The sequence below is a fragment of the Paenibacillus sp. MAH-35 genome (assembly GCF_058135425.1).
This window is the reverse complement of sequence record NZ_JBYUPU010000005.1, coordinates 1-101,730: the sequence shown is the minus strand read 5'-3', so window position 1 is coordinate 101,730 and position 101,730 is coordinate 1. Positions and strand designations below refer to the sequence as shown.

The following is a 101,730-nucleotide window of genomic DNA, read 5'->3' as shown; positions in this document are numbered from 1 at the left end:
AACCTTGCTAACCTTGCTAACCTTGCTAACCTTGCTAACCTTGCTAACCTTGCTAACCTTGCTAACCTTGCTAACCTTGCTAACCTTGCTAACCTTGCTAACCTTGCTAACCTTGCTAACCTTGCTAACCTTGCTAACCTTGCTAACCCCTGCCCCTGAACCGGCGGTCTTCTTGGAATGCCAACCGGTTGACGCTTCGCGGTCGAACTCGTTTCGCTGCTGCTCTTGACAATCGAGTCGTTTCGAATTATATTAATTGTAATATATTTTAATTACTAAAACATTTAAACGTTAAAACAAATTAATCGAGGAGGTACCCGATGAAGCAATCCACCGGAGAAGCGGCAGACGATATCCGGATTAACGGCTCCGGCGTCTACCGGGACGACGTTCAGGCGGAAACCGTACACATCGCCGGTCATGGGCGGTTCGAGGGGGATTTGGCCGCAGGCAGCTTCAAAAGCTCGGGTTCGTGCCGGGTAAAAGGCCGTTGCAGCGCCCGGCGGATGTCGAATATCGGCCATGCGCATTTTCGCTCCGTAATTGCGGAGCACATCTATACGGCAGGCTCCTTTCAGGTGGACGAATTGGTGGAAGCGGACACGTTTCATGCGAAGGGAATCGTAACGATCGGCGAGACGTTGAAGGCGGGAGAGGTCCGGATCGAGCTGCAGGGGGCGGCGGCCATCAAGCGCATTTACGCGGAGAGGTCGATCGACCTGCGAGCGGACCGGCTGTCCGTCGTGAACTGGCTCCGGTTCAGTAGAAAAAAGGCGGTTTGCGACAGCCTGGAGTGCCCGCGAATTGAGGTCAGCCATCTGGAGGCGAAACTCGTTGCCGGAGAGGAGATTCAGATCGGCGCGGGCTGTACCATCGGCGAAGTGCGTTATTCGAAAACGCTCGTCGTCGATCCCCGCTCCGTTGTAAAGCGTACGGTGCACATTTCAATATAAAAAAGAAAAAGGAGAGAATGCGGATGCGGTCGATTCCAAAACTGATGCTGAGAGGGTTGGTCGGGTTATTTGCTTTTCCGGTATTCGGTGTGCTAACGGCCGGATTGGCACTGTGCGCTGTAGTTACGATGGTGGCGGGAATATTGCGGACGGTAGGCGTAGATATTCAGATGAATATGGTTCTGTTTGAGGTTCCCCGGTATTTAAGCGTGCCCGTCGCCCTAGGATTCAGCGTACTTTTCATCGGATTGTCAGCGGCCAGTTGGAGAGCGCTCCGGTTGTCCTATAGGTTTGTCGTGTTGTAGTCGCGGGACATTACCTAGTACCGGGCCTGTGAACGGACTGCCGGAACTGCCGGAACGAAGAGTGCCCATTTCCTCCAACGCGCTATCACAGGTTTGCCTACCAAAAACCGTCCGGACTGGTTCCTGGCGTTTTATTACGCGCCACCCGAAGATCAGGTTGATTCATGTTGCGATGTCACACGGCTCGATCGGTTCGACAGTCTCTGTCATCCCCAGTCATCCCCTCGCTTCCATTATTCCAAGCTCACTCAGCGGAAGTCCGACTTCCTTTAACCTATCGGAAATGGCCGACGGGACGAGTTAGCGGAACGATTTGTTCCGTTATTTCACACGAAAGGCGCAAAAAGACCCCGGTTCCCGGAAATAACGGAAGTTAATATTCCGCTAACGTGCCATATGGAGCCATCTTGCCGTAATAAAGGAAGCGTTTCTTCCGTTCGGGCTAGCGGCGTAGCGGTTTTGTTTCCGGAACGGGCCCAGGGCGACTTTCCATTTTGCGGCTTCTGACCGAACGCTGTATTCCGCAGTAAGTCCGGTTCGGCCTGCACAATCCGCCGATGGAAGAGCAGGTGATCGCGCAGCCGGGCCGGTGCGCCGTCCAGGAGGCGGAGCGGCTCTTGTAGAGTGCCTGATTGCCCTTAATAAAGACAAGGTTTGCTTCAGGCTCCAGAAGGAACATTCCTCGCCGGCCCGCGGCATGGTATACTGGGTAAAACTGTCGGGGAGGGGCTGCAGCATGACTAAACGGCCGTCAAACGAAGAGTATAGCGCTTATTTTGAAACGTATGTAAGCTTGGTTCCAAATGGAGACATCCGCGAATGTTTGGCTGAGACGTACAAGCAGACGATCGAAGTCTTGTCGACCGTTTCGGAAGAACGGGCTAATTACCGCTATGCGCCGGGAAAGTGGAGTTTGAAGGAAGTGCTCGGTCACATTACCGATAACGAACGGATCATGAGCTACCGGCTGCTTCGGATCGCCAGAGGGGACCGGACGCCGCTCGCCGGTTACGATCAGGACGTACTGATGGGCGGAGCGTCCTTCGACGCTTGCTCCTTGTCCGAGCTAGTGGAGGATTACACGGCCGTACGCCGGGCGACGCTCACTTTGCTGAAGGGGCTGCCGGAAGAGGCTTGGGGCCGCAGAGGAATCGTAAGCGGCAACGAATCGACCGTACGGGCTTGGGCGTACATTTTGACCGGGCACGAGATTCACCATATGAATGTAATCCAAGATATATATTTGCAGGGATAGGCTGTCGAAGCAAAAGAAGGCTGCCCCAAAAGCCATTATTGCTTTGGAACAACATCTATGGCAGGATACCGCAGGAAAAGACGCTCCCATCCCGCTACACAGCGGTTTTGGGGTAGCGTCTTTACCCACCTTCAGGGACGTTATACCTTACAGCCCGGTCTTTTCCCCTGGGCCAGCAACTCGTTGATCTTGCCGACGACTAGAGGGAGCCCGCTCATCGTGTCGATCGCGAAGTCCGCACCTTGCTCCAGGAACCTCTGTTTCGTTTTCGCAATTGCAGCTTGCTTGTCCGGCTTCATCATCCGATGAAACGATTCCAGGCTGTGTCCCAGCTCCGAGCTTCCGACCGCTACTCCGACCGTCCAGACGCCGGCATTAACGCCCTCTTTCATATCGGAGACGGTGTCGCCAACCTTGACGACCTTCCAGGCTGCGGACAGCTTCAGCTGCTCCATATTTCTGAAAATCATATAAGGGTAGGGTCTCCCAAACGATCCGGTATCATCCGGAGTGACGATATGGTCCGGCCGGTATCCTTTCTCGCAGGCGTTGGAAGCGACAACCTCCATCATCGAGCTCGTATAACCGGTCGTCGAGCCGATCTTCAGCCCGTCTGCTCTCAAAGCTTCCACCGTCTCCAAGACACCGGGGATCGGGTCCGTATATTCGGACAGAGAGGCCATCAGTGCAGGCTCGAATACCGCGTACAGCTCTTCGACATCGCCCTCGTTAAAAGGTCTGTTGTACTTCGCCTCCCACAGCGCCGCCACTCTCGGCATAGACAGCATGGTGCGGATGTGGTCGATCTTGAGCATGCCCATCGGCGCTCTCGCTTCCTCCATCGTCACTTCCACGCCCGCTTGGCGGAATATATCGATAAACACATGGACAGGTGCGAAACATCCGAAATCTACCGCCGTACCAGCCCAATCCAGAATAATGGCTTCGATTTTGTTCATTTTGTTCATCGCCCCGTTCCTCCCCGATATTGCTCGATAATGCTGCATAACCGTTCGATATCTTCCTCGTATATTTCCCCGATATTGCCGATGCGGAATGTATCGACGTCGGTAAGCTTGCCAGGATAGATCACGTACCCTCTTTCTTTGACGTAACCGTAAAATTCATCGAAGCGAAACGTTTCGTCCGGGTACAAAAACGTAGTGATGATCGGCGATTGCTTCTCACTGGATATATAGGGATGAATGCCAAGTTTCCCGAGCCCGTCCCGCAGTAATTCGTTATTGTGCCGGTAACGCTCGTATCTGGCCGGGATGCCGCCTTCTGCTTCAAGCTCGTCCAGCGCTTTTGAAAAAGCGGCTACGACATGGGTAGGGGAGGTGAACCGCCATTTCCCGTCCTTGTCCATCCCTTTCCACTGATCGTACAGATCGAGCGACAAGCTGCGGGCTACGCCCCGGCAGGCGGCCAGCTTGTCCAGCTTCGCGATGACGAAGCCGAATCCCGGAACGCCTTGAATGCATTTGTTCGCGCTGCTGATCAAATAATCGATCCCGAGGCCGGCCACATCGATTTCGATTCCGCCGAAGCTGCTCATCGCGTCGACGATTAATGTTTTCTTATACGCCTTGGCAATGGCGGCAATTTTCTCAAGCGGATTCAAAATTCCGGTCGTCGTCTCGCAGTGAACGATCGCCAGATGGGTAATCAACCGGTCCTCTTCCAATATCGCCTCCAGCTCCGCCTCGTCAGGATATTGGTCATAGCCGACGCGGTATTCCGCATATGGCAGGCCGATATACCGGGCCATCTCGACGATCCGCTCGCCGTAAGCCCCGTTGGTGACGATCAGCACTTTATCGGTGCTGGAGACAGCCGACGTCATGACGGCTTCCACGGCGAACGTGCCGCTTCCCTGCATCAGCACGGCTGTATACTGCTCGGGGGCTGTTCCAGCCAGCGCCAGCAGCTGAGACCGAATCTTTTGCGTAATCGATTTGTACGAATCGTCCCATGTGCAGCGGTCCACAAGCATTTCTTCCTTGACGGAGCTTGTCGTCGTCAGCGGGCCGGGTGTTAATAGTTTGTAGCTGTTCATCTCGTTTCGCTCCTTGAAGAGGTTATTCAAAAAGTCCACTTTTGATCACGAAGCAGAACAGGAAGCCTGCTCGACATCGAATATGGAATTCAGCCGGAACTTCCGGTGCTCACAAAAGCTCCACTACGCTCCGCTCCTCATTTCCTAGCTTCATCCCATCTTCTCGGTGCTGAAAACCGGACTTTTTGAACTCGCATTTGAATTAAAGTTTATTTCGCCGCATTGAAAAATTTCTGATGTTCCTCCAGCAGCTCCAGCGTTAATGGCTTTGCGAATTTCAACGGTTTCGCCGGCTTGTTGACCGCATCCACCGTCTCGCCGTTATACAAGGCGACCGGATAATGAACGATCAATTCTTTTCTCGCATCCTTGATAATCGTTTCCGCCATTTTCATCGCCAGCTCTGTCGTTGCGCTTTTTTTGTCGACAACCGCAATCGATTCCGTCAAGGAGAAGTTGCCTTCCGTCGGATCCACAAAATCGATCGGAGCCCCGGACGCTTTCGCTTTGACGGCCTGATGGCGCAGTCCGAAACCGGCGGCCACTTCTCCGGCCTGTACCTTTTTGATCGGACCGGAGCCCGAGCTTTCCAGATGCGGGCCGGCATTGGCGATGAGATCGTGAAGCACCTTCTTGCCCTCTGCCTCCCCGTATTCGTTAAGGATCGCTTGAACGAGCAGCCAGCCGGTGGAGGAGTTCATAATGTTCGGGATCGATACAAGATTTTTGAATTCCGGCTTCGTCAAGTCTCGAATCGACTTCGGCTGGGGCAAGCCTTTTTGCTTCAGCACCTCCGTGTTGACGAAGATCGACCCGGTGATCGCCAAGATCGGAGCCGTATAACCCGGGTACGTATCGATGGCGCCTGTTTGGAACGTCAGCTCTTTAAACATCGAATGTTTGCTTTGTGCGCTGGCGACAAAATAAGAGCTCATCGTAACGAGGTCGGCTTCGATTTTGCTTCCTTCGGCGATCAGCTTCCCGCCAAGCTCGGAAGTGCCCAGCGATTGAATCACATATTTCCCTTTGTATCCGGCGCCGGCCAGCGATTTTTCAACGGCGGCCACCGCTTCCTCGTCGCCGTTCGTGTAGATGACGACTTTCTTCGCTTCCGCCGATCCGCTGCTATTGCAGGCAGCCAGCACAATAACCAGACTTACAGCGAGAAAAGACAGCAGCAAAACTCGAACCGATTTGAACATGGATATCCCTCACCTTATTGTTTTAGAGTCGTACGTTTCTGCCCGTAGTCGCATACCAGTTTTACGATCAGATTGGTTAGGAAAATGAGCATGGACAGCACGAAAATTTCATTAAACTTGGCAAAATGCTGGAGCTCCTTGATCTTGCTCGCGACAACGGCCGTCTGGGCCGATACCAGAAAAATAATCCCGCTGATCGTCACCATGGAATTGATGAAATAGTAGCCGAACATCTCGATCACAGTGGATACCGAATTAGGTACGATGACCCGGTACACCGTTTGAAGCCAGCTGTCTCCCAGCAGTTCGCCGGTCGTTTCCCAGGACGGATTCATTTTGGATAAGGAGTTTTTGGCCATCAGATAAGGCGTCGTAAAGAAATGAACGATATTGCAAAACACGAGAATGGCGAACGTTCCTTTCAGACTGCTTCCATTGAAAAGGAGCAGGTAGGAGATGCCGAGCACCATCCCGGGCACCGTGCTTGTAATCATCGAGACGATATCTGTCACAGGTTTGGCTCTAAGCGAAGTCCGCGCGTTCAGAAGCGCCGCGCAGTAAGCGATCAGCGTCCCGAGTAAGGAGGTTAGCAGAGCGACCCATAACGAATGTCCGTACACCTTCGTCAAATCGCCCGTTTGAAATACGCTGATTACATGTTTGAATGTAAACGTAAGATCGTAAGGATAACGGCTCAGCCACGGCGCGATGAACATTACGGCGAAGACGGACACGATGCCCATAGCGACGGCAGCGGATACGATACCGAAGCCAACGTCGCGCAGCTTATGTCGGGGAAGCTCGATCCCGGTTTGTTTGTCATAGTGGAAATGAAGCTTCTCCAAGTAATGCAGCAGCCAAAATCCGAACACGGCCGGAGCCAGCATCAGGACGGCGATGACCGCACCCTGATTCAGATCGGGAATGGAGCCGAGCATCACCTCGTACAGCTCCGCTGCGACCACTTTGTACGCGCCGCCCACCGAGGCGGGAATTCCGAAATCCGTGAAGCTTAAAATAAAAGATAGGACAAACGCGCCGCCGAGCGTCCCCGCCATAGGACGAAGGATCGTGTTCGTGAAACTTCTGACCGTTCTGTCGCCCATCAGATGAGAAACGATAATAAATTTTTTGTCCATATACTTGAACGCATTGTGAAGCAGCAGAAACGCGGAAGGCAGCGTATAGACGACATAACCGATCAACAGTCCGTTAAAGCCGTAAATGTCGAACAGATTCCGCCCGGCGAGTTTCGTTATCAAGCCTTGATTGCCGAACGAGTACATAATTGCAAATCCATAAGTAATGGTAGGCAGCAGCATCGGAGCGACGATGACGGTTTTCAGCACGCCCTTCATAGGGCGGAAGATCCGGGTGCAATGGATGGCGTACGCCAGTATAAATCCCAGAACCGTGGTGATCGACGCCGCAGCCGCCGACACTTTCAGACTGTTCAGGACCGTACCGATCAAATCCCGTTCCTTCCAGACCGCCGCGTAATTGCCGAACGTATAACCTTGGCCGGTGTCTAGCGAGCGGATCAGCAGGATAAGGAGCGGCAGGAATAGGAAAACCGTAAATACGAGCAAAATCAAGGCGAACAGGATGTGCATTTCCGGTTTTACTTTAGTCATGCGGCTCACCGAACAAGTTGAAAATATTTTGTCTTTTAATATGCAACTGCTCGATAATAAATTGACTTACGAAGTCGTTGGCCGGCTGATGAATGATTTGCTGCGGCGTGCCGAATTGAGCCACTTTCCCTTGGTGAATAATCAAGATTTTGTCCGACAGCGTTAATGCTTCTTCCGGATCGTGCGTGACAATGATCGTCGTCAGCTTGAATTCCCTTGCCACCGATTGGATCCGCCGTTTGATCGATTCCTTAATCACCCCGTCTAACGCGCTGAGCGGTTCGTCCAGCAGCAGGATATTCGGTTTCGTGACAAGGGTTCTCGCCAGAGCGACTCTTTGCTTCTGCCCGCCGGACAGCTCGCCGATCCTTTTTTGAAGATGTGGCCGCAGTTCCAGAAAATCGATATAGTCTTGAACCTCCTTCTCGCTTACGATGCCTTTCTTGTTGCGCAAGCCGTAGACGATGTTGTCGTAAGCGTTCAAGTTCGGGAATAACGCATAGTCCTGAAATACGATATTGAACCCGCGCTTTTTCATAGGGAAGCGGGTAATGTCCACTCCGTTAAATTCCAGGCTTCCGCGATCAGGCTTCGTTAAGCCCAAAATCAGGTTAAGCAGCGTCGTTTTGCCGCTTCCGCTCGGTCCGAGCAGCGACAGGATCTCACCTGTGCCAATCTCTACGTGGATGTCGTCGAGTACCGCCTTATTGTCAAAATGTTTGCTTATATGCTGCAGCTTCAGCAAACCGCTCACCTCCTCGGGTACAGAGCCAGTATATAAGTCTTTTGTTAAATCCGATCCAGTTCTGTGTAAAATGTACGTAAATTATGCATATATCATTAATAACTGTTGCATAAATTTATCTAAAATTTGCCTGATTTTAAGAGCGAATAAGGAACATGTATTGATTGAATGTGCCGAAATCTGTACACTGGAAGATGAGGACAAGCTGTGTTACAGCCGTACCGATGTCAAGAAAATGGGTGAGGGTATGCTGCCGCTGGAAAGGCAAAAGAAAATTCTCGATCTGTTAGGCGTCAAAAAAGTTCTCAAAATACCCGAGTTGACGGATGAGCTGGACGTATCCGTGGATACGCTCCGCCGGGATCTGAATTTGCTGACGAGCCAGGGCAAAATCGAAAAGATTTACGGCGGCGTCAAGCTCGTGCAATCCAAGTTCGGCGAGTCGTCCATGGACGAGCGGTTGGTGAAGCATCTCGAGGAGAAAGAAAAAATCGCCCGCAAATGCAGCGAATTTATTAACGATGGCGATTGTATTTATTTGGACAGCGGATCGACTACTTATCAAATCGCCAAGTATATCAAGCAGAAGAAAAAGCTGACGGTCGTCACGAATTCGATCCCGGTCGTAAATGAGCTGATGAACAGCGAAGTCGAGATGGTTATGATCGGCGGCAAAATAAGACGGGACGAACGGTCGGTCATCGCGTACGAGTACCTGTTTAATTTTCACGAGCTGAATATTCGGAAAGCCTTTATATGCTGCAGCGGGATTACGATTGAAAAAGGGATCTCGGATTACAACCTGGAGGAAGCGATCACGCGCAAAAAAATAATCGAGCTGGCCAGCGAGGTGTATGTTGCCGCCGACAGTACGAAATTCGGCAAAGACGTCACGATCGTCATCGCGCCGCTTGACCGGATCGATGCGATCGTGACGGACCCGGGCGCGGAAGCCGGACTTATTCAGAAGTTCAAAAAGCTGCGGACGAGCCTGGTCATTGCGGATAGCTGAAGCGTAAAACCAATAGGAAAACGGACCTTCCCGAGCTAAGATGCTTAAGGGAAAGTCCGTTTTTTTTACGGCACTATGCCGCCGCCTCTATACCGGGACGAGCGTCTCGCGACGACAAGCGACAGGACGATCAGCGCAAGCGCCAGTACCGGATGCAGCGCGCCTGCCGCCGGCAGGTTGGCGGTGAAATACTGGCAGTAGATCAGGGCGAACAAGGCGAAGCTTAACCAGCCCGTGCCTTTGGGCATACGGCCCGCAAAGGCGAAAGCGATCATCAGCAACGGGATGAATTCAAAAATATGAACAAAGCTTACATGCATGCTCCAGCGGCTCGGCTCCTGAAAAACCGCCATCCCGGCAATATACGTCTGAACGACGATGCAGGCGACAAGCGTCCAAGACAAGAAGACGAACGCCCCCCTGAACAAACGGACCCGCTTGCTGAGCTTCCCTTCATTGACCATGGGTGCGCCCTCCGTTCTTTTTGCCTGTGTAGATGACCGCAACCGCCGCGCACACGATCGGCAGGATGACCGGGAGATATTTGATCCCGACCGCTTTCCCGAACACGACGAAGCCGATGGCCCCGATAAACGAAGAAAGCACGAACCCTCCGACAATGCCGCCCAGCACGGCCATTCCTACAACTGCCAGTTTATGTTTCATTCCGAATGTCTCCTTAACCGTAATGGATTTGTTCCTTCCCTGCGTTTCTATGAGAATCATACTACCAGCCGAATGTTGTGAACTTGTGACGAACGATTGCGCTTTCCGTGAAATGTTCGGCAATTGTTCCTCCAAGCGAAGCGGTGTTGCGGCAATTGTTGCGAACTTGTTGCGATCCGTTACGGAACCGGTGAATGTTGCCTACGGGCCGGCGACGAAGGTTATAATGGGGGGGATAAGGGAATTCCGCAAGGCGGGAAAGGGGATGGACATGTCGCATACGCTGCTGCTTGTTGACGATGAGAGGAAGGTGCTCGAGTTTATGGAGCCCTTTTTGCGGGAGGAAGGATTTCAGACGGTAACCGCTTCTAACGGGGTTGACGCGCTTCGGCTTGCCAGGGAACGGAAGCCGTCGCTCGTCGTACTGGACTGGATGATGCCGGAGAAAAGCGGAATCGACGTCTGCCGGGAGCTGCGCAAAACCGGGAATATAGGCATCATTATGGTGACCGCCCGGGTCGAGGAAATCGATAAAGTGGTCGGCCTGGAAGCGGGGGCAGACGATTATATAACCAAACCGTTCTCCTTGCGGGAGCTCGTGGCGCGTATTCGCTCCGTCCTGAGGCGGATCGAGGGAGCCGGAACGCTGCCCGAGCTGATGGAGCGCGGCGACCTGACGATCTCCGAAGCCGAATGCCGCGTATGGAAACGCGGCGCCGAAGTCGTGCTGACCCCGACGGAGTTCAAATTGCTGGTTACGCTGGCTTCCAGACCCGGCATCGTATACAGCCGTCTCCAGCTGCTGAGGGCATCGATGGACGACGATATGCTGAACGATGAACGGACGACGGACGCCCATATTAGCCGGCTCCGCAAAAAGCTCGAGGATGATCCTTCCCAGCCCGTGTATATCAAAACGGTGTACGGCTTCGGATACCGGTTCGGTGACCGGCCTTGAGCGTAAACCGGAAAATGTTTTGGGCGATGGCGTCGTTCATCCTGGCGTTGAGTCTCGTCTATTTCCTCATCACGCAACTGGTCGTCAAGGAGTCGATGGGAGCTATGGCGGACATGGCGAAGGGCGAGCAAGTCGACAGCCTGTCCCGGGAGCTCGTCGCCTACTACGAAACGAACGGTCGTTCCTGGGAGGGCGCCCGGCAGTACGAGCCCGAATTCAAGACGGGGGAAGGGGAGCCGGCCTACAGCTATTTGCTGCTGTCTGCGGATCGGACGGTAGCCGCTCATAAAGGGGAGGCGTCCGAGAAGCTGATCCGCAACCTCGGTTTGAAGCGCGAGCTGCGAAGCGGCGGAGAACCGGCCGGTTATCTGGTTTATTACGATCCGGAAATCGCGGTATATTCCAAATTGCGGATCGGTATCCCAAGCTCCGTATCGTTCCTGCTCGCCGCCTCGGTGTTCCTGTTTCTGCCCTTCGCCCTCCTGGTCGCTTACTGGGTATCCAGACGGATTACGGCTCCTCTCCGGCAACTGATTCCGGCGATCGACCGGGTGGGGGCGGGGAACTTCGGCGATCAGGTGCAGATCGCGTCCCGGGACGAGTACGGCAAGGTGGCGTCTGCTTTTAACAGCATGTCGATGCAGTTGAAACGAACGGAGGAGCTGCGGCGGTGTCTGGTTGCGGATGTGGCGCATGAGCTGCGGACGCCGCTTACGATTCTGCAAGGGAAGCTGGACTATTTGCAGCAGGGGGGCGGGCTTATCGATCCGGAGCGGCTGCTGCCGCTGCAGGATGAGCTGATCCGCTTAACCCGGCTTGTCGGCGACCTTCACGAGCTGTCGCAGGCGGAAGCGGGCAAGCTGTCGTACGAATTCAAGGAAACGGATATGCGGGATGTTCTGGAGAGAACGGTCGATCGTCTGCTGCCGGGAGCCGAGGAGAAAGGGATCGAGATCAGGTTCGTCAACAAAGCGGTTCGCACCCGTCTGACCGCCGATCCGAACCGGATCTCGCAAGTGTTTCTGAACTTGCTTGTGAACGCCATCCATTATACGCCTTCCGGCGGATCGGTCGACGTCCTGCTGCAGGAGCAGCGGAATCAAGCGGACGAACCCGTGCTGACCGTCGAGGTCCGGGATAACGGTCCGGGCATCGGGCCCGAGCATCTGCCGCATCTGTTCGACCGGTTTTACCGGACGGACGAAGCCCGCAGCCGCAACAGCGGGGGAACGGGTCTCGGGCTTGCGATCGCGAAGGAATTCGTGCTTGCCCACCGGGGCGAGATCCGCGCCCAGAGCAGTTTGGGGGCCGGTTCGGCTTTTATCGTTACGCTGCCTTTCGATTTCGGCAAGATACCTCCTTTGTGAACGGCATATGATCCAAGCAGACGCTCATAAATAGAAGTAGACGGCTTACGGTCAGGTGTCATTTTGTCGGGAGGAGGAATTCGGACTGGATGAAAGATCCAAAGCTTGAAGTGCCCCAGCCGATTCGGGAGGATGGGGCGGGAGGGCCGGATCTCGGCCCGCGCGATGTGATGAGAGATATCGAAAACCCGGATATGCTCGTACCGCCGGTGACCGACTCGGGCTTGCTGCCGAACCTGAGAATGTCGTTCTCCGACACCCATATGCAGCTGAATCACGGCGGATGGTCCCGGGAAATTACGGTGCGCGACCTGCCGGTCGCCACCACGCTGGCGGGAGTGAATATGAGTCTGACGCCGGGAGGCGTGCGCGAGCTGCATTGGCATCAGCAGGCGGAATGGGCCTATATGATTTGGGGCGGCGCAAGGGTGACGGCGATGGACGCGAACGGGCGCAACTTTATCGCGGACCTGGGTCCGGGCGATCTGTGGTATTTTCCGGCCGGGCTGCCTCATTCCATTCAAGGCTTGGCCGAAGGATGCGAGTTTCTGCTCGTTTTCGACGACGGTTCGTTCTCCGACTTGAATACATTGTCCATCTCGGACTGGTTCGCCCATACGCCGAAGGACGTGCTGTCCGCCAACTTCGGCGTTCCGGCAAGCGCGTTCGACGCGATTCCCGGTCAGCAGGTCTATATTTTTCAATCCGGGGTTCCCGGTCCTCTCGAGAGCCAGCAGGCCGAATCCCCGTACGGGACCGTCCAGCCGGGCTTTACGCATCGGCTGCTTGCCCAGAAGCCGATCCTTACGCCCGGCGGAAGCGTGCGGATCGCGGATTCCTCCAACTTCCCGGTCTCCAAGACGATCGCCGCCGCGCTGGTCGAGATTAAGCCCGGTGCGATGAGGGAGCTGCACTGGCATCCGAATAACGACGAGTGGCAGTATTACTTGACGGGCCAAGGCCGGATGACGGTGTTCGCCGGCAACGGGGCGGCCCGGACGTTCGACGTCAGAGCCGGGGATGTCGGTTACGTGCCATTTGCATACGGTCATTACGTTCAGAACACCGGCACTCAAACGTTGTGGTTTCTGGAAATGTTCAAAAGCGACCGGTTCGCCGACGTCTCCTTAAACCAGTGGATGGCGCTCACCCCCACGGCGCTCGTGCAGGATAATCTTCACGTCGGTCAGCAGGTTACCGACGCATTGCGCAAGGAAAAGTGGCCGGTCGTCACGTATCCCGGCTACACCTACTATCCGAAATAACCGGTCCCGTGCCAAAATAGGCGTACGTTCTTATGGGCGGATACATATGGTATCCCATAGGGCTTCAGCCTATTATGAACGAAGGGCAGGGAATACCGTGTCAATCTCTTATATGGACTATACGTCACCGTCCACCCAGTTTTCGTTTGACGTGAACACCAGCTTGTTTTTCAAGAAAAATAACCAGAATTATATTAATGTCCTTTCCATTAATCAGCTGAACACGCTCGGCAACACCTCTATGCTGGATATATACCTCAGCGCGGGCAATGTCGTCGAGCCTCATATCCACCAGAATGCTTCGGAATTGGTATACTGCGTGACGGGGGCGGCGGTCGTGTCGATCGTTAACCCGTACACCAAAAAACTGATGAACTTCCCGATCAAGCCGGGCCAGGTCGCCAATGTGCCGCAAGGATGGTGGCATTACGAGATCGCCATGGAAGACGATACGCACCTGATCGCCATATTCGACGCGCCGATTCCGGAATTTATCGGAGGCTCCGACCTGCTGCGATTGACGCCGCCTGAAGTATTCGCGCAAGCGTACTGCCTCGACGCCGCCAAGGTCAAGGAGACGTTCGCACCGATCACCGATACGGTGTTCATCGGACCGCCGAACAGCTGCAAGACAAACACGAGAGCGGAGCAGGAAGGAGAGGAGGGGGAAGATGTGGAGGAAGCTCTGAAGGAGCTTACCTTGCAACTGCAAGCCGCGAAGGAGCAGGCGCAACAGCTGAAAGCTATGCAAGAGCAAGCGATACAGGAGCATGCCTCGCAGTTGAAGGCTTGGCAGGAGCAGGCAGTCCAGGAACAGGAAGCGCAGTTGCAAGCGATGCAGGACCAATCCTGGCAAGAACGGCCTGGGCAGGAGCAGGCTGTTTTGGAGTGGACGTCCTCTCCCCGCCCGGACTATTTCGATACTCGCGGGAAATCGCCGGTTCCGCCGTCGCGCCGGAGACCGATGATCGGCAACGGCGGCGCCTATTTGTAGTTATGCCGGAAATTGGGAGCGTTGCTTCGAAAAATCGAGCTGAAAGTTTCTGCTCGCAAGAAAAGCTCCCTCTTCCGCAAAGGTCATTCATCGCGTAAAAGCTTTCGTTTGGAAGGCTTATCATCAATAGGCCCGGGCTGGGCCAACAGCCGCCGTTTCCGTTGCGAAAGCAGCCGACCGGCGGCTTTTGTTCGCAAGACCGCCGAAGCGCTTCATGCAGGCCGGACGGGCTCATGGGAGAAGTAAACGTAAAATCGCTCCGATATAGCAAAAAACCCGGGAGCAGGCACTTTCGAGCAAAGTGTCCTTGTCCCGGGTTTGTGAGGTGGCCAGCACCCCGGCCATATCGTACGCGTTCCGGTTATTGAACCGGCTGCACGTCGTACCCTTTTGCTTTCAACTGGTCGATCACCATATCTTTCACCACATAGTGAGCGGAACCGACGACAACGAAGGAAGTCCGTTCTCCGTCTTGCTCCAGCAGTTCAGCGAGTTTTTTAGCCATATTTTTGTCGCGTTCGCCGATCAGTTTCTTGTTCAGCTCGCCTTCCATCAATCCGCCGCGGATCAGTCCGTCCGCAACGGCTTTCGCATCGCCGTCCGCCCAATCCAGCTGCAATTGCTTGAAGGAAGCGGCCGATTCTTTGCCGCCATCAACAAGCAAAGTATCAAGCAACGTGTTCAAGTCTTTCTCCTGAGCTTCGGGAGTCAGCGAGGCGAACACATCCGCCTGGAATTGGATGCTTTCCAGTTCGTAGATCGGTTTATTCGACAACAGCGCTTTAACGAGGAAATAATGATCGATGCCGCTGGCCGCTGCCGCTTCGGCTTGCTCAAGCTTTTCGAACAAGGTAAATGTCGACAGATTGGTGCTGACGGCGAAAGGCTTGAACCCGTCGAACGCTTGCTCCGGAATGCCGATCTTTTTCAATACTTGCTGCAGCTTTTCGTACGTTTCTTTCGAGACGTGATCCTTGATCGTCGTACCGTCATCGTACATCATTTGATTGGTGAAAACACTCATGTCTCCCGTCAGCGTATCGGCTTCCACCCACAGGTCGTCCGACGCATCGAACGCGTCCCTGATTTTTTTCTCGAGCGGATACATCTCCGGGATGCCGAGGTGGACCGAGCCCAGCAGATATAAGGTGTTTTTGTCGTTCGTTACTTTCCAGAACACGCCTTTCGCGCCTTCTTCGGCCGTATCGTAACTGAACTGCACCAACCGGGTGGCCAGCACGACCGCTTGTTCGACCGTACACGGCTGATCGAGCTCAAGTCCTTCGCCCGTGCCTTGTACGATGCCGTTCTTCTGCAAGTAGGCGATCGGATCGGCGTCACCGGTTCCGAAGGCGGCCGGCAGCTCGTAACGTGTCAACAGCCCGTAGATCGAGCGGGTCACCGTGTCTCTAGTAATCGTTGACGAATCGATCGATAGAGAGAGCGGGGCGGCTGTTTTCTTAAGGCCGATCTGATCCAGCTTGGCCGCTGTAGCTTCGATCAGCTGTTTAAACTTGGCGGCGTCGATCGGTTGTTGAAACGACCCGTCATAGTACCAATTCAGCGGGTAAATCCCGTATTTCTCTCCATCGTTAAGGGTAGGAATGGACCAGGCGCTAATCGACGGCGTCGGGACGGCCGGCTGCTCCGCTTTCACGGTGAGAGCGGTGCTCCCCAGCATAACAGTAACTCCCAGCAAACCGGTCGCCGCCATGCGGCTCCACTTGCTCCAAAGATTTCCTTTCATGAATCGCGTGCCTCCTAGAGAATCAAAGATGACGGTATATGGGCAATTCTATTACAAAAGCATATTATATCATACCGGAAACGAGGAAAGCTAACTTCGACGCTTGGTGGAACATGTTGATAGATTCATTACCACTTTTGGCTTGAAAACGGATATACTGCCTCGGTCATAAAGCGCTGCAGCATCGCGCGCAGCTGGTCCGGCTGACTCAGCATCGGCAAGTGTCCGGCGTCCAAATCGTACACGTGCTGCGGCGAGAGGTTGGTTATCATTTTATTTTGAAGGGACAGGCTGAACTGTTTATCTTGTTTCAGCCGGATATACAGCCTAGGCACCTCGAGAGCGGAGGCATCGATCCGATCCGTATAAACGCGGACCGATTCCGGCACGAACCCTCGCACGATATCCTCGGCTTGTTCTGCGGACACATCGCTGCATAAACCGCTGCGGATGGCGGACGCCGGCGGCCGGGTGCCTGCTGTGCGCAGCAGGATCGGCAATAGGATTCTTTGGGGGCGCGGCAGTGTCGACAGAAACGATCCGCCCTGCTTCGGAATCGCCGCCGAAACCGCCACAAATCCAGCCAGACGTCCGGATAATTCGACGGCAAGCTGAAGGGCGAGAACTCCGCCGAGCGAATGCGCCACAAGTACGATCCGATCCGCGTTCCACTCCATCACCTGATCCCGGATATGCCTCACATAATCTTGCAGCGTAAGCTTACGCCTGGATTCGTAAGTGTTGTCCCGCAGCGGGAAGTTTGCCAGCAAAGCGGGGAAACCGAGTCCATCCGTTACTTGCTCCCATACCCGTCCCTCCAAACCTGCGCCATGTATAAACACGAATCCGATCCTCTCTTGTACCCGTTCTTGCTTCATAAGTATCATTCTCCCTCCGCTTATCGCTACTGGTGGTGCGTTGTACTTTATGAACACTGTATCATTTAAATAAGACAGGTCCTGTCTTGTTTGCATGTTACAATAAAAATTAACGGAAAGGGGAGAGGCTCGTGTCAAAATCGCAGCGGCTTGTGCAGCTCATTATGCGGATCAATGCCCTTAAGTCTTTTACCGTTCAACAGCTGGCGGACGAATTCGGCTTGTCCGCGCGGACGATTACACGAGATTTGCAGGAGCTGAGCGAACTCGGCGTCCCGGTATACTCCGTCCAAGGCCGTGGGGGCGGATACAGGCTGCTACAGGAGCGGATGCTTCCGCCGATCGCCTTCACCGAAGGCGAAGCCGTCGCGATGTTCGTTGCCTGCCAGTCGTTGAACAATCTCAGCGCCCTCCCATTCGACGAGGGGGCCGAATCCGCGCTTCATAAGTTCTATCACTATTTGCCGGCCGATGTAAAAGATCGGATCGACCGTTTGAAACAGAAGGTGGCGATCCTAAGTCCCAGCCGGGCGATGAACCCGGAATGTCTCAGGACGCTGCTTCAGGCCATCATGATCCGTTGCGTCGTGACGATCGGGTATAGCTCAGGTCAAGGCGTGAAGGAGCGCGATATTCAGCCTATCGGCCTGTATGCGAGCAGCGGTTATTGGTATTGCCCGGCATATTGCTTTCTGCGCGGGGAAGTCAGACTGTTCCGGGCGGACCGGATCCGCTCGGCGCATCTGAACGAATCGATGGAATGGAGGGAAGAGGCGGACCGGTGGGATTTGTGGAATCGTCCGGAGAACGTCGACGCGAATCCAATACCGTTTACGGTAAGTCTAACGAGAAGCGGTGTGCGGCAGCTGGAGTCGGATGAATGGTTCGGCCCTTCTCTGGTGGTGCAGGAAGGCGGAGGCGGTCAGGCGACAATCCGAATCTCGCCTGAAAACATGCGCTTTTATGCAGACCATATATGGAGGCTTGGGGCGGATGCGAGAATCGTGGAGCCGGCCGAAGCGGTGGAATACATGCAACGGAAGATCGAGTCGCTGAAATCCGTCTACGACAATAACGAATAAGCCGGAGCGCGTATTCTGGATTATTGCGACCCAGGCACGTTCGAGGTCGTTTCCTTCCACCACGCCAATAACGATATCGTCCAAACGATCATTGCCGGGATCGAAGGGATCGACACCATAACTAACAACTGGTGGGCGATCGAGCCGCAGATGCTGCAGGCGGTCATGAGGTACCATGAGGCGGGTACGCTGCGACGGGCGGCTTTCGAGCCGTTTATTCAAATCGTTGAGACGTGGCGGACACCTATTGAAACAAGGCGGATATATGATTTTTGACAACTGTACGTATGCCGGATACGAGCAACTGGGGTATTCGTCCGAGTTTCACAGCAACTACATCAACTTGGCGAGAGCATGGATAATGGAAGCCGGTATCGGACTGGAAGAGGTGGAGCTGCCATCCTTCGACCGTAACTGGTGGATGATTTTGAGAAAAGCTTGACGCGTGAAAAAAACCGGCGGTTCCGATTTTGGATTCGCCGGGCTTTTTTTGGCCCAATTCCGAGCGTAAGCCTAATAGTAGCCGGAACCGCTTCCTTTGGTGAAAGTAGCGATGTACCAATAGTTGCCGAAAGCATCCTCCACTCCCGCGCTTCGTTCCCCGTACGGCATGTCCGCCGGTTCGTAGAGCGACCTGGCTCCGGCGTCCAGCGCTCTCCGGTAACAGGCGTCCGTGTCCTCGACGAATACATGAAGCGTATTGGGACGAGCCGGATACTCGCCCTTGGCTTCCGACACTTCTAGGATCGTGCTGCCGATGCGAACCTCCGAATGGACCAGAAACCCGTTATCGTCGGTATGACGATTCAATCGTTCTCCTTGAAAAGCTTGGATTAGAAAATCAATCAGCTTCCCGGCGTCCCGCACATGAAAGTATGGAGTTACGCTTTGGTAGCCTTTCGGGGAATAGTTGCCGCTTTCCATCGCTAAAATCCCTCCTTAAAGATCGATCTGGCGAATCGTAAACCGTCTGCTAAAGCCTCATTACAGAGCAGCAGCTGCAGGCATCGCAGCCGACTCTACTCCTATATTAAACGATTTCATATGGAGTTATCATACGGAATTCAAGAAAGATGAAGATCCGTCTCGGTGAGCTTTGTTCGGTATGCGGATTTTTTCCGCGATGAGCCGAATTGGTTACGATAAAAAATTGCCTTGTCCGCTACTGTATATGGTATTTTTGAAACTAAGATTCGTCCGCAATCTCCCATGCCGGATTCCAGACGACTTCCCATAAATGGCCGTCCGGGTCGAGGAAATGGCCGGAGTATCCGCCCCAGAACGTATGGTGGGCAGGATCGGTTATAATGGCCCCGGCAGCACGGGCTTGTTCCATGACCGCGTCCACTTCTTCGATGCTGCCTACATTGTGGCCGATCGTAAATTCGCCCGAGCTCGGCGGAGCGAGCGGGATTTTTGCCTCGTGGGCGAGATCTTTGCGATTCCATACGGCAAGCTTCACGCCTGCCTGCAAGTCGAAGAACGCTACCGCCCCGTGTTCATATTCCGTGCCCACGATCCCTTGTGTCGGCAGCCCGAGACCGTCGCGGTAAAACCTCAAAGCCCGTTCCAAATCGTCTACTCCCAGCGTGAGTACAGATATTCGCGGTTTCATCCGGAAAGCCCTCCATGATTTTCTTTGTATAGCGGCCGTATATCCAAATTATAGCACTTTTGAATCTTCCATCTCAAAAAAACGATACAATCGCTCCGAGAATGTCTCCCGATTCATTTCTTCTTTGGTAACGTGCCCGTCGCGCCACTCGGTAAACGTCTGATCGGTCAAGGTTACATTGCCGCTGTTGGTAAGTCTGGTGATCAACCGGTTTTTGTTAAAAGGAGATTCTTCGTGCCCGGCGATGATCTTCTGAATCTCGTTTAACTCCGACAGACCGGCTTCCGGCCGCTTCGAATCGAAGGCGTACCCGATTCTCCAATCGGTATCTTTATGCTTCAGCTTCATCTCGAACGTGTAGTCTCCGTGGTCGGTAGGCCGGTGCCGGATACGAAACTGCCCATTGAGGGAAGAGACGGTTTCCCCGGATAATGGAACGGGCGTTAGGGGGAGATTTCCTCCGAAGCCCGTGTCCGCCAGGTATGTCTCTCCCTGATGAGCGATCAGGATCGTTACGTGTGTTCTTCCGAGGGACATGTACGTCCGGGACGCATGATTATATACGACCCCGCGTGTCAGGACGGCATCAAAGCCGTTATCGATCAAGACGAGATACAACAGCGGGTTCAGCTCATAACAGAGGCCGCCTTCGCGATTGAAAATGATTTTTTGAATTAAATTCCGTTCGCTAATGTCGTTGATTCGGTTGCGAATAATACCGAAATTTTCGAACGGGATCGTTATCGCCATTTGAGCCAGGGCGCTTGGCAGCGAGTCCCAGGCGATCGGCTCGTCGCCGGATAATCCGATTCGTTTGCGAAATAATGCAGTCAGCTCACTCATGTCCGTTCCTCCTCTGCAGCAATTACTTACAAGGTAAGCGATGTTGAGAGCCGGAACAATAGCTTTTTTCCAAAGTGTTACGGTACAGCAGCAGGCGCAGTCTTGTATAATAAACCGGAGAGGGCCATTTTCCGAAGCTGACATCAGGAGGACCTAGTGAAAAAATATATGTCCATTCTATCCGATCTGGAGCAGAAATTGATGGTAGGGCAGTACCGCTCCGGCGAAAAGCTCCCCTCCGTACGAGATGCCGCGAAGGAATACGGCTGCAGTGTCAGCACGATCTTGCGGGCGTACTCGGAGCTGGAGAGGCGCCATGCGATTTATTCGATCTCCCAGAGCGGCTATTATGTAGTCGAGCGGCAGCCCGACCGGGACGCCCGTAACGAAGATGAGACGATCGATTTCGCTTCGGCTTCGCCGGATCTGAACCTGTTTCCGTATTTGGACTTTCAGCATTGCCTGAACAAAGCGATCGATACTTACAAGTACAACTTGTTTACCTACGGGGATTTGAACGGACTGGAGAAGCTTCGACAGACGCTCGTTTCTCATCTTGCCGGCGATCAGGTGTTTGCGAGCCCGGATCAGATTATGATTACTTCGGGCGTGCAGGCCGCGCTTGAGATTTTGGCGAAAATGCCGTTTCCGAACGGGAAAGAAACCATTGTGGTCGAACAGCCGGGTTACGATCTGTACTTGCGGTTTTTGGAGACGGAAGGTTTGCCGGTCAGAGGGATCGCCCGTTCGACGACCGGCATCAATCTGCGCGAGCTGGAGGAGGTATTCAAGAGCGGCGGCATCAAATTTTTGTATACAATGCCGAGATATCACAATCCGCTGGGCACCTCTTACAGCACGGAGGAGAGAAAAGCAATCGCTGCGCTGGCCGCCAAATACGACGTATACGTGGTGGAAGACGATTACATGGCCGACTTGGGCGAGGAACGAGGGTTCGAGCCGATCTATTCGTACGACAGCGCGTCGCGCGTCATCTATCTGAAAAGCTTCTCGAAAATCATCTTCCCGGGCTTGCGGCTGGGAGCCGCCGTTATGCCGCGTCAGTTGCTGGAGACGTTCCGCAAGCACAAACGATATGCCGACACTTCGCTGTTGTCCCAGGCCGCGCTTGAGGTGTATATCAAAAACGGCATGTACGAGCGGCACAAGCACAAAATCATCAGCCAATACGCGGCGCGGATACGTTTGCTGAATGAGGCGCTTGAACGGCATAATACCGACGGGCTGATTCGGGCGGGGGATATCCGATCGGGAGTTTATATGCCATTTATGCTGCCGCAAACGGTTCATCTGGAGCTTCTGACGAAACGTCTGGCGGCGAGGAACATTCAGGTGGAATCCGGTAAAGGGTTTTATATGTCAGGTTACTTGGAGCGGGAAAAGTTTTTGCGGATCAGCGTTTCGCGCGCCCAGCCGGAGCGGATCGAGGAGGGGGTCAAGGCGATTGTAGAGGAAGTGAAACGGAGCGGCGGACGGTCGTTGCCCGGTTGAGACGGATCGCGATCAACCGCTTTTGCTCATTAAGAATGATCGAAGCAGCGACTCTCCTCTGGAGAGATTCATTCTGTTTATCCACGATAGGAGGAGTTTTATGGAATATATACGGGACTATATGATGTACGCCTCGGTGTTCGGTTTGTTCAGCTTTTGCTGGTTCGGCTGGGCGCAAGAAGATCCGAAACCCGGCTGGCGCAAATATATCGGCATCGCTTCAGGCGCCGCCCTGCTGCTCTGTCTCGCCGGCGTTTACCTAAGCGTGACGAACTGGAACGCGCCTTCCGCCTTGTCGGACTCGGCCGCATTCGGCACTTATTTGATTACGGTTTATGTTGAATTTGCATTGGCAGGGGCCGGGGCGTTTGCGTTGATCAGGCTGAAGCAAAAAAATTACGTTGCCCCCTGGATTGCTTTTATTGTGGGCATTCATTTTATTGGCCTTTCGAGCGTGTTTGCCGATCCGAGCTTGAACGTCCTGGCGGCGCTTCTTGTCGCGGTATCGGTCCTGTCGCTGTTTCTGTCCCGGAAGCTGCAGGTGGCGAACAGTGCGATAACGGGCATCGGCGCGGGTACGGTTTTGTTCGGCTTTGCGTTATCGGGTTTGATCCGGTATATGCTTGCTTAGAGGAAGATTCCTTCAGCGGAAGAGGCAAACGAAGCTGCTGTTCAACCAAAAAAGCAAAAAGGGCTGCCGCAAGAACAGTCCTTTTTGCTTTCTTTATCTCCCCGGCGTCGATGCCGCTTACGAGATCGGAACCCCGCTTAAACTGGCGCCCTGCGCAAAGAAACGCCGGATGTTCGTCTCGACTTCCGGATCAGGCACGAGCGGCGGAGCTTGATGCGGTTTCGTCCGGGCGTCGATAATGACGTTGTCGCAGCCCCAATGCTTGTGCTCGTAATAGCCGTTCACCCCGTGGATATCGTGGGACGGGTTGCTGCGCGTGAACGTGGCCCAGAGGAAATTGTCAATCGCTGCGCTCATAAAGTGGCTGTCGTCGCACAAAACGATCATCGGGCAGGAGGCGAGCGAGCCTCTGTCCCGAACCGCTTCGCACAGCTTCCGGATATCCTGCTCCACGTTCGCGTAGCTTGTAAACGCCGGGCCTTTGACGGCCACGATGCCGGGCATGATCAGCCGGGCAGGCTCATAATCCCGCAGCCCGTGCAGCGCGTCCGGCACCTCCTTGCACAACGTCCGGATCGGATCTCCAACCGCAGCGAATACGACCTTGCTTCCGGTATTTAAGCCGGTCCCCGAATAATCGAGCGTGTCGATCGTCGTATTCGTCTGGAAATGGATGTCCCTATGGAGATCGATCCGCTCCAAGATATACGTCAAAAAATCCTCGATATGATGCGTACTTAACGTCCGCTTCTCTTCAGCCGCGATGAACAAATATTTGGCGAGGCTGAGCTGGCCAGTCCCGAGAATCCGGTTGGCGATCGTCAGCAGCTCGGCCGGCCGCTTCACCTGCTCATAAGGCGTATAACGCTCGCTGCCGATCGCGAACAGGAGCGGATGCACGCCGGCCGCATCGATGGCGTGAACTTCCTTGACCCCCGGGATCTCCTGCTTGATCGCTCCGCCCGTCAGCTCGTGAATAAGCTCGCCGAACGAGGTGTCTTCCTGGGGAGGACGGCCGACGACCGTAAACGGAAAGATCGCGTTTTGCTTCGCGTATACTTTGTGCACCCTCATGACAGGGAAAGGGTGGGTCAGGCTGTAGTAGCCCAGATGATCGCCGAACGGCCCCTCCGGCTTCGTCTCCCCGGGATGGATCTCCCCGGTGATGACAAAATCCGCATCATGGCTGATGCAATACCCGTCGATATAGCTGTACCGGAAATGGCGTCCGGCGAGAAGTCCGGCGAATGTCAGCTCGCTCATCCCTTCGGGCAGCGGCATAACCGCCGACAACGTATGGGCGGGCGGTCCGCCGATAAAGCAGCTTACTTTCAGCGGCTGGCCGAGCTTGTTCGCCTTATCCTGGTGTATGCCGATGCCGCGGTGAATCTGGTAGTGGACGCCGACTTCCTTGTCCAGCTCGTAATCGTTGCCGCTGAGCTGCACCCGGTACATCCCCAGATTGGAGTTCATAATGCCCGGCTTCTCCGGGTCCTCGGAATACACTTGAGGCAGGGTAACGAAAGCGCCGCCGTCTTCCTTCCAATGCTTGATCAGCGGCATATCGGAGATTCGGATTTCCTGAAATCCGGGCGGAAGACCGCCGGACTGCTTGATCGGCAGCGCCTTCAGGGCCGACAAGCCCGTTCCGATGTAATTGAACGGATTTTTCAGCGCTTTGATCGGATCGTTGCGCACCCCGATGACGTTTTGGGTCGACTCGAACGTCTCGCGGAAGATGAATTTGCTGCGCTCGATCGTGCCGAACAGGTTGGATACGGCGCGATACTTCGAGCCTTTCACATTTTCGAATAACAGCGCGGGACCGCTTGCCGCATATACGTTCAGATGGATGGCCGCCATCTCCAGATGAGGGTCCACTTCCTCGCGGATGCGGACCAGATGTCCATGATTTTCCAAGTCGATGATGCATTGTTCCAGATTGCTGTATCTCACCTGCAAGACCCCAATCCCTTGAAGATAATACCCGCTTGCGCAGGCCGGGTACTTCCGTATGTATCGTGATAACCCCAGTCGAACGATAGATTGTCCCCTATATTATCAACAAACTCGGAGCCGAGGTCAATGAATGCGGAGCGTTGTCACAAAAACGATACGGTTTTCCATATAACGTTACTGCGGCATTAACTAAGGGCTCGAAGCGAAAGTCGCAGAAATCGCGGGTTGATTCCTACCAGAGGATCATACAGGCTGGAAAGAACAACTGCTATAATGCAGTACAAGACTTCCGTTTACTTGCAAAACGATACAGAAGGAGCATTGACGGCCATGTCGCATAGAGTCTACTTATACAATGTCAGCGAACCCGCTCAAGCGAAGGACAGCGATACGATGATGATGGAATGGGGCTATGAGCTGCCCCTGTTGCTTCAGCCGCTTCTGGTCGAAGGCGGGTGTATATCCGGCAACAACTACAATAATCATACGGAGCCCGACAATGCCGGGCTTTATTACAATGCCCGGGCGGGCATCGAGCATCTGAAAGCTTTTTACAGCTTTCTGGAGAAGCAGGACGGGCTCATCATCGATCATGAAGCATTTGCGGAAGCCAAACTCCGTTTGTTCGACTATTTGGATCGGCTGGAGCAGCCTTTTTTTCACCTCGACGCCTGGGATGTGTTCAATATGGACGAGATCCCTCACGCCGAACAGGCGGAAGCTTGGCTGGCCGAAATTGCCCATAACAATGCTATGATTCAAAACGCGATGGAGCAAAACGATCTTTCCCTGCTCCGTTATGCCGATATGATGGGCGTCAGCCCCGGCTTCCGCTCATTTGCCGAGCTGCTCAACTATAAAGGCTACGACTACGGCTGGGGATGCATCTGGCTGCCGTTTGAAGAGGAAGCCGGTGCGGTCATTTTCGAGGAGAACGGCTTGCGGGGACTGAAGGACAAGGACGGCAGCATCTTGCTCCAACCGCAATTCGACGTATTTGCCGAATTCGGCCCCGAAGACGTCGCCGTTGTCGCTAGAGACGGCCAATACGGCTATGTGAACAAGTCCGGAGTCGTCACGATCCCTCTTGAATGGGAGGATGCTTCCGACTTCGAATACGGCTGCAGCTCCGCCATTGTCAAACGCGGCGGCCGTTTCGGCCTGATAAACGCCAGCGGCGGCCTAGTCGCCGACCCCCGGTATGACCAGCTGGAAGCCATCGATTACAGCGGTTATTTTGCGGCGCAGCAGGACGGGAAGTGGGGCGTGCTGGACAGCAGCGGCTCCGTCATCGTGCCTTTAACCTATGACGAACCGTTCGAGAACGGCCTCGGCTATTACCATACCGCCGTAAAGGGTCAACACAACCGGCACATCTTCAACGAGCAATTTGCCTACGTCGGCCAATTTCCGGTGAGTGCCCTGGAACCGGTCGGCGACGGGCTTCTTCTCGTAAAACCGCATACGAATGTAAACTCCAGCTCTCTGTATAACAAGAACGGCACTCTTCTCGCATCGGGCTTCGATAAATTAAACCGGCAAACCGATTTCCCGAACATGCTCATCGTACGCAAAGGGAAACAATACGGTATTCTCGGCATCAAGCAGGAAACGTTTCTGCTTCCTTACGGGTACGATGCGCTTATTGATCTGCAGGCCGCCGATAGGGAAGGCCGGGCAAGCAACCTGGTGCTGGCGCGTAAGGACGGGAAAACAGGCGTATTTAACGGCGACCCCGATCATCCGTCCTGGCTGTTTCCTTTGGACGACTACGAGGCGGTCTGCTGGCTGTGCGAGCATGTTTTCGCCTTGCGGCGGAACGGACGGTGGGGCATCGCAGATTCGCATGACCACTGGATAAGCGGCTTCGAATTCGATTATGTGGAGCGGAGACTGCTGGAGGAAGCCAGCGCCTACGCCGTTGCAGGCCCGGACGTTTATGTCGTGAGCCCGGAAGGTCTGACGAGAGCTGACCGGATGGTGGTGAGAGAGGAAGCGGAAGACGAATATTACAGCCGTTATTTTGAAACGGACGTTCTCAAGCGCCTGCTCGCGTATGCTTATTCGGACGACCCGGGGGGCGATGCTGCGGATGAGAACCCGATGCATGAGCTGTACAACCAGGCTCAGGATGCATACGAAAGGGGCGATTTCGAGCGAGCGATTCTGTATGATACGATCGCGGCGGAGAAAGGGTACGGCCCCTCGATGAACAATCTCGGCAGCACGTATCATTCGACAGAAGGGTATGCCGACGGCGACAAAGCTTTTTACTGGTATGAACAGGGTGCCGAGGCGGGCGACGTCGATGCGATGAACGGCCTGGGCGTCTGCTACCTGGACGGCGTCGGCACAGCGACGGATATCGATCAGGCGCTGCACTGGCTTGGCGAGGCTGCGGAGCGGAACAATCCTTACGCCCATAACAACTTGGCCGACCTTTATTTTGACGGATTGCTGGTCCCGCACGATCTCGGCAAGGCGCTCGGCCATTATGAGCAAGGGGAAGCGCTCGGCTCTCCGAATTACATTCGGCTTGGCTATATCCATGAACAGCGGGGACATGCCGAGAAGGCCGTATCCTACTACCGGCTCGCTTACGAGGACGGCTGCGAGGTGGGGGCTTTTAATATGGGAATCTGCTGCAGCCAAGGGATAGGCGTAACGAAAAATACGGATTCGGCCATCCAGTATTTCCAGGCCGCTCTGGAGCGGGATTATCCGGCCGCACATATCGAGCTTGCCCGAATCTATAGGAGCGGGAAGGAGGAAGCGGATGAATCTTTGGCGGACTACCATATTCGGGAGGCCGAAAAGGCCGGACTGGATATCCCGGAGGACCTGCTTGCGAATTCGTAAGGAATGCCCTCCGCTTCGGCCCGGGATCGGAGAAACGAACCGGGGATGAATGGGCTGGATGTTCGCGGCCGCTCAGCCCTGCATCCTGCTTGCCGGGCAGGATGCAGCCGGATAAGAGCGGTTCGCAGCTTTTATTTTGTCCGAAATCCGTCTGAATGGGGAAATAAGAGCGATTTGGGCCTTCTAAAATCGCTCCGAACCGTTTGGCAAGGTGGCCCGCAAAGGGCGACATGAGCATACCCGCTTCGGCAAAGACCATACAAAAAACACGCTGATTCAGCGTGTTTTTTGCGCTAATGGGCATCCTACATTTAACCTGTAAATTCTTGAACCCATCCGTTATTGTAATAAGCGATCCCGATTTTGGTGAAGCTGGTGTTTAAGATGTTGGCGCGATGGCCTGGGCTGTTCATCCATTGATTCATGACTTCAGCCGGGCTTGTCTGGCCTTTGGCGATATTTTCGCCTGCCGAGTTGTACGTGATGCCAAACGCCCTCATCATATCGAACGGGGACCCGTAAGTCGGAGACTGATGGTCAAAATAATTGTTGTTGTACATATCCTGAGCTTTGGCCATCGCGACTTTCGTCAGATTGTCGTCCATAGCCAGAGGATTCAAGCCGGCATTCGCTCTTTCCTTATTCACCAGCTCCAGCACTTGCAAAGCATACTCCGATGGATCGGCCGACGGCTGAGGCGCTGCCGGATTCGCCGGAGCGGCGGGATTCGCAGGCATACTCGCCGGCGGGTTTGCCGGATATTGCTGCACCGGCTGATTGACTGGCGGATTCACGGGGTATTGCTGAGGGACCGGTTGGCTGATCCGATTGAGCCAGTCCATCCAGCTTGTACCGTCGTAGGGAATCTGCTGCATCGTAATCGACGGATTTTCGCCGTCCGCTGTGGAGAGGGAGGACGCTTGCGTTAAGTTCGGCGACGGGAAAGCCTGATGAGACCTGGGCTCGAGCTTGATCTGATCGGGAGCCGCCTGCTTTTTTGTAACCGTATTCCCGCAGGCTGTAACAGCCAAAAGGGCTGCGACGATAATATATTTTTTAATGACCCATACCTCCTTGTACGTTGGACGCGTGAGATGGATTACGAATAAAGTTTCTGCAAACCGTCTTCAATTTATCCGGTTCTGACGCATCCAAGTCCCGCCTAATTATTCACTTGCAGCCAGCGGTCAACTGTAGAATCCTCCATCAGCCATGGTATAATGAAAAGAAACGGAGTTGATTCGTAAGATGTCGGAGTTGCTTGATCCACGGAACGATTTCGTCTTCAAACGAATATTTGGCAGTGAAGAAAACAAGGATGTCTTGCTGACGTTTTTAAATCGTACGTTTGCAGAATCAGGTGAACCGCCCTTATCGGAAATTGTTCTGTTAAATCCGTATACGGAGAAGGATGCTCCGCTCGATAAACAGTCTATATTCGATATTTGGGCCAAAACCATAGAAGGAAAACTCATCAATATCGAGATGCAGCTTTTTAATAAATACGATATTGAAAAGAGGACACTTTATTATTGGAGCAAACGCTACTCCAGTCAATTGCAGGAAGGACAGACTTACAAGGAACTAAAAAAGTGCGTCACTATCAATATATTGAACTATTCCTTCATTGCTAACGACCGGTATCATAATGTGTTTCATTTAAGAGAAGATCATACGGGGCTGGAGTTAAGTGACGATATCGAGGTTCATTTTATGGAACTGTCTAAATTGGAGGACTTGTCCATTTCCGTCGAAGGCGGACTTGTAAATTGGCTGCTGTTTCTGAAAAGTGCCGACAAGTTGAATTGGGAGGTGCTCGAGATGAACGAACCTACTTTGAAAAAAGCAATGGACACGCTGGAGTTTCTAAGCCAGGATCGGGAAGCGCGGCGTTTATACGAGGCGCGGCAAAAGTATTTGCACGATGAGGCTTCTATGATCGAATGGGCTACCGAAAAAGGAGTAGCGGAGGGAATTGTCAAGGGAATGGCTAAAGGATTGGCGGAGGGAGAACACCGAAAAGCTGTCGAAATCGCCAAAAATATGCTGGCGCTAGGGATTGAAGTTTCTGTCATCGCAAAAGCAAGCGGTCTCTCCGAATCCGATATTCAATCGCTTGGACAATCTGAAAAGACTAACCAGCGTTAACGGTGCTATATTACCCAAATTAAGAAATCGCCCTGCCCCTTCGAGAAGAAAGGCAGAGCGATTTTTTTACAAGCTGAGATGTTAGCGATTCCGTCTAGTGGTTACCGTGGCTCACCCGGATCACTACGTTTCCTTTTTTGTGTCCTGCCTCTACATACCGGTGAGCTTCGGGCAACTGCTCGAGGGAATAGAATCGATCGATGACCGAACGGATGCGGCCTGTCTCGAACAGCTCCTTAAGGAGTATTAAATCTTCCGTAAGTATCTTTGCTATACCTTGACCATCCACGGTCAGGAAGATCCCGCCAGGCTTCAGTGTGTTTTTGCAGGACGATTTCGAGATTTTGCCGACGGCGTCGAAAATAATATCGTACTGGTCTCTCCGATCCGTAAACGGTTCATGAGTATAATCGATGACCTGATCGGCTCCAAGCGATTTCACCAGTTCCAGATTCGACGTACTGCATACGCCCGTTACATCTGTCCCGAAATATTTGGCAAGTTGTACCGCTGAGGTTCCCACCGATCCGGAAGCGCCATAGATCAGAACCCGCTGTCCTTGGCGAATGCGGCCTTTGCGAAAAAAATGCAGCGCCGTAGTTCCCCCGAACGGAAGGGCTGCAGCTTCTTCATAGGTGGCATTGGCCGGCTTATGGAACAGATTGCCGTTGTCCGGCAGACAAATGTACTCGGCATTGGCACCGCAAGCGAATCCGCTTATCGCGTAAACCTGATCGCCTTTCTTGAACCTTGTAACCGCTTTGCCGACCGCTTCGACTTCTCCGGCCAGTTCTACTCCGAGAATCGGGTTTCGCGGTTTGCTCAAGCCCAGTACGATCCGCATCGGAATCCAGTATAAGGCGGGGCTGTTGAAGCTTCGGATTCGGCAATCTCCTGAGGTTACGGTGGTCGCGTGAATTTTAATCCGCACTTCCTTATCTTTGGGGACAGGCATAGCGACCTCCCGGAGCTGCAGAACGTCCGGCGGTCCGTATTTGGTGCATACCATCGCTTTCATGGGCTTCCTCCTACACATGTCGTCTTGTAAGGAGTATAGCTGTACATGGAGTTGTCTTGAAGATACTAAAGTATGGTTTGAAGCAGGTTTTAGTGGTATCTTTCCAGGAATCAAGCTTACAGCAAACCTAATTGTCGAGCATAAGCAACCGCTTCAGTGCGCCGCTTGACCTGCAATTTATCAAAAATATTCCGGTTATGTCCCTTCACCGTACTAAGGGAGAGGAACAGCCGCCCGCTAATCTCAGCGTTGGACAGCCCTTGGGCGATCAGTCGCAAAACCTCAAGCTCCCGCTCGCTAAGCGGCTCGATCAACCCCTTCCCGGATAAGAACGGCCCAGGAGGAGACCCGGTCCCGCTACCCCGGTCTTCGGCTTCCATTACGGTCAGCAGTTTGTTCAGAGAGTCTGTCATGATTCCTTGTCCAGCCGCTTCGCGTAATAAACGATACATCACAACCCCTTCATCGGCAAAAATACGCACAAAACCGCCTGCCGTTGCTGCACATAAAGCGTCCCTTAGAGCTTGTATGGCTCTTGCGGTCTCGTTGTGCGCATATAGGGTAACCGCCAGCAAAATCAACGCTTGAAGCCGCTCGCGTTCTTCCACCAGCCTATTCGCCTCCGACTGCCGGAGCCATGGCTTCAGTACCGCCAGCGCTGCGGACGTATTTCCTTGGGCCAAGTGTACCCGTACCCGGCTGATGGGAAGCTCGTACTTCTGCGCCAGATGAGCGGCTGCCGTCAGATTGCCTTGACGAAGCAGGACAAGGATTTGAGCAGCGGCAATTGCAGGCAGCTGATTCACGAAGTTTTGGCTGCGGGCGAAGTGATCGGCAGTAGCGATACAACCGGCTGCTCCGCGTACGTCCCCCCGGGCAAGCTTCAGCTTGGCGAGAAACAATTCGCCTGCAACGGCTCGGTCCGTCCGCTCAAGCTGCTGTGCCAGCCGGACGCTCTGCCGCCCGTGTTCCGCTGCAGCCTCCAGGTCGTTCCATTCATAAGTTATTCGCGCTAAGCCCAGATGCGCTTCGCATGCCGCCGGAAACGCGGGATTACCCGCCAGCTTCAGGACGTTCCGATACGTCTCAGCCGCCAGATCCAGCCTGTTCTCCGCCTCCTGCACGGCCCCCAGGCCAAGGGAAGCCATGATGGTTACGATGAGATGACCGATCTGCCTGCTGGCCGATAACGCCTCCGTATAGGCGTTGCTTGCGGCAGCGCGATCCCCCTTCAGCTGGTAAGCATACCCGAGCGACCAGGTCGTCGCCGTGCGGACAGGCAGGTTGTCCGGGTGCAAATAGTCCAGCGCGCGGCGCGACTCGGCGAGAATGGTGTCAGCCTGGTGCCTGCTGACGGCTTGTGTAGCGCGTATGGAGGCGATATGGCCGATCAGATCGCGGGTTTTATCGTCCTGCTCGTCGTGATGCAGCGCCTTCTCGGCGGCCAGCAGCTTCGGCTCGACGCCGCTCATCTGGCCCGTCATCAGCAGGGCGGAGGCGTACATCACCCACAACGAAGGCCTGGCGTCCAGTTCCTTTGCGGGTAAAGCATCCAGCCAATCCTTCACCGGAGCGACCGCTCCCCGAAAAAGCAAAGGCATGCCGCCGCCCTCCACCAGCCGGGCTGCACGTCCGATATCGTTCGCAGCTGCGGCGTGACGGAATGCTTCAAGGGCCAAGCCATTGTTCTCATACCAGATGCTTGCCCGTATATGCAGGGTTTCTATGGTCTGAGGGGAGCTATGCTGCAGCCGTTTTCGCAGCAGCTCGGCGAACAGATGGTGATAACGGTACCAGCGCCGCTCCTCGTCCAGACGGACAATGAACAGATTGGCGCGTTCGAGATCGTCCAGCATGTCTTGTCCGGAGGCGGAAAGGGGAAAGGGCTGCCGGCTTTGGACTTGACCGTCAACGACGGCATCGCAAAGCGGACCGCATAGCCGGTCCAAAATGGACGAATGCAGTAAAAAAGTAAGAACGTCTTCGGGCAACCGCTGGAGCACTTCTTCAACTAGATAATCCAAGACGAATCGGTTGTTGCCAGTGAACGAACGGATGAAGCCGGAGACGTCGCTTTGTTCCTTCATAGACAGGGCCGCCAGCTGCAGTCCCGCAATCCAGCCTTCCGTACGCGACTCCAGGAGGGCGACGTCAGTTGAAGAGAGAGGTTGCCCCATGACGCCCCCGAGAAATTCCGACGCTTCGGCATAAGTAAAACGCAAGTCTTCGGCCCGCAGGTCCGTCAGTTGGTCGCGAACGCGCAGCCGGGGAAGGGGGAGACGTGGCTCCTCGCGAGTGGCGATGACCAGATGCAGGTGTGGTGGCATATGGTCAAGCAGCAAGGAGAGCGCACGGTGAATCGGTTCGGCCTGAATGACGTGATAATCGTCAAGAACGAGAATGAAAGGTTCCCGATTCACGTTAATTTCAAGAAGTAAAGCGTTAATTGCCGCTTCGATTGGAGGCGGCTGGGGGGAAGGAAGCAAGGCGAATACGCTGTCTCCGCTATGCCTCGATATCGTCTGCAAGGCAGCGAAGAGACCGGTCAGAAACCGGGCAGGGTCGTTGTCTCCTTCGTCCAGCGACAGCCAGGCGACAGGGCGTCCGCAACCGGCGGCCCAGCCGCTGACGAGCGTTGTTTTGCCGTAGCCGGCGGAGGCGGAGACGACGGTCAGTTTGCGGCGCAAGCCGTCGTTCAGCCGCTGGATCAGCCGAGGGCGGAGGACCGTGTCCGGCCGGGACGGAGGGATATATAATTTCGTCGATATAATAGGAATGGTCATAACTAAATTATAATAACCGTTGTCTTTTACCGTCAATAAGCGCAAAGCTGTCAGAAGGATTGACCGGCTAAAGCAAACATTATGGAGCTTCGGATCGGATGCGACTTTCCTCTCCAGATTCGATTCGATTTCTCTCCTTAACGGTTCTTGGTTCATCCGGTTCCTCCTTATTGTTTCCAGTTGACTGACGGTAGTTCCGATTGTTTCTGACGAGGACGAGGATCATTTTGCCTATATGCTGGAACATTTTATGCCATCCGGCGATTCTACGGTGAGACTGCCGCCGAGGGCAAAGGACTTATTTTCTATATTCTCTGATCTGTATTCTTCAAATCCGATATCTAAAAAACAAGGCTATCCTGCAGCAGCATGCGCTACTGTTGCAGAATAGCCCGAACGATCTAGTTACAGCTTAGAAAAACAACTTAAATTAAATCCGATTGTTGGAGCAGTCTTTGTAAGATGGTCGCTACTTCAGCTCTCGTAATATACGCTTTGGGCGCCAGTTCAGCACCGTTTCTTCCGGACACGATTCCCGCTTGAATAATGTCGGCAATGCTGCCAAGCGCCCAAGCGGATGCATCCGACGCATCCTGATAGGCAAGGAGCGTACGTTTTGCTGCAATTGCAGGAAGTTTTGCTTTAAGATCGGTGATGGTCATCGCCTTAGCCAGAATCACCATCGCTTGCTCCCGTGTGATCTTGTCATTCGGGCGGAACGTTTTGTCCTCAAAGCCATCGATCAGCTTATACTCGTAGGCGGTATGGATTACGCCGCTGTACCAGTCCGTCGTTTGCACATCTGCGAACGGCGATCCTTGGGTCTCCGGCTTTAAGCCCAAGCCTCGAACGATGATGGCCGCAAATTCAGCGCGCGTAATGTCGCGATCGGGGCTGAACTCGTCCTTGCTGATGCCGCTGATGACCATTCGCGACCCCATATCGTTTACGGCATGTTTCGCCCAATGGTTTCTTACATCTTGAAACTCCACCTTATTCCATACAACGGAGTATAGGCTGTTGGTCAAGCTGTTCACTTTCGCATAATAGTTGCCGTCTCGTACAACGATCTTGGTCGGTACATGACGTACCGTTCCGTCCGGTTCGATAACGACTCCCGTTGTAATTTTAGTCGGATCGACATCGTCTGGAATCGTAATGGTTCGTTCCACGTAGGCATTAAACTTCGAAGCTGCGATTGTTACTCCCTTGTGTACAGCTTTCACCGTAAAATCTATTGGCGGTACAACCCATGTAAACGAACCTTGGTCTGCCGCATTCTCCACGATCCTCACCAACTCCGCTGCAGGTGCCCCAATTTCGATCTGGATCTGAATATCCTGCAAGTCGATCGAATTGCCCAGTTGATTGGAAATGAAATCCATGTTGATTTGCTGAGCAGGCAAGGTGTACGTTGCCCGATCCGTTTTGATCTCTAGTACGGCCTGCTTGTTTTCCATGTTTTTAATCATTTGGCCGTTCAGTTCCCCAACGATTACATCGGATTTGGCGTTTACCGGAATCGTTACGACCGCACGTTGTCCTTCTTGCGCAAGCCTGTCATTCAGCTTTTTCGGATCAATGGTTATCGTAGTTACGGTTTGATCGTTCCGTCTGGTCGTGGATGCGGTTCCCGCCTTCTCTAATTTACCGTTTACGAGCACGTCGACATTGGCTTTCGTGTTATCCGTTGTCGGCGGGGTTACAGGCACGGACGGCGTCTGGATGCCACTGTTGCCGGTGTCGTCTGACGGCAGCTCCGGAGCGGTTGCCGGTGTCGCGTATGCCTGATTGGATTCCGCGATCCAGCCTCCCAGATTGCCTGCTTTCGCGATAAAGTAATAAGTTGTGCCGTTAGTCAGGTTATGCACGTTGTAGGTAGAGCCACTCACGGTAGCAATGGATGTATAGCTAACTGGATTCGAGACCGTCGACATGAACAGGTTATAATAAGTCGCTCCGGAAACCGTGTTCCAATTTAATGCAATCTGACGATCCCCTCCGGAAGCCGTAAGGTTTAGCGGATGCGTAGCGTTTGGCAAGCTTACCACCTGAGTAACTGTAAATGTCACATCCGTCATCTGGTCTGCCGACACCGTTACTGTTGCCGTATAAGTGCCCGCAGTCAGGCCGTTTTTGGCTTTAACCGTAAAGCTTGTAGCCGGCGAACCGCTGTTTAATGTCGGATTTGGCTGCGTGATCACAAAATCGTTAGCGTTTGCACCGTTAAGCGCTGCTGTCAAATGGGTTAAATGGCCTGTGCCGGTATTAGTTATCTCGATGGATAATGTTTCCGGCGAACCCGACGCGTAACCCTCCACAAGCGGAACGGCCGTTTGATTGGCAATCGGGGCAATGGAATAGACCGATGTGCCGTTCACCGTTACTACGGCCGCACTGCTCGTTGCTGCTGCCGTCTTGCTGCCTGTGACGCTGTTGTTCGTGTTCGTTACTACCGCATAGTAGTACGTCGTGCCCGCTCCGTTTGTCGGCGCTGTATACGATGCGCTTGTTGCACCGTCGATTGCTGTACCACCACTCATGCTATTGGTCGTATTGCTGTACCACTGGTAGCTCAGCGTTCCTCCGTCGCTTACGGCAGCCACTATGTTCAAACTCGCGATGTCTCCGACACTCACCGATTGGTTTCCCGGTTGTGTGCTGATGATTGGCGATTGCGCGTCGACCTGCACGTTCACCGTGACGGTTGTCGTTTTCGTGTCCGTTGTTGCGGTATTCACCCACCTGATTCCGTCCCATGTCTGCTTTAAGAAAGTCGCTGTAACCGTATAATCGCCCGCTGCCAGCGGGGTATAAGTCGATTTGTAACTAGCACCGGATAAACTGAACGTTCCTGTTTGGCCACTCTCCGTAGATGTCCAGACTGTCGGGATATATTTTTCGGATCCTGGCTCCAATCCTGCCGCCAGCTGCCGGTCTCCTATAGCTGTCAGCTCCACCGGATTGCCCATGGCGGCACTATTCATGCTGGCGATAATCCGGTTATTCTGTGCATTCAGTACCGTTTCAGCTGCCAAAATCATGCCGTTGCCACCGACCTCCACAAACATGCCGCTGCCGCCGGCCACGCCCGTCATATAAGCTGGGGCTCCCGAATTGCCGATTGTCCAAGTAACCCCGTCGCTGGAGACCAATACAATTCCCGCCGCCCCTACGACTACATACAAGCCGTTGCCGTAGGCCACGCTGCCAAGACCGAATGGAGTTCCTGATGTGGCTGTTGTCCATATTTCCCCGTCACTCGAGGTCATAATGACTCCGGAATAACCCACTGCCACATACATGCCGTTGCCGTATGTGATGCTAGTAAATGAATTCGTAGCGCTGATCGTTACTTTTGTCCAGGCTGCTCCATCGCTGGAAGTCACTATCGTTCCTGAGTCCCCGACCGCCACATATTTGCCGCTGCCAAAAACTATCCCCCGAAGTGAATTCGTGACGCCGGAAGTGACGCTTGTCCAGTTTACCCCATCACTGGAGGCCAGGATCGTTCCGCTGTTACCTACTGCCACATACTTATCGCTGCCGAAGGCTACGCTATTCAATTCGTTCGTCGTATTGGACGCGACACTTGTCCAGCTCGCTCCGTCACTGGAGGCGATTATCGTCCCGAGACTGCCCACCGCTACATAGCTGCCGTTGCCGTAGGCGGCGCCTTTTAAATTGTTAATCGTACCTGATGCGCTGCTATTCCAGCTCACTCCGTCATCGGAGGTCATCACGGCTCCACCGGCTCCGACCGCCACATACTTGCCGTTGTCGTAGGCAACGGTATTCAGCGTATTTAGAGTGCCTTCTGTACGACTAGTCCAGTTCGTTCCATCGCTGGAGGTTCGAATCGTCCCCACGAATCCCACAGAGACATACATACCATTGTTAAAGGTGACGGCATAAAAGCTATAGCTTTGGTTGGATGAGACGGTATTCCAGCTTATACCGTCCAAGGAGGTCATAACCGTGCCATTGAATCCTACCACCACAAACTGACCGTTTATATAGATGACGCTCTTAAATGTAGTATTAATCCCATTGACCGAGGCGCTGCTTGTCCAGCTAGTTCCGTTGGTGGAGGTCGCTATTGTACCTTTGTCGCCTACCGCTACATATTTGCCGTTCCCATAGGCAGTGCCATATAAATAAGTACCGGAGCTTGCCCCGGATGAGCTGCTGGTCCAGCTCACTCCGTCACTGGAGGTTACAATCGTTCGTCCTCCTGCCGCAATAAACTTGCCGTTGCCGTAGGAGACGGTCGTATACCACTCCGTAGTACCCGAAGAATGACTGTTCCAACTCACCCCGTCCGTAGAGGTTAGCGCCATTCCATTAGCGCCTACCGCTACAAACTTGCCGCTGCCGTAGGTGACACTATAAATCGTTGTTGACTGGTTCGATATTTGGCGTGTCCAGGTTACACCGTCCGTGGAGGTCAGGATCGTGCCGCTGACTCCTACCGCCACATATTTTCCGGAATTGTAGGTAACGCCATAAAGGGTGCTTGTGCTGACGGGGGACCGATTTGTCCAGCTCACGCCATCAGGGGAAGTCACAATCGTTCCCATATCGCCCACAGCCACATACATACTGTTGCCGTATACAACACTATTCAGAGTTTGGTACGTTGGCATCGGACTCCGCAGACTCCAATTGCCAAGAGGATTAGTTACTGCTGCAAAAGCAGGGATGATTCCCGTTAACAGAAATAATACCGTTAATAAAGATATACTGCGTCTGATCATGTTGTTTGTTCACTCGCCTCTCACGAATTGTTGAATTTGAATCATTTACCAAGCTTCAATTGTTAATGCTTTCGGATTTTTTCATCCATACCCTGATCATGAGTGACTTAATCAGGTTCCCCATGTATTCTACCTGACGGCTCTCTCAAATTTCTCTCAAATTCGATAAGATCATCTGAAAATCGACAAAAACGAGTAGATATGGAGTAGATATGGATTTGATAAAAGAGATTGACATAAGAATAGTCCCAGTGATATATTGTGCATGCACGATATACACAGTTTGGAAGGAGGAGACGATATGCTGGCATTAGATATCAAAAATGTAAATAAAAAATATGAACATTTTCAATTAAAAAACATATCTTTTCAACTGGAAAAGGGTTATATTATGGGATTTATCGGAGCCAATGGTGCGGGAAAAACAACCACCATCAAATCCATTTTGAATTTGATACGTATCGACAGCGGCGAAATTCATATTTTGGGCAAGAACATGGCCGAGCATGAAGTTGAATTGAAACAAAACATTGGCTCTGCATTTGGAGATATCAACTTTTATACACGCAGCAAAATCAAAACGTTAACGAATGTGATCAAAAGGTTCTATTCGAATTGGGATGATGAAACCTATTACAAATATTTGAAAAAATTCAACTTGATTGAAGACAAAAAAATAGCCGAATTATCAACCGGCATGAAAGTAAAATACAGCTTGGCCCTAGCCTTATCTCACGGCGCCAAGCTTCTTATTCTGGATGAACCGACAAGCGGACTTGATCCGATTGCCAGAGACAATCTGCTGGATATTTTTCAGGAGCTGGTGCAAGATGGCGAGATCAGCATCCTTTTTTCAACTCACATCACATCAGACTTGGAAAAATGTGCAGATTATATTACCTATATCCATAACGGACAGATTATCAACAGTGCGGAAAAGGAAGAATTTATCGATACGTATCGCTTGTTGAATGGTAAGAAGGAGCAATTGGATCGGGTCAAAAACGAACTAATCGCCTACAAAACAAATTCTTTTGGCTTCACAGGCTTAATCCATACAAAAGACTTTGATCCATCGACAGATATTAAATCATCCGTACCGAATCTGGAGGAGATCATGATCTACTGCTCGAAGAAGGAGGATATCTATGTATAACTTATTAATGAAAGAATTAAAGTTAGGCGTAAGTCCTTTCTTTTATATTATGCCTTTATTGACAGGCGCTTTAATGCTGATTCCCGGATGGTTATATTTCCTTGTCATCCTTTACTTTTGTTTTATTACGATACCAAACATGTTTGCAGGCTATAAAAATCAGAACGATTTAATATTTTCAAGTATGATGCCTGTAACCAAAAAAGATATTGTAAGAGCAAGGGTGTCTGTTATTGTAATCCTGGAGCTGATTCATATTGTTGTTGCCATGCTCTATGGCGTAATGACGCTACGTCTGTATCCAAATCTGAAATACATTTTCTTCGCACCCTCCTTTGGTTTTTGGGGACTTTGTTTCGTCATGCTGGCGATTTTCAACATTATTTTTATCTCCATGTATTACAAGACGGCGTATAAATACGGTGCGCCAGCGTTTGTAGCCATTGCAGCTGCTATACTGTTTGCCGGGGGCGCAGAATGGCTCGGCATACAAAATTCGTTCGTGTTTGATCTTCTCAAAGGAATTGGTGCTGATAATTTGGCCATTCAACTCTCAATTCTGATTACGGGCTTCGTGATATTTGCGATATTTACGATAATCGCTTATCATATTGCCAACAAACGGTTTGAGAAAGTGGAAATATAATGAACATAGCGATTTCGAACACATCTGATAAACCCATTTATCAGCAGCTTTTTGAACAAATCAGCGCACAAATTTTCAAGGGCGAACTAGAGAATGGGTATAGTTTGCCGCCCATACGACAAGCGGCAACGGAGCTTCGTGTTAGTATCATTACCGTCAAAAAAGCGTGGGAAGAACTCGAACGGCATGGTTTGATTTATACCGTAACCGGCAAAGGATGTTTTGTCGCCGATCTCTCACCCGATGAGATGCTTCAAAAACGCAATGAAATGATCTTGAATCAGATGGCTATCGATACTTCCTATTACAAATCCTTTGGCCTGACCATAGATGAAGTTTATGGGCTTTTGAAGGAAGTTTATTGAACTGTGATATAACAGAAAACCACGTGTTGGCTGAAGACAGCATGACAAAGTCAATCGGTGCAAAGCTAAACCCATCGGACCAGCCTAACGTCAGCATGTTGAAGCCTTTGACAAAACGCCCTGTCGTATGGTCGAACACACGGGCAAGTAATTCCGCTTTTTGCTGCGGTTTCGCCGAAGAACCGAGTCATCCACAATTTCACCAAACAAAGGGGTGTTTTTTCTGTCAAGACCCTATTATTTTTTTAGGATTTTCCTTTATCCATAAGGGATTTAATAAGCCGATCGCAGCGGTAAATTTCCATGCCGTTTCTTCCTCCACAAAGCGAAGCCAAACTTTGAGGCATATTCCGACTACTTTGCAGGGACCCCGGAGTTTCGCTTCGCTCTTTGTACGCGGTCTGAACCCTTATCAGGGGTTCACTCGGCCTTTGGACCAAAAGAAAAACACGGATCCAATGATCCGTGTTTTGATGTATGGAGCCTAGGGGGATCGAACCCCTGACCTCATCGCTGCCAGCGATGCGCTCTGACCAATTAGTCGAAAACACTACCAAGATCATTGAGGTTAACATAACAAAAAGTTGGGCGCATAAATGTTGAGAGAGAAGGTGCTGTGTATGGATTTATCTGAGCACATGAAAGAAACCGCAGATCTCATCGCAGGGTACATAACCGGCCGGCTCTTTGTTGATGCGGACACGATCGGCATGCAGCTCAATAGTGGAGTGGAACTTATTTTAACGGACAAGCACGGAATTGAAATTCTCAATGGCAGCGAGTACATCCAGATCACGATCAAGCAAATGCGCGAGGCGCGGACGGTTGAAGGATGGCCGCTATTTGGCGGATTATATGCACGAGTCAGGGGTGGGGATATTCATACGATCAATTATAGAGGCGTAACATCGCCTCTTTTTACATTTTGGTAAAATAAAGGATTTCCAAGAATATTGTCGTATTTACATCCAAAAAGGAATTTTGGCAGGGGGTACATATGACAACAGAAGTTGATCAACAAGGATATAGTTCAAAAAAATGCTTTATTGTTACTCCAATAGGTGGAGACAACACGGACATAAGACGAGCTGCAGAAGGAGTTATTGATGCTGTTGTAGTCCCTATTCTTACTAACCATTTTGGGTTTTTAAATAGCAATATAACAGTAGCTCATCGTATGCCGCATCCGGGATCTATTAACAAACAAGTTATACAGAGAATACTGGAAGATGATCTTGTAATCGCAAATCTTACTGGACTTAATCCGAACGTTATGTATGAACTCGCCATTCGACATGCCTCCAGAAAACCAGTCATAACTATTTGTGAGAATGGAACAAAACTTCCTTTTGATATCATAGAAGAACGTACAATTTTTTATGCCAATGACATGTACGGTACAGTAGATTTAAGTAATAAACTCCGAGTAGTCATAGAAGATGTTTTGGAAAGCAATGAATTACCTGACAATCCCATTTACAGGGTAATCGAGAGTAATTTAATACAAAAATCAGACAAGTTCGACGATAAAGATAAGATCTTCATATCACGTATGGAGCGACTAGAGGAGAAACTGAATAATATCGGCTCTAATTCAATAAGTCAACTTCAAACAATTGTAAAAGTGGATAGATTATTTTTTGTTGAAGTTACAGGCGATTTGCCTGAATCCGAAAACGATCTTGGCTTAAAAAGAGCTACAATAGGGAATAATAGCTCGATAAACTCCATTACTTTTATTCGGGGTGTTCCCCCTGAGAAATCTAAAAAAGGAATTAAAGTAATTACTATTTCTGTCAACGATCCAAAAAAAGAGGTAAATACACTCACACTTGAAATAGCTCTCATGAATATTCTTCCAAAAAACCTCACTATTGTATCAGTAGTAGAGTCTGCGATTTAATTGGTATAAAAAAAGCCATAATTTAACCGAAAAAAAACGTCAAAACAGTAAGTCACGGCACTTTTAACCTGTTATATTTATATCATGGCAATACGAGAGAGGGACAGACACCCGACAAAATAACCTTGCTTGAGAGGCAGCGGCGCTGCATTCGCTTTTAGCGGATGGCCCCGCATAAGACCTCTCTTTTTTTATGCCGCGGGTAGATCTGCGATCTGCTCGTATTGCCTCTAATCACCCGCATCTGGCCGGTCGCACCGGTATCTGAAAAGGTAGGTGAGAAGCCTTTTGCAGAGTACACACTTTTGCGGGTGACTGGAATGCTTATCCCTTACATTCGAATACTCCGTTCCTGGGCTGTAGCGCTCTTGTCATAAGCGCTGCAGCCTGGACACCCTCCACCTCCGGGACAACCGCGATCCTAGCAGATAAAGGTACGGATCGGGACGGCTTGCCGGCCGCCGCAGCGAGAGCCGGCATTTCCTAATGTGACTAATCCCAGACAAGTTAGTATAATTAGCAGGATGAAACTATGGTTTTGAAAAGGTGGATTCCTATATGTCTGAAATTATACCTTGTCGGGTTCAAACAGCCTTTGACCAGTATAGCCCGGGTGAAGTAGTGTTTCTCGACGCTGCGCAAGCTAATAGACTTGAGGCCGACGGAGTCGTCGAAGTCCTGCTGAACGATCTGGACAGTAGATTGATCGGCGATCAAATTGTTGAACTGGCCAACCGGGAAATGGAGATGCTCCGGGAATTGATCGCCATGGCGCCGGATGAAGTTAAGAGGCAAGCATATAAGCGTAGGCTGAGGAAACTCGAGCAGGGTGATTTGAGACCATGAAAAAAAGCCGTGTCAGCGAACTTTGAATTCGCACACGACTCGTAGATAGGCGATATGAACTCCGCTGATCCAAACGGAGGACTCGGAGAATTTCTCGATCGGTCCACCGTAATCGAGTAACTGCCCGAGCTGCCATACTTCAACATGAACCTGATTGTGCATCGCCACCTGAAGGTGATGATCTGTACGAAGGACAAAACCTGGAACCAACATCAATCGCTCGCCTCCGGGAAATCGGCCTTCAACGCTTCAACGGAATCGTACCGAGGCGTTTCGTAAATAATTTTTGCCGGGTCTTTGGCAGTCCGGTCCTTAACGATATGGCCATATACTTTGCCGGCCAGTGCGGGGAAGACGAACATGGTTTTGCCGGGCTCGTTCGCGAGTGGGTAATTTTCGATCATGGGACACCTCAGATAATAATTGTTCGGGGGGGGGGGGGACTATTGTCCGCCCCAATTCTTGTTGCCTACTGAATTGATAAATTCCTCGAATCCAGAAGGTAAAGCGTGCAGAAAATACCATGCGGCCACAGCCAGCCCAACAACAACTGAACCGACTAACGCAAGTATCCAGAGATTCTGCCTTCTCAGCAATCGTTCAACTGTATCCATCCTATCACCTCCTAAAGAACTATTCGATAGGATGGGAGGATTTACCTTCTCTTTGTCGAATGGTGATTGATGGGAGGGGGTGAAATCAACAATGAAAGTAAAGTTTCACTATGATGATACAACATTGCATGAGTACGAATGCTCAGATGTTAAAGGTCTGTATGAGGCCATAAAAGAAAGCCGTGTGATTCATTTTAACTTGGATACTTACCAGTACGACAGCTCTGCATTAAACCATTACTCTGATGAGAGTGGCACGATGCAACAAGAGTTAATAGTGTACTTGAAGGTCCCAGTAATACGAAAAGTAAAGGTTGGAAGAAAGTAAATTTAAGCAGTTAAGGGCACCCTAACCGGTGCTTTTCTTTTTGCCGATCTTGCTGCAAATACCTAACATGAGGGAACTAATTTGCTCCCTCATCTTCGCATTCTTGGGGTAGCTAAAACGCTCCCTCAAAAATTTCTTGGGGGAACTAATTCACTCCCTCGCGAGGTAGCTAATTCACCCCCTAACAAAGAAAGAAAGAAATAAACATATAAAAGATATAAATACTCTTATGTCGACAATGCTCCTCAATCAAATCTGATTGGGGAGTTTTTCATATACAAAAAAAATAGCAAGAGGTGAATGTCGTGTATGGTGCTATGGCTCAATACAAGCTGACGCCGGAAGAGATCGAGCTCGCAAAGAACGGGCAACTGGATAAGATTCGGACCGCCGATCAGCGCGGGATCAAATTCGAATACGTCAGACTGAATTCGGAGGAAGAACCGGTTATCGCCGAACCCATACTCGAGCTCGAGCCTGTACCTGAAGTAAAGAAGCATGGCCGAGATCCGTACCGATACGGTCACATCACCAAGGAGTTGCTGCAGCAAGAACTCGAATCGGGGAAGACGCTCGTTCAGATTTCGGAAGCACTTGGCATCACCTTCGGCTCGATGTCCTGGTTGCTGAAAAAATATGAGCTGAGCGGCAATAAGCGAGGGCCAAAGTCGAAGAAATAGAGAATGCCTCTGTGACGCTCTGAATTGGCGTATAAGCGTTTCGGCATGTAAATACACTACCCCACCCGGTTACGTGGCAAATACGGGGTGTTTTGTGCGTCTCAGAGGGCGATAAAGGGAACTGGTGTTCCTGAAATTGGAGTTGGCGATGATTTGAGTGGGATAAAAGGCGAAAAAGACAGGCAGGTGGTGAATGTGGTTGAGTAAAGCGAAACTACCCCATGAACGTGAATGCGGTGCAAAAACTCGAAACGGGACCCCATGTAAGAGAGCAGCAATGCCGAACGGGCGCTGTAATCTTCACGGTGGAAAATCGACCGGTCCGCCAAAAGGAAATAAAAACGCGGTAACGACCGGCGAGCATGAGACCATCTGGATGGACACACTGGATGTGGACGAGCGCGTCCTCTTCGAGTCCATCCGCACCGATCCTCTTGAACAGATCAATCACGACATCAAGATTTGCGAGATACGCATTCGCCGTATGCTGATGCTGATTCAGGACATTAAGGCGGGGAAAGAGTCCAATAGCACCGATCGGAAGTTCCAACGGATCGAGGATAAAAAGGGCCGCAAGCGGATGATCGAGGTCGAGCAGACTGTCCGGGAGCAATCGAAGATGGAACGCATCCTGAAAATCGAGGACGCACTCACCCGGGTGCAGGACAAGAAAACGAAGCTGCTCGAGTTGAAGCATAAGTTCCTTGTTGACGAGGTGCCGGACGAGGAAGAAGAGGACGACGGCTTCATGGATGCTTTGGCCGGCAAGGTAAGCGAGGTGTGGGGCGATGGCAGCGACAGCAGCGAAACGTAAGCCGGCCCCGTTCAGGTGGAAGCCCTTCTCTCCCAAGCAGCTCAAGGTTCTTACTTGGTGGATGCCGAAGAGTCCATACAAGGACCATCTCGCCATTATTTGCGATGGATCTGTCCGCTCCGGTAAGACGGCGTCGATGTCTTTCAGCTATGTCATGTGGGCGATGGAAACGTTCGAAAACGAGCAGCTGGGCATGTCAGGAAAGACGATCGGCGCGCTTCGCCGTAACGTGATCGTACCGCTCAAGCGTATGCTCAAAAGCCGCGGCTACCACGCTAAGGAGAACCGGTCCGAGAATTTCATGACCGTGTCCAAAGGCGGCAAATCGAACGTTTTTTACTTGTTCGGCGGGAAGGACGAGCGCAGCCAGGATCTGATACAGGGGATCACGCTGGCCGGCATGTTCTTCGACGAGGTGGCGCTGATGCCGAAATCGTTCGTTGACCAGGCTATTGCCCGGTGCTCCGTTACTGGTAAAAAGTATTGGTTCAACTGCAACCCCGGCAGCCCGTTCCACTGGTTCAAAGAGGAGTGGCTGGATCAGCTTAAGGAAAAGCGAGCTCTCCACCTTCACTTTACGATGGACGATAACCTTAGCCTGGACGAGCAGACGAAAGAAGACTACAAGCGGCTATTCACCGGCGTGTTCTTCAAGCGGTATATCCTCGGTTTATGGGTGCTGGCCGAAGGTGTCATTTACGACATGTGGGACGATCAGGAGAATACTTTCGACGATGAAGATTTGGTGCCCGGCTTTAAAAGCCTCGCTCGACGGTACATCGCCGTCGACTATGGAACAAGCAACCCGATGGTGTTCTTGGATATCTGGGACGACGGGGACGTGTGCTGGGTGCTTAATGAGTATTATTACAACGGCAAGGCTAAAGGCGTCCAAAAAGATGATAGCCAGTATGCGGAAGATTTCGAGGTTTTTGTCGGGTCAGAAGACATCCCGGATTATGCAGTACTGGACCCTTCGGCAGCGAGTTTCAAGGCTGCTCTCCGAAATCGTGGCTATCGGGTGAAAGATGCTGACAACGATGTGGAAGACGGCATTCGAATGGTTTCGACCATGATTGCAAAACGAAAAATCCGCGTTCACCGCCGTAACTGCCCGAATTTCCTCAAGGAACGAGCGAGCTACGTTTGGGACGAAAAGGCCGGAGAACGTGGCGTAGAAAAGCCGGTTAAGCAAATGGATCATGCGATGGACGGAGTTAGATATTTCACCAAAACGGTCATCAAACCGCGCCGGTTGTCGGCGTAAGCGAAACGGAGCAATCATGAGAAAATCAAAGATCGTGCACCCGGGGCGAGCAGCCCTTTTTTGCATTGTTCCACGGAAGGGAAATCGCTGATTTTGCCCGAAATCGGCCGAATATCGGGATTCGAATGCCGGACATATTCACAAAATCAAATATTTGGTGCAGATGTCCGAGGGGAGGTGAGGTTTTGAGTAAACGAAAGCAGCGGCACCGTCAGGCTGCAGATGCTGCGAGACGACGCGAGCAGCCGTCGCAAGCTGAACTGGTTCCAAAAGCAAAACAGCAGAAGATGCCCCCGGGGTTCACGGCGGACGCATTTCAAAATGTGCTTGCGCGTCTTGGTGCTGGCACGCCGAACCTGCTTGAAGGCACGAATTATCCGATGACGCGTTTGTCGCAAGATTATCAGCTGATGAACAGCCTATACCGATCGCATTGGATCATACGGCGCGTCATCGATACGATCCCGGAAGACATGACCCGGAACTGGATTACGCTCACATCACAGCTCGACCCGGAGCAATTGCGCAGAGTTAATAAGCTTTGGCGGACGCGCCGGGTTAAGAGCAAGATCCTGCACGGTCTCAAATGGGGCAGGCTGTACGGCGGCGCCGTGGGTTTGATTTTGATCGAAGGACACGAGGACATCCTGCACGAACCGCTCGACTACGATACGATCATGCCGGGATCATTCAAAGGGCTGATGATTCTGGACCGCTGGTCCGGCGTTTCGCCTAATTTGAATCTCGTGAGTAATATCGATGACGTTGAGTTCGGGCTGCCTTCATCGTACCGAATGACGATGGATGACGGGCAAATGATAAACGTCCATCACAGCCGGATCATCCGATTCGCTGGCCGGGAACTGCCGCACTGGGAGCGCATTGCTGAGCAGCATTGGGGCGCATCGGAGGTTGAAGTCGTATTCGACGAGCTGAAAAAACGGGACAACACGAGTTGGAACATTGCGCAGCTGATCTTTTTGGCGAATCTCAGGGTGCTCAAAATGAGCGATATGGGAGAGGTCCTTGCTACGGGAAATGAAAAAGCGCAGTCGGATCTATACAACACCCTGCAAGCTCAAAATTGGCTGATGTCTAATATGGGGATGTATTTGCTCGGCAAAGATGACGATTTTGCAACCCATCAGTACAGTTTTGGCGGCCTAAACGACATCTATGAAAGCTTCATGCTCGACATGGCCGGGGCGAGTCAGATTCCTGTTACAAAGCTGTTCGGCCGCGCTCCAGCCGGAATGAACGCTACGGGCGAGTCCGACATGCAAAACTATTACGAGGTCGTGCAGCAGCAGCAGGAGTCCACGCTCGGACCTGTGTTGGACAAGATACTGCCCGTCATGTTTATGTCTGAGCTTGGCGGTATCCCGGATGATTACGACTATGTATTCGACCCGATCCGGACCCCCGATGACAAGGACGTTGCTGAGCTGGCTGACAAGAAGACAACAAGCATTATCAACGCGTACTCGGCCGGGCTCATCAGCCGGCGCACCGGGGTCAAGGAGCTTAAGCAGCTTGGTGAGTCAACGGGGATGTTTACGAGCATCACCGACGCCGACATCGAGGAGGCTGACGAGGATTTAGACACGGGTGATATCATGCCGGGAGACGAGGAGGTGTCGAGCTATGGCGGATTTATGGGCGCCTCGACGCCGAATCGAGAAGGCGTACCGCAAGGCTATTCTGGCCGTGATGGACCAACTCGAAAAATTGCTGATTGGTTTAGGCGATCCCTTCGAAATCGCAAAGGTGATACGTAACTACACGACTAGCAGGCGCTTTGCTGATTACGCAGAGGCAATAGCTACAAAGATGGTGACGCACCTTTATAGCGATGCTGGGCGCACCTGGCGCCAGGCGGCCCGCAAGAACAGCCGAGGCAGAATGATATACGAAGCCCTTCAAAAGGAGCTGCAGGGGCCGCTTGGAGCTGCTGTGCGGCATCAGATCGAGCGTAATGCGGCGATCATCCGCTCAGTTCCGCTCGATGTATCCAGACAGGTGACGGAGCACGTTGGGCGCGAAGTGCTGAAAGGTACGAGAGCTATTGATATTGCGGAGCAGATCAAAACGTATTTTCCTGACGTGACCAAAGCGAAGGCTGGCCTGATCGCGCGGACGGAAACGAGCAAAACGTCCACCGCGCTGACGCAGGCACGGAGCGAACTTATCGGCGTCGACTGGTACGTTTGGCGCACGTCCGAGGATACCCGCGTGCGATCTTCTCATCGAATCATGGAGGGCGTCCTGATCAGGTGGAGCAACCCACCGAGCCCGGAGCTGCTGGACGGTGAGAGGCGATCCTTCGGGCATTACCATGCCGGCAACATCTTCAACTGCCGCTGTTATCCGGAACCGGTGATCGATCTGGATTTGATCCAGTGGCCGGCAAAGGTATATTACGGCGGAACAGTTCAGCGTATGTCGCGGAAGCAGTTTGAAAAGATTGCGTGAGGTGACAAATGGAATTTCGAGTTACGAAATCAAGTGATTTAAGAAGCCATGTGGACAGAATAACCATTAGTAATTTAGAAGAACTCCTATCCTTCGTCGTTGCTTCAAAAGAAGAAGTAATCATATCGTTCGATGCAGAGGAAAAATGTTGGAATCTTGAGATTTACGACACGCACAGAGAGTGAGGAAGCCCGATTAGCAAGGCTTCTTTTTTATGCCCTGAGAGGAGGTGAAACCAGAATTGAGGGCTTATTATGGATCGAGATTCAGCCCCAACATGACCGCTACGCCGGAAGGATTCCTGATTGCCCACAACGTTCCTATCGCTCGCACCGGGTGGTATGAGTATCTTGGCGAGGAAATCGGCGCTGCTGACCGCGCTGGAGAGGTCGTTAGGGTCTATCGGAGCCCGGAGATAGTGTTCAGTCCGGCGGCCGTAGCGTCGTTCGAGGGGAAGGTCGTTACTGACGAGCATCCCGCGGAAGTCGTAACATCGTCGAATGCGACTGTCTACACGAAAGGGACCGTGCAAAACGTCCGGCCCGGCAGCGGGGACAGTAGCGACTTGTTAATTGCCGACCTAGTCTTATACGATCAGCGGCTCATTGAAGAGGTCCAAGCAGGCAAACGGGAAGTATCCTGCGGCTACGACTGCGTATACGAGGACATGGGCGACGGGACCTATCAGCAGAAGCAAATATGCGGGAATCATGTCGCAGTCGTTAAGAGCGGCCGCGCCGGCGACCGCGTTGCAATTAAAGATCACGAATCGAAGGGAGCAAGAAAGATGCCTACTAAAATCAATTTGCCCAAAAAGAAAATGGGCCGAGTAACTGATTTTCTGGCAGCTGTTGGCCTTAAGCACTTCGCGACAGATGCCGATCCGGAGGAGATTGTCGACGCCGTCGACTCACTTGCGGAAGAGCGCAAAGCGGACGATGCGGAGGTCGTGCAGGCTGCCGCGAAGGACGTCGATCCTGCGGTTGCGGCATTGGGTGAAAAGCTGGATCAGTTGGCGGCCGTGGTCGCGCAGCTGGCTGCACAGAAACAGGAAGTAAAACCAGAGGATGCTATTGACAATCTGATCGCGGAGCTGGAAGGCGGCCCGAAGCCGGCTGATGATGATGAGGAAGAGAGCCATACCATTCCCGTAGAACAGATGGATGAGGAAGGGCCTGTCTCCGATCCTGCGGACCGCCCAAAGAGCGCTTTGACCGGTGACAATGCTTACAAGTTAGCGGCGCTTAAAGCGATCAAACCGGTGATTGCGGCTATCAGCGACCCTGCCGAGCGCAAGCGTGCAGCGGATGCGGCAATTGCTGCTGTCAAAAAGACAGCGCCGAGTAAAAAGCCGTCCACATATGCAGCTATCGACAATGGCCGGCAGAAGCCGAAGCCTGCAAACGATTCGGCGGCCGAAAAGAAAGATCCGTCGCTGCTCGGCAAAGAGATCGCTGCGAAATACAACCCGCACTACAAAAACCGCGCCTAATGCGCCGAAAGGACTGATCATACATGCCAGGATCTGTAATCGGAAAGGTGCTTAATCTTGGGTATGCCGGCAACGTCGCTCGAAGCGCCGACGCTATTATTACAAATCGGATTGTCAAAACATCCGATTCCGCAAATGTGGAGTTTGGTGACCCGGTTCTGCTCAACGGAGACAACACGTACTCCAAGTTCGGATCGACCGGTACCGCAACTAACTTTGCAGGCATCGCCGTCCGCGAGGTCAAGCAGACCTCTGACTACTACAACGCGCAGAGCTTCTACCGTCCGGGTGAACCCTGTGACGTCGCAAGCCGCGGTACGATTACCGTTATCTGTCGCGTTGGAACTCCGCAAGCCGGCGGCGCTGTCTATGTACGGATCGCTGCAAATGCATCCATCCCCGGCGGTGTGGTAGGCGGTTTTGAAACGGCGGCTGACGGCAGCAATACCGTACTGATCCCGGGCGCCAAATGGACAACCGGCAGGATCGATGCAAACCGCGTCGCAGAAGTCACACTCATTGAGCGGAATAATCCGTAAGGAGGCATGAAACGATGAATCTTGCAAACAACAGCCAAGGACAACGCATCTTTACGGTACAAGGTCTGGGCGGAGGCGTCATGACCAATGACGCTGCAATCGGCTCCGGGATGGCCTTTTTGACAGGGGAACTCGAAAAACGCGACGCTAAGCTGCACGAACCCCTCTCTTCCGTCACATGGATGCGCGACATCGTATCCAAGACCGGCGGCGGATGGGTGGAGTTTACGTCCAATCAGTTTGTCGATTACGCGACGAGCGGGGGCAACGAGTCCGGCATCATCGGCGGCGAAACGAACAACATCCCGATCATGCAGGCTAACCTCAGCAAAGACCTGTTCAAGGTGTTCACCTTCGCGAATATCCTTAAGGTCCCGTTCGTTGACCAACAAAAAATGCAGCACATCGGCCGGTCGCTTGACGACATCCTGGATAAAGGCATCCGGCTGAATTACAACAAATCGATCGACAATCTCGTATATGTTGGCCTGCCGACCCTGCAAATTTACGGTCTGGTAAACAACCCTGCGCTCATTGCAGCCTCCGCACCTAATGGCTTGGGTGGAACGTCGCAATGGTTCAACAAAAACCCTGACGAGATCCTGCATGACGTCAATACAATTATCACCGCAACATGGGCTGCCAGCGAATACGATCTGACGGGTATGGCAAACCACATCTTGATTCCACCAGTCCAGTACACGGACTTGGTAGGGAGGAAGGTCAGCGAAGCGGGCAATACGTCGATCTTGCAATTCTTGCTCGACAATAACATTGGCAAGAACCAAGGTGTTGACCTCACGATTGCTCCTTCGCGTTGGTGTGTCGGCGCGGGCGTGGGCGGAACAGACCGGATGGTTGCATACGTCAACGACGAGGATCGAGTCAATTTCGACCTTCCTGTAACGCTCAGCCGGGTAATGACCCAGCCGCAGGTGACGGAAATGGCCTACCTGACCGCCTATGCTGCTCAACTTGGCCAAGTCAAGTTCTTGTACACCCAATGCGCCCGTTACATGGACGGAATCTAAGGAGGACACGCCACTATGCGTATTTTTACGAGAAAATCGTTGCAGTTTGACCATCCGGCAGGCCAAGAGCCTGCCGTTGTCGTATCCGCTGGACAGTTTGCTGTTGTGCCTGCCTGGGTTGAGAAATCTCGGATGTACCAGCTTGCGTCCAGGGACGGGTCGGTCGAATTAATCGAGAGCAGAAGAGACGAGATTGAAGCAGAAGAAGGTGCAGACGGTAAGAGCGATAAAGCCGACAAGGCTGCGGCTGCTAAAGCAAAAAAGGAAGCAGAAGCGAAAGCCAAAGCTGAGGCGGCGGAAGAAGCTGCAAGATTGAAAGCTGAGGAAGAAGCCCGGAAGATGGCTGCCGATCCCGAGTAAGAAGGGCAGATGATATGTCATGCATTCGAATTTTTATGGCCTTGTCGGGGCTGCATCCAACATCAAACGGGGGCCTAATCCCCCGTTTGCGTTGACTGACTTGTACGACGTTTACCCGCAATTTGGTCCGGATGGGAACGGCAACTATGTGGTGCCGGTGATCGTGATGCAGATGTACCTCGATCTCGCCAATGTCAGCATTCTGGTATCCCGATGGCATTCCTACTGGCGCGCCGCGATGTGCTGGTTTATCGCGCATTTTTGTACGCTTTACCTTCAATCTGTCGCCGACCCGAACGGGGGAGCTGCTGGAGCAATCGCCGCCGGGCAGGCAAAGGGGCTCAATACATCTGAGTCCGTCGGTGACGTATCGGTCAGTATGGACTACAACACGATCGCGCAGGACCTGGACGGTTGGGCCGCGTGGAAACTCACGATCTACGGACAGCAGCTCGCTACGATCGGCAAGCTAGTCGGCAAAGGCGGCATGTATGTGTACTGAGGATGTGAGCGCGAATGTTTAAAGCATTTGCCAAGGTAACAACTGGCGTTGATAAAACCGCGAGCGTGAAGAAGTTGCTTAACGAGCTTTCGAAGAAGCAAGTTTACGTGGGCATTCCGGAGGGCGGCGACAGCGTCCGAGAGGGCGCCGACAATTCGGAGAGCACAGGCGGTATTACAAATGCCGAGCTATTATACGTCCACACGCACGGTGTCCGCCAAAAGGAAATGCGGGATGAGATGAATCCAAAGGTCGAGAGCGGCGAGATGACTTACAGCAAGGCCTACAAGCTGTGGCTGCATACGCACGGCTCTCCGCTTTGGAAGTCTCCACCCCGACCGGTGATCGAGCCGGCCATTGAGCATAGCAAGGACGTGATCGCCAAGCAGCTCAGGATGGCTGCTCAGGTCGCCTTGGACGGGCAGGACCCGGCGCCGGAGCTCCAGAAGGCGGGCATGCTCGGGCAGAACGTTGTACGGGCGTGGTTTACCAACCCCGCGAACCGATGGCCACCGAACTCCCCGATCACTGCTAAGCGAAAAGGTAGCGATCGCCCGTTGATCGATAGCGGGGAGCTGCGGAAAAGCATCACATACGTAGTCAGAGGGTGATCACATGATTAACGTTGGCCGCGTCGTCAATAGCCGCAACTTCGCTCAACCCGGAGGATTTACAGTTTTCCGGCAGACCGGAGCCTGGTCAGGCGGCCGCTGGGTTTCCCAACCGGAAGTGGCGATCATCATGCAGGGCACGGTTACGGTTGCGACCCAGGAGGATCTGGAACAAGTGCCGGAAGGAGACCGGGTAACGGGGATGATGAGTTTTTATTCCCAGCAGATGATCTACCGGACACGTTCCGAGGATGACCAGGACCCCGGCGGCACGTCTGATGAGATATTTTGGCGGGGCGAACGCTACCGCGTCGCGGCCGTTTTGCCATGGCTAGACTTTGGCTATTGCAAGGCGATCGGCGCGAGAATGGGGGGCGACTGATGGCGGACGTAGTGCTCACGCTTCAGGAAGCCGAGGATTTATTTTGGTCGCTCACGCTGCAGACTCTTGGACTTAATCCGGCAGCTCCTGCCAGCCAGAAAAGAGTGCGCATCGGTTGGTTGACCAAGGGCGCGCCGGCTTGGAAAATCGATGAGGATGTAGCATTCCTGCTCCTCAACTACAACAACGACCCGATTAACCGACAGGTGGACGTTGCTTATCTGAATCAAGGGACGAACTATGCGAAACGAGTCCAGAGCTATACGCGGGTGCTCACGGTTACTTGGGTGTGTTACGGACCGAGCAGTTTTGATGATGCGGACAAGATCCGGAGCGAACTCTTCCACCCACGGACCAAGGAGACGCTCCTTAGGAGTAATCTGGCAATGATTTTGGATGTCGAAGCTCCTATTCGAACGCCAGAGCTCTTTGGCGGACAATGGTGGGAACGAACAACGTTTTCTGCCCGGTTTAATGAGCTGGTTACGCGCAGCTCGGACGTCGCTTACATCGAAAGCGCCAATGTTCAAATTGTAAAGGAGTAGGTGACCAGTGACACTATCGTTGAACGATATTGTAAATGTTACGGTCCAGGTATCGCCGCTGTCCGCGGTTAACAGTGGCTTTAACCTTGGTCTTATCGTTGGGAAGTCCACGATCATTTCGGCTGCCACACGGGTGAAACTGTACAGCGGCACGGATGATATGACTTCCGACGGCTGGGTCGGGACAGAGCCGGAATACTTGGCTGCTCAGGTTTATTTCAGCCAGTCGCCGCGGTCGAATAAGGTTCTGATTGGTCGATGGGATGCGACAGGCTCAGAGACGGCGGTGCAGGCCGTGACGGCTTGCCGTGCTGCGAACAATGATTGGTATGCCGTTTACATCTGTGGGGCTGTGAAGGCTGATGTGCTCGCTGTCGCCGGGTACATTGAAACGGCCGTTCCGCTGTCCGTTTTTTTCTACGATACAAAGGATTCGGACGTACCCGCTGGGACCGCAGGAAACGTTATGGCGACGCTGCAAGCAAGTAAACGACGCCATACATTCGGACAATACAGCTCTTCGAATTATGCTGCAGCGGCTGCTATGGGTTATGCGATGGGAGCCAACACGGGGCTAGCGAACTCCGCATATACGCTTGCATACAAGGCGGAAGTGGGAATTCTCCCGGAATCGCTAACTCTCGCTCAAGCAACTACGATTCTCGGGTACAACGGCAACATCTACACCAACTACGGGGCGACGTACAACCTGCTCGTTAAAGGTACGATGGCGAATGGGGTGCCGTTTGATGAAGTTTTGAATCTGGACCAGTTGACCAATGCGATCCAGATATCGGTCATGAATGCGCTGATCTCCGGTCCTAAAATTCCGCAGACTGACGAAGGCGTCAGCCTGTTGGTCACAGCCATTACGGAGCCCTGCGCAGCTGCACGCACGCGCGGAGTTATCGCCCCGGGTATTTGGAAGGGTGCTCCCGTGCTGGGGCTCCAAACGGGCGATACGTTGTCCACAGGCTACATGATTTTGGCTGACTCGCTGGCGAATCAATCGCAAGCAGATCGTGATGCGCGGAAGTCGCCTCCGATTTATGTTGCGGTTAAGCTTGCCGGAGCGATCGAGCACGTTGTGATCGGTGTTGTCGTAAACCGATAAGGAGGGGTGACTGTGTTCACGACATATAGTTTTGGTGATGTAATCACAACAATCTCGCACCCGGCAGTAGGCCAGTACGTTGCGAGCGGGGAAGGATTGGGAAATATCACGACAGCGATGGCTGGTGATAAAACAACACACGATACTTCCGCCGACGGTTCGGTGATGGTTTCGAAGATCAAGGGACGGAACGGAACAATCTCTGTTTCGGTCCAGCAAACGAGCGGGCTGAACAAGTATTTGCTCAAGCTCTACAACTACCTCGACACGGCGCCGGCGAGTCAATGGGCAGGAATTACAATTCTACAGCGAGCGCCGAATATGGGGGAATCAATCACTTCAACGGGAGTTAGCTTTCAGAAGCTTCCTGATAAGCCGTATCAGGCACAAGGGCAGCAGGTGACATGGATGTTTATGGCTGCCGACATCCAGCAAGATTAAGGAGGAGAATCGCTGATGAAGCCAGCTGAGAGCTATAAGGACGTAGAAATCAACGGCCGGACGTTTCGCATTCGAAAATTTGACGCGCTCACCGGGTCATTTATGCTCGTGAAAGTCACGGGTTTGATCGCGCCGTTATTTAAAAATGTCGACATAAGCAAGCTTAAGGAAGTTGGCGAGGCGTCCGAGATTGACTTGGGCGCCTTTAATGTTTCGGGAATGATAGCCGAGATTGGCAATCTTTCGGAATCCGATTTTAGATATGTGCAGGAAAAGTGCCTGCAGGTATGTGGGGAACTTCTCCCGGCGGGCGTTGCTCCGATCTTGAACAGCAACGGGACATTCGGTGTTGCTGGGCTCGAAGAAGATACAATGACGGTATTGGCTTTGACCGTCCATGCGATCTTGTTCAACGTAAAAGGTTTTTTCGCCGGAAGCCCCTTAGCTTCATTAGTCGGGGGGCTCTTGAATACGTCCCCGCGAGGCTAGAGAACATCAGCGAGTTTGTATACGCACCAGTCATAGCCGGATTTTGGACCCATCGAGACCTGATCGATGGGGTTTTTACGTTGGACGACTTGCTGGACGCGCATGAAATGCTGGAAGTCCGGCATGAGAACGAAAGGCGCGCTTACGAAGCAGCGAGGCAAAGGAATAATTAATATGCAGGAATCCCCATATTGTGGTATAAAGATGTGGGAGGCTGATATTGTGAAATATTTAGTCGCAATATTAATCGTGCTATTAGTTCTCATCTTTTTCCCGCAAATACTCGGGGTAGTACTTGGTAGTGCACTGGCTATTGCTGTATTTCCCCAACTCAAGATTCTGCTGGGGGTCATCGTTATTTGGGCTATCTTAGCGCTTTTACTACGAAACGACAAAAGGTATACTAATCGAAATGAAAAAAAGAGAATGACAGCAAACAAAATCAAAGAATAAGTCGAATCCACCACCTCATTTGGGGTGGTTTTTTAATTGTGCGAGGGGGGGTGAAGATTTGCTGGAAACAATAAAAAGCTATCTTGTCTCCCTTGGCTTCGCCGTAGACAAGAGTTCTTACGATATGGCGACAAAAACCATTGATGGAGCAGGGGACAACGTTGCTAAATTCGCCGGCGGCGCGGTCAAAAATTTTGCGCTGGCCGGAACGGCGATCGCCTCTTTTGTAGTCGCTGCTAACGTAGGCATTGCGAAGTTTATAGGAGATTTGGCCAGAGCGGATCTCGAAAACGAAAAACTCGCCCGGCAGATGTGGACGACAAAAGAAAACGCGGCGGCCTTCAACGACACGCTGAAAGCGATGGGGGCGACTTTGGAGGATTTGTATTTAAGCCCGGAGCTCATGCGTAATTTTGAAACATTGCGTAAAGAAGTGAACAACATGCGGCCGCCTCCGGAGTTTGCGGACCAGATGCGGTTCATTCGATCGATTCAGTTTGAATTTACCCGGCTCAAGCTTGAGGCGACCTACGCCTTACAATGGATTGGATACTATCTCGTGAAGTACCTGGGAGAACCGCTGACGAAAGCGAAGGCGGGGCTGGCGGGTATTAACGATGCAATTATAAAAAATATGCCTGTTTGGACAAAGGATATCGCGAGAGTGTTGTCGTGGTTTGTTCGGATGGGCGAAACAATATTTCGGGCGGGAAAAGGTACCGTGCGCATTTTCGACGAGATAGGCGAAAAAATACCTGCGAACATTAAACTGATCGGTGCAGCTATAGCGGCTCTTGGCCTTATTATCGCGTCGGGACCCGTAGGAATGTTTGCTACAGCATTGGTCGGATTGATCCTCCTGTTGGACGACTTCTATACGTACATTGACGGCGGTGAAGCCGCATTTGGCCCGATGTGGCAAAAACTCCTTGACTTATTCGATTTGGTTGAGGGTTCGGAAACCTTTGAAAAGTTTAAATCCGGCTTCAAGGATGCCATGGACTCGGTGTCAGTAGGATTTGATAATGCGAGAGAGGGAATATCGGCCTTTTATCAGGATCTTGTGGATAAGGGAGCTATAGACAATCTCAAGGAAACATTTTCGAATACAACAAGCTTCATTCATACTTTGCTTAGCGGTGCAAAAGAGTGGACGAAGGATCTCTATAAGGAACTAAAAGATCAAGGAGTGTTGACTGAACTAAAGAAAAGCGCTTCGGACCTCTTCACCTCTTTAACTGGGCTATCTGCGGCATGGAGTGGATTGCTTGATGAGATTATCAAATCCGACGAGGCTAAAAAAGCTTTAGAAGGAATCGGGAGCATATCCATGAGTGTGCTCATCGGAGCGCTTGAGACTGTAAGCGAACTTCTCGGTGCGATTGCAGGATACATTAGCTGGTTGTCAGCAGCTCTTGACGGTAGCATATTCAAAAAAGCTGAAACATCGAGTAATGCCGCTCAGAAACGGTTAGAAGAGTCCGGGGCAAACGATATGGGTTTCTGGGGGAAAATGTGGAAAGCAACCACCTCGATGTTCTCAAGTTACTTTACTGGCGATAAATTCTTCCAAGACGTTGTTAGGGCTGGCGGCGGTAATATTATCAAATCGCTTGATCCACAGTACCTCTACCAAGCGCCTCCACAGAATAACAGCACCTCGAGTGTATCCTTACAGCAAACAAATAATATCTACGGCTCCGATCCTCAGGCGACAGCTGATGCGGCCCAAGACAACATGGAGTCCATGTATATGCGGAGCATGAGAGGAGTGATCCGGTAATGGATACCTCACCGATTCTAGACCTATCAGCCCCAGAGATAAAAGATTTGGTTTATACCAAAACGAATATCGGGGGCTGGTTTTTCGACGCATTTTTGAAGATGACTCATACAAGCCGGCTTGAGATTACCGAACATCCCGTGCAAACCGGTGCGGCGATCACTGATCATGCGTTTCGGCAGCCCCGCGAACTGACGATGGAGGTCGGGATGTCCAACGTGGCGACCAGCTTTGTGCCCGGCCAGTTCAGCGGCGGATATTCGCGCTCCGTCCAAGCCTTTAAAGTCCTCAAAGACCTGCAGGATCTCCGTGTCCCCATCCAAGTGCATACGAGGCTCGGACTTTACCAAAACATGCTGGTCGAGGTATTGTCCGCGCCAGACGATTACACGACGTTTGACGGGCTGCGCTGTACAGTCACCTTCCGCGAAATTCTGGTTGCCCAGGTGGCGACGATATCAATCAGCGCCCGGCCGCAAGTCACGGACATGTCGAACCGGGGATCACCCGAGCCGCTACCGGTTAATCAAAGTGTTATTAAACAGTGGGGCGTCGATAAATTGTTCTTCGGGCAGTAAGGAGGAATTGCCGTGCCCTACAAGATTGTGCCTCTAACGCCGAATGCCAATCAAAGCTTTACTTGTACGCTGCCGGTTGACGGAAAAAACATCACTTTGGGCTTCACGGTCCGGTACAACACGGTTGGGGAGTACTGGTTTATGTCTGTCTCCGACATGAAAACGAATGCCGTACTGCTGGATGCCGTGCCACTCGTAACCGGAGAGTACCCGGCCGCTGACATACTCGGGCAATACGAATATCTGGGGATCGGTAGTGCGGCGATTGTCCCTACCAGTTCACTCGCAACCGAGATACCCGACGACACAAATTTGGGAACCGAATACGTATTGATTTGGTCCGATACAGTGAGGTGACCTCCGGTGTCCAACATCAAGAATTTAGCAATTGCGGAAGCCGATTATCAGGGGGCTGACCGTAATATTGTGCTAGCCACAATCGAGGCTGAGACCGGGTTCCGGAACATTCTCGGCGATAACGGAAACGCCCTCGGACCTGGTCAAGTTTGGCCGAAGTGGCACATGGACGCTTTCCGGTATGCAGCGGATAAGTACAGGCACACGTTGCCGTCTGAATTGGCCGGGCTACAGAAGCTCACCCTGAGCGATGATGCGTTTGCCGTTTGCGTTACCGTCTACGTCATTAAGCGAGTCTGGAACGGGTCCGGTCATGACTTCCGGCAATTCTCGCTCTCCTACGTCGGCCCGGCCATTCCGGACAGCGATTATACCCGGCGATACAACATTTGGTTGAAGTATCAGGGAGGCGGCAATACCCTAGCAAGTTTCCAACCCGGCAGCACGTTCGCCGGCGGCACATCTCAAACGAGCAGCAGTCAGTTCAGCGGCGTCACAATTCCAGCGAGCAACTACGGGGTGGTGGCGAACAGCCAAAGGTTTGGGAATGTGCTGTATGGCCGGCGGTACCGGGTGATCGTGAGTAACGCGAACGGGGCCGCGCTTGATGTGTCGCAACTCCGCTGTACATTCAAAATTCAAAAAACGATCCTGCAGCAGCCGAATTATTCGGAGATTGCGATATACAATCTTTCTCCGGATACGGAGAACAGCCTTATCCGGGAAGGAAACCGGATCATAATCGAGGCTGGGTACGAAGGGGAGCAGTACGGGCTGATCTTTGACGGCGATGTGATCCAGCCGATCCGGGACAAAGAGGACGGAGTGACCTACCGGCTTACGCTGTATGCTTTGGACGGCGATCGCTTCTCAACGCAGGGATTCGTTGGATTCTCCATGGTCAAGGGGCAGACGTCGCGAAGCGTCGTCGAAAACATCGTGAGCCAGGCGCAGATACCTTCACAACTCGGTAGCATTTCGGACGGCTTCACAAACTCCGAACTGACCCGGGGCAAGGTCGTGTTTGGTTTGGCTAAAGATTATCTGAGGCAGCTTGCACAGACGCAGGAGGCCTCTTTTTATGTTGAGGATGGGAAGGTCAATATCGTCCGGGCCACCGACTTACCGGAAGGGGAAATATTCGACCTATCACCTGCGTCAGGGCTGATCGGCGTTCCGGCACAGAGCGAGCACGGTGTAACCTTTAAGTGTTTGCTTAATCCTCGCATAAAAATCAATTCGCTCGTTCACATCGATAACACCCTGATCCGCGAGCAAGTTTACCAACAGGGGCAAGTTGTCCGCGGGCTGGACAATGACGGGGTGTATCGGGTGATCGGCATTACGTACAAGGGAGATACGCGCGGCGATGACTGGGAATGTGAGTGTCAGTGTGTATCTCAAGCCGGCTTGATGCCGTCAATGATGAGCACGGCCACAGGTAATCCATGGTAAAGGAGGGGGATGAACGGTGACGGTATCGATCGCGGAACAACTGCTAATGGGCGGCCGGAACAAAGAAGAGTTTTACCGCAGGATGCTAGAAGATTTCGCGAACAACTTGAGGGTGGCAATGCCCGGAATCATACAAGAATTCGACCCGGATACGCAGACGGCAACCGTCCAGCCTGCAATCCGGGAGAAGATTCAGAACAGCGATTTTAGTCAAAGGTGGACGGAACTCCCGTTGTTGCTCGACGTTCCGGTCGTCCTCCCCCGGTCCGGCGGATTTGCTCTTACGTTCCCGATCGCCCCGGGTGATGAATGCTTGGTCGTCTTTGCCGACATGTGTATCGATGCATGGTTCGGCAGCAGCGGTGTCCAGAACCAGATTGAGAGGCGCCGGCATGATCTGTCAGACGCTTTTGCTCTGGTCGGCATCAGCAGCCAGCCGCGGAAACTGGACAACTACTCCATGACGGCCGTGCAACTGCGGACGGACGATGGATCGGCATCTATCAGCCTTAGCGGAAGCGAAATCAACATCGTTGCGCCCTCCGTCAAGATCAACGGTTACACGGTAGGGGGATCGCCATGAAGTATCGCAAACTCGTAAACGGGGATTACAGCTTCGGTAAGGGTCCTAACGATTTCTTGACTGGCACCCTCGCTGTGAGTCAGGCGATTAAAACGAATCTGCTACTGTTGTACGGAGAATGGTGGGAGAACGTCGACAAGGGCCTGCCGCTCTTCCAAAACATACTCGGACAGCCCGGTTTGCCGGAAAATGTGCAGGCTGCCGATCTCTTGGTTCGAGAAGTAATTTTGAGCACATCCGGTGTTCTGTCGATCAAAAACTATTCGAGCAATTATGCCGATCGAACATATTCGTGCCGATGTACAGTCGAGACGCAATATGGCGATGCAAGCGTGGAGGTGACTTTCTAACGATGGCATATTTTGCGCCGTTCATCGATGCAAGCGGGCTCCACATACCGACTTATACGGACATCAGGGACCAACTCGTCGCAGACGCCAAGACGATATTCGGGGCTGATATTTACCTGGGGATCGACAGCCAGGATTATCAGTGGATCTCCTCCGTTGCGAGCATCATTTACGATTCATTCCTAACGAGCCAGTCCGTATACAACAGCAGGGGACCGTCTACAGCGATCGGGAGTGGCCTTGATGTAATCGTCAAGATAAACGGAATCAAGCGGCTTCCGGCCGTATACTCGACATGTTACGTAACGTTAACCGGAACGGCGGGGACGATGATCACGAACGGGGTAATCGGCGATACTGCGGGGAACCTTTGGAGCTTGAGCAGTCCGGTAACCATTTCTTCGAACGGGCAGGCAACGGCGTTTGCGACATGCCAGAAACCAGGTCCGATCGTAGCAAACCCCGGGGAGCTCAATAAAATCGTAACTCCTACTTACGGCTGGACCTCGGTTACAAACGCGGCTGCTGCCTCCCTAGGAGCGCTGGCCGAGACGGATGCCGTGCTGCGGTCCCGGCAATCTATCAGCACCGCTCAGCCGAGCAGGACCGTACTGGAAGGGATCAAGGGAGCAATCGCCGCCGTCCCGGGCGTAGCGCGCTTTGAAGTATACGAGAATGATACGAATGTGGTTGACGCTAATGGACTCCCCCCTCACTCGGTTACGGCTGTTGTAGAGGGTGGCGTCGACGGGGATATCGCTCGAGCCATTTTTAATAAAAAGGGTCCCGGATGCTACACCAACGGATCTACTCCGGTTGATATTACGGACCAGTACGGCGTCGCTGTGACCATTCGGTTTGACCGCCCGATCTACGTCGATATCGATGTGGTTTTGAACGTGAAGCAGCTTGCAGGGTATACGACGGACACTACGGCCAGCATTAAAAGCAACGTGGCCGCTTACATTGGCAGCCTAACGATCGGCGATGATCTATCAATATCCAGTCTTTGGGGAGCGGCCTTGACGGCAAACAGTGTGCCGACCAAGCCGCTTTTTTCGATAACCGGGTTGACGGCGGCGAAGCAAGGAGATCCCCAAGGAACAGCGGATATCATAACAGCTTTTAACGAAGTAACGTGTGGGAACATTGCGAATGTAACGGTAAACGTAACGTAGGGGGGCGGGTACGGTGGCGATTGACAAATATCTAGACCCGATCACCTCACAGCACAAGCTTCAGCCCAAGTTTACCGCATGGCTTTCCGCTGTCCTCTCAAAAGTCGACGGGGGCATGCAGATGACCGCCGGGATGCCGTCCGCATTTGACATTGATGCAGCTGCCGGCGTCCAACTTGATATGCTTGGGACGATCGTAGGAAGAGGGCGCCTCTTAAACTTCCAGCCGACCGGCGGGAGCTCTCCAGTTCTGGATGACGAAAACTACCGGATCGCGTTAAAAGCCAAAATCGCACAGAACCAGTGGGACGGGACGATCCCTCAAATATACGAGATCTGGTACAGCCTTTTTTCAAACGTCAGCCTGCTTGTTGTGGACAATCAGGATATGACCATGGCCGCCCTCGTTGAGGGTCAACTGGATGCTGTCGCAACGGAACTGGTAGCCAGCGGATACATCATCCCGAAGCCTGCGGGTGTTGGATTGACGATTATTGAGGTAACAAACGTCCCGTCGGAGAGCTATATTGGCGCCCTGGTCACGGGAGAGGACTACATTACGATAACTACAGTCAGCCCTTAAAGGAGGGATGCCCAGTATGGCTGTTTACGGCACGATGGTGATTACAAACAAAGGATTGGCTCTATACGCAAAGGCGCAGTCCGGCATTCCGCTGAATTTTACGAGAATGCAGATCGGGTCCGGAGAACTGAGCGGCCAGGACCCCGTTACGCTGACTGCATTAATAACGCCGATTGCCTTTTTCGCCATTAACTCGATTTCGAGCAGTGGAAACACCGCTCACGTTAAAGGGATTTTCGAAAACACAAACATCACGGTCCCGACCTATACGTGCGAGTTAGGTCTATTCGCTACGGACCCGGACGACGGCGAGATTTTATACGCTTACGCGAATGCCAGCGCACAAGGCGATACGATCCCCCCGAGAGCGTCAGGCCCACTCTCGAAGCAGTACCAGATCAATACGGCCATAGGTAATGCATCGAATGTGACGGCCACTATACCGGCAGACACTTACATTCCGACGACGGATAAGGGTGTCGCGGGCGGTGTTGCTCCGCTGGATAATTCCTCGAAGGTTCCGCTTGTGAATTTACCGGGGACTTCCACCGCAACCCCGTCCACCCTAGTACAGCGTGATGCCAGCGGTCGATTCAAAGCAGCGGCTCCAGTGGCTGCGGACGATGTAGCGCGGAAGCAAGAGATCTCGGAAGTATACGACCAAGCGAGCCGGGTCGCTACGAGTATCTTGGCGATAGGAACCGACTTGAACACGATTGTTCAACCGGGATTCTACCGATTACAAACAGCGCATCCGAACATACCGAACGTTGATTGCGAATACGGTCAGATGATCATCATTCGCGGCGGTTCGGATACGATTACACAAATGTGCTTCGCGTATATGGATGTGACGCATTCGTACATTCGCAGCGGTAATCCTCCGCAAGTGGGCAGCACCGGGGGGTATAGCGCGTGGGCCCGTTTGATGACGCAACACGGCGGAACGTTCACCGGGCCTATAACCGCAAATATCGGCATGATCTTGCCGAATAATGTGGCGGCAGTAAACGGCACTTACACTGATTCCGTTTCTCGTCCGATACTTTTAGTAAATAACGGAAACCAGACGGTAATCGGACATACAATAGGCGAGGCGGTAGTGAATTCGAACATTGTGCCGAAATGGTGGAACGGTTCCGTTGTCCGCGATCTCTTGCACACAGGCGGCGGCCAGACGATCGATGGAACGACGACGTTTGCCAACGCGACTATTAATGGATATCTCCGACCCGGATCGTCTACTGGAGTCATTAGCGATGTTACCACCGGTTCCAGATTCGAGGTAAACGCAGGAAACCCAGCAAATGACGCATATATGACGTTCCATGTAGCTGGAAATTTCGCGGTAAATTTCGGCATGAGTGCTAACGACCACCGCTTACGCGTCGGAGGTTGGTCGTTGGGAAACACTGATTATCGCGTGTGGGACGAGCGTGACTTGCGCATTAACAACGGAGTGCTTGAGTTATTTTACAACGGGGGGTGGACACCAGTGGGAGGAGGAGGTCCGTTATCGGAGTTGCGTCGGTTAGGGTCATCGGGTACTGCGGTTCCTCAAAACGCGTGGACTACGCTGATCGACCTAAACATGAGAGGGCGTATCGAATATTTGAACTTTGTATCAGGTGGCGCTAACAATGATGATCCAAGCTCACATTACACTGCAACGTACCGCATTACAATGGACGGGAAAGTTGTCTCAACGCCTGCTCAGTTTGTGACGGACCATCCTGGATTGATTTTCACATATCTAAGCAACGGAGCTGCTTCTACCACTGTACACGTGCCTGCACCGATTTACTTTAACCAGCGTTTTTTGCTCGAAGTACATTTCAGCAAAAGCGGATACAACACAACGTACGCTCTAGATTACAGACAAGCATACTAAAGGAGGACTACTCTCATGTCCACAGTAAACAAATTCTTTTACATTGACAGCGGCGTCGTTTATAAAATGGAGGTATTTGCTCAATCAGCAATTGGCGGCGAGAAGCAAGTCGCCTTTACGTCTATCGGACCGATTACGGCGGTTGTCGGCACCCCGGTTGATATCGAGGTAGAGTGGCAAAAGTTTGATCAAACCACGGCTGGCTATGTAACCGACACGGCCCGCGCGGAAGTGATCAACGTATTCGACGGTACGGCAGCTCATGCGCTCACGCCGGTAGACGGCAAAGCTTCGCTGGATTTTACACCGACGGAGCCGGGCGAGGTTACCTTTACGATCATTGGTACAATGCAAACATTGAAAGTAGTGGTGACCGAATAATGGACGTGCAACTGCTTAACCACAAGGTGCTAGACGGAATCCGTACGGCTGCCGATGAAATTCCAGACGGCGTCCAGATGATCCGCGCGAACTGGTTATGGGAAGAGACGGAGAGAGGCAAGGGCGTCGTGATCGCGGTGATCGATACAGGATGCGCTTCGCATCCGGATCTCGCGGGCCGGGTCATCGGAGGCCGTAACTTTACAAGGGAAGGCGGTCCAGACGATTACACGGATTATCACGGACACGGCACCCACGTCGCCGGTACAATCGCAGCAAACAAAAATCAAGCGGGCATAGTCGGCGTAGCGCCGGAGTGCTCGCTTTTGATTTGTAAGGCGCTCAATCGCGAGGGCAAAGGAAACTTCCGCGATGTAGCTGCGGCGGTCGATTATGCGGTCAGCTGGCGCGGGCCGAACGGGGAGCAGGTTCGAGTTATCTCGATGTCTCTCGGCGGTCCAGAAGATGACATTTTCCTGCGGATCGCGGTGCAGGATGCAGTAAAGGCCGGAATCCTTGTCATCTGTGCTGCCGGAAATGCTGGAGACGATAAAGCCGATACGGACGAGCGTTACTATCCCGGCACCTACCCGGAGGTCGTGCAGGTGGGCGGCTGCAACGGGCTCGGGGAAATGTACTTTTACAGCAACAGCAACGACGAGATTGAACTCGTAGCGCCAGGCGTCGGCGTATACAGTACGTACCTTGATGGCAGGTACGTTTATCTGTCCGGGACGAGCATGGCGGCCCCGCACGTTGCCGGAGCTGCGGCGCTGATTATCCGGCAATGGGAGCAGGATTACGGCCGGAGCATTTCGGAGCCGGAGTTATACGCACAGCTCATCAAGCGCACATCTTCGCTCGGCCACGACAAGCGGCTGGAGGGTGCGGGCATGTGCATGGTGACGGCGGGATATGTCAAACCAATCCCGTACGAGACCATTTCATTTGCCCAAGCTCTGCAACGGTTATACGAGGCCGGAAGGATCGACAGTCCAGAGTTTTGGAGCAAAATGCAGAGCAAGTACGAGCGCGGCGAGCTGGTTAACGATGATTTCGTACATGTTGAACTGGCTTTCCGGAAGTGGGCTTCAGGGCTTTAATCGGAGCTATTTTATTTAAAAAGGAGGGCAGGTAGGATGCTCAATCCAAACAGTTTCTCGGCGAGAAATGGCAGGATCATCAGAGAAGACGGCAACGTAGTTAACGAGGCAGACCTGCTAGAAGGGATACTCACAGCCTTGACCAACGGCGTCGGTACGGGAACACGGCAATTATCTGAGCAAAAGACGCAGGCCGACGCGGTATCCGGGACGGTTACCTTTTCTAAGCCGGTCAGTCTCATTGAGATCCTTAATCTTGACGAGATAAACGCGGGCGTATTTAACGTAAACGGCTTTGACTGCCATGTACCCAAGGGTCCTAATACAGGTCAAGGCACGTTGTTTGCGGCTAAGATGGGCGGAACCCCTCGGACAACGGTACAGGTTAGTGGATCAACATCTTATATTTTGACTACGTATGAGTAGGAGGAGCCGACATGAGCTTTCAGAGGATGAACCCCGCCTTTGTTCATATCGATGATAAAGAAATTCGGAAGAAATTTAACGAATTCAAGAATCGGGGAATGAACGCTCGAGGGCGTAGCACAACGCGAATACCTCGCGCCATGGTCACGTTTGGCACAGACGACGGCGCTATTACCGATAAGACTCATTTGCTGCCGATTACCCGCGCTACTGGTATCGGCATGGTCAACGCGGTCATACCTACACGGGTCCAAGCCGGGAATCATTTGACGCTGGCCGACCTCCAGACGATGCAGGCAGAGGGCTGGGAGATCACGTCGCATACGTGGTCGCATGCGGACCTGATCACGCTGACGGACGCGGAATCTGAGGAGGAAATCCGCAAGGCGGCCGAGTGGATCGAGGTGAACGGCTTCAACGGCCGGACGCTTTGCATCCCTTACGGACACTACGGCGACCGCGAAAAGCTGATCGCGCAAAAGTATCATCGAGCCGTCCGCGTGTCTAATACCGACGCCAAGCTGACGATCAACAAGCCGCCGATCCCTACGTTTGAGCTTAAATCACTATGGTTCTCGAACCTGACGACGATTGATGCGGCTGCGGGCTTCCCGTTGAACAGTTTTGAACGTTACAAGTGGTGGATCGACAAGGTAGTGGCAGAAGGCGGCTGGCTCATCCTGTTCACGCACGGATGGGAGATCGCCGAGTGGGGAGCGTCCCAACTCTTGACAGACGTCATCAACTACGCAAAGACGGTCGCTGACATCGTGACGTTTAACGAAGGGTTAGACCGGATGGATAACGTTATTGAAAGCGGTCTGTTCTCGAATAACTTCGAGCGTGGATATGATCCCCATTTCGTCATGTCGATGGATGGCAAAATTCGCAGCAACTATCAGCTTATTACCAAAATCAAAAAGAACGAAATCAAGTCGACAATGTTGCCGATGGACTTTGAAAACCAAACTATCACGTTATGTAACGTCGATTCCACGCAGACCGGATGGCCGATGTTGCCGGGTGGGTATAAGGCAGGCGTACTGACCACTTATGCCATACAGCCCATTGGTGCTACATGGGACATTGGATACTACTGGCAGGAGTTTAAGCCGTACGGAACGGTCAGCAGTACACGGTTTATCCGATCGGCTAAAGATGGCGAAAACCTGTGGCACCCGTGGACCCGTTGGGACCCGTCTGTAACGATCAATGCGAGGATAAATTCGTACACGGCGGCAACGCTTCCTAATGAGCTCCCAGTAGGGTTCCGGATTCAGACTGCCGTCAATTCCGCAAACTCCGCAGGAATGCCAGCTGCGGCTACTGGGCTGTTTATTATCGATACAACTGGACTGCTAAACAGCTCGCCGACAGACTTCGGTTTCGTCTACCAAGAATATCACCGTTACGCGACAAACGAGGTATGGCGTAGGGTCGCAACGAACGGCACGACGTGGAGCGCTTGGCAAAAGCTTAACTATGTCTCAACTTAATAAAGGATACTGCCCCGAGCCGATCGGGGCTATCAAATGAGGTGAGCCAATTGAGTAAATATGTAATTTGCGATACAGCAGAATACGATAACAGTACCATGGAGTACGACACATGGGACGAAGCATATGCTGCATTTTCACGAAAGATTAAAGAGACAAACCCTAACTGGAAAGGGAAAATATTTATCGCGGAAATCAAGGAAGTATCCGTTTTTCCTAAAGCTCCGTAGGCACCCAATAACCGGGTGCTTTTTATTTTGTCATTTTATTGCCCGCAAACGGGCAGAGAGGGGAACGGGATGAGCGCGAAGCTGATCGTATCCACGATTTGGACAGCTGCAGCAGGCAGCACCGGCAAGGAGTTTGTTTTTGGGGGGCTGACCGCTGTATCCGGCTTGCTTGCTCAGTCGCTTGGCGGCTGGGATGCGGCGCTTAAGGTTCTGGTGGCCCTGATGCTTGCCGATTACGTAACCGGCGTCCTGGGCGCGTTTAAGACCAAAACGGTCAACAGCGAAGTTATGTTTTGGGGCGGCGTCCGGAAGGGTATAACGCTAGCGGTTATCGCATTGGCGGCCATGTGCGACCAGTGGGTCGGGGCGAATGCTCCAATCTTCCGCACACTGGCCGTTTACTTTTATGCCGGCCGGGAAGGACTGAGCGTCGTCGAGAATCTCGGCCCGCTTGGAGTGCAGTTGCCTCCGGGGCTGGTTAAGTTCTTGGAGCAGCTCAAGCAAAAGGGCGAGGGTGATAAGGGATGAAAATCGTTATTGACGCCGGACATGGCGGGAAAGATCCCGGAGCAATCGGCAACGGCCTCCGGGAAAAAGATATTGTACTGACGCTCGGTCTGCGGATCGGGCAGTTGCTCGCCGCGCGTGGAGTGAAAGTCATTTATACCCGTCAGACGGACGAGTATCTGGAACTGGTTGAACGACCGGAAGTCGCGGCGAGAGAAGGGGCAGACTATTTCCTTTCCCTCCACGTCAATGCTGGCGGCGGAACGGGGTTCGAAACCTTCGTCCAGACCGGCGCTACGGTTGCGGCGGTCGCCTATCAAAACGTCATCCATCAGCGTATCGCTCTCTTGTACAAGCAGGAGGGCTTTCCGGACAGAGGAACCAAGCAAGCTAACCTCGCGGTGCTACGCGGCAGCGAACGGGCAGGCATCCCGGCCATACTGGCTGAGTACGGATTTATTGACCATCCCAAGGAAGCGGCCATGCTGACCGATCCGGCATGGTTGGAGCGCTTGGCACGAGCTACAGCGGCAGGCGTGGCGGCGGCATTCGGATTGCCGGATGCGCCGGAGAAAGAAGCAAAGGAGAGCGTCGATACGATGAACCTGGAACAATGGCAATGGAAGATGCTCGGCGATGCGCTGGACGGCCTTTACCACAAAGGGCTGCTCGGCGACTATGGTTGGGCGGAAAAGGCGTATAAAGGCGAGCTGACACAAACGGAGCTTGTGTGGCTTAATACGGTCGCGTTCGCTCGGGAAAAGGGTGTTGAAGTGTAAAAGCTAATGTAATAAGCAGCCCCGCCTGCCATATGCAGGCGGGGTGAACCTGTCTCTCAACAGTCATAAAGGACTTATTAATAACTTAGTCTAAATCAAGTTCAAAATATATTAATTCGGGCTTCGGTACAAACTGTGGAGGATCTTCAACTATTGGTAATTCTGATTTCTCTCTACCCTTCCCGCCATTAAGTTTGTCTCTATTATTATTACACCAAGGATGCACGACCCTTCCATTTTTTACGCTGTTATTCCCTCCTTCACTTCGCTTTTCGATATGATCAAATTGTTGAGAAACACCTAGGTCTATAGCTCCACCACAAAGATCACATTTATATGTACCATCAAAAAATGCTAGCATTTCTTGTTGTGTTTTTGTTGAAACACTAAAACTAGCATATGCCTTCGCAGGTTTCTCTTGATCAAGTTTTATGCCCAATTCGTTTAAAAAGGTAGTAGCAATTTCATTGGTGGAATGCGATTCTTTTTTACCTAATGACACTGTTTCCAGCAATTTATCAAAAAATTCTGATTGATTTTTTGAAAGTCTGCTTGGACCTCCTTTGCGACCCAAGTATTTGATAATGGAATCCTTTATTGTTAACCAGAGAGATTCAAAAACGTCCCGATTTTGCGCAAATAGTAACTTTCTTTCCCGTATTTCATCTTTACTGCCCTTGAGAAGCCACATAGTAAAGGACAGAAAAAGCACCTGATTGTACTGTCCTTTTGTAGAATAGAAATAGAATGCAGGTACTAATCCTAGACTATTTGGGTTATTCCCTCTTAGGTGTGAAAGATGAGAAATTAATTGTTCTAAATTTTTGAGAGTTTCAGATGCTACAAGGTTTTCATCTTTTTCATTTGCTAAATATGTTAAGGTATCCTGGATGTTGGCCTCACCTGTCATTCCGTGCTTAACCACAGAGAATAGGTGTTGTAGGAATAAATAGCGGTCAAAACTATTTTGTTTCTTTAAAAGAACTAAGGGATAACCAGTGATTTTCATTTTAGTAGGTATATTGTCAGAAGGAGCCAATAAAATCTTGTAAATTTCTTTGCTATACTCTGTACATTTTTCTTCGTGTTTGATCCAGAGGGATGGTTTAGATCCATTACTTATAATACCTGTGAGCGCCCGGGCAACTGGGGATCTTCTATTTTCAATGTAAAGTGCTTCTTCACTAGTTAGTGGAGTACCTCCGGTATTAATGTTAACGAATGATTGTTCTGCATCCTGATATCCACCAGTAACCCATTGAATTGGAATCTTTAGTGAAGTATTTAGGTGATACATGAAACGTCCTCTAGCCTCAGTCTCGTCATCAAGTTCGTCTTTTGGGTTTTTTCGTCCATCAACGATTTTTTTAAATTTAGCTTGGGCTTTTCTACATTCTTCATAGTCTCCGATTTCCTCTTTTATCCTTTGTCTGAGTCTCTTAGCTGCCCGCAATTCATCTTCTTCCAGATAACCATATTCTTTTGCTTCATCTGAATCGCCCCAATCGTCTGTAACCCATGCCCTAATAGCTGATAGCCGATGAGCACCATCAAGTACAAAGATGTGACCCGTAGCAGTATTTAACCAAAAAATCACACCCGGGATAACTTGATTACTTTTCAATGTCTTCAAAAGATTAATGTATTTTTCATCTATCCAACTACTGGTCTGGCGTTGAAATTCAGGTTTACGAAGTCTATCCCAAATTGAAAACCCTGAGGGGTCAAATTGAAAATCTCGAAACTCTAGGTATTCCTTCCTGTGATATTGTGCATCTTCTGATTTCTCTATTTCATGGTAATCAGAAGTTGTAAGTAAAGAATCCGAAGGCACATGGTGATCTAAGTTAACGTTCGGAATAGGTTTAATTTTTTCCAAGTATAACCACACCCCAATTTTTTTTACAATATTCAACAAATTATTCAACGGAATGAGGTTATTTCCTTCTTGGATTGATTATCCGAGCTATAATTTAAATAATCTTAGCGAATTCTAAATCAAACTCTACAAATACCGGACTCCGTAAGAGCCCTTTTTTCGTCCAATTCCGAATCTTTACCTTTGCTTTGATTAGCGGCTGAATATACACGTTATGCCGATCCTCCCCGGTCACATACGGCTGCACAGCCCCATAAAACGCCTTCCGCTGTGTCGGCGTTACCCCCAACTCGATCACACCTGCTGGCCGAATACGTTCACCGTCCGGCACTCCAACAAGCCACCCGAATTCATCTTTCCTCCAACCGGTTAATACAACATCCACGTACGTCCAGTTAATGATCTTCTGCCAGCTCGGGCTCCGCTGCCCAGTCGTATATACGGATTCTTTACGTTTAGCGACAATGCCCTCCATCTGCCTCGATACGATCTCTTGAAACAATCTTTCGCCTTCCCGTTCTATGTAGGGGACGACACTGATCCGGGGATTACCAAAGTCCAATCCGGCAAGTAGCTCCTTCCGTTTCATGAGCGGCCAACCTCGCAAATCCTCGCCTTTATAACGCAAAATATCAAATACAACGTAATTGGCCGGCTGAGACGCAACAAGCCGTAATATCTTATCGGATCGTTTAGCGCTAAACCGTTCCATAACGGATTCAAAGTCGATCGCGCCTGTATCACGGTCGGTACACGCAACTTCTCCGTCTAGGATAATGTCGTCCTGGGCTATGTCGTACAGTTCCGGGTACTGTCGCGTGCACTCATTGTTGTGGCGCGTATAGAGCCGAGTCGGACTGTCTTGGCGCGACAAAACAAGCCGATGACCGTCGATCTTCGGTTCATAGATATGATCCAGGCTGTTGAAAGCGGAATGTGCTGTTTCTAAAAGCATTGGGAATATAAACATAAGAAGACACCTCTACAATAATTGTATCAGTGTCTTCGGCATTATTAGACCGGTAAGTATTGGGTCAACTTGGACAACCTTAGTGCACGCTGGCTTCAACTGGGGAGGGATTCGTTAATTAATGAGCCTGTTAGGTTATTTTAGAAGGTCTTGATAATTGGGTGGAAAGTCTATTTTATTGGGCCCTTGTAAGTGGTCAAATTTTTTGAGTTTTACCTTTACCCTTGGAGATATTTCAAAGGTAAATCGATCCTTTCCGACAGGTATGTGCGGCCCTACAGTTGGAGTTGCAACAAGTGTAATGAGAAAATTAAACCCACGAAACCCGTTTACACGTTCTACGTGTGTGACATCGACGAAATAGGGATATAGATCCGGTGCAACTTTTAATTCTCGGGAATAAGCCTCGGCAAGTTTCTCATTCATGTAAGGTAATAAAAACAGTACAAGCATATCTTGAAATTGTAATTCCCTAGAGTCTTGTTTAGGCTTACTCATTGCATTAGTAAAGCAAGAAGAATGCCATGTAACAAAGAATGTAACGATTAATAAAGCAATTGCTAGTTTGTTTTTCATTCAATCCCCTCCAGTTATGTTAATAATGTTTTCCGAGGGAGGGGTTATAATACATCAAACTGCTCGTAAGTTTAATGGTTTCAGAAAAAAGTATGCCCCGCCGGTTTAGGCTGGCGGGGTTGTTTCCTCAATCAAACGGCGGATACCTCTTTATCTTCTGCCGTTCCTCTTCATCCTCTAGCTTTTTAGCTCTCCGGTAACGAACCTCAAAGATCGTGAGTATCCCGAAAGCCAATACCCCGATTACCAGCAGAATAACAAGCACATATAGCTGCTGTCCGGGTGCAACGGCCGTCCACATCCATCCCGTAATAATCCCGGTTCCCTCCCTTGCAACGTCTACTTTATTTTCTTCGCAACCAATACCGCATCCGGATCGGTAACAGCCAACCGCAGCCCCTCATAAAACTTCCGCTTGGCCGCAGCGGCATTCTTCGCAGCCAATCGAAGGCGCATCCGATCGTCTCGCTTGCCTACTTCATAAACCGGTGACGTTAGGGGTTCGTTTTTATAAAGGCTTACTACATCCCGTGCCGAAAAAATATCGGTGCATATACGTTCATTACCCGCAGAGTCGATGACCTTTACACCGTGATTTGGAATCCTTCTGATTGTGAAATCGTACATGGCTGCGTAATCTCGTATTTGCTTATCCGTATTCAACTTCCATGCACCTCCCGTTTATTTACGACGCCCCCGATAGTAAAAGACAGCCGCGATCAACAGCGCCACCGGCCCGGCAATTTTGATAATCGTCTCGAACATAGGATCAGCCTCCTTAGAGGGGAGCCGTTAAGCTCCCGCGCTATCTTCGTACTGTTCATTGGTTTCAGGCTGTGTATCGGATATTTTATACTTGATGTGCGGATTAGTTTTTTCGAGAAATTCAAGCTCTGCATGTGCCTTCTCTCTGAGTATCGTCCTACATTGCCGCCAACCTACATAAGGCATGTGAAACCAAATTGCTGTAAAGTGCATACGCTATTTTCTCCCCATGTATAGGGGGCCGTATGGCCCCGCGTAGTTTATTTCGCTTCGGTTGATCCCCGGAAGCAGTTACCCATATACCGCCACTGTCCGGCGATCTTTGCAGCCGTCGGGTATGTCGCCCGCCATTTTCCGTTCTCATCTTCTCGGTGGCTGTAAGGTTCGCCGAGTTGTACGAGATCGGCTCTATATGTGGCCGGCGGCAAGACGTTTACCCATTCTTCGACTTGCTCCTCCGTCATGGTGTCTCCTACTCTAAGCTCCATTCGATCACGCTCCCAAGTTTATTTTGTACTGCCATTGTGTTAAGATTGGGAGGAGGGGAGGCGCTAACTCCCCTCCAAGGGAACCTATTTACGTTTGCGTGGTCTGCGCTGGCGTTTGGTTCCTTTTTTCTTTGTCTCGGCTCTGGCGGCCCGGTAAATCAGTATGGCGGCGACCAGTTGGATTACCGAGGACAAGATGCTGTCCCAATCCCAATTTTGCATTTTCTCACCCTTTCGGGAAGCTAATGTCTCACTTCCTGAATATAATATACCATATGATGAATTGTGTTGCAACTATTTTCTGAATATTGTATTCTGTAAATAGAAATAAATATTCAGGTATCGGAACATATTTAGCGAGGTGCTACTATTATGCCGTTTTCTTACAAACCGCTTTTTAAACTGCTGCTAGACAAAGACATGACTAAAGAGGATATGCGCGTTGCGCTGGGCTTTGGGCGGAATACGATAGCTAAGATGGGAAAAGGAGAGTATGTCTCGTTGGAGGTCATTGATAAGATTTGTACACACTTCGGTGTGCAGCCGAACGACATCATAGAGCATAAGAAGGAGCAGGAGGGATAACCTCGCTGCTCCTTTTTTTTACATTGATTGTTCGCATTCTCCTGAATATAATAAGAACAAATGTTCGCATTAAATCGGAGGTGTTCGAACACGGCTATGCAGGAAAAACGGGTCATATTTCTCGCGGACTGCCAAAGCTTCTACGCTTCTGTAGAAAAAGCGATGCGCCCGGGACTGGAAGGGAAGCCGGTCGTAGTCGCAGGCGATCCGGAGCGTCGCTCAGGCATTATTTTAGCCGCTTGCCCGATCGCCAAATCATACGGGGTGACGACGGCGGAGTCGATCCGGGAATCGCTCGCCAAGTGCCCGCAGCTTGAAATTATCAAGCCGCGCATGCAACTGTACATCGACGTCTCGCTGCAGATTACCGAGATTTATCGACGGTTCTCCGATATGGTCGAGCCTTACTCCATTGACGAGCAGTTTATTGATGTGACGGGCTCCCGTGCTTTGTACGGCGAGCCGGAGCAAATTGCCAAGGCGATCCAAGATCAGGTATGGAACGATACTCGAGTGCGGACGCGGGTCGGCGTCGGCGAAAACAAAATCCTTGCTAAAATGGCTTGTGACAATTTTGCAAAAAAGAACGAGTCCGGTATTTATGAGCTAAAGAAAGATGAGCTATCCAATACCCTTTGGAAACTGCCGATTAACAAAATGTTCATGGTTGGCTCGCGCATGACCCAGCATTTTAACCTGCTTGGCATTACGACGATCGGAGAGCTGGCGAACACCCCGCTGCACAAGGTCAAGGAGATGCTCCGGCGAAAGTTTGGTAAAAACAGTGACATTAATGCCGAAGTGCTTTGGCGAATCGCCAACGGCTACGACGACTCGCTGGTATCTCCCTTTACGTTCGATACGCAGCAGAAGGGGATCGGCCACATGATGACTCTCCCGGTCGATTACCGGAAGCTGGAGGATGTGAAGGTCGTGCTGCTGGAGCTGTCGGAGATGGTATGTCAACGGTGCCGTTCGAAGGGGCTGATGGGGCAGGTCGTCGCGGCGGGATGCCAGGGCGCGGATTTCGACCAGCCGACGGGCTTTTACCGCCAGATGAAGCTGGCCTATACGACGAACTTGACGGGGGAAGTGTACGAGGCTGTATGCCAGCTCTTCGAGAAACATTGGAATGGCTTGCCGGTCCGCAAACTAGGCGTCACCTTGTCCGATCTGACTTCGGACGATGTATACCAGATGTCCATGTTCCCGGACGACCGCGAGCGGAAAATAACTCTCGAGCGGACGGCTGACGAGATTAAACGGCGGTACGGTAACTCATCGATCATGCGGGCGTCGTCGGTGAGTCCTGCTGGACAGGCGCAGCGCAGGGCAGGTATGATTGGAGGGCATTTCAAATGAGTGTTAAATTACGCAGTTTATTTGATGCGTCCAGGATGATGCTTCCGGAGCATAAAGCGCGGATCGTACAATACAAACACGAAAGCGAGATGGATAGACTCATGGCAAAACATAAGCAGAAGCGACCGACTCGGGATGAATTTGAACTTGAGGAGTTGGGGAACCAGCTCGTCGAAGCAAAGGACGAAGAAAGTGAAGTGTCTCTAACCGTTTGGGGTGAATCCGATCAAGTGGTTGGGCGTATCACAGTACTGGATGCGCGGACCCGACTGGTGCATGTGGAGAGCCAGGGAATATTGGTCAAGATCCCATTCCTCGATATCATGAAAGTGGGTTCAATAGGCTAATTCAAGTGGTCGGGTTAAAACGTTAGCGGTTTACATTTATGACGGATTTTGTTGTGGAACATTAATTCGTAATATAATTACTTCGAAGAAGGACGTGAAAAAACAGGAAAATACTTCTTGCATCAAAATCTATAAGCTGATAATATGTGTTCAGGATAATTAATAATTAAAAGACTCTGTTGGAAGCTAGAGGGCGCACCTTAGTAAGTCCCGCACAGTCTGAAGGTAATATTACATAGTGGAAATTGGCTTTCTCACAACTCAATTTAGGGGTACGTATATCCTCTAACAGATGTGAGTCAATTTCAACTACTGTAATAATGCAATCAGACCATGCGGGACTTTTTGCGTTCTGAAAGGGGGTGAGAGATTGGTCGAATTTACCAGTGGAAAGAGTAGAGGTAAATGTTTACAATAGGGATCAAAAAAAGGGGTGAGAACTTAAAGTTCATATTTTTCCCGGGGGAGTGCGGAAAATATCCGCATCAAGTCTGCTCAATCAACCTCCAGAATCCATTGGTAGAGATCGTCTGTATTGATTTCCAAAAGTCTAGCAACAGTGTACATAGCTTCCGGTGTCATAAGGCGTTTTCTGCTGCACCAGTAAGAAATCATTCGTGAAGACCATCCGGTTTTTCTGGATAGTTCGGCCTGGGTCATGCCCTTTTTGTCAAGCCAGTATTGGAGCAGACACTTCCCACGAGAGAAGTGCAAGCCTCAAGTTCTCCTTTCAACAACAAAAATGGTTCACATTTTGTTCGTATTTTGTTCGCATGTCGTTCGTGTTTTTGCTATACTGTAAGGTATCATCCAACAGAAAAATACATAAGGTGGCGATCTTCATAACGCACTTAGATACGAAACAGTTAGAACGTGACAGCTCAAATTATACTGAAAAAGAGAAGCATTTTCTTAAAGAGATGACAGAACTATTTAGACTGCATTCTTTTGACGAAATCGAAGGCCTCATCAATAAGATCAAGGGTTCTAGGGTCGTTGAGTGACATGCCATGTTTATCGGAAAGACGTTTGATTCGATCGAGTAATGCAATGTCACTTTCACTAAAAGCATCCTCCTCAATTCTGGAGGGTGTTTTTATGTTGTGCTTAATAGTAATTTTTTTGAGGGACTCGAAGAATCTTTCTTTAATCTCATCACGATTAAATTCAAGAACGGTTTTAACTGACCTTATGTCATAGGCTTTATTGAATTCCTCGGCAGCTTCCTCGTGCTTTCTATCACTGTGCTCATCGATTTCTGAATAGTACTCCTTAAAATAATTTTCATATTCTTGTGCTTGAGAAGATCCACGGTAAGCATGTGCCATGTATAAATTAGAATCTAAAATAGCATAAAAAATATCTTCTCTGAGCTCCTCGTAAAAGTAACCCTCCTTATCAGTTAAGACATATAAGAGATCGAATATCTTCTTGTCAATGGAATCTTCGGACTCAATTTCGTTTTCTTCTCCCAGTAATACAGCGGCTGAAACGCCTAAAGCGGTAGATAGTTTTGTAAGTGTTTCGGCAGACGGACTCTTCACTCTTCCGCTTAACAACGATGTTATTGTCGACTGAGGTAACCCCGAGTTTTTAGCGAGCTTGTACTTAGTCCACCCTTTCGATTCCATTAACTCCTCAATTTTTCCTATAATGCCCATATTGTAACGCTCCTTCACCTATATATGGCGATACATCGATATATATTAATTTAAATATAGCGAAATGTCAAGATAAAAAGAGTTTGCGCGAGTAAATTGAAGAGAATATGATGTTATGTAGATACAACGAAATTTGAATATAACGATACGTCGTTATATATTGGATTCAGGAGGTGATGAGCATGGTGAAAGACATCGGAACTCGGATATCCGGGTTGCGTGAAGCCAAAAAAATAACACGATACCGACTTGCGGTTTCAAGTGGTGTTTCATATTCATACTTAGTAGCTCTTGAGGAGAACAAGCACAGCCCCTCACTGGAGATGATTGAGAAAATCGCAAGCGGACTTGGTACTACTGTATCGAAATTGCTTGAAGAAAGCGAGGTTGTAAAATGATCGCACTGAAGCACCTCGTATTCATCGAAAACAAACGTCCGGTTACGGATAGCATTACTGTCGCTGAAACGTTTGGTAAAAACCATCAGCATGTGTTACGCGATATTAGATCCCTTGAATGTAGTGAAGAATTCAGGGTGTCCAATTTTGGACAGACCCCCTATGTTCATCCACAAAACGGTCAGACTTACGAGAAATATCTTATTTCCCAAGACGGATTCACCTTCCTTGTAATGGGCTACACGGGAAAAGAAGCAGCGCGATTCAAAGAAATGTACATCACGGAATTTAACCGGATGCGCGAACAAATTCAGGGGCCTGTTGTTCCGAGAACGTTGCCCGAGGCCCTTCGACTCGCTGCAGACCTTGCGGAAAAAAACGAAGCTCTACAGCTCCAGAATGCCCAAAAGGAACAGATAATTAACGAATTGCAGCCGAAAGCAACTTACTACGATCTTGTGCTACTAAACAAATCCCTGGTCCCGATAACTCGGATCGCCAAGGACTACGGAATGTCAGGACAAGCGATGAACGCATTGCTTCACGAACTTGGAGTCCAGTTCAAGCAGGGTGACTGCTGGCTGTTATATCAAAAATATGCTGACAAAGGCTACACGCAAAGTAAAACGCAAGTGATTGATGAGGAGCGCAGCAAGATGCACACCTACTGGACGCAGAAAGGCCGTCTATTCATCTATAACCTTCTCAAGTCGAAGAATCAACTTCTTCCAGTAATCGAGCGAAATAGCTAAATAACTGCCCTTTGAAAACTAAATACTCCATATAGAAAAGGCTGGTGGAACGAATGATCGGTATTCACCCGATACATCGCCGCCTGGCTCAAATTCAATTCAAAGCAGAAGTGGTCGGATACGACCAACTCACACAAGAAGATCAAGTCGAGCTGCGGCATTGCCTGATTGTAAACGGACAGCTGGTCCGCCGGCTGGATGAGTTGAAACAACTCTCATTTATAGCATACACGGTCGATGATCGAGATTGGCAGCATGAGATTTGCAAACAAATCGAAGAATTGGAGGCGAAGATGATATGAACGTTTTTGCGAAGATGCTTCAATCCGTCGGCCTTACTTCCGGCACGGTCTATGTGAGCGGCCTTATGAAAGGCCATGAAGTCCGGGCAATGGCTGCTTTTATCCGGTCAAAGGCGGCGGATTCCAAGTGATGATACGCCGCGGAGATATCTGGATTGCGGACCTAGGCGTACAGACCCGCAATTGCGGATCGGAGCAACGGGGAGTTCGTCCGGTACTGATCATTCAAAACGATGTGGGCAACTTCTACAGCCCGACTGTTATTGTCGCTCCGATCACAGATGGGAATAAGCGCTACATGCCTACACACGTCAAGGTCTCGTGGGAGCGCGGGATCGGGAAGGATTCCGTTGCCATGCTTGAGCAGATCCGAACACTCGAGAGAACGAAATTGCGGAAGTGGGCGGGATCAGCTGGCGAAATTATGAATGAAGTGGACCGGGCGATAAGACTGAGCCTTGGCATTGAAGGGAGGTGAACACGCGAAATGCTGACCGCAAAGCTGCCCATTATCGGCACCGTTGCACGGATCGAGCCGGGGAAGATCATTGTCCGCAGTGGCGATCGAACCGATTCGTACAATCCGCTTTATTACCGGATTATGCCGGATCAATCGGAGTACGCAGAGGGGAGGGAGCCGGCCGGTGGAGACAGGGGATCGTAACATCGTGGTGGAGCGTACCGGGTCGGGATACCGCGTCCGAATCGAAACAAAGGCGGAGGAAGCCGCCCGGGATATCAGCGCAATCATCATCGTTCTAGCTGGATTCGTGGCGATAGCGGCGCTAGTAAATTGAGAAGTCCTATTATTTTTTTGCCCAAAACGGCATGTAGGGCCAAAAAAAAGAGTCGCCCAAGAGGACGACCGCTAAGAAAAATTCGATTGCAATTATTCTACCACAGATAGCGAGGTTGGGGAATGCCCAAGGTTATCCGATTTATATCGCTCGAGCTCGTCAATTTCACATCACTCCGCAGCCGCACGGTCAATTACGGCGATATTACCCGACTGTCCGGTAAAAACGGCGAGGGCAAATCATCGATCGGCGCGGCTCCGGCTTGGGTGTTTTACGGCACGGATTTGTTTGGCAGTAAGTTTGACCCGTCTCCCACAACATACGAGTTTGACCGGGTGTACGCCTCCCTGACGCTCTCGATTGATGGCAGCGAGTACCGGTTCGCCAGAGAGCTTCCCAAGGGCAAGACGGCGGTCTACTACGTCAACGAGGTGCCGACCAAAGCCAAGGAGTTCGAGTCCGCTGTCGAGGCGTTGCTGCCCAAAGATGAGTTTTTGTCCTTGTACCATCCAGCCTACTTTTTCGGGCTTCACTGGACCAAACAGCGGGAACAGGTGATGCGGTACGCACCGGAGCCGCTACAGGGAACGGTTTTCTCCGAGATGAGCCGGACCGATCCGGGGCAGAAAGCAAAGGACATTCCGCTCAATTCGGCGGCCGCCAAACTCGCTGAATTGGTCAAAAAGCATACGCTGGTCGACCTGCAGCAAATCCACGGCGGAACCAACGGCCGCAAAAGCAAGCTCGACAAGCAGTATATCGCGGCGCAGTCCAAGACGCGCACCTTGCAAGAGCAATTGCTCCGGGTACCACCAGCTCCGACAAATGTAGTACTTGCAGAAAAGCGGCTCGTCGACATCGAGGCTGCGATCAAAGGCAACGGCGTCAGCCCGCTGCCCGCGCTTCGATCCAAAATAGACCAGTTGCAAAGCGAATATGTCCGCTATGCGACGCAGTACCAAGACGCGAAGGAGCAGCATACTGCGGTATCCGCGAAAAAGCCGGATGATACTTGTACAGCCTGCGGCCAGGCGCTGAAAGACGTAACGAGGGAGGCTGCACAGGCCGCACATGCTGCCGAGCTTAAGACTATCGCGGCAAAGGGTAATGAGGCACTGCAAAAGGCCAAAAAGCTGCGCGCGCAAGTCAAGGAGGCGCAGTTGGGGCTTACGGCAGCGGAGGCCGAGGAGTCCGGAAAGCCGGACCTGTCCGCACTGTACGCCGAGCGGGACGCGCTCAAGGAGCAACTGCAAGCCCATAAACAGCGGGATGATCTGAATCAGCAGGTTGCGGCAGCCAAGGCAGCAGAGGAGAAAACGCTCGCTGACCTGCGGGAATCGACATTCATCCTCGACGCAATCAAGTCTTACCGGGCCAAAGAGGCAGAACTGCAAGCTGTACAAATCCAGTCGCTCTTTACGACCTTGTCAATCCGGCTATTTAAATTTGTGAAGACGACAGGAGAATATGAGCCAGACTTCTCGATCCAGATGAATGGGAAGGATTATGTGAAATTGTCCACGGGAGAGCGGGTTACGGCGCAGCTGGAGTTGATCGACGTGCTCTATAAGCAGTCGGAGCTTGTAACGCCGACGTTCCTCGATTGCATCGGCGAGTACACCGGCAAGGTTTCGGTTTACGGCCAGCTGATCACCGGCCGGGCGGTTCTGGATCAGGATCTTTTGATTGAGACGACGATGCAGGAGGGCGATAAAGATGGGCGTTAAGGAGATTTCTGTCGGCTTCACCTACACCAAAAACCTCGGGAACTACGAATCGATCAAGATTGACGCCGGGTTCGTAATCGCGATCGGCGAAGGCGATGATCCAGAAGCGGCCTTCAACAAAGCCTGGACAGCTGCGAAGGCCCAGGTCATCAAGGGCGTAGCCAAGTTTCAGGAAGGAGGGCGTCCATGATTATAACAGTCCAGTTCAACGATTTCCGCGGCCATCCGAGAATCGAGAAGAACGATTGTATCGTTCTCCGGCGCAGGGAATTTAACGAAACTTTTGTCGATGTCTCCTTTCCTTTCCACGAGGATACGCCGAATTTCACGCTGACGGTCCCCGAGGCTCTGACGCTGCGGAACGCGATCGACGATCTTGTAGCGGTGAAGATGCTTGGAGAGCCTGAGCCCCGTTACTGTGTAGCGTCCGACTGGGCGCCCAGCAACATCAATATTCCGGATGCGGCGCGGATCAGGGGGCTGCTGGACGATTACCAACTCCAGAGCGATTACGACGCCGGAGCCCGGCAAGCAATTCAGCGGGTCATAGGCATTCTCAAACTTAAGGAGGACAAATAATCCATGGCAAACAGCACACAAATCGTATTTTCCGGGTTCGAACAGCAGCAGGTCGACACGATCCGGCACACGCTGGCGAAGGACGCCACGCCCGAACAATTCAACCTTTTCATGAGTACGGCGGTCGCAGCCGGCCTCAATCCGATGCTCAACCACATCTATTGTATCGTCTATGGGGGCAAGCTGAGCATCCAGATCAGCGTCGAGGGGATCATGTTCCTCGCCAAGCGGGTTGAGGGATACGCGGGGATCGACGTCCAACTGGTCTATGATGGCGACGAGTTCCGGGCCAAGCGCATCCGGGGGGATGACGGCAAGTATTATTGGGACGTCGAGCACGAGATGGGACCGCAAGATGGCAAGGTCATCGGCTGCTATGCCTTTGCTTACCGGGACGGATTCCCGGCGGTCTACGAGTACATGAAGGCGGCGGAGGTTCAGCACCATCTGACGGGAAATAATGCGGCAAACTGGAAAAAGTATTTCAACGACTTCTTCAAAAAGACGGTGGTCAAGCGGGCGGCAAAGCGTCAGTACGGCATTGAGATCGCCGAAGACGATGCGCCGGTAGCAGACAGCCCCCCGGCCCCGTACGAGCGCCGCGATATCACGGATGAGGTTAATAGTTCAGCACAGAACCAAACACCGCCGCCGGAGCAGGTATCAAGTCAGGACGGCGAAGCCGCAAAGATGAAAGAAGCTCGACAGCAGATGAAGGCGAAATTCCTGCAGCTCGGCATAACCGATCCGGATGGAATGGATGCCTATATCAATAAACACGCAAGATTCAAGGGAGAAAAGCCAACATTTGCCGAGATGACGGGCCTTCTCAAAATCATGGATAAGGATTTGGCAGCGAGACAACAGGCCGACGACGACATCCTCGGTGACCCGATCTAATGAGGCCGGAGCAGCTCGATATGTTCGCAAGCACCGTGGAAGAGGTGGCCGCGCCCGCGGCTCCTCCCCAGGCTCCCATTCTCAGAGGTTTCTATTACGAACGAGCCACGGACAAATTCGTTTCGTTCTACATGGGGGAGCGGTACTACGAGGAGCCAGCCAAGGGCTGTAAGCTGCCGAAAGAGTGGCAGCAGCGGATGAAGGAGGAGCGTTCGATTTAACTAAGCTCTGTTCGATTTTAAAATTTTATACCTTCGTGTCTTTTTTCAACAAGTTTCCCATTTACGAAAAGCAAATTAATTTCAGGACGCTCTGATAAGTACTCAAAATCTTTCTTAATATTGAAGTTTTCTTTAAAAGCACCGTAGTAGAAATACGATTCTCTTTTAAATGTGTTGGTAGGCTGGCCGTTTACTAGCATGCTGTTATCTTCAGTATAGACATGGTGGCCTCTTTCACCAACTATTTCATCTACCTCCTCAAGAGTCATGCCGACTACAAGAGAATTATATTGATTTTCAGTGATTTTAGGGTATACCCAAAATTTAAGAGGTGCAACTGCGAAGATGACAGCTACGAATAGGAGCATAGCAAGTACCACCTTTAATATAACGCCAAGCAATCTTCTAATAGTTTCCAACCCCCAGTTCTAATTTTTAACACTTATACGGGATAGTATCGGCATAGTTTCGAGTGCAATAAAGACTTTCTCATTTACAAGGAGGTTAGCATGCAAGTTACAATCATCGCCTCCGGATCGGATGGCAACTGCATCCACCTGCAGAGCGGGGACGCTGGGGTCCTGATCGATGCCGGCAAATGGAAGCGGGACTTGGAAAAGCGCCTGCTGGCTAAAGGCGTTAATGCCTCAACCGACATCCAAGCCATTTTCATCACGCACAGCCATAACGACCATATCCGCGGATTGACGATCGCGAACAAATACCGGCTGCCCGTATACGCGACAGACGGCGAATGGAAAAAGATATCCGGCGTGGACGACGAGCTCTGCCGGACGCTCGAAACGACTTTCAGTAAATACGATCCGGTTGAAGTCGGGCAGCTCAGAGTACATCCGTTCAAGGTCCATCATGACGCGCTGGAGCCGGTCGGCTACTCGGTGGAGGATGGTGACGGGAACCGTGCTTGCGTCGTCTTCGATACCGGTCACGTTGACGATGACATGCTCGAGATGATGGAAGGCAACATTTACATCGTCGAAGCAAACCATGACGTTGACATGCTGCGGGAAGGCCCGTACGACGACTATCTCAAGGACCGGATCAGCGACAAGTACCGTGGACATCTGAGTAACGACCAGACGGCAGAGGCGCTGGCAAAGCTCGCGAAGGGCCGGGGCGAGCGGATTTATCTCACGCACTTGTCCGATAACAACAACCTTCCGGCACTCGCAGAAATGACCGTTAAGCAGGCACTTACGGCGAAAGGTCTGCGGGCGGGCCAACATTACGAAATCGAGGTGGTTGAGCGATGAGCTTGACGGAATTGATAAGCAAAATCGGCGTACTCGAAGGCAAAGTCAGAACGCTGGAGTACGAAAAGCAATTGTTGCTGGATTCGGTTGAACGTGCTGTATCCGAAGCTCCGCAACCGATGGTAGTGCCGCGCAATGTAGCGACAGCCCTCCAATCTTATCGTGATGACGGCCATGATGTGGACTACGTCATCAAAAATCTTATTGATGTTCCCTTTAGACCAAGAGAACGTCTCAAAGTGCTTGCGGACTTTGGAAGGGGGAACGGGTACATGCTCGTTTGCGCCTTGGTTAATGGTTTTGTAGCGGAATCGCCGGATGATCGGCTGCGTTCTGGAATTAAAGAAATACTCGACAAATGGGATGCGGATACGGCTGGTGGAGTATTTCCGGATAAAGTCCCCCTTACAGACCGCATCACCGAATTTGTCCAAGGCTTCTATGCAGCACAATAGCACCATCGAAACGGGTGAGGGAATGGCAAATCCCCAAAAGGAGAACGGGTATACGGGCGTGGCAAACGAAATTCTCGACCAAATCGTTCAGAAGCCATTTAACGGCACACAGTTCCGAATCGTCATCGTCGTCTGGCGCAACACGTACGGCTATCACCGGAAGGATCATGAGATGTCGATCGACTACATCGCTCAGGCGACCGGCATTCATGCGACGCAGGTAAAGCGGGAGGTCAAGAAGCTTATTGACCAAAACGTCATAACTGTCGTTCGCGAAGCAACCAAGAACCGATCAAGGGTTATCGGCTTTCAAAAGAACTACGATCTTTGGTTTGGGGGAACGGATTCGCTCCCTCAACCAGATTCTTGGGGGAACGGATTCACTCCCTCTGAGGGAACGGATTCACCCCCTCGCGAGGGTACTAATCCACCCCCCAACAAAGAAAGAAAAGAAAACTCTAAAGAAAGAAATACTTCTTTACCTCGAAATAAGAAAACCCCTTATTCCGAGGACAGCATTCCGTACCGCCAAGCTGTATATTTTCATAAAAAAATTATGGTCCATGCAGCAGCCAATAAAGTGGATCACCTTGTCAAAGATGCTCCCTTGCAAAAATGGGCTGACGAGTTTCGAAAAATCGTCGAGATCGACAAGCGCGATACAAAAGAGCTATTGTCCATTATCGATTGGTGTACGTCGGATACGTTCTGGCAGGTCAATATTCTGAGCGCCAAGAAGCTCCGGGAGAAATACGTTCAGCTCGCGGTGAAAATGAACGCTTCCCCCGCAAAGCGCGGCGGTCAGAGCCGAGATGATCGGAACAAGGCCCTTTTACAAAAACATATGGAGGAGGCGCGGCATGAACAAGGAGGAAACAGTGAAGCTTCTCTCTTTGGTCACTACGGCCTACCCGACGGTGGAGCTGACGAATGAACGCATTGCCCTTTGGTCGGAAATGCTGCGAGGGGTCCCTTTGGCCGCTGCTCTACCAGCCCTGAGAGAGCACATTCTGTCAAGTCACTTTCCCCCAACGATAGCCGATATCATACGGTCGGGCGGAGATGAGAGCGGAGAAGACAGGGAAATCGAAGCTCGGAACATCTTGATAGAGCATCAGCGCTGGGTAGATGCAGGCAACGAACCGGAGGACTTTGTATATGAGCCAACACGATCTATTGCTATCCGCTGAGCAATCGGTAATCGGAGCGGTATTGCTCGAATCTGATTGTTTGGACCAAATTGATTATCTCGAGCCAAGAGATTTTGAGGAGAAGCGTAACGAGCTGATTTTCAAGGTAATGCGTTGGTTCTATGAAAATGATAAGCCCATCGATCTCGTAACCATTACGGAGCATTTCCAGCGGCGAAACCGGCTCGATGTCATCGAGAACGGGTATCTGTACCAAATCGCAAGCGCCGTACCTACAGCAGCAAATGTTCAGCATTACGCCGATATCGTCCGTTCCCGGGCACATCGTCGCCGTACCAAGGAGCTCGCAAAGAAGCTGGAACAAGCAGCTGACGAGGAATACGAGTCAGATGAGGAGTTTTTCGCCACGATCGACGAGATGGTCGACGATCTTCGGCCGCAAGCGGAGTCGAAGATGCTGGGCTTTAAGGAGACACGGAAGTCCTACTTTGATCATCTTAAGAGCAAAGCCGCGAAATTGATGACCGGCATTTTCAAGCAGTTTGACGAATGGGCCATGATTTGGATCGGCTGGCTGTACATCATCGCGGGGCGCCCTGGTGTCGGCAAGACAGCCAAAGCTTTGCTGCTCGCCTACGGGATTGCAAAGCATAACCCAGACGCCGGACCTGTACTGATTTGGTCGCAAGAAATGGATACCAACGAGGTCAAAGACCGGATGGTAAGCGCGGTGGCAGGGGTTAACTATAACCGGCTTATCAATAAGGGCGGTCAGGGGGCCGGGTTCACGGACCTCGAGTGGAAGAAAATTAACGACGCCTACGACGAGCTCGAGCGACTAAAAATCTTCGTCCAGGATAGCGCGGGCGTCAACATCACTGAAATCAGGGCTACCGTCCGCAAGTTTAAAAAGAAATACGGGAAGGTCGCCGCGGTCATAGTCGATTACCTGCAGATCATGGATATTCCAACTTATAAGAACGAAAACCGCTCGCAGGCGATCGGCCGGGTGACTCGGACAGCAAAGACAATGGCGCGGCAAATGGGATTCTGCTTCATCATGCTGTCGCAGATGACCCGGGAGAGCGAAGAGCGCAAGGAGCCGAAGCTGTCGGACCTGAAAGAATCGGGATCGATCGAGCAGGACGCGGATGTCGTTGAGTTTCTTTGGTGGGACGGGGAGATGAAAGACAACCTCAAGGTGATCCAGTCCATTTTTGCCAAGGGTCGAAACGTCGGCATGAACCGGTTCCGCTATCTCTTCAAGTGGTGGCACCAGAAATATGAAGAGCTAGAAAAGAAGTCTTCAGGTGGTGGTAAGGCGTCATGAGCAAGCGAATTGAGACCGACGAAGCATACGACCGATCGGCAAAATGGCTCGTTGATAAGGCGCAACAGATTAGCGACCCGTTGATCGATGAAGACGAAAAAGCCAAATTGCTCCGGCATTACGATTACGTTGACAGCGAGATGCAGCGGTACCGGCGTGGGCAGCTGGTCAAGGAGTTTCCCGGGCTGCGGAGGGTTTACGCCCAATTGGGATGGAGCTTCGACGAGCCCGCGGAGGCAGCCGAGCTGAAGCAGCCTGAGACCGAACTGCCAAAGCAGGAAACGCAGCCTCCCCCGTCGCAACCGCCAGCAAAGCGTGTATCAGGGTTTTTGGATGATGATGACGATTGAGGTGATTACGTGAACGTCTATTACATTACTCCAGAAGATTACGATACGGCTCGCAACAACGGGATTCCCGAATATCTCGTATATCAACGAGTATACTCGCTGAATTGGAGCATAACTCGAGCCGTAAAAACTCCCGTTGGTAGACGGAATGCATGGAGATGGAGTGAGTTCAAGGACATCGCTATTTCCAACGGAATCCAATATCGCACCTATCTTGATCGAGTATCCCGTATGGGGTGGACACCGGAAAAGGCCGCTTCTACACCAGCGTTAGAGAAGAAGGAAATACGGAAGCTAGCTGAATTCGGAAAAAACAGACTCTTAAGTCCTGATCAGGCTCTGATTGCTGAAAAAAACGGAATAACAAGACAATTGGCGTGGAAACGAGTGAAAGAGCTTGGTTGGGACGTTGAAAAATCCATCAGCACTCCAAAAGTTTCGATGGAAGAGTCATTGAAGCGAGCGAGAGCTTCAGAAGGATCGTTTTCGCAGCGCCCCCTCTTTTTTCGGAAACAGAAGCAGTAAGGAGGAACCGATGAAAACAGAATGGACAGCAGCAATCCTGTTCGGCGGGATCGGCGGGGCGACAGCGGGACTCGAAGGAGCTCGAGGCGAATATGCCGGCCATGTTGGGCAATATAAGATTCTTTGTTCGATAGACGTCGACCCGGTCGCCTGCCATAACCACGACCTTGTCACAGGCTCGGAAACGGCCGTACAGATGGACCTATTTGATCGCAAACAATACATCGACTTCTTCGGCAAAGAGCCGCCAGAAAGCTGGCAGGAGGCTACGACAGCAGATATGTGGCAGGCGTTTCAAGAACAAGTTCCTGACACGCTCTTCACTTCGCCGCCGTGCAAAGGGTTCAGCGGGCTTCTACCAGAAAAGTCGGCCAAGACGAGCAAATACCAGGCTCTGAACCGGTTGACCATCCGCGGACTGAAGCTGGCGCTCGACACTTGCCTCGAGTACGGTGACGATCTTCCCCGGGTGATCCTGATGGAGAACGTACCCCGGATCAAGTCGCGAGGCAAGAAGATTCTGGACGAGATCAAATCCTTGCTGAAAGGATACGGCTTCGCAGTTCACGATGCCGATCACGACTGCGGGGAGCTCGGCGGGCTCGGGCAGCACCGGAAACGGTATCTATTGATTGCGCGGAACGAACGGAAAATGAACAGCTTCGTATACCGTCCGGCCATCAAGCCGCTAAAGACAATCGGTCAAGTGCTGGGACGCCTACCGATGCCGGGTGACACGGTGAACGGCGGTCCGCTGCACCGGCTGCCGAAACTGGAATGGAAAACGTGGGTACGTCTCGCGCTCATTCCAGCCGGAGGGGACTGGCGGGATCTGAATAAGGTCGATTGGGAGAATTACCGCATTGTGCACGAGCCGCGGCGCGGCGCCTTCGAAGTCGCTCCTTGGGAAGAACCGACCCGGGCAGTTACGAGCACGGCGGGGCCGGGGCGGTCGAATGGTGTGACGGCGGTATCCGATCCAAGGCTAGAAATCAACGGTGACGGCAAAACGAATCTCTATCGCATCCAGCGGGACGACGAACCTGCAGCATGCATTACCGGAGCGGTCGGGCCGAGCAACGGAGCTGCATGCATTAATGATCCGCGTTTGAAAGAGCGGGAGGGGCGACACCCGGGAGTGTACCGGATCATCCGGACAGATGAACCAGCTTCTTGCATTACGGGCACGCGTTTCGGCAGCGGTGCGATAGCGATCGCTGATCCTCGGGTAAATACGGAACTGATGCCAGACAGCTACGGCATCCAAGATTGGGACAATTCAGCCAAGACCGTACGCTCTGCCTCTCGAATCATGCAATCAGCGAGTAGTATTGCAGACCCGAGGCTTAACGACCGGGACGGCCAGCGGCGTAGCAATGGATACCCGGTACGGTCATGGGACGGCCAGGCTTATACGATAACTGGCGAAGATTCACTCGGTAGCGGAGGGCAGTCAATCAGCGATCCACGAATCGCCGATCGGCCCGGACGCTACACGGACCAATACCGCATGCAATCGACTGATGCCCCCGCAGCTACGGTAACGGGAGTCACGGATGTTCAGAGCGGGGCGCAGTTGATCGCCGATGCTCGACTAGGGTGCGAACCGCGTTCCGGCACATACGGCGTCCAAAGCTGGGAGGAGCCGGCGAAGACGGTCACGGCTAGCGGGGATGTTCATTCCGGAACGGCAGCAATTGCCGACCCCCGGCCGGTACCAGAGGATGCGGACCGCGGCGTCTGGACGATCATTGCGGAGGATGGCACCTGGCACCGGCCACTAACGACATACGAGCTCGCGATGCTTCAAGACTTCCCGGCGACTCTTCCGGACGGAAGACCGTTCCAGCTTGAGCAATGCGCCGACGCTAAGGCGCGGGAGTATATCGGAAATGCGGTGCCCCGGGCGGCTGCCGCAGCTATGGGGAGCGTGATTCTCACGGCGATGATGGCAAGCTATGTCGGCGATTTCATGATGAGCTGGGACGAGGTTTGGGTAGCACCGCAAGACGAACAGCGGGCGCCGGTGGCGCTGCATTGACCGAGGAGGGACGACATGATTCTGCAAGGCGACTGTATGCACGTCCTCCCGACACTGCTCGCTGGTCACTTCCATACATGCGTGACCAGTCCCCCATACTGGGGGTTGCGTGATTACGGCATACCGCCTTCGGATTGGCCGGAAGTGACGTATACGCCAATGCCCGGACTTCCACCGCTTACGGTGCCGGTATGGACCGGCTGCCTCGGGCTGGAACCGACGCCGGAGATGTTCGCGGCTCATATGGTGCTCGTTTTTCGAGAGGTTTGGCGGGTGCTGCGGGATGATGCGACACTATGGCTCAATTTCGGCGACGCCTATGCAACAACTGGTTACAAATCGCACAGCTCTGATTCGGACGTTGCTGGCTGGGATTCGGATCGGAGAGGACAGAGTGTGGCGAGGACGGCCGTGTCCGGCATCAAGGTCAAGGACCTGATCGGCATTCCGTGGCGAGTAGCTTTCGCGCTTCAGGCAGATGGATGGTACCTCCGGATGGACAATATCTGGAGCAAGACAAATCCCATGCCGGAGATCGTTACTGACAGGACAACGAAGGCCCACGAATATTTGTTTCAACTGTCGAAATCCGACCGGTATTACTTCGATGCGGAGGCAATTAAGGAACCAGGTGCGCAGGATGAATGGGCGAACGGATTTCGGGGTGGCGCGTATACGGAAGCCAAAACATTCGATAATGGATTCGGCGGAAAACGTACGAACCGTGGCGACTTCAAACTGTCACATGTCTTTGCTCGGAAGGTAAAGGAATCACCGAAACCCGGTGAAGTGGCACAGCACCGGCCGGATCGGAAGCCAGTTGAGTATACAGGGATGAGGAATAAACGGAGCGTTTGGCCGGTGGCCACCCAGCCATTCCCGGAAGCACACTTTGCGACATTCCCAGAAAAACTAATTGAACCTTGTATACTCGCCGGCGCCCCGGTAGGCGGGCGTGTCCTAGATCCATTCGGCGGCAGCGGTACAACGTTGAAGGTAGCGCTCGAAAATGGGCGGGAATGCACGCTTATTGAAATGAAACCGGATTATGTAGAACTGGCCGAGCGCCGGACGGCAACGATTCAGCCGAAATTGCAGTTTTGAAAAAGGGAGCAGCTTATTTAAACGACTTCTGAGCAAGTCTCCCGTTTATAAAGTCAAGGCTATACGTAAGAGGGTAAAAGAATGATCTAGCGGAAAAGTCGAATTTTCGAATGTATGCGTAGTCCTGTTGAGTGAACAGTTGATTTGATGATTCGAATTCTAAAAAACCTTTCTTACCTGCTATATCAATCATTTCATCTACCGTCATCCCTATTTGAATCTTACTGAATTGCTCATGATTGATTTTAGGATAAGGTAAAGTTAAAAGCTGCATGATACCTGACCAGATTGCTGCAAAAATTAAAAATGGCAAAAGTAATTTAGTAATGCCCACTAGTATTCTAAATACACCTTTTATCATCTAATTACTCCTTTACAAAAATGTTGGAATATACCATACGATTCATTATCGGAAAAGTTACATCAATATTTAATATTTTCCAAACATGTTGGGGGTGGAACATTGGGCATTTCCGACGAGCTTTACCTGCTTGCAACGGACGTGGCGCTTGATTTAGATATCCGTTATGCAGCGGCCAGACAATTGCAGCAAAGGCGAATGCCGCAGGCTGAGATGCCAAAGAAGCGGGCGCCCGTTCCAAGAGAGCGAAACATCCCGCTCGACACGTTGATAATTTTGCGACGAACGAAGGAACGACGTAGGAAAGGAGTAGGACGATGAAAGAAAGATGCAACTATCCAGACTGCCGGTCTCGTGCGACAAAGACGTGGGCACTCGTGCCGGTATGCGGCGCTCATCAAGCAAATATTTGGTGGGAAACAGTCCGCTATTACGAGAAACGTATAGTTCAATCTGAGCGCGTGCATTACAGCAAGATTGAGCATTTAACGCCTTGGGGTAGAAAGTGATTCGGACATAAGAATAAACGCAGCAGACGCCAAATGCGGCGGTCTGAGGGGCCGTTGCACCCATTGAGGGGAACGTCAGTTCCTAATTTCGTCGGGAGGATGATAGATTTGTTCTTTGTGGGGATTGACCCGGCGACCGAAACCGGGCTTGTTGAGATCGGGGAAGACGGTAAGTTGATCGGATGGATCGAGCTTAAGGCCATAGGCAAGACGCCGGCGGCCCGGCTCAACGACAATCTGAACAACATATACCGGCTGCTAAAACGGGACAGCAAAGTATGCATCGAGGGTTTCGCGCTGGAGGCCAAGTTTGATACAGGCAAGGTGTCCAGCGGATTCAACTGGGCAGCGCGCCTGGCGATTGATCGAAAAGTAGGGCAGTTCGATTCCGCAACCCCGAACCAGCTTAAGAATTTTGTCTCAGTTGCCGAGTGGGAGCCAGACCCGGAGCGCCCCGGCAGAAAGCGTAAGTTGGAGGGCAAGGAGGTCAAACGTCGGGTGCAGGCTGCCGTTGAGGCGCACTGGGGTCATAAACCACCGACCTCTAACATCGCTGACGCTTATGTGCTGGCCCGCATCTCGGAGGCGCTATGGAGGCTCAGACAGGGGCAACGGGAGCTCGGCGATTACCCGGATTATCAGCGGGACGTGCTGCATGCGATTCTTGATCCGGCGGGGTACAAGGCAGCTAAGGAAGCCACAAAGGGCAAGAGGGGAAAGAGAGGGGGGGTGTAGGTATGGGCGAAACATCGATCGAATGGACTGACCGCACATGGAACCCGTTACGCGGCTGCAGCAAGGTGAGCGAGGGATGTCGCAATTGTTACGCGATCCGCGTGGCGCATCGGTTCGGCGGTGAAGGAATGCCGTACGAGGGATTGACGCAACCCGGCCCCGGTGGACCGAACTGGACCGGGAAAGTGACACTCGTTCCGGATGCGCTCGAGTCGCCGCTCCGCTGGCGCAAGCAGCAACGGGTATTCGTCAACAGCATGAGCGACTTATTTCATGAATCAGTCGATGAAAAATACATCGCTAAAGTGTTCGGGATTATGTGTCTATCCCAACAACACACTTTTCAAGTCCTCACGAAGCGGCCGGAGAGAATGGCTCGATTGCTGAATAGCGAGGATTTCCAGATGCATACGGGATGGTTCGCTTCCCAAGCAATCCGTGAATACGGGCTCGACCGATCTAAATTCGAATACCTTCCCGATTGGCCTCTCCCGAACGTCTGGCTCGGCGTGAGCGTTGAGAATCAGAAGGCAGCCGACGATCGCATTCCGCTGCTGCTCCAGACGCCGGCGGCGGTCCGGTTCCTGAGCTGCGAGCCGCTGCTGGGACCGGTAAAGCTACCAAAGAGCGCATATGAATTCGACGAAGAATACCCAGAAGAGGGCAGCGTTTGTAAGTTAGATTGGGTTATCGCGGGCGGGGAGAGTGGCCCCGGCGCTCGCCCGATGCATCCAGACTGGACTCGGAGCTTGCGCGATCAGTGTCAGGCGGCGGGTGTGTCATTCTTTTTCAAACAATGGGGAGAGTGGCTACCAGTTCACCCAGATAGAAAATCGTATGAGTACTCATCTCCCGGGCATAAATGCGCTGAAATCGACGGCACAAGATTTTTTCGGATTGGCAAGCTGCTCGCCGGCCGACAGCTAGACGACCGTGAGTGGAACGAGTTTCCGGAGGCAACATGATTGACTGGATCGGCCGCTGGATGTGGCGTTTTGAAGGTTGGCTTCGGCGTAAACGCCGTAGGGTAAAGGCAGAGCTTGAACGGATTGAGAAAGAACTGGAGGAGGATGCCAAATGAAGGACCAACCGGTCTTGTTCTATTGCAAAGATGGGGTCTTGTACCCGGTAGCGCTGACGGAGGAGCATCAGCGGCTCTTCGAAATGCTAGTCAGTACATTATCTCCATTGAGAGTCGTGTTTGACCAGCCGCAGGGAAGCGCGGTAAACCTGCTTGGGAAATCGAACTGAATATATCATAACTCATATTACGAGGAGCGAACGAACTATGAAAACAGAACTGAGCGTATTTTTCAAAATGATGCAGAAGGACGACAAAAAGGAAGTCCTCAAATTCGAAATCAAGGGCAACGAGGACGGTGACGCTGAAGGCGATCTGTTCAGCCTTTCGGGCAGCATCGTGGTGTTTAGCATTGCCGGGTGCGCTGCTGGGGATGTTACGGCCGAGTTCATGAACATTCAGCGGGATAGCAAAAAGACCGTCATGAAATTCGCGATTAAAGGTGACAGCGAGGAAAAAGCGCAGCAGCTCTACCGATACGCCGGCCGGAATGTCTCGCTCTCGGTTCAACCTTCCCAAATGACCATGGACGAGTTTTACGGGGAAGATGAGGACGAACACGAGGGCATCGAATACAGCGTGGATGGGGACGGGACGGTAATCGTCCCCCAAGAACAGCTTACGATCGATGATGTAGATCCGGACTCTGTCGAACCAGAGGAGCGCTACGAGGAAGAGCTCCCGGGAACTAGCGATGATGCCGATCCGATGCATGGCGTGGACGATGACGGACAGATTCCGGAAATGACCCACCCTGACGACGGCTTGCCGTTTTGATCGAATAAATCAAAATACCCGGGGCCGCGCGCCCCGGATTGGAGGTCTACTATGCCGGCGTTAACGGCCAACCAACAAAAGACGCTTGATTTTATCCGAGATTTTATCTACAAGAATAACTATTCCCCGACGTTCGACGAGATCGCTCGAGGCATCGGGCTAAGATCTCGATCCGTCGTTTATGAGCGCCTGCTTCGGCTGCAGGATAAGGGTCTGGTCGACTGGGATACGGGAGCGTCTCGTACGATTCGGCTTATCGGTGCGGACAACCAGCCCAAATACACGGTACGCCGAGAAGCTGGCTTGGCGGTATCGATCGATTATGACGGAAACGCCGTGCTGCAGCTTGCACCCTGCTCGCGGAACCAACTGGAAGTAAATAGGTTCGTGAATCAATTAAATCAGAACCTTGGGGGTAAGCCGGCATGAGCGTAACATTGGAACAGCTGTATGAAAAGCAGAAGGAGCTGGACGCACGGATCATTCGGGAAAAGGGGCTCGAGGGAGTCGATCTGCTGCCGAACACGGTACTGGCGCTGCAAGTGGAGATCGGCGAGCTGGCGAATGAGTGGCGCGGGTTTAAGCATTGGAGCAATGATCGGGAGCCTCGAACCACTTATAAGTGCAAAAAATGCAGTGGTAAAGGGTATAGGAGCTGGTTTGAAGGAAGTTTTGAATTAGGTGACTTGGTGGAGCGTGGGGAACCCTGTGATGAATGCATGGGTGAAGGTGTTGACGCAAGCGTTAATCCACTGCTCGAAGAATACGTCGACTGCTTGCATTTCTTCCTTTCGATAGCCCGGCAATTAAGCGTGACGTACCTTCCGGCGTACCGACCTCGGATCGTTGAGGAGTCGACATCGGAACAAATCCTAGACCTGATTATGATGATTGGTGAGATTCGGGGATGGGAGAGTGACATGACCCCGGAGGAAAAATGGGAGATGGCTTTTTATAGCTTCATTGACTTGGGACATAAGTTCGGCTTCAAGTGGGATCAGATCGCAGCAGCATACCTCGATAAAAACAAAACGAATCACGAGCGTCAGGCGAACGGTTATTGAACAGCCGCCCCGGTTCTACGGGGCTTATCCCACCCAATCAACAAAGGGGTGATCGGAGCGCGTGCAGATGAGAATGGGAAATGACTTTATCCCCGATCTCGACCCCAAGAAGGTGCGGAAAGAAGTCGAGAAGGTGTTCTTCATCTACCGGACCTACAAATACTTGGGATTCGAGGAACGGGAAGCATCGACAACGGCATCATACGAGGATCGCCAAGGAGGGAATACGAACGTTACAAGTGACCAGACGGCCAGCGTGGCGATTCAAAATGTGGACCAGAAGGAATATCGCCGCTCGTACTGTGAGCGTGTAGAACTGGCTGTTAAGGGCCTCCCGCGGATGGAGCGGTTTCTGATAATCGAGCGGTACACGACAGAAGAGACAGAGTATATCACCGATCAGAATGTTTATAACCACAAGTTCAACCCGCCGATCAGCGAGAACAAATATACAAAGATTCGGGGAAAAGCGTTCCTGCGGCTGGTTCTGAAATTCGATGATCTGAAGCTGCTGCAACTGGCGGATTTGGCGAAGAAGGGGGAGTAATGTGGGAGGATACCAGGAATTGATGATAGGGAACGATCGTTATATGTACGATCCTAAAGAAAACACAGTCACTAGATTTAATAATAATCACAAAATGTGGGTCAAGTTAAGGTTTTTGGGTAGCAAAGATGTCGATCCATCTGAGGAAGTAATAAGGCTCCTCACAGACGAATTCTTAAGAAAGCAGATAACATAAAAAAAGCCCAACTCAACGTTGGGTTTTACATAATGGAGAATAGGGGGCTCGAACCCCTGACCTCTTCGCTGCCAGCGAAGCGCTCTCCCAGACTGAGCTAATTCCCCGAAGTGACAAATGGGATAAACCCTCGTCGTACTTGACTTAAAGTATAATAACACAAGCTTTACCTCAACGCAACAATTTATTTTATGTTTGATTATTATGGAAATTTCATATAATTTATTGGTAGTGTAATCGACAAAATTGGAGGTCGAATCAATGGCAGGAATGAAAATGAAAAAGAAGTTTGCAACAATCGAAGATCGAAAAAAAAGAGTGGCATGTTTCTATAGAGTTTCGACGAAAAAGCAACTTGATGGAGACGATATCCCATCTCAACGCAGGTCTTGCTTGGAATTTCTTGAATCAAAGGGTTGGGAATTTGTAAAAGAGTATGTCGAAAAAGACGTATCTGGATTTAAGGTATCAGCAAATGATCGCGATAAAATTCAAGAGGCAAAGCGAGATGCAGAAAGTGGAGTTTTCGATGTGCTGCTTTGCTTCATGTTTGATCGCTTGGGTCGCAAAGAAGATGAAACGCCCTTTGTTGTAGAATGGTTTGCGAAAAGAGTTGAAGTTTGGTCTGTAATGGAGGGACAACAAAAATTCGAAAACCATACAGACAATTTGACAAACTATATCCGTTTTTGGCAAGCGGGCGGGGAAAGTAGAAAGACCTCGATGAGAGTTACCGAAAACCATACTCAAATGGCCGAAGATGGTCTATTTACTGGTGGAAAAGCAGCATATGGATATAAACTTGTGCCATCTGGTGTGTTTAATAAAAAGGGGAAAGAGCTTTTCAGACGCGTGAAGGACGAAGAAACGAATGAGATTGCTTTCCATATGTACGATTTGGTTTATTCCAGCGGCTTCGGAGCGAATCGCATTGCAAGACACCTAAACGAGTCGAACATACCTTCAGCGACAGGGAAAAAGTGGACATCTGGAACGGTTAACTTTATTTTGAGTAATCCACTCTACAAAGGGTACCCGGCCCATAGTAAAAGGATACTTGATGAGGATGGCAAACATAAAACTGCCCCAAAAGACGAATGGACGGTTTCTAAAGTACAGATCCCTGAGCTAGTTACAGTTCCAGAACATATGTGGGATAGAGTTCAAGAAATCAGGAGTTCCCGATCACAGGAGAATACCGACAATCCAGATATAGAAAAGATAAATATAACAAAGAGTCCGCTGCTTTTTGTTGGATTGGCACGATGTGGGCACTGCGGTTCTCCACTAACAACGACGTACAATTCGAAAAAATATTTGCTCGTAGATGGCACGGTTCAAAAGTGGAGACAGGCAAAGTACCGATGTAGCGGAAAGGCCATGAGCAAAACAGATTGTACTGGGCAAACAATATACTCTCAAATCAAGATAGAGAGCGTTGTACTTGAGGAGTTGGATAAGTATCTCGATCAATTGCGTGAAGTTGACCTAACCAAACAGGTCGACCAGTTGAAGAAAAACTCGGTGTCCGTAGAAAAATTAGAGTTAAACAAGCTTACTAAACAAGGAAATACGCTCAAGAAGGAACTAAAGGCTTTGACAGATGAAGTGACAAAGAGCCTTCTTGGGAAGAGTTCATTTAAACCGGAGCTACTGAACAGTTTAATAGAACAGAAGGAACTCGAATTGGAAGAGGTGAAAAAACGGTTTACAGAGGTTGAGAAGAAGCACACTTCGAAGATGATCGAAAAAAATGAGATGGAGAGCTTTATTAATATCATCCCTGTCTGGAAAGAAGTTTTCCGTGGCGCGTCTCATGAGAAACAAAAAATGATGCTTACCAACGTCATTGATAGCATCATTGTGTACAGGGATTCAGTTGAGGTAAATGTGAAACTCAAAATTACGGACTTGATTAAGTCCGTTCACGGGCAGTATAATAAACAAACGCGCTCTCCCAGCTGAGCTAAGGCCCCTCGTAAGCGACTTTTTTAGTATACAACAGCTGCCCTGGGGAATGCAACATGAATTTTGGAGTGTTCACAATTTGTTTAAATATTTAAGGAATAGGCGGTCCGGTACGGGAAAAGAAGGTGCCTGCTTCTAACGGATACGGGGATCAGAGTGCCGGAAGAGCTGCGCAGCCGAATCTTTCATGCATACGCGCAGGCGGCCTCTTCGGAGACGCCGGTTCATGACGGTACGGGCCTCGGGTTAAGCATTACGAAAAAGCTGGTCGAGCTGAACGGCGGGGAGATTGAAATGAACTCCGTCATTGGCCAAGGCTCGGCGTTTACATTTACGATTCCGCTACCTTCCGGGACAGCGGAGAAAGCGAAGCGGGCGGCACGACAGGCCGAGCCGGTCCCGATCGGCGCGTTTCCCGCAGGTACGGACTATCCAGTTTACGTCAAGGGGAGCAAAGAAGAGCGTCTTCTCGTCGTGAACGACGATTTTGCGAATCTCCAGTCGATGATCAATCAGCTCAGGCTGGAAGGCTATCCCGCCGTCGTCGTTAATCGCGGGCAAATGGCGTTGTATGAGCTGGCCAAGTCGCCGGACTTCTTTCTCGTCATTCTGGACATTACGATGCCCGATATGTCCGGCTATGCAAAGCGAGGAAGGGAAAGGCACGCGGATTGCCTTCACCATTCCTGCACGAGCGCAAGCGGAGCACGGGGATCTGCCGGACCGCGAATAAGCTCGGAGGAGGAAGTAACTTGACGCTACAAGGTTTGGCCTAAAAATGATCGGACTGCGGACGTGGGACCGGGCACGGAGCTCCGGGAGTCGTGCAGGGATAAAAGCAATAACGGTGGTTTGCGGGACTTTCCTAGTTAGTGTTCCAAAACGCCGAAATCCCTTGTGGCAGTAAGAGAGTTTTGTATTACCAACATTTATCCTCGTTTATTTCTTTCTGAACCCAAATATTTTGTTAAAAAAA

114 protein-coding genes, 2 tRNA genes and 2 pseudogenes are annotated in these 101,730 nt (G+C 51.6%); 86 read left to right on the top strand and 32 right to left on the bottom strand.

Annotation, left to right across the window (positions count from 1 at the left end; genetic code table 11):
- Window positions 1-320: 320 nt before the first annotated feature.
- From AC3Y2E_RS06980 to AC3Y2E_RS06970, 3 genes are all read left to right on the top strand, one after another.
- Window positions 321-953 (top strand): hypothetical protein, encoded by a 633-nt coding sequence (locus AC3Y2E_RS06980; protein ID WP_379208552.1) that lies wholly within the window; start codon window positions 321-323, stop codon window positions 951-953.
- Window positions 954-976: 23 nt separating this feature from the next.
- On the top strand, window positions 977-1,258 hold the full coding sequence (locus tag AC3Y2E_RS06975; RefSeq protein ID WP_379208550.1) for a hypothetical protein: 282 nt from the start codon (window positions 977-979) through the stop codon (window positions 1,256-1,258).
- A gap of 736 nt (window positions 1,259-1,994) precedes the next feature.
- Window positions 1,995-2,513 (top strand): DinB family protein, encoded by a 519-nt coding sequence (locus AC3Y2E_RS06970; protein WP_379208548.1) that lies wholly within the window; start codon window positions 1,995-1,997, stop codon window positions 2,511-2,513.
- A 140-nt stretch (window positions 2,514-2,653) separates the two neighbouring features.
- Here AC3Y2E_RS06970 and phnX read toward each other — a convergent pair whose 3' ends face one another.
- The 5 genes from phnX to AC3Y2E_RS06945 all read right to left on the bottom strand — a co-directional run bounded on the left by phnX (window position 2,654) and on the right by AC3Y2E_RS06945 (window position 8,153).
- A complete protein-coding gene (phnX, locus tag AC3Y2E_RS06965) occupies window positions 2,654-3,472 on the bottom strand; it encodes a phosphonoacetaldehyde hydrolase (RefSeq protein ID WP_379208925.1) in 819 nt (272 codons plus the stop codon).
- 5 nt (window positions 3,473-3,477) lie between these two features.
- Window positions 3,478-4,572 carry a 2-aminoethylphosphonate--pyruvate transaminase gene (phnW, locus tag AC3Y2E_RS06960; protein ID WP_379208545.1) on the bottom strand — a complete coding sequence of 365 codons (1,095 nt, stop codon included), beginning with the start codon at window positions 4,570-4,572 and terminating at the stop codon, window positions 3,478-3,480.
- 209 nt (window positions 4,573-4,781) lie between these two features.
- Window positions 4,782-5,774 carry an extracellular solute-binding protein gene (locus AC3Y2E_RS06955; protein ID WP_379208543.1) on the bottom strand — a complete coding sequence of 331 codons (993 nt, stop codon included), beginning with the start codon at window positions 5,772-5,774 and terminating at the stop codon, window positions 4,782-4,784.
- 14 nt (window positions 5,775-5,788) lie between these two features.
- Window positions 5,789-7,408, bottom strand: a complete 1,620-nt coding sequence (locus AC3Y2E_RS06950) for an ABC transporter permease subunit (RefSeq protein ID WP_379208541.1) — start codon at window positions 7,406-7,408, stop codon at window positions 5,789-5,791.
- Window positions 7,401-8,153 (bottom strand): ABC transporter ATP-binding protein, encoded by a 753-nt coding sequence (locus tag AC3Y2E_RS06945; RefSeq protein WP_379208539.1) that lies wholly within the window; start codon window positions 8,151-8,153, stop codon window positions 7,401-7,403. Before AC3Y2E_RS06945 ends, AC3Y2E_RS06950 begins: the two co-directional genes overlap by 8 nt.
- A gap of 160 nt (window positions 8,154-8,313) precedes the next feature.
- Between AC3Y2E_RS06945 and AC3Y2E_RS06940 the strand changes: the two genes are divergently transcribed.
- The gene (locus AC3Y2E_RS06940) at window positions 8,314-9,165 is read left to right on the top strand and encodes a DeoR/GlpR family DNA-binding transcription regulator (RefSeq protein ID WP_379208537.1); all 852 of its coding nucleotides are present in this window, start codon (window positions 8,314-8,316) and stop codon (window positions 9,163-9,165) included.
- A 65-nt stretch (window positions 9,166-9,230) separates the two neighbouring features.
- On the opposite strand, the gene AC3Y2E_RS06935 is transcribed toward AC3Y2E_RS06940, so the two are convergent.
- On the bottom strand, window positions 9,231-9,629 hold the full coding sequence (locus AC3Y2E_RS06935) for a DUF6220 domain-containing protein (RefSeq protein WP_379208535.1): 399 nt from the start codon (window positions 9,627-9,629) through the stop codon (window positions 9,231-9,233).
- Complete coding sequence (locus tag AC3Y2E_RS06930) at window positions 9,619-9,831, bottom strand: DUF5957 family protein (protein ID WP_332070376.1); 213 nt, start codon at window positions 9,829-9,831, stop codon at window positions 9,619-9,621. Before AC3Y2E_RS06930 ends, AC3Y2E_RS06935 begins: the two co-directional genes overlap by 11 nt.
- Window positions 9,832-10,102: 271 nt before the next feature.
- Between AC3Y2E_RS06930 and AC3Y2E_RS06925 the strand changes: the two genes are divergently transcribed.
- The 4 genes from AC3Y2E_RS06925 (at window position 10,103) to AC3Y2E_RS06910 (ending at window position 14,415) form a co-directional block, all read left to right on the top strand.
- Entirely contained in the window at window positions 10,103-10,789 is a 687-nt protein-coding gene (locus AC3Y2E_RS06925; protein WP_379208923.1) for a response regulator, read from the top strand.
- Window positions 10,786-12,156: a sensor histidine kinase gene (locus AC3Y2E_RS06920; protein WP_379208532.1), complete on the top strand. Its 1,371-nt coding sequence runs from the start codon at window positions 10,786-10,788 to the stop codon at window positions 12,154-12,156. The genes AC3Y2E_RS06925 and AC3Y2E_RS06920 overlap by 4 nt, the downstream gene beginning before the upstream one ends.
- Before the next feature lie 89 nt (window positions 12,157-12,245).
- Window positions 12,246-13,421, top strand: coding sequence for an oxalate decarboxylase family bicupin (locus AC3Y2E_RS06915; protein WP_379208529.1), 1,176 nt, complete (start codon window positions 12,246-12,248; stop codon window positions 13,419-13,421).
- A gap of 97 nt (window positions 13,422-13,518) precedes the next feature.
- On the top strand, window positions 13,519-14,415 hold the full coding sequence (locus tag AC3Y2E_RS06910; protein WP_379208527.1) for a cupin domain-containing protein: 897 nt from the start codon (window positions 13,519-13,521) through the stop codon (window positions 14,413-14,415).
- Between the two features lie 361 nt (window positions 14,416-14,776).
- On the opposite strand, the gene AC3Y2E_RS06905 is transcribed toward AC3Y2E_RS06910, so the two are convergent.
- Both AC3Y2E_RS06905 and AC3Y2E_RS06900 read right to left on the bottom strand, forming a co-directional pair.
- Window positions 14,777-16,162: a TraB/GumN family protein gene (locus AC3Y2E_RS06905; RefSeq protein WP_379208525.1), complete on the bottom strand. Its 1,386-nt coding sequence runs from the start codon at window positions 16,160-16,162 to the stop codon at window positions 14,777-14,779.
- A 128-nt stretch (window positions 16,163-16,290) separates the two neighbouring features.
- A complete protein-coding gene (locus AC3Y2E_RS06900) occupies window positions 16,291-17,040 on the bottom strand; it encodes an alpha/beta fold hydrolase (protein ID WP_379208523.1) in 750 nt (249 codons plus the stop codon).
- A 131-nt stretch (window positions 17,041-17,171) separates the two neighbouring features.
- On the opposite strand from AC3Y2E_RS06900, the gene AC3Y2E_RS06895 reads away from it, so the two are divergent.
- Window positions 17,172-18,122, top strand: a complete 951-nt coding sequence (locus AC3Y2E_RS06895) for a helix-turn-helix transcriptional regulator (protein ID WP_379208521.1) — start codon at window positions 17,172-17,174, stop codon at window positions 18,120-18,122.
- A gap of 247 nt (window positions 18,123-18,369) precedes the next feature.
- On the top strand, window positions 18,370-18,564 hold the full coding sequence (locus AC3Y2E_RS06890) for a hypothetical protein (RefSeq protein ID WP_379208519.1): 195 nt from the start codon (window positions 18,370-18,372) through the stop codon (window positions 18,562-18,564).
- A gap of 71 nt (window positions 18,565-18,635) precedes the next feature.
- On the opposite strand, the gene AC3Y2E_RS06885 is transcribed toward AC3Y2E_RS06890, so the two are convergent.
- The 3 genes from AC3Y2E_RS06885 to AC3Y2E_RS06875 all read right to left on the bottom strand — a co-directional run bounded on the left by AC3Y2E_RS06885 (window position 18,636) and on the right by AC3Y2E_RS06875 (window position 20,580).
- The gene (locus AC3Y2E_RS06885) at window positions 18,636-19,046 is read right to left on the bottom strand and encodes a VOC family protein (RefSeq protein WP_379208517.1); all 411 of its coding nucleotides are present in this window, start codon (window positions 19,044-19,046) and stop codon (window positions 18,636-18,638) included.
- Between the two features lie 262 nt (window positions 19,047-19,308).
- Window positions 19,309-19,737, bottom strand: coding sequence for a VOC family protein (locus AC3Y2E_RS06880; RefSeq protein WP_379208515.1), 429 nt, complete (start codon window positions 19,735-19,737; stop codon window positions 19,309-19,311).
- 48 nt (window positions 19,738-19,785) lie between these two features.
- Complete coding sequence (locus tag AC3Y2E_RS06875) at window positions 19,786-20,580, bottom strand: arylamine N-acetyltransferase family protein (RefSeq protein WP_379208513.1); 795 nt, start codon at window positions 20,578-20,580, stop codon at window positions 19,786-19,788.
- A gap of 156 nt (window positions 20,581-20,736) precedes the next feature.
- Here AC3Y2E_RS06875 and AC3Y2E_RS06870 point away from each other — a divergent pair, with 156 nt between their 5' ends.
- Window positions 20,737-22,092 (top strand): aminotransferase-like domain-containing protein, encoded by a 1,356-nt coding sequence (locus AC3Y2E_RS06870; protein ID WP_379208511.1) that lies wholly within the window; start codon window positions 20,737-20,739, stop codon window positions 22,090-22,092.
- Between the two features lie 100 nt (window positions 22,093-22,192).
- Window positions 22,193-22,723, top strand: coding sequence for a hypothetical protein (locus tag AC3Y2E_RS06865; RefSeq protein WP_379208509.1), 531 nt, complete (start codon window positions 22,193-22,195; stop codon window positions 22,721-22,723).
- Between the two features lie 117 nt (window positions 22,724-22,840).
- On the opposite strand, the gene AC3Y2E_RS06860 is transcribed toward AC3Y2E_RS06865, so the two are convergent.
- The gene (locus AC3Y2E_RS06860; RefSeq protein ID WP_379208507.1) at window positions 22,841-24,679 is read right to left on the bottom strand and encodes a UbiD family decarboxylase; all 1,839 of its coding nucleotides are present in this window, start codon (window positions 24,677-24,679) and stop codon (window positions 22,841-22,843) included.
- 333 nt (window positions 24,680-25,012) lie between these two features.
- Here AC3Y2E_RS06860 and AC3Y2E_RS06855 point away from each other — a divergent pair, with 333 nt between their 5' ends.
- Complete coding sequence (locus AC3Y2E_RS06855) at window positions 25,013-27,541, top strand: SEL1-like repeat protein (protein ID WP_379208505.1); 2,529 nt, start codon at window positions 25,013-25,015, stop codon at window positions 27,539-27,541.
- A gap of 311 nt (window positions 27,542-27,852) precedes the next feature.
- On the opposite strand, the gene AC3Y2E_RS06850 is transcribed toward AC3Y2E_RS06855, so the two are convergent.
- Window positions 27,853-28,572 (bottom strand): CAP domain-containing protein, encoded by a 720-nt coding sequence (locus AC3Y2E_RS06850; protein ID WP_379208503.1) that lies wholly within the window; start codon window positions 28,570-28,572, stop codon window positions 27,853-27,855.
- 217 nt (window positions 28,573-28,789) lie between these two features.
- Here AC3Y2E_RS06850 and AC3Y2E_RS06845 point away from each other — a divergent pair, with 217 nt between their 5' ends.
- Window positions 28,790-29,689, top strand: a complete 900-nt coding sequence (locus AC3Y2E_RS06845) for an Rpn family recombination-promoting nuclease/putative transposase (protein WP_379208501.1) — start codon at window positions 28,790-28,792, stop codon at window positions 29,687-29,689.
- 94 nt (window positions 29,690-29,783) lie between these two features.
- Here AC3Y2E_RS06845 and AC3Y2E_RS06840 read toward each other — a convergent pair whose 3' ends face one another.
- The 3 genes from AC3Y2E_RS06840 to AC3Y2E_RS06830 all read right to left on the bottom strand — a co-directional run bounded on the left by AC3Y2E_RS06840 (window position 29,784) and on the right by AC3Y2E_RS06830 (window position 38,136).
- Entirely contained in the window at window positions 29,784-30,707 is a 924-nt protein-coding gene (locus AC3Y2E_RS06840; protein ID WP_379208499.1) for an NAD(P)-dependent alcohol dehydrogenase, read from the bottom strand.
- A 116-nt stretch (window positions 30,708-30,823) separates the two neighbouring features.
- A complete protein-coding gene (locus tag AC3Y2E_RS06835) occupies window positions 30,824-33,646 on the bottom strand; it encodes a winged helix-turn-helix domain-containing protein (protein WP_483875094.1) in 2,823 nt (940 codons plus the stop codon).
- Between the two features lie 269 nt (window positions 33,647-33,915).
- The gene (locus AC3Y2E_RS06830; protein WP_379208497.1) at window positions 33,916-38,136 is read right to left on the bottom strand and encodes an S-layer homology domain-containing protein; all 4,221 of its coding nucleotides are present in this window, start codon (window positions 38,134-38,136) and stop codon (window positions 33,916-33,918) included.
- 412 nt (window positions 38,137-38,548) lie between these two features.
- On the opposite strand from AC3Y2E_RS06830, the gene AC3Y2E_RS06825 reads away from it, so the two are divergent.
- Genes AC3Y2E_RS06825 through AC3Y2E_RS06815 form a run of 3 tightly spaced genes read left to right on the top strand, consistent with a single transcriptional unit; the run spans window position 38,549 to window position 40,414 of the window.
- Complete coding sequence (locus AC3Y2E_RS06825; protein ID WP_379208495.1) at window positions 38,549-39,403, top strand: ABC transporter ATP-binding protein; 855 nt, start codon at window positions 38,549-38,551, stop codon at window positions 39,401-39,403.
- Window positions 39,396-40,049: an ABC-2 transporter permease gene (locus AC3Y2E_RS06820; protein WP_379208493.1), complete on the top strand. Its 654-nt coding sequence runs from the start codon at window positions 39,396-39,398 to the stop codon at window positions 40,047-40,049. Before AC3Y2E_RS06825 ends, AC3Y2E_RS06820 begins: the two co-directional genes overlap by 8 nt.
- Window positions 40,049-40,414, top strand: a complete 366-nt coding sequence (locus tag AC3Y2E_RS06815; protein ID WP_379208490.1) for a GntR family transcriptional regulator — start codon at window positions 40,049-40,051, stop codon at window positions 40,412-40,414. The genes AC3Y2E_RS06820 and AC3Y2E_RS06815 overlap by 1 nt, the downstream gene beginning before the upstream one ends.
- Before the next feature lie 28 nt (window positions 40,415-40,442).
- Here the strand turns inward: AC3Y2E_RS06815 and AC3Y2E_RS06810 are convergent.
- Window positions 40,443-40,612, bottom strand: a pseudogene (locus AC3Y2E_RS06810) (transposase); the annotation flags it as partial.
- Window positions 40,613-40,892: 280 nt separating this feature from the next.
- Window positions 40,893-40,960 (bottom strand) — tRNA-Ala (locus tag AC3Y2E_RS06805).
- Between the two features lie 74 nt (window positions 40,961-41,034).
- Here AC3Y2E_RS06805 and AC3Y2E_RS06800 point away from each other — a divergent pair.
- From AC3Y2E_RS06800 to AC3Y2E_RS06790, 3 genes are all read left to right on the top strand, one after another.
- Window positions 41,035-41,346 (top strand): hypothetical protein, encoded by a 312-nt coding sequence (locus AC3Y2E_RS06800; RefSeq protein ID WP_379208488.1) that lies wholly within the window; start codon window positions 41,035-41,037, stop codon window positions 41,344-41,346.
- A gap of 65 nt (window positions 41,347-41,411) precedes the next feature.
- Window positions 41,412-42,317 carry a hypothetical protein gene (locus AC3Y2E_RS06795; protein WP_379208486.1) on the top strand — a complete coding sequence of 302 codons (906 nt, stop codon included), beginning with the start codon at window positions 41,412-41,414 and terminating at the stop codon, window positions 42,315-42,317.
- Between the two features lie 558 nt (window positions 42,318-42,875).
- On the top strand, window positions 42,876-43,163 hold the full coding sequence (locus AC3Y2E_RS06790; RefSeq protein ID WP_379208484.1) for a hypothetical protein: 288 nt from the start codon (window positions 42,876-42,878) through the stop codon (window positions 43,161-43,163).
- 12 nt (window positions 43,164-43,175) lie between these two features.
- On the opposite strand, the gene AC3Y2E_RS06785 is transcribed toward AC3Y2E_RS06790, so the two are convergent.
- Genes AC3Y2E_RS06785 through AC3Y2E_RS06775 form a run of 3 tightly spaced genes read right to left on the bottom strand, consistent with a single transcriptional unit; the run spans window position 43,176 to window position 43,777 of the window.
- On the bottom strand, window positions 43,176-43,376 hold the full coding sequence (locus AC3Y2E_RS06785) for a hypothetical protein (protein WP_379208919.1): 201 nt from the start codon (window positions 43,374-43,376) through the stop codon (window positions 43,176-43,178).
- Window positions 43,376-43,567, bottom strand: a complete 192-nt coding sequence (locus tag AC3Y2E_RS06780; RefSeq protein ID WP_379208482.1) for a hypothetical protein — start codon at window positions 43,565-43,567, stop codon at window positions 43,376-43,378. Before AC3Y2E_RS06780 ends, AC3Y2E_RS06785 begins: the two co-directional genes overlap by 1 nt.
- A gap of 39 nt (window positions 43,568-43,606) precedes the next feature.
- Window positions 43,607-43,777 (bottom strand): hypothetical protein, encoded by a 171-nt coding sequence (locus AC3Y2E_RS06775; RefSeq protein WP_379208480.1) that lies wholly within the window; start codon window positions 43,775-43,777, stop codon window positions 43,607-43,609.
- 633 nt (window positions 43,778-44,410) lie between these two features.
- On the opposite strand from AC3Y2E_RS06775, the gene AC3Y2E_RS06770 reads away from it, so the two are divergent.
- From AC3Y2E_RS06770 to AC3Y2E_RS06610, 33 genes and pseudogenes are all read left to right on the top strand, one after another.
- Window positions 44,411-44,785, top strand: coding sequence for a hypothetical protein (locus tag AC3Y2E_RS06770; protein WP_379208478.1), 375 nt, complete (start codon window positions 44,411-44,413; stop codon window positions 44,783-44,785).
- Window positions 44,786-44,978: 193 nt separating this feature from the next.
- Window positions 44,979-45,599 carry an HGGxSTG domain-containing protein gene (locus tag AC3Y2E_RS06765; protein WP_379208476.1) on the top strand — a complete coding sequence of 207 codons (621 nt, stop codon included), beginning with the start codon at window positions 44,979-44,981 and terminating at the stop codon, window positions 45,597-45,599.
- Complete coding sequence (locus tag AC3Y2E_RS06760) at window positions 45,574-46,866, top strand: PBSX family phage terminase large subunit (protein WP_379208474.1); 1,293 nt, start codon at window positions 45,574-45,576, stop codon at window positions 46,864-46,866. The genes AC3Y2E_RS06765 and AC3Y2E_RS06760 overlap by 26 nt, the downstream gene beginning before the upstream one ends.
- A 185-nt stretch (window positions 46,867-47,051) precedes the next feature.
- Window positions 47,052-48,644 (top strand): phage portal protein, encoded by a 1,593-nt coding sequence (locus AC3Y2E_RS06755; RefSeq protein WP_379208472.1) that lies wholly within the window; start codon window positions 47,052-47,054, stop codon window positions 48,642-48,644.
- Window positions 48,577-49,338 (top strand): phage head morphogenesis protein, encoded by a 762-nt coding sequence (locus AC3Y2E_RS06750; protein ID WP_379208917.1) that lies wholly within the window; start codon window positions 48,577-48,579, stop codon window positions 49,336-49,338. Before AC3Y2E_RS06755 ends, AC3Y2E_RS06750 begins: the two co-directional genes overlap by 68 nt.
- A 229-nt stretch (window positions 49,339-49,567) precedes the next feature.
- A complete protein-coding gene (locus AC3Y2E_RS06745) occupies window positions 49,568-50,830 on the top strand; it encodes a DUF2213 domain-containing protein (protein ID WP_379208470.1) in 1,263 nt (420 codons plus the stop codon).
- 23 nt (window positions 50,831-50,853) lie between these two features.
- Window positions 50,854-51,369, top strand: coding sequence for a structural cement protein Gp24 (locus AC3Y2E_RS06740; RefSeq protein ID WP_379208468.1), 516 nt, complete (start codon window positions 50,854-50,856; stop codon window positions 51,367-51,369).
- 14 nt (window positions 51,370-51,383) lie between these two features.
- On the top strand, window positions 51,384-52,400 hold the full coding sequence (locus tag AC3Y2E_RS06735; protein ID WP_379208466.1) for a DUF2184 domain-containing protein: 1,017 nt from the start codon (window positions 51,384-51,386) through the stop codon (window positions 52,398-52,400).
- 15 nt (window positions 52,401-52,415) lie between these two features.
- Window positions 52,416-52,760, top strand: a complete 345-nt coding sequence (locus tag AC3Y2E_RS06730) for a hypothetical protein (protein WP_379208464.1) — start codon at window positions 52,416-52,418, stop codon at window positions 52,758-52,760.
- A 19-nt stretch (window positions 52,761-52,779) separates the two neighbouring features.
- On the top strand, window positions 52,780-53,262 hold the full coding sequence (locus tag AC3Y2E_RS06725) for a DUF4054 domain-containing protein (RefSeq protein ID WP_379208462.1): 483 nt from the start codon (window positions 52,780-52,782) through the stop codon (window positions 53,260-53,262).
- A gap of 14 nt (window positions 53,263-53,276) precedes the next feature.
- On the top strand, window positions 53,277-53,873 hold the full coding sequence (locus AC3Y2E_RS06720; protein ID WP_379208460.1) for a phage virion morphogenesis protein: 597 nt from the start codon (window positions 53,277-53,279) through the stop codon (window positions 53,871-53,873).
- A gap of 4 nt (window positions 53,874-53,877) precedes the next feature.
- On the top strand, window positions 53,878-54,255 hold the full coding sequence (locus AC3Y2E_RS06715) for a hypothetical protein (RefSeq protein ID WP_379208458.1): 378 nt from the start codon (window positions 53,878-53,880) through the stop codon (window positions 54,253-54,255).
- A complete protein-coding gene (locus tag AC3Y2E_RS06710) occupies window positions 54,255-54,800 on the top strand; it encodes a phage neck terminator protein (RefSeq protein ID WP_379208456.1) in 546 nt (181 codons plus the stop codon). Before AC3Y2E_RS06715 ends, AC3Y2E_RS06710 begins: the two co-directional genes overlap by 1 nt.
- Before the next feature lie 7 nt (window positions 54,801-54,807).
- Window positions 54,808-55,914, top strand: coding sequence for a DUF3383 family protein (locus AC3Y2E_RS06705; protein ID WP_379208453.1), 1,107 nt, complete (start codon window positions 54,808-54,810; stop codon window positions 55,912-55,914).
- Between the two features lie 12 nt (window positions 55,915-55,926).
- Window positions 55,927-56,355, top strand: a complete 429-nt coding sequence (locus AC3Y2E_RS06700) for a tail tube family protein (RefSeq protein ID WP_379208451.1) — start codon at window positions 55,927-55,929, stop codon at window positions 56,353-56,355.
- A gap of 15 nt (window positions 56,356-56,370) precedes the next feature.
- Window positions 56,371-56,844, top strand: coding sequence for a phage tail assembly chaperone (locus AC3Y2E_RS06695; protein WP_379208449.1), 474 nt, complete (start codon window positions 56,371-56,373; stop codon window positions 56,842-56,844).
- Window positions 56,736-57,017 carry a DUF6889 family protein gene (locus AC3Y2E_RS06690; protein WP_379208915.1) on the top strand — a complete coding sequence of 94 codons (282 nt, stop codon included), beginning with the start codon at window positions 56,736-56,738 and terminating at the stop codon, window positions 57,015-57,017. The genes AC3Y2E_RS06695 and AC3Y2E_RS06690 overlap by 109 nt, the downstream gene beginning before the upstream one ends.
- The gene (locus tag AC3Y2E_RS06685; RefSeq protein WP_379208943.1) at window positions 56,968-57,297 is read left to right on the top strand and encodes a hypothetical protein; all 330 of its coding nucleotides are present in this window, start codon (window positions 56,968-56,970) and stop codon (window positions 57,295-57,297) included. The genes AC3Y2E_RS06690 and AC3Y2E_RS06685 overlap by 50 nt, the downstream gene beginning before the upstream one ends.
- Window positions 57,298-57,355: 58 nt before the next feature.
- Entirely contained in the window at window positions 57,356-59,080 is a 1,725-nt protein-coding gene (locus AC3Y2E_RS06680; protein ID WP_379208447.1) for a phage tail family protein, read from the top strand.
- 47 nt (window positions 59,081-59,127) lie between these two features.
- Entirely contained in the window at window positions 59,128-59,658 is a 531-nt protein-coding gene (locus tag AC3Y2E_RS06675) for a phage baseplate protein (RefSeq protein WP_379208445.1), read from the top strand.
- A 12-nt stretch (window positions 59,659-59,670) separates the two neighbouring features.
- Window positions 59,671-60,015, top strand: coding sequence for a phage baseplate plug family protein (locus AC3Y2E_RS06670; RefSeq protein ID WP_379208443.1), 345 nt, complete (start codon window positions 59,671-59,673; stop codon window positions 60,013-60,015).
- 6 nt (window positions 60,016-60,021) lie between these two features.
- Window positions 60,022-61,470 (top strand): phage protein, encoded by a 1,449-nt coding sequence (locus tag AC3Y2E_RS06665; protein WP_379208440.1) that lies wholly within the window; start codon window positions 60,022-60,024, stop codon window positions 61,468-61,470.
- Window positions 61,471-61,486: 16 nt separating this feature from the next.
- Window positions 61,487-62,053: a Gp138 family membrane-puncturing spike protein gene (locus AC3Y2E_RS06660; protein WP_379208437.1), complete on the top strand. Its 567-nt coding sequence runs from the start codon at window positions 61,487-61,489 to the stop codon at window positions 62,051-62,053.
- On the top strand, window positions 62,050-62,403 hold the full coding sequence (locus AC3Y2E_RS06655; protein ID WP_379208435.1) for a contractile injection system sheath initiator: 354 nt from the start codon (window positions 62,050-62,052) through the stop codon (window positions 62,401-62,403). The genes AC3Y2E_RS06660 and AC3Y2E_RS06655 overlap by 4 nt, the downstream gene beginning before the upstream one ends.
- 2 nt (window positions 62,404-62,405) lie before the next feature.
- On the top strand, window positions 62,406-63,581 hold the full coding sequence (locus AC3Y2E_RS06650) for a baseplate J/gp47 family protein (protein WP_379208433.1): 1,176 nt from the start codon (window positions 62,406-62,408) through the stop codon (window positions 63,579-63,581).
- A gap of 13 nt (window positions 63,582-63,594) precedes the next feature.
- Window positions 63,595-64,164 carry a baseplate wedge 1 family protein gene (locus tag AC3Y2E_RS06645; RefSeq protein ID WP_379208431.1) on the top strand — a complete coding sequence of 190 codons (570 nt, stop codon included), beginning with the start codon at window positions 63,595-63,597 and terminating at the stop codon, window positions 64,162-64,164.
- A 16-nt stretch (window positions 64,165-64,180) separates the two neighbouring features.
- Window positions 64,181-66,055: a hypothetical protein gene (locus AC3Y2E_RS06640; protein ID WP_379208429.1), complete on the top strand. Its 1,875-nt coding sequence runs from the start codon at window positions 64,181-64,183 to the stop codon at window positions 66,053-66,055.
- Between the two features lie 15 nt (window positions 66,056-66,070).
- Window positions 66,071-66,436, top strand: coding sequence for a hypothetical protein (locus AC3Y2E_RS06635; protein WP_379208427.1), 366 nt, complete (start codon window positions 66,071-66,073; stop codon window positions 66,434-66,436).
- Window positions 66,436-67,332 (top strand): annotated as a pseudogene (locus AC3Y2E_RS06630) (S8 family peptidase); the annotation flags it as partial. The gene AC3Y2E_RS06635 and the pseudogene AC3Y2E_RS06630, both read left to right, overlap by 1 nt.
- Window positions 67,333-67,575: 243 nt before the next feature.
- Window positions 67,576-67,965 carry a hypothetical protein gene (locus AC3Y2E_RS06625; RefSeq protein WP_379208425.1) on the top strand — a complete coding sequence of 130 codons (390 nt, stop codon included), beginning with the start codon at window positions 67,576-67,578 and terminating at the stop codon, window positions 67,963-67,965.
- An 11-nt stretch (window positions 67,966-67,976) separates the two neighbouring features.
- Entirely contained in the window at window positions 67,977-69,461 is a 1,485-nt protein-coding gene (locus tag AC3Y2E_RS06620) for a polysaccharide deacetylase family protein (RefSeq protein ID WP_379208423.1), read from the top strand.
- Between the two features lie 299 nt (window positions 69,462-69,760).
- The gene (locus AC3Y2E_RS06615) at window positions 69,761-70,219 is read left to right on the top strand and encodes a phage holin family protein (protein ID WP_379208421.1); all 459 of its coding nucleotides are present in this window, start codon (window positions 69,761-69,763) and stop codon (window positions 70,217-70,219) included.
- Window positions 70,216-70,977, top strand: a complete 762-nt coding sequence (locus AC3Y2E_RS06610) for an N-acetylmuramoyl-L-alanine amidase family protein (protein ID WP_379208419.1) — start codon at window positions 70,216-70,218, stop codon at window positions 70,975-70,977. The genes AC3Y2E_RS06615 and AC3Y2E_RS06610 overlap by 4 nt, the downstream gene beginning before the upstream one ends.
- 85 nt (window positions 70,978-71,062) lie before the next feature.
- On the opposite strand, the gene AC3Y2E_RS06605 is transcribed toward AC3Y2E_RS06610, so the two are convergent.
- The 5 genes from AC3Y2E_RS06605 to AC3Y2E_RS06585 form a co-directional block, all read right to left on the bottom strand.
- Entirely contained in the window at window positions 71,063-72,856 is a 1,794-nt protein-coding gene (locus tag AC3Y2E_RS06605; protein ID WP_379208416.1) for a GmrSD restriction endonuclease domain-containing protein, read from the bottom strand.
- A gap of 94 nt (window positions 72,857-72,950) precedes the next feature.
- Entirely contained in the window at window positions 72,951-73,826 is an 876-nt protein-coding gene (locus AC3Y2E_RS06600; protein ID WP_379208414.1) for an ATP-dependent DNA ligase, read from the bottom strand.
- Window positions 73,827-73,961: 135 nt separating this feature from the next.
- The gene (locus AC3Y2E_RS06595) at window positions 73,962-74,402 is read right to left on the bottom strand and encodes a DUF3888 domain-containing protein (RefSeq protein ID WP_379208412.1); all 441 of its coding nucleotides are present in this window, start codon (window positions 74,400-74,402) and stop codon (window positions 73,962-73,964) included.
- Between the two features lie 339 nt (window positions 74,403-74,741).
- Window positions 74,742-75,065, bottom strand: a complete 324-nt coding sequence (locus AC3Y2E_RS06590) for a hypothetical protein (protein ID WP_379208410.1) — start codon at window positions 75,063-75,065, stop codon at window positions 74,742-74,744.
- Between the two features lie 362 nt (window positions 75,066-75,427).
- A complete protein-coding gene (locus tag AC3Y2E_RS06585; RefSeq protein ID WP_379208408.1) occupies window positions 75,428-75,655 on the bottom strand; it encodes a hypothetical protein in 228 nt (75 codons plus the stop codon).
- 372 nt (window positions 75,656-76,027) lie between these two features.
- On the opposite strand from AC3Y2E_RS06585, the gene AC3Y2E_RS06580 reads away from it, so the two are divergent.
- The 3 genes from AC3Y2E_RS06580 to AC3Y2E_RS06570 all read left to right on the top strand — a co-directional run bounded on the left by AC3Y2E_RS06580 (window position 76,028) and on the right by AC3Y2E_RS06570 (window position 77,949).
- Window positions 76,028-76,240, top strand: a complete 213-nt coding sequence (locus tag AC3Y2E_RS06580) for a helix-turn-helix domain-containing protein (RefSeq protein WP_379208406.1) — start codon at window positions 76,028-76,030, stop codon at window positions 76,238-76,240.
- A gap of 96 nt (window positions 76,241-76,336) precedes the next feature.
- On the top strand, window positions 76,337-77,602 hold the full coding sequence (locus tag AC3Y2E_RS06575; RefSeq protein ID WP_379208404.1) for a DNA polymerase IV: 1,266 nt from the start codon (window positions 76,337-76,339) through the stop codon (window positions 77,600-77,602).
- Window positions 77,603-77,640: 38 nt separating this feature from the next.
- A complete protein-coding gene (locus tag AC3Y2E_RS06570; RefSeq protein ID WP_379208913.1) occupies window positions 77,641-77,949 on the top strand; it encodes a YolD-like family protein in 309 nt (102 codons plus the stop codon).
- 495 nt (window positions 77,950-78,444) lie between these two features.
- Here the strand turns inward: AC3Y2E_RS06570 and AC3Y2E_RS06565 are convergent, their stop codons facing one another.
- Together AC3Y2E_RS06565 and AC3Y2E_RS06560 are read right to left on the bottom strand one after the other, a co-directional pair.
- The gene (locus AC3Y2E_RS06565; protein ID WP_379208402.1) at window positions 78,445-78,663 is read right to left on the bottom strand and encodes a helix-turn-helix domain-containing protein; all 219 of its coding nucleotides are present in this window, start codon (window positions 78,661-78,663) and stop codon (window positions 78,445-78,447) included.
- Window positions 78,664-78,878: 215 nt separating this feature from the next.
- Window positions 78,879-79,610 carry a helix-turn-helix domain-containing protein gene (locus AC3Y2E_RS06560; RefSeq protein ID WP_379208400.1) on the bottom strand — a complete coding sequence of 244 codons (732 nt, stop codon included), beginning with the start codon at window positions 79,608-79,610 and terminating at the stop codon, window positions 78,879-78,881.
- 182 nt (window positions 79,611-79,792) lie between these two features.
- Between AC3Y2E_RS06560 and AC3Y2E_RS06555 the strand changes: the two genes are divergently transcribed.
- From AC3Y2E_RS06555 to AC3Y2E_RS06500, 12 genes are all read left to right on the top strand, one after another.
- Entirely contained in the window at window positions 79,793-80,008 is a 216-nt protein-coding gene (locus tag AC3Y2E_RS06555; protein WP_379208398.1) for a helix-turn-helix domain-containing protein, read from the top strand.
- Complete coding sequence (locus tag AC3Y2E_RS06550) at window positions 80,005-80,760, top strand: phage antirepressor KilAC domain-containing protein (protein WP_483875093.1); 756 nt, start codon at window positions 80,005-80,007, stop codon at window positions 80,758-80,760. Before AC3Y2E_RS06555 ends, AC3Y2E_RS06550 begins: the two co-directional genes overlap by 4 nt.
- A 53-nt stretch (window positions 80,761-80,813) precedes the next feature.
- Window positions 80,814-81,062, top strand: a complete 249-nt coding sequence (locus tag AC3Y2E_RS06545) for a DUF7667 family protein (protein WP_379208396.1) — start codon at window positions 80,814-80,816, stop codon at window positions 81,060-81,062.
- The gene (locus AC3Y2E_RS06540) at window positions 81,059-81,193 is read left to right on the top strand and encodes a hypothetical protein (RefSeq protein ID WP_379208394.1); all 135 of its coding nucleotides are present in this window, start codon (window positions 81,059-81,061) and stop codon (window positions 81,191-81,193) included. Before AC3Y2E_RS06545 ends, AC3Y2E_RS06540 begins: the two co-directional genes overlap by 4 nt.
- The gene (locus tag AC3Y2E_RS06535; protein WP_379208909.1) at window positions 81,193-81,540 is read left to right on the top strand and encodes a type II toxin-antitoxin system PemK/MazF family toxin; all 348 of its coding nucleotides are present in this window, start codon (window positions 81,193-81,195) and stop codon (window positions 81,538-81,540) included. The genes AC3Y2E_RS06540 and AC3Y2E_RS06535 overlap by 1 nt, the downstream gene beginning before the upstream one ends.
- 9 nt (window positions 81,541-81,549) lie before the next feature.
- On the top strand, window positions 81,550-81,726 hold the full coding sequence (locus AC3Y2E_RS06530; RefSeq protein WP_379208392.1) for a hypothetical protein: 177 nt from the start codon (window positions 81,550-81,552) through the stop codon (window positions 81,724-81,726).
- Window positions 81,707-81,859: a hypothetical protein gene (locus AC3Y2E_RS06525; RefSeq protein WP_379208390.1), complete on the top strand. Its 153-nt coding sequence runs from the start codon at window positions 81,707-81,709 to the stop codon at window positions 81,857-81,859. The genes AC3Y2E_RS06530 and AC3Y2E_RS06525 overlap by 20 nt, the downstream gene beginning before the upstream one ends.
- A 122-nt stretch (window positions 81,860-81,981) precedes the next feature.
- Complete coding sequence (locus tag AC3Y2E_RS06520; protein ID WP_379208388.1) at window positions 81,982-83,586, top strand: ATPase; 1,605 nt, start codon at window positions 81,982-81,984, stop codon at window positions 83,584-83,586.
- Complete coding sequence (locus AC3Y2E_RS06515; protein WP_332075171.1) at window positions 83,576-83,776, top strand: hypothetical protein; 201 nt, start codon at window positions 83,576-83,578, stop codon at window positions 83,774-83,776. The genes AC3Y2E_RS06520 and AC3Y2E_RS06515 overlap by 11 nt, the downstream gene beginning before the upstream one ends.
- Window positions 83,773-84,165, top strand: a complete 393-nt coding sequence (locus AC3Y2E_RS06510; RefSeq protein ID WP_379208385.1) for a hypothetical protein — start codon at window positions 83,773-83,775, stop codon at window positions 84,163-84,165. The genes AC3Y2E_RS06515 and AC3Y2E_RS06510 overlap by 4 nt, the downstream gene beginning before the upstream one ends.
- Window positions 84,166-84,168: 3 nt before the next feature.
- The gene (locus tag AC3Y2E_RS06505) at window positions 84,169-85,065 is read left to right on the top strand and encodes a RecT family recombinase (protein ID WP_379208383.1); all 897 of its coding nucleotides are present in this window, start codon (window positions 84,169-84,171) and stop codon (window positions 85,063-85,065) included.
- Complete coding sequence (locus AC3Y2E_RS06500) at window positions 85,065-85,286, top strand: hypothetical protein (RefSeq protein WP_379208380.1); 222 nt, start codon at window positions 85,065-85,067, stop codon at window positions 85,284-85,286. The genes AC3Y2E_RS06505 and AC3Y2E_RS06500 overlap by 1 nt, the downstream gene beginning before the upstream one ends.
- Window positions 85,287-85,303: 17 nt before the next feature.
- Here AC3Y2E_RS06500 and AC3Y2E_RS06495 read toward each other — a convergent pair whose 3' ends face one another.
- On the bottom strand, window positions 85,304-85,705 hold the full coding sequence (locus tag AC3Y2E_RS06495) for a hypothetical protein (RefSeq protein ID WP_379208378.1): 402 nt from the start codon (window positions 85,703-85,705) through the stop codon (window positions 85,304-85,306).
- A 90-nt stretch (window positions 85,706-85,795) separates the two neighbouring features.
- Between AC3Y2E_RS06495 and AC3Y2E_RS06490 the strand changes: the two genes are divergently transcribed.
- Genes AC3Y2E_RS06490 through AC3Y2E_RS06450 form a run of 9 tightly spaced genes read left to right on the top strand, consistent with a single transcriptional unit; the run spans window position 85,796 to window position 93,516 of the window.
- Window positions 85,796-86,560 (top strand): MBL fold metallo-hydrolase, encoded by a 765-nt coding sequence (locus AC3Y2E_RS06490; protein WP_379208376.1) that lies wholly within the window; start codon window positions 85,796-85,798, stop codon window positions 86,558-86,560.
- On the top strand, window positions 86,557-87,015 hold the full coding sequence (locus tag AC3Y2E_RS06485; RefSeq protein WP_379208374.1) for a hypothetical protein: 459 nt from the start codon (window positions 86,557-86,559) through the stop codon (window positions 87,013-87,015). The genes AC3Y2E_RS06490 and AC3Y2E_RS06485 overlap by 4 nt, the downstream gene beginning before the upstream one ends.
- Window positions 86,924-87,949: a replication protein gene (locus AC3Y2E_RS06480; protein WP_379208907.1), complete on the top strand. Its 1,026-nt coding sequence runs from the start codon at window positions 86,924-86,926 to the stop codon at window positions 87,947-87,949. Before AC3Y2E_RS06485 ends, AC3Y2E_RS06480 begins: the two co-directional genes overlap by 92 nt.
- On the top strand, window positions 87,876-88,205 hold the full coding sequence (locus AC3Y2E_RS06475) for a replicative helicase loader/inhibitor (RefSeq protein WP_379208372.1): 330 nt from the start codon (window positions 87,876-87,878) through the stop codon (window positions 88,203-88,205). The genes AC3Y2E_RS06480 and AC3Y2E_RS06475 overlap by 74 nt, the downstream gene beginning before the upstream one ends.
- Window positions 88,174-89,496, top strand: coding sequence for a replicative DNA helicase (locus AC3Y2E_RS06470; protein WP_379208370.1), 1,323 nt, complete (start codon window positions 88,174-88,176; stop codon window positions 89,494-89,496). The genes AC3Y2E_RS06475 and AC3Y2E_RS06470 overlap by 32 nt, the downstream gene beginning before the upstream one ends.
- Entirely contained in the window at window positions 89,493-89,846 is a 354-nt protein-coding gene (locus tag AC3Y2E_RS06465) for a hypothetical protein (RefSeq protein WP_379208368.1), read from the top strand. Before AC3Y2E_RS06470 ends, AC3Y2E_RS06465 begins: the two co-directional genes overlap by 4 nt.
- Window positions 89,847-89,855: 9 nt before the next feature.
- Window positions 89,856-90,371, top strand: a complete 516-nt coding sequence (locus AC3Y2E_RS06460; RefSeq protein WP_379208366.1) for a hypothetical protein — start codon at window positions 89,856-89,858, stop codon at window positions 90,369-90,371.
- Between the two features lie 10 nt (window positions 90,372-90,381).
- The gene (locus tag AC3Y2E_RS06455) at window positions 90,382-92,412 is read left to right on the top strand and encodes a DNA cytosine methyltransferase (protein ID WP_379208363.1); all 2,031 of its coding nucleotides are present in this window, start codon (window positions 90,382-90,384) and stop codon (window positions 92,410-92,412) included.
- A 15-nt stretch (window positions 92,413-92,427) separates the two neighbouring features.
- Window positions 92,428-93,516, top strand: a complete 1,089-nt coding sequence (locus AC3Y2E_RS06450) for a DNA-methyltransferase (protein ID WP_379208361.1) — start codon at window positions 92,428-92,430, stop codon at window positions 93,514-93,516.
- Between the two features lie 13 nt (window positions 93,517-93,529).
- On the opposite strand, the gene AC3Y2E_RS06445 is transcribed toward AC3Y2E_RS06450, so the two are convergent.
- Complete coding sequence (locus AC3Y2E_RS06445; protein ID WP_379208359.1) at window positions 93,530-93,877, bottom strand: hypothetical protein; 348 nt, start codon at window positions 93,875-93,877, stop codon at window positions 93,530-93,532.
- 608 nt (window positions 93,878-94,485) lie between these two features.
- Between AC3Y2E_RS06445 and AC3Y2E_RS06440 the strand changes: the two genes are divergently transcribed.
- From AC3Y2E_RS06440 to AC3Y2E_RS06410, 7 genes are all read left to right on the top strand, one after another.
- Window positions 94,486-95,121: a hypothetical protein gene (locus AC3Y2E_RS06440; RefSeq protein ID WP_379208357.1), complete on the top strand. Its 636-nt coding sequence runs from the start codon at window positions 94,486-94,488 to the stop codon at window positions 95,119-95,121.
- Window positions 95,122-95,123: 2 nt separating this feature from the next.
- Window positions 95,124-96,086: a phage Gp37/Gp68 family protein gene (locus tag AC3Y2E_RS06435; protein WP_379208355.1), complete on the top strand. Its 963-nt coding sequence runs from the start codon at window positions 95,124-95,126 to the stop codon at window positions 96,084-96,086.
- Between the two features lie 112 nt (window positions 96,087-96,198).
- Complete coding sequence (locus tag AC3Y2E_RS06430; RefSeq protein WP_379208353.1) at window positions 96,199-96,372, top strand: hypothetical protein; 174 nt, start codon at window positions 96,199-96,201, stop codon at window positions 96,370-96,372.
- Between the two features lie 37 nt (window positions 96,373-96,409).
- Window positions 96,410-96,979, top strand: a complete 570-nt coding sequence (locus tag AC3Y2E_RS06425; protein WP_379208351.1) for a hypothetical protein — start codon at window positions 96,410-96,412, stop codon at window positions 96,977-96,979.
- Between the two features lie 51 nt (window positions 96,980-97,030).
- Window positions 97,031-97,408 carry a LexA family protein gene (locus AC3Y2E_RS06420; protein WP_379208349.1) on the top strand — a complete coding sequence of 126 codons (378 nt, stop codon included), beginning with the start codon at window positions 97,031-97,033 and terminating at the stop codon, window positions 97,406-97,408.
- Complete coding sequence (locus tag AC3Y2E_RS06415; protein WP_379208347.1) at window positions 97,405-98,043, top strand: dUTP diphosphatase; 639 nt, start codon at window positions 97,405-97,407, stop codon at window positions 98,041-98,043. The genes AC3Y2E_RS06420 and AC3Y2E_RS06415 overlap by 4 nt, the downstream gene beginning before the upstream one ends.
- Window positions 98,044-98,110: 67 nt before the next feature.
- Window positions 98,111-98,590 (top strand): ArpU family phage packaging/lysis transcriptional regulator, encoded by a 480-nt coding sequence (locus AC3Y2E_RS06410; protein ID WP_379208344.1) that lies wholly within the window; start codon window positions 98,111-98,113, stop codon window positions 98,588-98,590.
- Window positions 98,591-98,819: 229 nt separating this feature from the next.
- On the opposite strand, the gene AC3Y2E_RS06405 is transcribed toward AC3Y2E_RS06410, so the two are convergent.
- Window positions 98,820-98,893 (bottom strand) — tRNA-Ala (locus AC3Y2E_RS06405).
- Between the two features lie 154 nt (window positions 98,894-99,047).
- Between AC3Y2E_RS06405 and AC3Y2E_RS06400 the strand changes: the two genes are divergently transcribed.
- Together AC3Y2E_RS06400 and AC3Y2E_RS06395 are read left to right on the top strand one after the other, a co-directional pair.
- On the top strand, window positions 99,048-100,751 hold the full coding sequence (locus AC3Y2E_RS06400) for a recombinase family protein (protein ID WP_379208342.1): 1,704 nt from the start codon (window positions 99,048-99,050) through the stop codon (window positions 100,749-100,751).
- Between the two features lie 132 nt (window positions 100,752-100,883).
- Complete coding sequence (locus AC3Y2E_RS06395) at window positions 100,884-101,510, top strand: ATP-binding protein (protein ID WP_379208905.1); 627 nt, start codon at window positions 100,884-100,886, stop codon at window positions 101,508-101,510.
- Window positions 101,511-101,730: the final 220 nt, after the last annotated feature.

What these genes read in the sequence shown, in the direction of transcription:
- AC3Y2E_RS06640 (WP_379208429.1), top strand. Translation starts at nt 64,181, where the DNA reads ATGGCTGTTTACGGCACGATGGTGATTACAAACAAAGGATTGGCTCTA.
- AC3Y2E_RS06485 (WP_379208374.1), top strand. Translation starts at nt 86,557, where the DNA reads ATGAGCTTGACGGAATTGATAAGCAAAATCGGCGTACTCGAAGGCAAA.
- AC3Y2E_RS06650 (WP_379208433.1), top strand. Translation starts at nt 62,406, where the DNA reads ATGGCATATTTTGCGCCGTTCATCGATGCAAGCGGGCTCCACATACCG.
- phnW (WP_379208545.1), bottom strand. Translation starts at nt 4,572, where the DNA reads ATGAACAGCTACAAACTATTAACACCCGGCCCGCTGACGACGACAAGC.
- AC3Y2E_RS06740 (WP_379208468.1), top strand. Translation starts at nt 50,854, where the DNA reads ATGCCAGGATCTGTAATCGGAAAGGTGCTTAATCTTGGGTATGCCGGC.
- AC3Y2E_RS06500 (WP_379208380.1), top strand. Translation starts at nt 85,065, where the DNA reads ATGAGGCCGGAGCAGCTCGATATGTTCGCAAGCACCGTGGAAGAGGTG.
- AC3Y2E_RS06825 (WP_379208495.1), top strand. Translation starts at nt 38,549, where the DNA reads ATGCTGGCATTAGATATCAAAAATGTAAATAAAAAATATGAACATTTT.
- AC3Y2E_RS06915 (WP_379208529.1), top strand. Translation starts at nt 12,246, where the DNA reads ATGAAAGATCCAAAGCTTGAAGTGCCCCAGCCGATTCGGGAGGATGGG.
- AC3Y2E_RS06415 (WP_379208347.1), top strand. Translation starts at nt 97,405, where the DNA reads ATGAGCGTAACATTGGAACAGCTGTATGAAAAGCAGAAGGAGCTGGAC.
- AC3Y2E_RS06935 (WP_379208535.1), bottom strand. Translation starts at nt 9,629, where the DNA reads ATGGTCAATGAAGGGAAGCTCAGCAAGCGGGTCCGTTTGTTCAGGGGG.
- AC3Y2E_RS06595 (WP_379208412.1), bottom strand. Translation starts at nt 74,402, where the DNA reads ATGAAAAACAAACTAGCAATTGCTTTATTAATCGTTACATTCTTTGTT.
- AC3Y2E_RS06480 (WP_379208907.1), top strand. Translation starts at nt 86,924, where the DNA reads ATGCGGATACGGCTGGTGGAGTATTTCCGGATAAAGTCCCCCTTACAG.
- AC3Y2E_RS06520 (WP_379208388.1), top strand. Translation starts at nt 81,982, where the DNA reads ATGCCCAAGGTTATCCGATTTATATCGCTCGAGCTCGTCAATTTCACA.
- AC3Y2E_RS06775 (WP_379208480.1), bottom strand. Translation starts at nt 43,777, where the DNA reads ATGGATACAGTTGAACGATTGCTGAGAAGGCAGAATCTCTGGATACTT.
- AC3Y2E_RS06880 (WP_379208515.1), bottom strand. Translation starts at nt 19,737, where the DNA reads ATGAAACCGCGAATATCTGTACTCACGCTGGGAGTAGACGATTTGGAA.
- AC3Y2E_RS06820 (WP_379208493.1), top strand. Translation starts at nt 39,396, where the DNA reads ATGTATAACTTATTAATGAAAGAATTAAAGTTAGGCGTAAGTCCTTTC.
- AC3Y2E_RS06610 (WP_379208419.1), top strand. Translation starts at nt 70,216, where the DNA reads ATGAAAATCGTTATTGACGCCGGACATGGCGGGAAAGATCCCGGAGCA.
- AC3Y2E_RS06925 (WP_379208923.1), top strand. Translation starts at nt 10,103, where the DNA reads ATGTCGCATACGCTGCTGCTTGTTGACGATGAGAGGAAGGTGCTCGAG.
- AC3Y2E_RS06750 (WP_379208917.1), top strand. Translation starts at nt 48,577, where the DNA reads ATGGACCAACTCGAAAAATTGCTGATTGGTTTAGGCGATCCCTTCGAA.
- AC3Y2E_RS06800 (WP_379208488.1), top strand. Translation starts at nt 41,035, where the DNA reads ATGGATTTATCTGAGCACATGAAAGAAACCGCAGATCTCATCGCAGGG.
- AC3Y2E_RS06835 (WP_483875094.1), bottom strand. Translation starts at nt 33,646, where the DNA reads ATGAACCAAGAACCGTTAAGGAGAGAAATCGAATCGAATCTGGAGAGG.
- AC3Y2E_RS06530 (WP_379208392.1), top strand. Translation starts at nt 81,550, where the DNA reads ATGCTGACCGCAAAGCTGCCCATTATCGGCACCGTTGCACGGATCGAG.
- AC3Y2E_RS06475 (WP_379208372.1), top strand. Translation starts at nt 87,876, where the DNA reads ATGAACAAGGAGGAAACAGTGAAGCTTCTCTCTTTGGTCACTACGGCC.
- AC3Y2E_RS06425 (WP_379208351.1), top strand. Translation starts at nt 96,410, where the DNA reads ATGAAAACAGAACTGAGCGTATTTTTCAAAATGATGCAGAAGGACGAC.
- AC3Y2E_RS06545 (WP_379208396.1), top strand. Translation starts at nt 80,814, where the DNA reads ATGATCGGTATTCACCCGATACATCGCCGCCTGGCTCAAATTCAATTC.
- AC3Y2E_RS06735 (WP_379208466.1), top strand. Translation starts at nt 51,384, where the DNA reads ATGAATCTTGCAAACAACAGCCAAGGACAACGCATCTTTACGGTACAA.
- AC3Y2E_RS06725 (WP_379208462.1), top strand. Translation starts at nt 52,780, where the DNA reads ATGCATTCGAATTTTTATGGCCTTGTCGGGGCTGCATCCAACATCAAA.
- AC3Y2E_RS06515 (WP_332075171.1), top strand. Translation starts at nt 83,576, where the DNA reads ATGGGCGTTAAGGAGATTTCTGTCGGCTTCACCTACACCAAAAACCTC.
- AC3Y2E_RS06790 (WP_379208484.1), top strand. Translation starts at nt 42,876, where the DNA reads ATGTCTGAAATTATACCTTGTCGGGTTCAAACAGCCTTTGACCAGTAT.
- AC3Y2E_RS06760 (WP_379208474.1), top strand. Translation starts at nt 45,574, where the DNA reads ATGGCAGCGACAGCAGCGAAACGTAAGCCGGCCCCGTTCAGGTGGAAG.
- AC3Y2E_RS06615 (WP_379208421.1), top strand. Translation starts at nt 69,761, where the DNA reads ATGAGCGCGAAGCTGATCGTATCCACGATTTGGACAGCTGCAGCAGGC.
- AC3Y2E_RS06710 (WP_379208456.1), top strand. Translation starts at nt 54,255, where the DNA reads ATGGCGGACGTAGTGCTCACGCTTCAGGAAGCCGAGGATTTATTTTGG.
- AC3Y2E_RS06560 (WP_379208400.1), bottom strand. Translation starts at nt 79,610, where the DNA reads ATGGGCATTATAGGAAAAATTGAGGAGTTAATGGAATCGAAAGGGTGG.
- AC3Y2E_RS06950 (WP_379208541.1), bottom strand. Translation starts at nt 7,408, where the DNA reads ATGACTAAAGTAAAACCGGAAATGCACATCCTGTTCGCCTTGATTTTG.
- AC3Y2E_RS06875 (WP_379208513.1), bottom strand. Translation starts at nt 20,580, where the DNA reads ATGAGTGAGCTGACTGCATTATTTCGCAAACGAATCGGATTATCCGGC.
- phnX (WP_379208925.1), bottom strand. Translation starts at nt 3,472, where the DNA reads ATGAACAAAATCGAAGCCATTATTCTGGATTGGGCTGGTACGGCGGTA.
- AC3Y2E_RS06685 (WP_379208943.1), top strand. Translation starts at nt 56,968, where the DNA reads ATGAGAACGAAAGGCGCGCTTACGAAGCAGCGAGGCAAAGGAATAATT.
- AC3Y2E_RS06410 (WP_379208344.1), top strand. Translation starts at nt 98,111, where the DNA reads ATGAGAATGGGAAATGACTTTATCCCCGATCTCGACCCCAAGAAGGTG.
- AC3Y2E_RS06585 (WP_379208408.1), bottom strand. Translation starts at nt 75,655, where the DNA reads ATGGAGCTTAGAGTAGGAGACACCATGACGGAGGAGCAAGTCGAAGAA.
- AC3Y2E_RS06900 (WP_379208523.1), bottom strand. Translation starts at nt 17,040, where the DNA reads ATGAAGCAAGAACGGGTACAAGAGAGGATCGGATTCGTGTTTATACAT.
- AC3Y2E_RS06930 (WP_332070376.1), bottom strand. Translation starts at nt 9,831, where the DNA reads ATGAAACATAAACTGGCAGTTGTAGGAATGGCCGTGCTGGGCGGCATT.
- AC3Y2E_RS06445 (WP_379208359.1), bottom strand. Translation starts at nt 93,877, where the DNA reads ATGATAAAAGGTGTATTTAGAATACTAGTGGGCATTACTAAATTACTT.
- AC3Y2E_RS06490 (WP_379208376.1), top strand. Translation starts at nt 85,796, where the DNA reads ATGCAAGTTACAATCATCGCCTCCGGATCGGATGGCAACTGCATCCAC.
- AC3Y2E_RS06470 (WP_379208370.1), top strand. Translation starts at nt 88,174, where the DNA reads ATGAGCCAACACGATCTATTGCTATCCGCTGAGCAATCGGTAATCGGA.
- AC3Y2E_RS06440 (WP_379208357.1), top strand. Translation starts at nt 94,486, where the DNA reads ATGATAGATTTGTTCTTTGTGGGGATTGACCCGGCGACCGAAACCGGG.
- AC3Y2E_RS06730 (WP_379208464.1), top strand. Translation starts at nt 52,416, where the DNA reads ATGCGTATTTTTACGAGAAAATCGTTGCAGTTTGACCATCCGGCAGGC.
- AC3Y2E_RS06580 (WP_379208406.1), top strand. Translation starts at nt 76,028, where the DNA reads ATGCCGTTTTCTTACAAACCGCTTTTTAAACTGCTGCTAGACAAAGAC.
- AC3Y2E_RS06550 (WP_483875093.1), top strand. Translation starts at nt 80,005, where the DNA reads ATGATCGCACTGAAGCACCTCGTATTCATCGAAAACAAACGTCCGGTT.
- AC3Y2E_RS06655 (WP_379208435.1), top strand. Translation starts at nt 62,050, where the DNA reads ATGAAGTATCGCAAACTCGTAAACGGGGATTACAGCTTCGGTAAGGGT.
- AC3Y2E_RS06780 (WP_379208482.1), bottom strand. Translation starts at nt 43,567, where the DNA reads ATGATCGAAAATTACCCACTCGCGAACGAGCCCGGCAAAACCATGTTC.
- AC3Y2E_RS06955 (WP_379208543.1), bottom strand. Translation starts at nt 5,774, where the DNA reads ATGTTCAAATCGGTTCGAGTTTTGCTGCTGTCTTTTCTCGCTGTAAGT.
- AC3Y2E_RS06465 (WP_379208368.1), top strand. Translation starts at nt 89,493, where the DNA reads ATGAGCAAGCGAATTGAGACCGACGAAGCATACGACCGATCGGCAAAA.
- AC3Y2E_RS06720 (WP_379208460.1), top strand. Translation starts at nt 53,277, where the DNA reads ATGTTTAAAGCATTTGCCAAGGTAACAACTGGCGTTGATAAAACCGCG.
- AC3Y2E_RS06715 (WP_379208458.1), top strand. Translation starts at nt 53,878, where the DNA reads ATGATTAACGTTGGCCGCGTCGTCAATAGCCGCAACTTCGCTCAACCC.
- AC3Y2E_RS06430 (WP_379208353.1), top strand. Translation starts at nt 96,199, where the DNA reads ATGAAGGACCAACCGGTCTTGTTCTATTGCAAAGATGGGGTCTTGTAC.
- AC3Y2E_RS06420 (WP_379208349.1), top strand. Translation starts at nt 97,031, where the DNA reads ATGCCGGCGTTAACGGCCAACCAACAAAAGACGCTTGATTTTATCCGA.
- AC3Y2E_RS06785 (WP_379208919.1), bottom strand. Translation starts at nt 43,376, where the DNA reads ATGTTGGTTCCAGGTTTTGTCCTTCGTACAGATCATCACCTTCAGGTG.
- AC3Y2E_RS06765 (WP_379208476.1), top strand. Translation starts at nt 44,979, where the DNA reads ATGTGGTTGAGTAAAGCGAAACTACCCCATGAACGTGAATGCGGTGCA.
- AC3Y2E_RS06855 (WP_379208505.1), top strand. Translation starts at nt 25,013, where the DNA reads ATGTCGCATAGAGTCTACTTATACAATGTCAGCGAACCCGCTCAAGCG.
- AC3Y2E_RS06535 (WP_379208909.1), top strand. Translation starts at nt 81,193, where the DNA reads ATGATACGCCGCGGAGATATCTGGATTGCGGACCTAGGCGTACAGACC.
- AC3Y2E_RS06845 (WP_379208501.1), top strand. Translation starts at nt 28,790, where the DNA reads ATGTCGGAGTTGCTTGATCCACGGAACGATTTCGTCTTCAAACGAATA.
- AC3Y2E_RS06450 (WP_379208361.1), top strand. Translation starts at nt 92,428, where the DNA reads ATGATTCTGCAAGGCGACTGTATGCACGTCCTCCCGACACTGCTCGCT.
- AC3Y2E_RS06620 (WP_379208423.1), top strand. Translation starts at nt 67,977, where the DNA reads ATGAGCTTTCAGAGGATGAACCCCGCCTTTGTTCATATCGATGATAAA.
- AC3Y2E_RS06795 (WP_379208486.1), top strand. Translation starts at nt 41,412, where the DNA reads ATGACAACAGAAGTTGATCAACAAGGATATAGTTCAAAAAAATGCTTT.
- AC3Y2E_RS06625 (WP_379208425.1), top strand. Translation starts at nt 67,576, where the DNA reads ATGCTCAATCCAAACAGTTTCTCGGCGAGAAATGGCAGGATCATCAGA.
- AC3Y2E_RS06830 (WP_379208497.1), bottom strand. Translation starts at nt 38,136, where the DNA reads ATGCCAACGTACCAAACTCTGAATAGTGTTGTATACGGCAACAGTATG.
- AC3Y2E_RS06400 (WP_379208342.1), top strand. Translation starts at nt 99,048, where the DNA reads ATGGCAGGAATGAAAATGAAAAAGAAGTTTGCAACAATCGAAGATCGA.
- AC3Y2E_RS06815 (WP_379208490.1), top strand. Translation starts at nt 40,049, where the DNA reads ATGAACATAGCGATTTCGAACACATCTGATAAACCCATTTATCAGCAG.
- AC3Y2E_RS06435 (WP_379208355.1), top strand. Translation starts at nt 95,124, where the DNA reads ATGGGCGAAACATCGATCGAATGGACTGACCGCACATGGAACCCGTTA.
- AC3Y2E_RS06600 (WP_379208414.1), bottom strand. Translation starts at nt 73,826, where the DNA reads ATGTTTATATTCCCAATGCTTTTAGAAACAGCACATTCCGCTTTCAAC.
- AC3Y2E_RS06575 (WP_379208404.1), top strand. Translation starts at nt 76,337, where the DNA reads ATGCAGGAAAAACGGGTCATATTTCTCGCGGACTGCCAAAGCTTCTAC.
- AC3Y2E_RS06980 (WP_379208552.1), top strand. Translation starts at nt 321, where the DNA reads ATGAAGCAATCCACCGGAGAAGCGGCAGACGATATCCGGATTAACGGC.
- AC3Y2E_RS06455 (WP_379208363.1), top strand. Translation starts at nt 90,382, where the DNA reads ATGAAAACAGAATGGACAGCAGCAATCCTGTTCGGCGGGATCGGCGGG.
- AC3Y2E_RS06540 (WP_379208394.1), top strand. Translation starts at nt 81,059, where the DNA reads ATGAACGTTTTTGCGAAGATGCTTCAATCCGTCGGCCTTACTTCCGGC.
- AC3Y2E_RS06970 (WP_379208548.1), top strand. Translation starts at nt 1,995, where the DNA reads ATGACTAAACGGCCGTCAAACGAAGAGTATAGCGCTTATTTTGAAACG.
- AC3Y2E_RS06695 (WP_379208449.1), top strand. Translation starts at nt 56,371, where the DNA reads ATGAAGCCAGCTGAGAGCTATAAGGACGTAGAAATCAACGGCCGGACG.
- AC3Y2E_RS06865 (WP_379208509.1), top strand. Translation starts at nt 22,193, where the DNA reads ATGGAATATATACGGGACTATATGATGTACGCCTCGGTGTTCGGTTTG.
- AC3Y2E_RS06840 (WP_379208499.1), bottom strand. Translation starts at nt 30,707, where the DNA reads ATGAAAGCGATGGTATGCACCAAATACGGACCGCCGGACGTTCTGCAG.
- AC3Y2E_RS06510 (WP_379208385.1), top strand. Translation starts at nt 83,773, where the DNA reads ATGATTATAACAGTCCAGTTCAACGATTTCCGCGGCCATCCGAGAATC.
- AC3Y2E_RS06885 (WP_379208517.1), bottom strand. Translation starts at nt 19,046, where the DNA reads ATGGAAAGCGGCAACTATTCCCCGAAAGGCTACCAAAGCGTAACTCCA.
- AC3Y2E_RS06635 (WP_379208427.1), top strand. Translation starts at nt 66,071, where the DNA reads ATGTCCACAGTAAACAAATTCTTTTACATTGACAGCGGCGTCGTTTAT.
- AC3Y2E_RS06505 (WP_379208383.1), top strand. Translation starts at nt 84,169, where the DNA reads ATGGCAAACAGCACACAAATCGTATTTTCCGGGTTCGAACAGCAGCAG.
- AC3Y2E_RS06570 (WP_379208913.1), top strand. Translation starts at nt 77,641, where the DNA reads ATGCTTCCGGAGCATAAAGCGCGGATCGTACAATACAAACACGAAAGC.
- AC3Y2E_RS06905 (WP_379208525.1), bottom strand. Translation starts at nt 16,162, where the DNA reads ATGAAAGGAAATCTTTGGAGCAAGTGGAGCCGCATGGCGGCGACCGGT.
- AC3Y2E_RS06975 (WP_379208550.1), top strand. Translation starts at nt 977, where the DNA reads ATGCGGTCGATTCCAAAACTGATGCTGAGAGGGTTGGTCGGGTTATTT.
- AC3Y2E_RS06555 (WP_379208398.1), top strand. Translation starts at nt 79,793, where the DNA reads ATGGTGAAAGACATCGGAACTCGGATATCCGGGTTGCGTGAAGCCAAA.